Origin of the sequence: Pseudomonas sp. NPDC078700, from assembly GCF_044542375.1 — a bacterium.
GTDB lineage: Bacteria > Pseudomonadota > Gammaproteobacteria > Pseudomonadales > Pseudomonadaceae > Aquipseudomonas.
The window spans coordinates 805,973-921,315 of record NZ_JBITUI010000002.1 but is presented as its reverse complement, the minus strand read 5'-3'; the positions used below and the strand labels follow the sequence as shown (position 1 = coordinate 921,315).

The window sequence follows — 115,343 nt, the reverse complement described above, 5'->3', positions numbered from 1 at the left end:
ACACCGCCGCCCACTACGCGCACTTGTACTTCGTCGTTACCCAGGCCGCTAAGCGAACCTTGCAACGCTTCCAACGAACCACGAACGTCAGATTTGAGGACGATATTAAGCGTCTTCTTCTCTTCTTGGCCCATGTTCTCGAAGATGTTTTCCAGCTTGCCTGCGTGAGCACGCGCCAGTTTAACTTCGCGGAACTTGCCTTGACGGAACAGAGCCACTTCACGGGCTTTCTTCTCGTCAGCAACAACAGTCATGTCGTCGCCAGCTTCCGGCGTACCGTCGAGACCGAGAATTTCTACCGGAATCGATGGACCTGCTTCTTTGATGGACTTGCCGTTCTCGTCGATCATGGCGCGGATGCGGCCGTAGTTCGAACCAACCAGAACCATGTCGCCCTGACGCAAGGTACCGTCTTGTACCAGTACGGTTGCAACTGGACCGCGACCTTTATCAAGGCGCGACTCAACCACTACACCGCGACCTGGGGCCGACGGAGTTGCCTTGAGTTCCAACAGTTCAGCTTGCAGCAATACCGCTTCAAGCAGCTCATCAACACCAGTACCTTCTTTAGCCGAAACCGGTACGAACTGGGTGTTGCCACCCCACTCTTCCGGCACAACTTCACGGCCAGCCAGGTCGTTCTTGATGCGATCAAGATCAGCGCCTTGCTTGTCGATCTTGTTGACTGCAACAACCAATGGAACGCCAGCAGCTTTAGCATGCTGAACCGCTTCTTCGGTCTGCGGCATTACACCGTCGTCCGCAGCAACAACCAGAATTACGATGTCGGTTGCCTTGGCACCACGAGCACGCATTTGGGTAAACGCGGCGTGACCCGGGGTATCAAGGAAGGTCACCATGCCACGATCGGTTTCGACGTGGTAGGCACCAATGTGCTGGGTGATACCACCGGCTTCGCCAGAGGCCACTTTGGCACGACGAATATAGTCGAGCAGCGATGTCTTACCATGGTCAACATGACCCATTACGGTCACAACCGGCGCACGGGAGATCGCTTCACCGTCGAACTTCAACGATGCGGCCAATGACTCTTCAAGTGCGTTATCGCTTACCAACTTGACCTTGTGGCCCAACTCTTCGGCGATCAACTGGGCAGTTTCCTGATCCAGTACCTGGTTGATGGTCACCGGAGTGCCCATCTTGAACATGAACTTAATCACTTCAGCGGCTTTAACCGACATCTGTGCGGCGAGTTCGCCAACAGTGATGGTTTCGCCGATGGCAACATCACGTACAACCGGGCCCATTGGGCTCTGGAAGCCGTGCTGATTGCGTTTCTTCAGCTTCGACTTGCCACGACCACCACGGCGGTGGCCATCGCTCTCTTCGTCAACTGTACGAGGGGCAACGCGTGGAGCCGGTGCCTTCTCTTTGACAGCAGGACGATGGGAGCCTGATTTACGCTCAGTGCGACGATCATCGTCATTGCGCGTTTTATCAGGACGACGAGGCTCGTCTTTCTTACGTTCATCAGCAACTGGAACGTCAACAGGCATCGGCGTCGACACAGGCGCAGGCGCTTCAACAGCAGCTGGCGCAGGCGCGTCAACAGCGGCCGGAGCAGCAGCGGCTGGAGGCGCATTTTTAGCCTCTTCAGCAGCTTTACGCTTGGCTTCTTCTTCAGCTTTCAGACGTACAGCTTCAGCCGCAGCACGTTGCTCTTCGAGCTCACGCTGCTTCTCAGCTTCGATCTCTTCAGCGCTGCGCTTAACGAAGGTTTTCTTCTTACGCACTTCAACGCTGATAGTTTTGCTGCCAGCCACACGTAGTGTGCTGGTGGTTTTGCGTTGCAGAGTAATCTTGCGCGGCTCTTCAGCCTTTTTATCGCCGTGACTACTCTTGAGATGAGCAAGCAACGCTTGCTTCTCATTATCGGTGACAACTTGCTCGGCACTGCTGTGCGGCAATCCCGCCTCACGCATCTGCTGCAGCAGGCGCTCTACCGGTGTGTCGACCACTTGGGCCAGTTCTTTCACCGTGACTTGCGTCATGCACTTCTCTCCTCAGGCCGTAAAACTACTCGAACCAATGGGCTCGGGCGGCCATGATCAGCTTGCCGGCACGATCTGCGTCGATGCCGTCGATGTCGAGCAGGTCGTCAATCGACTGCTCGGCCAGGTCTTCGCGGGTAATCACACCGCGTACTGCCAGTTCTTGTGCCAGGCCTTTTTCCATACCCTCAAGCGAGAGCAGGTCTTCGGCTGGCTGGGAATCTGCCAGTTTTTCTTCAGTGGCGATGGCGCGAGTCAACAGGCGATCTTTAGCCCGCGAGCGCAGCTCATTAACGATTTCTTCATCAAAACCGTCGATGCTGAGCATCTCTTCCATCGGCACATAGGCGATTTCTTCCAGGCTGGTGAAACCTTCTTCAACCAGCACCTGCGCCAACTCTTCATCAACTTCCAACTCGTCGATAAAGCGCTGCAGGATGTCGCCAGTTTCAGCCTGTTGCTTCTCTTGAATATCCGCCTCAGTCATTACGTTAAGCGTCCAGCCAGTCAACTGACTTGCCAAACGTACGTTCTGACCGCCACGCCCAATTGCTTGAGCAAGGTTGTCTTCGCCTACGGCGATGTCCATGGCATGGGCATCTTCGTCGACAATGATTGCAGCGACTTCAGCAGGCGACATTGCGTTGATAACGAACTGCGCAGGATTGTCATCCCACAGCACGATATCGACACGCTCACCTACCAATTCACCAGACACTGCTTGGACGCGCGAACCGCGCATACCAATGCAAGCACCCTGTGGATCAATACGCTTGTCCTTCGAGCGAACTGCAATCTTGGCGCGCGAACCCGGATCACGGGATGCAGCCATGACTTCAATCAACCCTTCAGCGATTTCTGGCACTTCAATGCGGAACAACTCGATCAGCATTTCCGGAGCCGTACGCGAAAGAATCAATTGAGGACCACGGTTCTCAGTGCGAATTTCCTTGAGCAGTGCACGCAGACGCGCCCCCACACGGAAAGTCTCACGCGAGATAATATCTTCGCGGGCCAGCAACGCTTCAGCGTTGTTACCCAGATCAACAATAACGTTGTCGCGGGTAACTTTTTTGACGGTGCCCGAAACGATCTCGCCCAAACGCTCGCGATACGCTTCAACAACTTGAGCGCGCTCAGCTTCACGAACCTTTTGCACAATGACTTGTTTAGCCGTTTGTGCAGCGATACGACCGAACTCAATCGAGTCGATCTTTTCTTCAAGCACGTCACCGACTTTAGCGTCGGATTTCATTGCCTGCTCCATATCTGGAGTCAGTTGATGCGCTGGATCATCCAGCTCTGCATCTTCAACTACAGTCCAACGACGGAACGTCTCATAGTTACCGGTGTGGCGATCAATCGCTACACGCAAGTCAACTTCGTCTTCGAATCGTTTTTTAGTCGCCGTGGCCAAAGCCAACTCCAGCGCTTCAAAAATCACACTCGCCGGTACACCTTTTTCGTTGGATACCGATTCAACAACCAGCAATACTTCTTTGCTCATCGTACGCCTCGCCTTTCGCAATCCATTGGATCCGCGGGATCCGCGTCTCAATCAAACCTTGGGATAATGTTGGCCTTGTCGATCATATCGATCGGCAAAAGGAACTCATGATCATCAACCTGCACCACGACATCCTGCTCTTCAATACCACGCAGAAGGCCTTGAAAGTTACGGCGCCCTTCGAAAGGCGAACGCAGCTTGATTTTTACTTGCTCACCGGTGAACGCAGCAAACTGCTCCAGGGTGAAAAGTGGTCGATCCATACCTGGAGATGAAACTTCCAAGGTGTATTCAGCGGTAATCGGATCTTCTACATCCAATACACCACTGACCTGCCGACTTACTTTCTCGCAGTCTTCAACGAGAACACCGTCGGCATGATCAATATAAATTCTTAGCAGCGAATGCCGCCCTTGAGACAGAAACTCAATGCCCCAGCACTGATAACCGAGTTCCTCGACTATCGGGGCCAACAAGTCCTGCAACTGTTCTAGCTTGCTCGACACTCGAACCCCTCGCGCATGCTGTGCAAATAAAAAATGGGCGAAACGCCCATCCATTTAGCTTACCTTTTCGCAAGGTAAGTAAAGCTGTCTCTCAGCTAGCAAAAAGCCCCTTGGAAAGGGGCTCAGCTACTACTGGTTGCGGGAGCTGGATTTGAACCAACGACCTTCGGGTTATGAGCCCGACGAGCTACCAGACTGCTCCATCCCGCGTCAAAGCTGGGGGCCGGATTATACGGCCGAACCCTGCTACGGGTCAACCAAAGCCCCATCAACAAGAAAGCCCGCATGTAGCGGGCTTGCTTGAAAATTGGTACCGAGAAGGGGACTCGAACCCCTACACCCTATGGGCACAACCACCTCAAGGTTGCGTGTCTACCAATTCCACCACCTCGGCAAATTACGTTTTACTGCTGCTCTGGAGCTTGAGGTACATCAGCGGCTTTATTATCAGCTGCATTTTGCTCTTCGAGCACCGGCACATCTTCAACTGCCGGTTTAGTCTGAGGTGTTTCCAAGACTGCCGGATCTGGCAAACCTACTTGATTTAACACTTCAGCTTTTTCATTAGCTAAGTAGCCTAAGCCCAAGCTAGTTATGAAAAAAGCGGTGGCGAGTATAGCAGTAACTTTACTCAAAAAGGTAGCAGAACCTTGACTACCGAAAACAGTAGCCGAAGCACCTGAACCAAAAGATGCACCCGCATCAGCACCCTTGCCCTGCTGCAACAAAACCAGCACAACAACGCCAATAGCGCCCAACAGATGAAGTACTACGATGACTGTTTCCAGCATTTTCTCAGTTTCCCGCGGCGCGACAGATCGCACCGAATTCATCCGCATTCAGAGAGGCTCCACCAACAAGCCCCCCATCGATATCCGGCATACCGAATAGTTCGGCTGCATTAGCGGCCTTAACACTGCCGCCATATAAAATTCTTACGCCACGTGCCACTTCAGCATTTTCAGCTGCGAGCTGCGCGCGTATTGCCGCATGAACGCTTTGCGCTTCGTCCGGAGTAGCCGTCAAGCCGGTGCCAATCGCCCAAACAGGCTCATAAGCAATCACAGCCTGTGCAAACACTCCAACACCCAGCGACTCAAAAACGCTATCAAGCTGGCGACTTACCACTTCCAGTGTTTTGCCCGCTTCACGCTGCTCGCGGGTTTCACCCACACACAGAATCGGAATCAGACCACATGACTGAGCAGCTGCAAACTTGCGCGCTACGGCCTCATCAGACTCACCCAGCAACAACCGCCGCTCAGAGTGCCCAACCAAAACCATTTTGCAACCCGCATCATGCAACTGACTCGCAGCCACTTCACCTGTCAAGGCGCCCTGCAACGGCTCGTACGCGCAGTTCTGCGCACCTACCATTACCGACTTACCCGCCAGGCCTTCAACAACCTGACCGACATACAGACAAGGTGGAAACACTGCAACATCAACGCCAGTCGATAACGCTAACTGACGAAGACCCTTGATCAGCTCTGCGACGCTAGCGCGGGTACCGTGCATTTTCCAGTTACCAGCAACTATGGGGCGACGCATGCAATACCTCGTCGATCAAAGAGGGCGCAGATGATACCCAGCACTGTCGTGACTGGCAAGCTGTTCAACCACATACTTCTGCAACAATTTTAGCTAATTCATCGGCATAGCCGCGAACAACGGCTTCTTCCTCACCTTCAACCATGACTCGAACCAGCGGTTCCGTGCCGGATTTGCGAAGTAGCACACGCCCGCGCCCGGCCATTTTCTCTGTCACCCGAGCGCAAGCATCCTTGACCGAAGGATGCTCTAACGGATCCACACCACCTTTGAAGCGCACATTAATCAGCACTTGTGGGCACTTGCGCATACCTTGACGGGCCTGGGCCAAAGGCTGTTCACGGCGACGCACTGCCAGCAGCACTTGCAACGCCGCGATAATGGCATCTCCCGTAGAGGTATGCTGGAAGCAAACGATGTGACCTGAATTCTCACCACCCAAGACCCAGTCGTGCTCAAGCAACTCAGCAATTACGTAGCGATCACCAACATTGGCCCGTACAAAGGGAATATCCAGTTCCGCACAGGCCAACTCGAGCCCCAAGTTACTCATCAGGGTGCCAACCAAGCCGCCTTGCAGCTTGCCGCGCTCCTGTAGATCGCGAGCAATGATAAACAGCAACTCATCGCCATCAACCAACGCGCCAGTATGATCGACCATCAACACCCGGTCGGCATCGCCATCAAAGGCAATGCCCAAGTCAGCCTCTTGAGCCACGACTTCAGCCTGCAGGTTTTCGATGTGCGTCGAACCACAATTATGGTTGATATTCAGACCATTGGGCTCAGCCGAAAGCACCACCACCTCAGCACCCAACTCACGAAAGACACTCGGGGCAACCTTGTAAGCAGCGCCATGAGCACAATCGAGCACCACTTTCAGACCGGAAAAACTGGTGCTACTTGGCACACTGCTCTTACAGAACTCGATATAGCGACCCGCCGCATCATTGATACGTGAGACCTTGCCCAACTTGGCGGACTCAACCACGGTCATTGGCGTGTCGAGTAAATCTTCAATTAGTTGCTCAACCTCGTCTGGCAGCTTGGTGCCCTGCCCCGAGAAAAATTTAATGCCGTTGTCATCATGGGGATTATGCGACGCACTGATAACGATACCGGCGTCGGCGTGAAAGGTACGGGTCAGATAAGCGATTGCGGGGGTCGGCATAGGCCCTAGCAGCATCACATCAGCCCCTGCAGCAGACAAACCCGCCTCCAGTGCCGATTCGAACATATAGCCCGAGATACGCGTGTCTTTACCGATTAAAATTCGGCATATGCCCTGCTTGCGAAATGCCATACCGGCCGCCCAGCCAAGCTTAAGCATAAAGTCTGGGGTAATCGGATAATCGCCTACACGGCCACGAATACCATCAGTGCCAAAATATTTACGCGCCATATATCGTCTTCCCTAAATAGTTATTCTGCAGCTTCAACCGCAGCAAGCATCCGCACTACATCAACTGTTTCAGCCACATCGTGCACTCGCAAGATGTGCGCCCCCTTGGCAGCTGCTAACGCCGCTAGCGCCAAGCTGCCAGACAAACGTCCACTGACCTCATGCCCAAGCACTTTACCAATCATACTTTTACGCGAGACACCGACCAATAGTGGCCTCCCCAACGCATGCAGCAACTCCATGCGCCTGAACAGGCTCAGGTTGTGCTCAAGGGTTTTGGCAAAACCAAAACCGGGGTCCAACAGCAACTTATCGCTACCGATGCCCGCACCGGCACAAGCCAGCATGCGCTCGCGCAAGAAACCTTCAACCTCGGCAACCACATCAGCGTACTGCGGGTTTTGCTGCATGGTCGTTGGCTCACCACGCATGTGCATCAAGCACACAGGCAAACCTGTAGCTGCCGCCGCCTCCAAGGCCCCTTCACGCTGCAATGAGCGCACGTCGTTGATCAACCCAGCCCCAAGGCGACCTGCCTCGATCATAACCGCAGGCGTTGAGGTATCGACTGAAATAATCACATCCAGCTCGGCCGCAATAGCCTCAACCACCGGGGCTACACGCTCAAGCTCTTGTTCAGCGGACACAACTAGCGCGCCTGGGCGAGTTGATTCGCCACCGATATCTATCAGCGTAGCGCCTGCACGCCACATCGCCTCGGCATGACGCAAAGCGCTGTCACGGTGACTGAAACGTCCACCGTCTGAAAATGAATCAGGCGTGACATTGAGGATGCCCATTACCTGGGTACGGGAAAGATCAAGAAGCCGACCACCACAAGGCAGCGGACTGAAGCTGGACGTTAGCGTCATGTAGAACCTGAAAAACCTGTAAGCAACTCAAGCCATTATTTTACCCAGCCTGCAACACCGAGCAAATTTAAACGACCCGCCAAATTACCCCGACCAACAAAGCAAAACGCCGAAATACTCCTGAGAGAAGTATTCCGGCGCGTTTTTACAGTGCTTGCGAGCATCGCAACAACAGAGTTTTAGACCTCAGCTGCTGGACCGCCAATTGGCTTTTCTGGCGAGTCTGGCTTATCGAGCCCAGGCTTGTTATCCGCATCCAAGCTCGGATCGATTGGCGTACCGGCGTTACCACCACCCGTCCAATCACGCGGCTCACGCGGCGTACGACCACTCATGATGTCTTCAATCTGCTCGGCATCAATGGTTTCAAACTTCATCAAGGCTTCAGCCATCGCTTCGAGCTTGTCGCGATTTTCTTCGAGCAAGCGCTTAGCCGTGTCGTAGCAACTGTCGATGATGCTGCGAATTTCTTCGTCAATCAGCTTAGCGGTGTCACCCGAGACATTGCTGCCCTGGCTGCCCATGCTGCGACCCAAGAATACTTCGCCTTCTTCTTCGGCATACATCAGCGGGCCGAGTTTTTCCGACAAGCCCCACTTGGTCACCATGTTCCGCGCCAATTGAGTGGCACGCATGATGTCGTTGGAAGCACCCGTGGTGACACCATCGAAGCCCAAGGTCATTTCTTCCGCAATACGCCCACCGAACAACGAGCAGATCTGACTGATCAATGCGCGCTTGCTAAGGCTGTAACGATCTTCCTCAGGCAGGAACATGGTCACACCCAAGGCACGGCCACGTGGAATGATCGAAACCTTGTAGACAGGGTCATGCTCTGGCACCAAGCGACCAACAATTGCATGGCCAGCTTCGTGATAAGCGGTGTTGAGCTTTTCTTTATCCGACATCACCATGGTTTTGCGCTCAGCGCCCATCATGATTTTGTCTTTAGCCAGCTCGAACTCTTTCATTTCAACCAGACGCTTGCCAGCACGAGCCGCAAACAGCGACGCCTCGTTGACCAGGTTAGCGAGATCGGCACCGGAGAAACCCGGAGTACCACGTGCGATAACCGCCGGATTAACGTCTTCACCCATTGGCACTTTGCGCATGTGGACTTTCAGAATCTGCTCACGACCACGAATATCTGGCAGACCCACAACGACTTGGCGGTCGAAACGGCCAGGACGCAGCAAGGCTGGGTCGAGTACGTCAGGACGGTTGGTGGCGGCGATCACAATGATGCCGTCATTCATCTCAAAGCCGTCCATCTCTACCAGCAACTGGTTGAGGGTTTGCTCACGCTCATCGTGACCACCACCCATGCCAGCGCCACGATGGCGACCAACGGCGTCGATTTCGTCGATAAAGATGATGCACGGCGCGTGCTTCTTGGCCTGTTCGAACATGTCACGAACACGCGAAGCACCCACACCAACAAACATTTCAACGAAGTCAGAACCGGAAATAGTGAAGAACGGCACTTTGGCTTCACCGGCAACAGCTTTGGCCAGCAAGGTTTTACCGGTACCCGGCGAGCCGACCATCAGCACGCCGCGCGGAATACGGCCACCCAAGCGCTGAAACTTGCCCGGATCGCGCAAGAACTCAACCAGTTCACTGACTTCTTCTTTAGCCTCGTCGCAACCCGCAACGTCAGCAAAAGTAGTTTTAACCTGATCTTCAGACAGCAGACGCGCCTTGCTCTTACCAAAGCTCATCGGCCCGCCTTTACCACCGGCTCCGCCCTGCATTTGGCGCATAAAGAACATGAACACGGCGATAATCACCAGGATCGGGAAGCTGGCGACCAGCAACTGAGTCCAAATGCTCTGACGCTCTGGCTGCTTACCGACGATATCGACCTTGTTGTCGATCAAGTCTTTAATCAGGCCATTGTCCTGAATAGCCGGGCGCACGGTTTCAAAGGAGCTGCCGTCAGTGTGCACACCGCTGATGATGTAGCCATCAACCGTCACACGCTTAACTTCGCCCTCTTGAACCTGCTGGATAAACTCAGAGTAATTGAGCTTATTCGACTCGTTCGGACTGGAAAAATTATTCATCACGGTCACTAAAACCGCCGCGATGATTAGCCACAAGATCAGATTCTTTGCCATGTCGTTCAATTACCTACCCTCTGAAGCAAGCCCGTGCGCGAGCATGCCTCGCATGACGACCAGTTATGTACCGATCTAACTTACTACACAACGCCCCATTGTTGCAGGCACTGTCTGTAACCCTTTATGAGCCGCCGGTGGCGACTCGCGAAAATCTCATGCAATGTGAAGCAATGTAATACGCAGATTTAACTGTTTATATCAGACTGGCAACCCCGACCTAGGTTTCATAGAGCCAGTCTCTGAAGCCGATTAATTACCGCGATAACCGCGCCCAAGCAGATATTGCTCGCGGGAGCGGTCGCGAGAAGACAACGGCTTGCGCATTTGCACCTTCTCAAACATTTCACGCACCTGCTTGTGGTAAGCATCAAAGCCTTCGCCCTGAAAGATTTTTATCAAAAAATCACCACCAGGCTTAAGTACCCGCGCCGACAAATCCAGAGCCAGCTCGCACAAATACATCGCACGGGCCTGATCCGCAGTCCTTACTCCACTCATATTGGGGGCCATATCGGAAATCACAAGGTCTACGGGATTATTTCCGATCGCGTCAAGAATCTGTGCAAACACTTCATCCTCGGTGAAGTCCCCCTGAATGAAGGTCACATCTGGGATGCTATCCATCTCAAGGATGTCGGATGCGATCAAGGTGCCCTTGTCGCCAATCACCCGACTGGTGACCTGCGACCAGCCACCGGGCGCTGCACCCAAGTCAACCACGGTCATGCCGGGGCGCAAGATCCGATCTTTTTCCTGAATTTCCAGCAGCTTGTAGCTGGCCCGCGAACGATAGCCATCCCTTTGCGCCATTTTGACGTAGGGATCATCGAAGTGTTCTTTCAGCCAACGCTGGCTAGTTTTGGAACGCGCCACGTGGCACCTCTAATAACATTCGTGAATTTCTGGGCGAGCATTAATGCACTCGGGTAAACTGAGCGCCATATTTTCACCAGATCAGACGCAGGGTCAGATTATGCCGCTCACTCAAGAGCAGAAGAAACAGTACAAGTCTATCGGCCACCACCTGAAACCGGTAGTAATGGTCGCCGATAACGGTTTGACCGAGGGCGTTCTAGCCGAGCTGGAGCGCGCAATTAACGATCATGAACTGATCAAAGTACAGGTTCGCATCACCGAACGCGAAGACCGTATCACCGCGATCAATGAATTGTGCAAATCAGCCAATGCCGAATTAGTACAGATCATCGGCAAAATGGCGCTGATTTATCGCAAAAATCCGAAAGTAAACAAAAATCTGTCGAATATCAGCCGCTTTCAGGGTTGATGTTAGCCGCTTATCCATCCGCCACTTCAGGTAGCGGATGGACGAGCCTGGCGCATCGGTACGGGTTGCAACACCAGCAGCAAACCGCAGAATGCCAACACCATATAATTGAAAAGCTGCCAGCGTGGTGCAGGGTAACCGAGCCAATGCACGGCAAAATAGCCCACCACCATCAACAGCACCGTGAGCAGCAACTGCCCACGTATGTCACGCAACAAGCTGGGCAAGCCCTGTGCTTGAATCAGCACAAATGCCTGCAACACCGCACAGCACCCCGCCAACCCAATTAACAGGGGCTTCAACGAAGCGGCCAAGTCCTCAACCAATAGCGGTGCCAACCCCAGCTTAGCCAGCGCTGGCATCACCAAAAATTGCAGCAACCACACCCCGCCAACCCAAAAAGTCTGAGCAATCAACCAGCTGATTGCACCCGCTCCGATTCGCGAAGCAGCCACCATAGGCACTGCTCGCGCATCACCAGACTTAAATATGACGGACTTCGACAATTTCGTACTCAATCATGCCGCCAGGGGTGTTAACCACGACGACATCACCTTCTTCCTTGCCGATCAGGGCGCGGGCAATCGGCGAACTGACCGAAATTTTGCCCTGCTTGATGTTGGCCTCGTCGTCACCGACGATCTGGTAGGTGACGCTTTCATCGGTTTCGCAGTTGGCGATTTCAACTGTGGTGCCAAAGATCACCTTGCCAGTGTGGGCGATCGCCGTGACATCGATGATCTGAGCATTCTGCATGCGCCCTTCGATATCACGGATACGCGCCTCGACCATACCCTGCTGCTCGCGGGCAGCATGGTATTCAGCGTTTTCCTTGAGGTCACCCAGCTCACGTGCCGTACCGATGTCTTCGCTAAGCTTTGGACGCACGACCTTGGTCAGGTGTAAATGCTCTTCTTCCAGGGCGCGCGCGCCCTGGACAGTCATTGGGTATTTTGTCATGCCTTGATTCCTGCATGGAGATCCTGCAAGCGGCGCACGGTCTTCTCGGGACCAAACTTCAGCGCTTCACAGATTGCCGCACCCGCCGCCAGGGTGGTTGTGCAGCAAATCCGGTGTTGCAGAGCGTTACGACGGATCGAGTAGGAGTCAGCAATTGACTGACGCCCCTCAGTGGTATTGATGATCAGCGTGACTTCGTCATTCTTGATCATATCGACAACATGTGGACGACCCTCGGTCACCTTGTTGACGCGACGCACAGGCAAGCCTGCAGCCTCAATCACTTTAGCAGTACCGGCGGTCGCCACAACCTCGAAGCCCAGCGAGATCAGGTCACGTGCAACGTCAGCCGCTTGCGGCTTGTCGTCATCGCGGACACTGATAAATGCGCAGCCCGAGTTTGGCAGAATTTCGCTAGCACCCAACTGAGCCTTACCGAAGGCTTCGCCGAAGCTATCGCCAACGCCCATCACTTCACCGGTGGATTTCATTTCCGGGCCAAGGATAGGGTCAACACCTGGGAACTTGGCAAACGGGAACACCGCTTCTTTAACACTGAAGAACGGTGGAATGATTTCCTTGGTGAAGCCGATTTCAGCCAAAGTCTTGCCCGCCATAACGCGCGCAGCAACCTTGGCCAGTGACTCACCGATGCACTTGGAAACGAATGGCACGGTACGCGATGCGCGCGGGTTAACTTCGATCACGAAGATATCCTCGCCCTGCACCGCCATCTGCACGTTCATCAAACCAATGACGTTGAGTTCGAGGGCCATTTTCTTGACCTGGTCACGAATCTCGTCCTGGATGTGCGCTGGCAGCGAGTACGGCGGCAGCGAACAGGCCGAGTCACCCGAGTGAACGCCAGCTTGTTCAATGTGCTGCATGATCGCACCGATGACCACTTGCTCACCGTCACTGACCGCATCGATATCGACTTCGATTGCGCAGTTGAGGAAGTGATCAAGCAATACCGGGCTGTCATTGGAAACCTGAACCGCTTCACGCATATAGCGACGCAGCTCATCTTCCTGATAAACGATTTCCATGGCACGACCGCCCAACACATAGGACGGGCGCACCACCAGCGGATAACCGATGGTTTTCGAGGCGGCGAATGCTTCGTCTTCGCTGCGCGCAGTGGCGTTTGGCGGCTGACGCAGATTCAAGCGCTCAACCATTTGCTGGAAGCGCTCACGGTCTTCTGCACGGTCGATGGCATCTGGGCTGGTACCGATGATCGGCACGCCAGCCTCTTCAAGGGCACGACACAGTTTCAGCGGGGTTTGCCCACCGTACTGCACGATCACGCCTTTAGGCTGCTCAACACGGACGATCTCCAGCACGTCTTCCAGGGTTACTGGCTCGAAGTACAGGCGGTCAGAAGTGTCGTAGTCGGTCGATACGGTTTCCGGGTTGCAGTTGACCATGATGGTCTCGTAACCGTCTTCACGCATCGCCAGCGCCGCGTGTACGCAGCAGTAGTCAAACTCGATGCCCTGACCAATACGGTTTGGACCGCCACCGAGAATCATGATCTTGTCGCGCTGCGACGGGTTAGCTTCGCACTCTTCCTCATAGGTCGAGTACATATAAGCGGTGTCAGTGGCGAACTCGGCCGCACAGGTATCCACGCGCTTATAAACTGGCAGCACCTTGAGCTTGTGGCGATGGCTGCGCAGGTTCTTCTCGGTCACACCCAGCAACTTCGCCAGACGTGCATCAGAGAAACCTTTGCGCTTGAGCTTGAACATCACATCACGGTCAATGCTGGTCAGGCCTTGAGTTTTGATGCGCTCTTCGTCCTTGATCAGGTCTTCGATCTGAACCAGGAACCACTCATCAATATTGGTAAGGGCGAATACTTCTTCAACCGTCTTGCCTGCACGGAAGGCATCACCGATGTACCAGATACGGTCTGCGCCCGGCACGATCAGCTCACGCTTAAGCGTGCTTTCGCTTTCCGGATCTTTCAGGTCGAGCTTAGGATCAAGACCTGCCACACCCACTTCCAGACCGCGCAAGGCTTTCTGCAGGGATTCCTGGAAGGTGCGACCAATGGCCATGACTTCGCCCACAGACTTCATCTGTGTCGTCAGGCGGGCGTCTGCTTTCGGGAATTTCTCGAACGCAAAGCGTGGGATCTTGGTGACTACGTAATCGATCGCAGGCTCGAATGAAGCCGGTGTGCGACCGCCTGTGATGTCGTTCGACAGTTCATCAAGGGTGTAGCCAACCGCCAACTTGGCAGCGATTTTAGCAATCGGGAAGCCGGTAGCCTTAGACGCCAGCGCCGAGGAACGCGATACACGCGGGTTCATCTCGATCACAACCATACGGCCCGTGTTCGGGCAAATACCGAACTGGACGTTGGAACCACCGGTTTCTACGCCGATTTCACGCAGCACTGCCAAAGAGGCATTACGCAGAATCTGGAACTCTTTGTCGGTCAGGGTTTGCGCCGGGGCAACGGTGATCGAGTCACCTGTGTGCACGCCCATTGGATCAAAGTTTTCAATGGTACAGACGATGATGCAGTTGTCCTTCTTATCGCGGACAACCTCCATTTCGTACTCTTTCCAACCGATCAGGGATTCGTCGATCAACAGTTCGCGAGTCGGCGACAGGTCGAGACCGCGTGCGCAGATTTCTTCGAACTCTTCACGGTTGTAGGCGATACCGCCACCGGTGCCGCCCATGGTGAAGGACGGACGGATGATGCACGGAAAGCCGACTTTCTCGAGAACCGCGTAGGACTCTTCCATGCTGTGGGCGATACCGGAAACCGGGCACGCCAAGCCGATGTCTTTCATGGCCTTGTCAAAGCGCGAACGGTCTTCGGCTTTGTCGATGGTGTCAGCATTGGCACCGATCATCTCGACGCCGAATTTTTCCAGCACGCCGTGCTTTTCAAGATCAAGCGCGCAGTTCAGTGCAGTCTGGCCGCCCATGGTTGGCAGCAGTGCATCCGGACGCTCTTTCTCAATGATCTTGGCCACAGTCGACCACTTGATCGGCTCGATGTAGGTGGCGTCAGCCATCGACGGGTCGGTCATGATGGTGGCTGGGTTGGAGTTCACCAGAATGACCCGGAAACCCTCTTCTTTAAGCGCTTTACAGGCTTGAGCACCGGAATAATCAAACTCACAGGCCTGGCCGATAACAATCGGGCCAGCGCCGAGGATCAGGATGCTTTTTATATCATTACGTTTTGGCATTTTTACTCACTCGAATCCGTTGGTCACAGTCAGCAGGCTTAGCGGCGCTTGGCCATGGCTTCGATGAAGCGATCAAACAAAGGCGCAACGTCGTTTGGACCCGGGCTCGCTTCAGGGTGACCCTGGAAGCTGAACGCGACTTTGTCGGTACGCTCGATACCCTGCAAAGTGCCATCAAACAACGACTTGTGAATCGCCCGAACATTGCCTGGCAGTGTTGCCTCATCCACAGCAAAACCGTGGTTCTGGCTGGTGATCATCACTACACCGGTGTCGAGGTCTTGAACCGGGTGATTGGCACCGTGATGGCCATGGCCCATCTTCACGGTCTTGGCACCCGAGGCCAGCGCCAGGAGCTGGTGACCAAGGCAGATGCCGAAAACTGGAATTTCAGTTTCCAGCACCTCTTTAATAGCGGCAATGGCGTAGTCGCAAGGCTCAGGATCACCCGGGCCGTTGGACAAGAACACGCCATCAGGATTCATCGCCAAGACTTCGCTGGCCGGGGTTTGTGCCGGCACCACAGTCAGGCGGCAACCGCGAGCAACCAACATACGCAGGATGTTTAGCTTAACGCCGTAGTCAAAAGCGACCACGTGGTAAGGCAGCTCACTATCAGGCACTTCGGCGTGACTGTCGGTCTTCAGATCCCAAACCGTCGAGCGCCACTCGTACTGCTCAGTGCAGCTGACGACTTTGGCCAGGTCCATGCCTTTGAGGCCCGGGAAGCTGCGCGCCAGCTCCAACGCTTTTTCTTCGGTGGCATCATCGCCAACCAAGATGCAGCCATTTTGCGAGCCTTTCTCACGCAAAATGCGCGTCAGGCGGCGGGTATCGATATTGGCAATGGCAACAGTGCCATTTTCTTTCAGGTAATCAGGCAGCGACTGCTTGTTGCGCCAGTTACTGGCGATCAGCGGCAGATCACGAATAATCAAACCCGCAGCCCAAACACGATTCGACTCAGCATCTTCCGGCGTGGTGCCGGTGTTGCCGATATGCGGATAAGTCAGGGTAACGATTTGCTGGGCATAGGAAGGATCGGTAAGGATTTCCTGATAGCCGGTCATGGCGGTGTTAAAAACCACCTCACCGATTGTATGGCCATCGGCACCGATGGCCTCGCCACGAAAAATGCTGCCATCAGCAAGGGCTAAAATGGCAGCTTTAGGGGCTGGCTTACTCAAGAAAACCTCCGAAGATCAAAGCTTGAAGCAAACGCAGATTGTAAAAAAGCGGGATGACGTGTGAACCGTCATCCCGCTTTTTTTATGAATTCATTCTGCGTAACTTTTAGTGGGCACACTAAAGCAGAAAGCTTACAGGAAAGTGGCTTTTTGGTCCACCCAACTTACGCTAAAAATTCATCGATTACACACCGCTGATCGAGTGCCTCAATTCAGCTCCAGAACATCCTGCATATCATAGAGCTTTGCCGGCTTGTCCTTGAGCCACAAAGCCGCGCGAACGGCGCCCTTGGCAAAGGTCATGCGGCTGGACGCCTTATGAGTAATCTCAACCCGCTCGCCTTCTGCGGCGAACAGTACCGTGTGATCACCCACCACATCACCGGCGCGGACCGTGGCAAAGCCGATAGTTTCACGTTCGCGAGCACCGGTCTGACCTTCACGCCCATAGACCGCGACCTTTTCCAGATCACGCCCAAGCGCCTTGGCAACCACTTCACCCATGCGCACGGCAGTTCCAGACGGCGCGTCAACCTTGTGCCGGTGGTGCGCTTCAATGATTTCGATATCAACTTCATCACCCAACACACGTGCAGCAGTGTCGAGCAATTTCAGGCAAAGATTAACCCCGACACTGAAGTTGGCTGCAAAGACGATAGGGATTTGCTTGCCCGCCTCGTTAAGCAACTGCTTTTCTTCAACGCTAAACCCCGTAGTACCGATGATCATCGCCTTGCCAGCGCTGCGGCAGATCTCAAGGTTTTTCAGGGTGACCGTTGGATGGGTGAAATCGATCAGCACATCAAAATCATCAAGCACAGCATTCAGGTCGCCTGACAGCGCAACGCCGATCTTGCCAACGGCAATCAACTCACCAGCATCAGCACCCACTAGACTGCTATCCGGACGATCAACCGCCGCACTCAAGCTCGCGCCTTCAGCCTGCTGGACGGCCTCAATCAGGGTTTTACCCATACGCCCAGCGGCGCCCATCACGGCAATACGTTGCATATCAATCTACTCCAATCTGAAAACACAAAGGCCGGATGACCACGCCACCCGGCCTTTAGGAACCCCTGAAAAACTACTGCGCTAGGTATTGCCGTGTTGAAAAGCTGCTTAAAATGCTCATTTACTGCAGTAAACTCCGCTTTCTCGCACCTTCTCGCCTTGCACTCCCGTCGCTCGCTACATTTTTCAAAGGCTCCTTAGGAAGTTACTCAGCGTACTACTTCTGTAACCGTTACAGGTCGCCGAAAAAGCGTTTCACACCTTCAAACCAGCCACTGGCTTTCGGTGAGTGAGAACTGTCACCTTCGATCGACTTGCGAAACTCTTCAAGCAATTCACGCTGACGACGATCAAGCTTGACCGGGGTTTCGACAGCCACACGGCACATCAAATCGCCAGCACCACCGCCACGCACAGGTGCAACACCCTTGCCACGCAGACGGAACAACTTACCGGTTTGCGTGCCTTCCGGGATCTTCAGTTTGACCCGACCATCCAGGGTCGGCACTTCCAATTCACCACCCAGCGCCGCATCGGCAAAGCTGATTGGCACCTCACAGTACAGGTGCTTGCCGTCGCGCTGGAAGATTGCGTGCTCGCGGACATTCACAACCACATACAGATCGCCTGCCGGACCACCCATGGCACCGGCTTCGCCTTCACCGGAAAGACGGATACGGTCACCGGTATCAACACCCGCCGGGACTTTAACCGACAGGGTTTTGTGCTCTTCAACACGCCCCTGACCATGGCAAGAGCCACACGGATCAGTGATCATCTTGCCACTGCCATGGCAACGCGGGCAGGTCTGTTGCACCGAGAAGAAGCCCTGCTGCATACGCACCTGACCAATACCACCACAGGTCGTACAGGTCACAGGCGTAGTGCCTTTCTTGGCACCGGAACCATCGCACGTCTTGCAGTTAGCCAAGGTCGGCACGCGAATGGTCACGGTCGTGCCACGCACGGCCTCTTCCAAGTCCAGCTCAAGGGTGTAACGCAAGTCGCTGCCGCGCTGCGCACCACCACGACCACGGCCGCCAGCACCTGCAGCGCCACCGAAGAAATCACTGAACACATCACCGAAAATATCGGAGAAGTTCGCCCCACCGAAGCCCGCACCACCTGCGCCAGCGCCCCCCATTGACGGGTCAACGCCTGCATGACCGTACTGGTCATAAGCGGCACGCTTGCTCGAATCAGACAGCACTTCGTAAGCCTCGTTGGCTTCCTTGAACTTATCTTCCGAGACTTTATCGTCAGGATTACGGTCCGGGTGATGCTTCATCGCCAGGCGTCGGTAAGCTTTTTTCAGCTCAGCTTCGCTGGCGCCGCGCTCAACACCGAGCACCTCGTAATAGTCACGTTTAGACATAAATCCTCAATACCTCAAACAAATCGTTAAAAAGCTATCGCACCTGCGTCTCTGATTAACGCCTTGCAAATCATTCCCTCCAGACACGCCAACGCGGGAGCAAGCTCCCGCGCGGCGAATCATACAGGTTGTGACTCACGCCACAACCGGCTGGAGCCTTGGTGCATCAGGGATGCACCGAGCAAGCGTTCGCTTACTTGTTGTCTTTAACTTCTTCAAACTCAGCATCTACAACGTCATCAGCAGAGCCTTGATCGTTGCCTTCTGGCTGGGCTTCAGCACCCGGCTGTGGCTGCTCGGCGTACATTTTCTGCGCCAGAGGTGCAGTGGCTTCCGAGAGTGCCGCCACTTTAGCGTCGATCTCTTCTTTGCTGTCGCCTTTGACTGCAACTTCGAGGTCACCAATGGCTTTCTCGATGGCCGCTTTCTCTTCCTCAGTGGCTTTGTCGCCAGCTTCGGTGAGCATTTTGCGGCTGGCATGTACCAGTTGGTCGCCCTGGTTACGTGCAGTTGCCATCTCTTCGAACTTGCGATCTTCGTCAGCGTTAGCTTCGGCGTCACGCACCATTTGTTCGATTTCTTCCTCGGACAGACCCGAGTTAGCCTTGATCACGATCGACTGAGTTTTACCCGTCGCCTTGTCTTTAGCGCCTACGTGCAGGATACCGTTGGCATCAATGTCGAAGGTCACTTCGATCTGCGGCACGCCACGTGGAGCAGGTGGAATCTCGGCCAGATCGAACTTGCCCAGCGACTTGTTCTGCGAAGCTTGCTTACGCTCGCCCTGCAGCACGTGAATGGTCACAGCGCCCTGGTTGTCATCGGCAGTCGAGAACACTTGCGATTTCTTAGTCGGAATCGTGGTGTTTTTCTCGATCAGCGCAGTCATCACGCCGCCCATGGTTTCGATACCCAAGGTCAGAGGCGATACGTCGAGCAGCAGCACGTCTTTGACGTCGCCAGCCAGAACCGCACCCTGAATGGCCGCGCCCATGGCAACAGCTTCGTCCGGGTTAACATCTTTACGCGCTTCTTTACCGAAGAAGTCAGTGACCAACTTCTGTACCAACGGCATACGTGTCTGGCCACCGACCAGAATTACGTCGTTGATCGCGCCCACGTCTACACCGGCGTCTTTCAACGCGATGCGGCAAGGCTCGATAGTGCGCTGAACCAGATCTTCTACCAGCGACTCAAGCTTGGAGCGCGAAATTTTCACGTTCAAGTGCTTAGGACCGGACGCATCTGCAGTGATGTACGGCAGGTTAACGTCAGTCTGCTGGCTTGAAGACAGCTCGATTTTAGCTTTTTCAGCAGCTTCTTTCAGACGCTGCATGGCCAGCGGGTCACCCTTAAGGTTCATGCCGCTTTCTTTCTTGAACTCGTCGACGAGGTAGTCGATCAAGCGGATGTCAAAGTCCTCACCACCGAGGAAGGTGTCACCGTTGGTCGCCAACACTTCGAACTGGTGCTCGCCATCAACTTCGGCAATTTCAATCACCGAAACGTCGAAGGTACCGCCACCCAAGTCATAAACGATGACAGTGTGGTCGCCCTTGGCCTTGTCCATACCGTATGCCAATGCGGCTGCGGTTGGTTCGTTGATGATGCGCTTAACGTCCAGACCCGCGATGCGGCCGGCGTCTTTGGTTGCTTGACGCTGGCTGTCGTTGAAGTAAGCCGGAACGGTAATTACCGCCTCAGTCACCGCTTCGCCCAGGTAGTCTTCGGCGGTTTTCTTCATCTTTTTCAAGATTTCAGCCGAGATCTGTGGCGGAGCCATTTTCTGGTCGTTTACTTGTACCCAAGCGTCCGCATTGTCAGCTTTGACAATTTTGTACGGCACCATCTGGATGTCTTTCTGCACAACTTCTTCGTCAAAACGACGACCGATCAAACGCTTCACCGCGTACAGGGTGTTGTGCGGATTGGTCACTGCTTGACGCTTAGCCGACTGGCCCACCAGGATTTCGCCATCGTTTGCATAAGCGATGATCGACGGAGTGGTGCGCGCGCCTTCGGCGTTTTCAATAACTTTAGCTTTGCCGTTTTCAAGAACGGAGACGCAGGAGTTGGTTGTCCCCAGGTCAATACCGATAATTTTACCCATGATTACTCTCCCGAAACTTTGATAATTCCGCGCTGGCTCTGAACCCGCTGCGGTAGCACTAAATCGCTTGACTGTTTAATGGGGTCTGAAAAATTAATTTCAAGCCTTTTCATCAATTGATGGTGTCGGCGCGGCAGGTGCCTTGCTCACAACAACCATTGCCGGACGCAACAAGCGGCCGTGTAACTGGTAACCCTTCTGGAACACCTGAATCACGCTGTTTGGCTCCAGCGTTGCGCTTTCCTGCATGGCCATTGCCTGATGCAATTCAGGGTTAAAGGGTTGGCCATGTGGGTCGACCGCTTCAAGCTGGTGGCGCGCCAAGGTGTCGCGGAACAACTTCAGGGTTAGTTCCATGCCTTCACGCACTGCCTTGATCGCCTCATCATCTGGGCTCGACAGCTCAAGGCCGCGCTCCAGACTGTCGACAACCGGCAACAGGTCGTTGGCAAATTTCTCCAAGGCAAACTTGTGCGCCTTTTCTACATCTTGATCTGCGCGACGGCGAACGTTTTGCAGATCAGCAGCCATGCGCAGCGATTGATCCTGCGCAGCAGCCAACTGCTCTTCAAGCGTTTGCACGCGAGCAGCCAGTTCATCACCCGGCGTCGCTTCTACTGCTGCGTCTGCCTCGGGAATCTGCGAATCCAGGGTCTGTTCGTCAGCCATGCCTCATCTCTCCTCTAAATAACTGGCGTGAGTCTTAATCCACGCTTCTGCACAGGTATATGGGGGCGGTTTTTACTGCTTCAAGGGTAAAGCAGCGGCAAATACGCAAGATGACACACAGCCCACAGAAGGATATTGCCAGCAGCGAAAAAACTACTGTATAAATAACCATGTCGAACACTTCGGAGACCTCGCCATGCTGGTGCACCTGTCCGTACACAATTACGCAATCGTTGAGCATCTCGATCTAGAGCTGGAGCGCGGCATGAGCGTAATCAGCGGCGAGACCGGCGCAGGTAAATCGATCATGCTCGATGCCCTTGGCCTGACCCTGGGTGATCGCGCAGACAGCGGCGTGGTGCGTCGCGGTGCCGACAAAGCCGACATCCTCGCCAGCTTTGACCTTGATGACATTCCCGAGGCGCGCACCTGGCTAACGGAGCGTGATCTGGACAATGACGGCCCTTGCATTCTGCGTCGAGTGATCACCGCCGAAGGCCGCTCGCGTGGCTACATCAACGGATCACCCTGCCCGCAAGCCGACTTGAAAGCCCTGGGCGAGCTGTTGATTGATATCCATAGCCAGCACGAGCACCAGTCACTGCTCAAGGCCGAAACCCATCGGCGTCTGCTCGATGAGTTTGCCGGCAGTCAAGAGCTTGCCCGCCAGGTATCACTTGCAGCACAACGCTGGAAACAAACCAAGAACGAGCTGGAACGTGTTTCCAGCATCGGCGACGAACAACGCTCGCGCCATCAATTACTCAGCTACCAGCTTGAAGAGCTGGATAACCTGGCGTTGGTCGATAACGAACTGGAACAACTTGAGCAAGAACACAAAAACCTGACCAATGCCGAGAGCTTGCTCGGTGCGTGCCGTCAGGTATTGGAGCTGTGCAGCGAAAGCGATGCTGGTAACGTGTTGTCCGCGCTGACCGGTAGTCTCAACCGCCTGAGCAGCTTTCAAGGTCAGCCAGGGGCATTAACCGAAGCCAGTAATATGCTCGCCAACGCGCAAATTCAAGTTGAAGAAGCTGTCGGCGAACTCAATCGCTTTATCGATCACTTTGATGCTGACCCCGAGCGCCTGCAAACCCTCGAAGAACGCCTTGATGCCATCTACACCTTAGCGCGCAAGCACCGCATCCAGCCCGACCAGCTACCGCACATGCAGCAACAGTTGTTTGATGAGCTCGAAAGCCTGAACGCTGACGACCAAGCGGCTGAGCGCCTCACTGAAGAACTCAGCGCCTACGAGCGACACTATCAGGAAAAAGCTGCCGAGCTAAGCCGCCTGCGTGACAAAGCCTCGGCAAAGCTTGGCAAAGCGGTAGAGAAGGAAATGCAAACCTTAGGCATGCCGGGCGGACGCTTCAGCATCAAACTGCTGGCCAGCAGCAGTGCCGAACCCCATCCAAATGGCATGGAACAGGTCGAGTTTCTGGTCAGCGCCAACCCTGGGCAGCCGCTCAAAGCACTGGCTAAAGTTGCATCGGGCGGTGAGTTGTCGCGCATCAGCCTGGCCATTCAAGTGATTACCGCACAGACCTCTCGCGTACCAACGCTAGTGTTCGACGAAGTTGACGTAGGTATCGGCGGGCCAACAGCTGAAGTCGTAGGCCAGTTGCTTCGCCGCCTGGGTAGCCGCGGCCAAGTGTTAACAGTCACTCACCTGCCACAAGTGGCCGCGCAGGGCCATCAGCACCTGTTCGTACACAAAGCACGGGGCAGTGACGCCACACGTACGGCGGTCAGCAAACTCAGCAACGAACAACGGGTTGAGGAAATTGCACGAATGTTGGGTGGCGTTGACTTAACCGATGAGTCCATCGCCCATGCCCGACAAATGGTTAGCAGCGCCCAAGCTTGAACATTCTCAGCCAAGAGCGGGCATAAAAAAGGCGACCAATAATAGGTCGCCATTTTAATCACGAGCCCGAGCATGCCGCGCAACGTGCAGGGAAACCAAGCCCCCTTAGCGTTTTTTGCGCACGTAAAGCACCAAATTATGGTCTACGAGCTCAAAGCCATGTTCATTTACAATTTCTTTTTGACGCTTTTCGATCTCAGTATCGAAAAATTCAATCACTTCACCGGTGTCCACACAGACCATATGGTCGTGGTGGCCGCCGTCAGCCAGTTCAAACACTGCATGGCCGCCATCAAAGTTATGACGAACAACCAGGCCAGCGGCCTCAAATTGCGTCAATACCCGGTAAACAGTGGCCAAACCGACGTCTTCACCCGCCTCCATTAGAGACTTGTAAACATCTTCTGCACTCATGTGGCGTTGGCCTGCAGAGTCCAGCATTTGCAGGATTTTAACCCGTGGTAGGGTTACTTTCAGGCCAGCCTTGCGTAGTTCGTTATTTTCAACCATGGTCTGCTTTCTCGAGGAAGCGGTTTCGCAGCTTCCCTTAATACGGGTATGATCGGGGTTTACGTTGCCCAGCCAAGATAGTGGAAGTCACGCACCGATGCAAAAAACCAAGCTCCTGCTGACCAGCCTCACCTTTACGGGGCTCATCGCACTCGCCGGTTGTTCATTCCCCGGGGTTTATAAAATCGACATTCAACAGGGCAATGTCGTTACACAAGACATGATAGACCAGTTGCGCCCAGGAATGACCCGCAAACAAGTGCGGTTTATTATGGGTAACCCGCTGATCACCGATACATTCCATGCAAATCGCTGGGATTATCTGTACAGCATGCAGCCAGGTGGTCGTCAGCGCTTGCAAGAGCGCGTAAGTCTGGTGTTTAACGACAATGACCAGCTTACAGGGCTAGCCGGCGACTTTAAGCCGGGCGTTAGCCGTGACCAGGAAATCATGGGCGACGACCCAGCGACGACTGTCACGCCGACTGACGACAACCAAGAGCAGCCGAAGGTCGATACGCCGAAAGTTGATGAAGAGCCGCCAGCTCCGGGCTCACTTCTGGAGCAAATCCAGAACGACGTCGACAGCGCAGAACCTGCAGCTGTACCAACACCTGAGCCGCTGGAAACCGAATAAGGGGATCCAGCTCTCAGGCACAAAAAAACCGGTGAAAACCGGTTTTTTTGCATCCGGGTGGACGTCGCCACTTGCCGCGCAGGGTGGATGGCGCTTTTTCCATCCACCAGCAGCCCTTCGCAACACTCGACTTAAGTGCGCTGGATTGAGCATCACACAGCTTGATCAACGACGGACAAGGCTGCGCGTGCCACACCTTACGATTCTCTGGCTTTAGCCGCTTTGGCGGCGCGCTGCTTGCGCACTTCTTTAGGATCGGCGATCAGGGGGCGATAAATTTCGACTCGCTCGCCATCCTCAAGCACGCGCTCTTGCGGCTTGGCCACAGCCTTGCCAAATATGCCCAGCGGACTGTTAGCTAAATCCAGACCGGGGAAATGGGCCTGCATACCCGATTGCTCAACCGCCTGACGCATGGTCGTGCCGTACGGTAGGCTCAGACGCAGTAGCTTTTGCTTGTCAGCCAAGGCATACACCACTTCCACCACAATGGTTTTGCTATCCATATAATTGTTTAGCGCGCTGGCAGAATGCATCAACCAAGGTGTTTGCCGCCTGATTAAACAACGGCCCCAGTGTCGCCCGGACAATCGACCCCGCGTAATCAAAGGTCAGATCAAGGCTGATTTTGCAGGCCTTGTCGCCCAGTGGCTTGAATTCCCAGCGGCCGTGAAAATGGTTAAAGGGTCCATCCTCAAGATTCAGCTCAATCGACTGCCCTGCCACCAGCGTATTGCGGGTAACAAAGCGCTGACTAAAACCGGCCTTGGCCACCTCAAGGCTGGCAACCATCAGCACATCAGTGACCTCAAGCACTTCACTGGACGAGCACCACGGCAAGAACTCGGGATAGCTCGCCACGTCGTTGACCAAGTCATATAACGCCTGTGCAGGGTATGGCAGCAGCGCCGAGCGCTGAATATGCGTACTCATAAACCTACAACTTCATGCAACACGAACATAATTCTCACTTAGTCAGCTCTGCAACAAACACAATCAAAACACCAATAGGTGCCACAACGCGAATGAGCCACAGGGCGATATTGAACAACAACGGGCTTTTGATCGACAGCTCATCACGCACAGCATCCCGAGTCATGACCCAGCCCGCAAACATTGCAAAGGCCAAACCACCGATCGGCAACAATATACGACTGGTGAGGTAATCAATGCCTTCAAAGAAGTTTTTGCCACCTTCTGCGCCCCACTGAAACAGGTGAAAGCCATCTTTGGCAAATACAAAGAACTTGGCATCGGCTCCGATATTGAACGATAGCACCGTGCCCATGCCGACCAACCAACAAAAAACAGCCAACACACTGGTCACCGCAGCCCGGCTTCGCCCGGTGCGCTCAACAAAGTAAGCCACAGCCGGCTCAAGCATGGAAATAGACGAACTCCACGCCGCCAGCGCAACCAACACAAAGAACACTAACCCCATGATTTGGCCGAAAGCGACATTACCAAAGGCGATTGGCAGGGTGACAAACATCAACCCCGGCCCACCGCCTGGCTCCAGCCCAGCAGCAAACACAATCGGGAACAAAGCCAAGCCAGCCGTCAGTGCGACCAAGGTATCGAGCAGCCCCACTGCCAGCACCGTCGCACCAATCGAGGATTTTTTCGGCATGTAGGAGCCGTACACCATAATAGAGCCCACCCCGACACTCAGGGTGAAGAACGCATGCCCCATGGCTGCGAGAATTCCGCCCTGCACTTTGCTTGGATCAAAGTGGAACAGGAAGCGGAAGCCCTCCATAAAATGGCCGGTGGTGAAGCTGTAGCCGAGCAAGATCAGCAGCAACACGAACAGCATTGGCATCATGATGCGCAAACTGCGCTCAAGCCCAGCGACCACACCTTTGGCGATGACAAACCCAGTGCCGATCATAAACAACGTATGCCACAGGGTCAGCCGCCATGGGTTATCAGTCAGCCCACCAAATGCCTTGCCTGCGCCCTCGGCACTGATACCGCTGAAATCACCACGCCCCATGCCGATGATGTAGTCCAGAGACCAGCCCGCCACCACGCTGTAAAACGACAGAATCAGCAACGCTGCAACCATGCCGATCACCGCCGCAACCGACCAGTAGCGCGAGCCACCTGACTCTTTGGCCAAACTGCGCATCGAATTAACCGGGCTCTGGCGGCCACGACGACCAATCAAGGTCTCGGCCAGCATGATTGGCAAACCGACCAAAGCAATACACACCAGGTACATGGCAACAAAGGCTCCGCCCCCGTATAGCCCGGTCATGTAGGGGAATTTCCAGATATTGCCCAATCCGACGGCCGAGCCGGTGGCCGCCAAAATAAACACCCAGCGGCTGGCCCATGCGCCGTGAATCGAGACTTTTTCGTTTGCCATGTCGCGCTAGCCTGCTGTGCTTGCAAAAAAAAGATCGCGCATTGTCCGAGATAACACGGGGCGGCTCAAGCCTAGGTGCCCCGCACAATGAGTCCTGCAACAGGGAAATAATCAATTGCCGTGCATCAGCCGATAGCGCGAGCGCGTACGACTCCCTATAATGCGCGGCCTATGGCTAAACAAAAGAAACAGAACGAAAACACCATCGCGCTTAACAAGAAAGCGCTGCATGACTATTTCATCGAAACCAAGTTCGAAGCTGGGCTCGCGCTCGCCGGCTGGGAAGTGAAAAGCATGCGAGCCGGTAAAGCTCAGTTGACTGACAGCTATGTGCTGTTGAAAAACGATGAAGCCTGGCTGATGGGTTGCCACATCACCCCGCTCACCACTGCAAGCACCCACGTGATTGCAGACCCTACGCGCACCCGTAAGCTTTTGCTCAACAAGCGCGAACTGGAAAAGCTATTCGGTGCAGTGAACCAGAAAGGCTACACCTGCGTCGCGTTGTCGATTCAGTGGAAGGCCCACCTGGTCAAGTGCACCATTGCCTTGGTGAAAGGTAAGAAAGACTTCGACAAGCGCCACACCGAAAAAGAGCGTGACGCTGATCGCGAAGTTCAGCGCGCCATGCGCACCAAAGGCAAAGAATAGACCCTGCCCAGGTTAGCTGCGGCTAATCTGGTGACTCACAAGCAGGATCAATGGGTCGAGCGGCGCTGCGCCCTCGCCTCGCGCTGGACTTGTTGCTGCACCTCGGCGAGGACCTCCTGCACATAATCAATGTGCTGGTTGGACAGCGCTCGCGCTTCATCTGCACGGCCACCAATAATCGCCTCATACAGCGCCCGATGCTGGTTAATCAGCATATCGCGCGTTTCGGTACGCTGTTCATACATGCCGCCAATGTTGGTCACCACGTTGCGCTTGAGCAAATCAAACAAACCACGAATGGTGTGCAACAGCACCGCATTGTGACTGGCTTCGGCAATCGCCAAGTGGAACTGCGCATCAGCCGCACCCTCTTCTGCGCGCGTCACCTTACCGCTGCGGTTGTAGCAATCTTGCAATGCCTCGAAGGCATTTTTCAGACGCCCAAGATCCAGCTCTGTGGCACGCAGCGCCGCGTAATAAGCGCACGAACCTTCTAAGGTATGGCGAAACTCAAGCAAATCGCGCTGCGCCTCAGGATTACTCTCCATCAGCAATAACAGTGGATCGCTAAAGGTTGAACCCAGGGTTTGAGCAACATAATTCCCGCCCCCTTGACGACTGACCAGCAACCCCTTGGCCACCAGCTTCTGGATCGCCTCGCGCAGTGAAGGGCGCGAGACACCAAAACGCTCAGCCAGCACACGCTCAGCAGGCAGCCGCTCGCCGACTTTTAACGACCCCTCAAGAATCATGGTTTCCAGTTGCGCAACAATGTCATCGCTGAGACGTCGCTGACGCAGAGGTCCAACTTCCATACTTAACCCTCACTGGTTTGACCACTTAACACTAGAACTCAAGCTAGGCGTACAAGCCTATATCGTCGCCATTTACCGCACAACAACGTGCCATCCGACCAAAGTCTTAGCCATGAAGTTTGACAGTCAGGCTCTCGACTTTTAACCTGACCGCCGCACATTGTAAATTGGTATTACCAATTTACCCAACTCTTAATAACAATAACTTTGAGGTTCGTCATGATTATTGCGCTTAACACCCGCCTTCACTCGTACCTCCACGTCTCACCTACGCGCAACTGAGCGGAGATTACAGATGACTTCCGGTGTACTCGCTTTACTCGCTTTCTCGCCTATATTGCTCGCTGCCGTTTTGCTGATTGGCCTACGCTGGCCAGCCAAAACAGCTATGCCTCTGGTTTACTTGTTGACCGCTGCAGTCGGCCTGCTGGCGTGGGACATGAGTTTTACCCGCGTTCTGGCCTCGACCCTGCAAGGCCTGCTGATTACCCTCGGCCTGCTGTGGATTATCTTCGGCGCGATCTTGCTGCTCAACACACTCAAGCACTCGGGCGGCATCACCGCCATTCGCGCCGGCTTTGCCACCATCAGCCCGGACCGCCGCATTCAGGCGATCATCATTGCCTGGCTCTTTGGTTGCTTTATTGAAGGGGCTTCAGGCTTCGGCACTCCAGCCGCAATCGCCGCACCACTGCTGGTTGCGATCGGTTTCCCGGCCATGGCGGCTGTGTTGATGGGCATGTTGGTACAGAGCACACCGGTATCCTTCGGCGCCGTGGGCACCCCTATTATCGTCGGGGTAAGCACCGGGCTGGACAGCCATGCGATTGGCGCACAACTGCTTGAGCACGGTTCATCCTGGGCGCAGTTCCTGCAACTGATCACCAGCGAAGTGGTGATCATCCACGCCATTGTCGGCACCGTCATGCCGCTGTTCATGGCGATGATGCTGACGCGTTTTTTTGGTCGTGAGAAAAGCTGGAAGGCCGGCCTTGAAGTACTGCCATTTGCGATTTTTGCAGGTTTAGCCTTTACCATTCCTTATGCTTTGACCGGTGTGTTCCTTGGCCCGGAGTTCCCGTCACTGATCGGTGGCCTCACAGGCTTGGCCATCGTCACCAGCGCTGCCCGTATGGGTTTCTTGGTACCGAAAACCGCTTGGGATTTTGCTCCGGCAAAAGACTGGCCGGCAGAATGGATCGGCACCGTCGAGATGAAGCTTGAAGAGCTGGGCAGCAAACCGATGAGTGCGCTGCGTGCATGGCTGCCTTATGTCTTGGTTGGCGTGCTGCTGGTGATTAGCCGGGTGTTCCCGGATGTCGGCAACGCACTGAAAGCCGTGGTGATCAACTTCCCGGACTTGCTGGGTGAAACCGGCGTCAGCGCCAACTTCCAGCCGCTGTTCCTGCCGGGTGGTATTTTGGTAGCTGTGGTCATCGCCACCTTCTTCCTGCACGGCATGAAAGTGCGCGAACTGACGGCAGCAGTTAAAGAATCCAGCGCAGTTTTGCTCAGTGCGGGTTTCGTGTTGTTGTTCACCGTACCCATGGTCCGCATCCTGATTAACTCTGGGGTCAACGGTGCAGAGCTGGGCAGCATGCCGATCGTCATGGCGCGCTGGGTTGCAGACAGCGTCGGCGGGATTTACCCACTGTTAGCGCCGAGCATCGGTGCATTGGGGGCGTTTATTGCCGGCTCCAACACCGTCAGTAATATGATGTTCAGCCAGTTTCAGTTTGGTGTTGCCACCAGCCTTGGCATGTCCAGCGCACTGATTGTTGCGGTTCAGGCAATTGGTGCCGCAGCCGGTAACATGGTGGCCATTCACAACGTCGTGGCGGCTTCGGCCACAGTTGGGTTGCTCGGCCGTGAAGGCAATACATTGCGCAAAACCATCTGGCCTACGCTGTACTATGTATTGTTCACCGGCATCATCGCGATGATTGCAGTCTACGGCCTAGGGATTAGTGATCCCTTACTGGCCGCGCAATAACTAACTCATGCCCCTGCCCGGCGCTACCGGACAGGGGCTGCTAGAAACTTCAGATTTATAAAAGCGCGCGCCGCATCGTGCACGCAACGTTGAGGACAGCGCCCGCTTGGCAAGATCCTCATAATCAACATCACAGGGTGCTTTATTGATGATTATCTCTGCCTCTACTGACTACCGTGCCGCCGCCCAACGCAAGCTGCCTCCGTTCCTGTTTCACTATGCAGACGGCGGCGCGTACGCAGAACACACCCTGCGTCGCAATGTTGCAGACCTGGCAGACATCGCCCTGCGTCAGCGTGTGCTGCGCAACATGTCCGAACTCAGCCTGGAAACCACGCTGTTTAACGAAAACCTGTCGATGCCCGTGGCAATTGCACCCATTGGCTTGTGCGGTATGTTCGCCCGCCGCGGTGAAGTCCAAGCCGCCCGCGCCGCAGATGCAAAAGGTATCCCCTTTACCCTGTCGACCGTGTCGGTCTGTCCTATTGAAGAGGTGGCCCCGGCCATCAACCGGCCAATGTGGTTTCAGCTCTATGTGTTGAAAGACCGTGGCTTTATGAAAAATGCACTGGAGCGTGCTAAAGCGGCGGGTGTCACCACGCTGGTTTTCACCGTTGATATGCCTACCCCCGGCGCTCGCTACCGTGACGCCCACTCCGGCATGAGCGGCCCGAACGCTGCAGCACGCCGTATGTTGCAAGCGGTCACTCACCCATCTTGGGCGCTGGATGTCGGTTTGCTTGGCCGTCCGCACGACTTGGGCAATATCTCGACCTATCGCGGCAACCCAACTGGGTTGGCGGATTACATCGGCTGGCTGGCGAATAACTTCGACCCGTCCATTTCCTGGAAAGACCTGGAGTGGATTCGTGATTACTGGGACGGCCCGATGGTCATCAAAGGCATTCTCGACCCGGAAGATGCTAAGGATGCAGTCAAGTTTGGTGCCGACGGCATTGTGGTCTCCAACCACGGTGGTCGTCAGCTCGACGGCGTACTCTCGAGCGCCCGCGCCCTGCCCGCCATTGCTGATGCAGTGAAAGGCGACCTGAAAATTCTCGCTGACTCAGGCATCCGTAACGGCCTCGATGTGGTTCGTATGGTCGCACTGGGCGCTGACTGCGTCATGCTCGGCCGCGCATTCCTGTATGCACTTTCGGTCGCCGGACAAGCTGGCGTCAGCAACCTGCTCGATTTGATCGAAAAAGAAATGCGCGTAGCCATGGTGCTAACCGGTGCGAAATCCATCAGCGAGATCAGTGCTGATTCGCTGGTGCGTGAGCTTGGCCGTTAAATAGTGCCGCGCCGCATGCTGGCATCGTAATACGTGTAAAGCTGTAGCAATAAGACTGCGAAGACAGGCTCTGCGCTACAGCTGCATTAACCGTTCAATAACTGATGATCCACGGAGCTCGCATGAGCCTGCCTGCCGCATTCCTGACTGAAGTTAAGCGCCTGATTCCACGCGAGCGCCTGTTTGATGACCCGCTCTCGACGTTGGCATTTGGCACCGATGCGAGCTTCTACCGGCTGATTCCCAAGCTGGTGGTGCGGGTTGAGTCAGAGGCAGAGGTGGTCGCCTTAGTAAAACTTGCAGCCGCTGAGCACGTCGCGGTCACCTTCCGCGCAGCTGGCACCAGCCTTTCCGGGCAGGCATTAAGTGACTCCGTGTTGATTGTTTTGGGTGATAACTGGAACGCTCGCGAGGTGCGCCAGCAGGGTGCGCAGATCCGCCTGCAACCGGGTGTTATCGGCGCTCAAGCCAACGTAGTACTGGCCCCCTTCCAACGTAAAATCGGCCCCGATCCTGCTTCAATCAATGCCTGCAAAATCGGCGGAATCGTCGCCAACAATGCCAGCGGCATGTGCTGCGGCACGGCGCAAAACAGCTATCAAACCCTCGCAGGCATCCGTTTAGTCCTGGCTGACGGCAGTGTGCTCGACACTGAAGACAGCGCCAGCGTTGCACAGTTTGAACAAAGCCACGCTCAGTTACTTGATCAACTCAAAGAGCTGGGTCAACAGACGCGTGCAAACCCCGAGTTGGCAGCAAAGATTCGCCACAAATACCGGCTGAAAAACACCACGGGCCTATCACTCAACGCGCTGGTCGATTTCGATCAGCCGCTGGATATTCTCAGTCATCTGATGGTGGGCTCAGAAGGGACGCTAGGCTTTATCAGCGCCGTCACCTACAACACAGTGCCGGATCATCCGCATAAGGCCAGCGCGCTGATTGTCTTCCCTGATGTCGAGACCTGTTGCCACGCCGTGACCGTGCTGAAGAGCCAGCCGGTGTCCGCCGTTGAACTGCTTGATCGACGCAGCTTGCGCTCGGTGGAAAATCAAAAAGGCATGCCGGTGTGGGTCAAAGCACTGTCAGCCAATGCCTGTGCATTATTGATTGAAGCGCGTGCGGCCGGAGAAAGCTTGCTGACCGAGCAGCTCAGCCAGATCAGCGCATCCATCAGTCATTTCCCGGTTGAAAAACAGGTCGACTTCAGCACCGACCCACTGGTTTACAACCAACTGTGGAAAATCCGCAAAGACACCTTCCCTGCAGTAGGTGCCGTGCGTGAAACGGGCACCACAGTCATTATCGAAGATGTCACTTTTCCGGTTGAGCAACTGGCCGAAGGGGTCAACCGTCTGCTGGAACTCTTCGACAAACATGCCTACTCAGAAGCGATTATTTTTGGCCACGCCCTGGAAGGCAATCTGCACTTTGTCTTCACCCAAGGTTTCGACTTGCCCGAACAAGTCGCCCGTTACGAAGCGTTTATGCAGGATGTCGCTCAGTTAGTTGCCGTGGAATTCGGCGGCTCGCTAAAAGCCGAGCATGGCACCGGCCGCAACATGGCCCCCTTCGTTGAATTGGAATGGGGCCGCGACGCCCATCAACTGATGTGGCAGATCAAGCGCCTGCTCGACCCACAAGGCATCCTCAACCCTGATGTAGTGCTCAGTGAAGACCCGCAAATCCATTTAAAAAACCTCAAACCGCTGCCCGCTGCCGATGAAATTGTCGACAAGTGCATCGAGTGTGGTTTCTGCGAGCCGGTCTGCCCATCAAAAGGCCTGACCCTGAGCCCGCGTCAGCGCATTGTCGTATGGCGTGATATTCAAGCTAAACAACGCGCAGGCATTGATACCACTGACTTGGAGCGCGACTATCACTACCAAGGTATCGACACCTGCGCAGCAACGGGGCTGTGCGCGCAGCGCTGCCCTGTCGGCATCAATACCGGCGACTTGGTACGCAAGTTGCGCGCCCGTGAAGCGACTCACACGCGCACGGCTGACTGGCTCGCCAACAATTTCGCGACAGCCCTAAACGGCACCCGGGCAACGCTGACGCTGGCAAACGGCGTACGCAAGCTTCTCGGCGCGCCACGCCTGCAAACCCTTTCAGCCAAGTTGAGCAGTGTTTCCAAGCAACGGATTCCGCAGTGGACGCCGGCGATGCCGCAAGCGGTAAGGCCGCTACGGGTCCATGCGCCTAGCCAAGATGCCCGTCCGCGGGTGGTTTATCTGGCCGCCTGCGTGTCGCGCGCCATGGGTCCGTCATTCAGTGACAGCGAGCAAATGCCACTGATCGACAAAACCCGTGACCTGCTGGAAAAAGCCGGGTATCAGGTTGTATTTCCAGAAGATCAGGAAAACCTCTGCTGCGGCCAACCATTCGCCTCCAAAGGCTATGCAGAACAAGCCGATCGCAAGCGCGCCGAACTGGTTGATGCGTTACTAAAAGCCAGCCGCGGCGGGCTTGACCCCATTTACTGTGACACCAGCCCCTGCACCTTGCGTTTGATTCAGGACGGCCTCGACTCACGGCTCAACCTGCATGACCCGGTTAAATTTATTCGCGAACACTTACTCGATCGCCTGGAGATAAGCCCACAGGACCAGCCGATTGCCCTGCATGTCACCTGCAGTACCCAGCACTTGGGGGAAGCACAAGGATTAATCGACATCGCCAAGCGTTGCTCTAAACAGGTGGTCATTCCAGAAGGCATTCACTGCTGTGGTTTTGCTGGCGACAAGGGCTTCACCACACCGGAGCTAAACAGCCACTCATTACGCGACCTCAAAGATGCGGTACAGATCTGCCAAGAAGGTATTTCAACCAGCCGAACCTGTGAAATTGGTTTGAGTGAGCACGCCGGTATCGATTATCACAGCCTGGTTTACCTAGTTGATCGGGTTTCGCGCCCGCGCTCCATTTAAACCCCCCGACCAAACCTGCACTCGCACGGCGCTGCGCGTGCAGGGCGATCGCCTGAGTAATGCTTGGTTACAACCACCCAACTCAGCAATTCATATAATCTGAACTTTCAATCGGTGCGCCGGGTCATTTTCTATGAGCTTTGAAAGAAAATGGCTTAAGAACCCCGTCGAGACTACTCTACTTTATGAGTTAACTCGCGAGACCTACCATTGAAAAGGATGACTTCTATGAAACGTATTTCAGCTTTCGTAATCGCAGCCGCTCTGACAGCACCGGCCTTCGCTGCAACTGACCTATGTGATGTAAATCTGCAGAAGCTCGATGATAGCTCCGCCGTCATCAGTACGCTCGGCACACCGCTAAAAGAGCAGGTTGAAGAACATACAAAACTTGCCAAAGAAGCCAAAGCCGCTGGCAATGTAAAAGAATGTGGCAGCCATGCCGAACAAGCGCTGCAAATGCTTAAAGGCCCCAACGGTGACACCAACACCGACGCCGGCTAATCAAACCTGAAAGACAGCTGCTTGGTTAATCCCATCAGCTGTCTTTTTAGTTTTGAGCTTCACCGGGGGAGCCCAACCGTTGCGATCATTCGAAGCCTTGGTCGGATGCGTTACGCTTTCCCGGTATCAACTCCCCCTACCCCAAGTCAGCACTTGCATCCATCGAGTGCACGGCTTCATTAAATAACTGCAATAAGACACCACAACCCTAGCCCAATAAGGTATGTTCAAATTATGTGAGCGTGCCTAAGTAAGGGAAAACTATGAAAATCCAAGTCAATAGTGATAACCACATCGATAGCACAAGCAGACTGGAGGAGTGGGTCAGCACCACAGTAGAAAGCGCATTGGCGCATTACGACGAACACATCACTCGCGTTGAAGTACACCTCAGCGACGAGAACGGCGATAAGCCCGGCCCAGACGACATGCGCTGCCAGATGGAAGCCCGCCCTAAAGGCCATCAACCGATTTCCGTCACCCACAAAGCCAGTTCACTGGACCAAGCTGTGGAAGGCGCTGCCACCAAACTCAACCATGCCCTTGAACATATGTTCGGTAAGCTGCGCAACAAACGCGGCGGAGCGGCTGCACTGAGTGCGGATCATACGTTAAGCAACTCCGATGCTCTGCTACAGGAAGAATTCCTGGAGAACGATCAAGCATTGCATAGCTGATCAAAGCCTCGGCTCGAACACGAGCAACGAGTCATACCCCCAACGCCCGATGCACTGCATTGGGCGTTTTGCATTAATGGCGGGCCAACAACTCGAAACGCACCCACCGTGCACAGCAATCGCGAAGCGCCTATAGCCGAGCGGCTTGATTGGTAACGTGCAGCGAGGACAACAGCACGCGACGCAGCGCTTTCAGCTCTATGGGCTTGCTCAGGCAAGCACTAGCACCAAGGCTCCGGGCGCGCGCGAACAACTGTTCATCAGCTTGCCCACTCATCACTATTATCGGAAGCCCGGCAAGCATCAGATTGCCGCTGAGTGCGCGTAACACCTCAAGGCCTTCGGTAGGCGTCGGTAAATCAAGGTCCAACAGCAACAACACCGGGACTTCCTGGTCGAGCATTGCCAGCACCTGCTGAGCATTGTCGACGCCACGTACATGGGCCAAACCATGCAACACCTCGTTGGCCAGTTGCTCGGCGACAAGGCTGTTATCGATACATACCACCAACGGTGGTTTCGGTGCCAGCGATACCTCTTCGTGAGGTTCCGTCGGCTGCCCTGCACTCTGTAGATCAATCCAGAAACAACTGCCCTTGCTCTCTTCACTCTGAACCCCGATCTCGCCCCTCATCAAGTGAGCAAGTTCGCGACACAGCACTAAACCTATGCCTGTCCCCGGAATATTAGAGCTCTCACGGCCAAGGCGCTGAAAGGGTTCGAACAACTGCCTGACTTGCTCCTCACTGAGCCCATCACCCGTGTCGCAAACCCACAGCCTTACAGAGTCGGAACGCACCTCGTAACCCAGTTTGATGCCCCCTTGCGGGGAGTTGTATTTGATCGCGTTAGACAAAAAATTGAGGATCACCTGGCGGACTCTACGAGCATCCGCGTAAACAAATAGCGAGACATCCTTATCAATTTCAACATGGATATCCAACTCGCGGCGTCGAGCTTCAGGCAGCACTAACTCAGCGCAGCCATGCAACAAGCCGGCAACATCAACAGGCTCCATTTGTAATTGCTGAGTCCGACTTTCAATGCTCGACAGATCAAGAATGTCATCAACCAGCGAGGTCAGGTGACGGCTGGCGTTAACAATCTCGTGCGCATAATCTGCCTCTTGCTGGCGGCCTGGATTATCTTGGCTATCGAGCTCAATCAGTTGGGCAAACCCTTGAATCGCATTAAGCGGGGTGCGCAATTCATGGCTCATACTCGACAGGAAACGGCTCTTGGCCTGACTTGCCGATTGCGCCTCCAAAGTGGCACTGCGCAACTCCTCTTGGGCAAGTTTTAATCGCGTCACATCAACATAAGTGCCCGCAACACGAAGCGGATGCCCCTGCTCATCTCGCTCCAATACCTTGCCGCGGCTAAGTAGCCAGACATAGTTCCCTTGCGCATCTGCAAAACGGTACTCCGCCTCAAAATGCTCTTGATCACTGTGCGAAAACTGCTCACGCAAATGACGCAGGCGTTGCAAGTCATTTGGATGCAAACGCTGATTAAAATCGTTTAACGTGACCGCGCACTCAGGCAGTCCAAATCGCTCACGAAAGCGCTCGCTGATGTTAATGATGAGTAAGTCCTGATCCACTTCCCAAAAGCCCTCAGTCGTACTATCAAGCACCAACTGGAGAATTCCTTGCGCCTCGTGGCGTTCAACCTCACTCGCGTGTAACTGCTCAGCGGTCTGCAGCACCGCTGTTGAAATTGACTCCAGCTCGCTGATCTCACTGCGCACGGCTTGCAACCTGTATTGCCCGCCACCCAACTGCCGAAGCATGCCCACTATCGCGTCAATCGGATCAGACAACAAAGCACTCATCCGCTTTGAACGCAGCCACATCCAGCCGAAAAACAGCAAATAAAACAGCAACAAGCCAACAATCATCAGGTAGCCGATACTCAGGTAATGGCTGGAAATACGATTGGTCTCGCGAAAGATATTTACCTCATCAACCACCAGCAATAACTTCCAGCCCGTCTGCTCAACCTCACTCCACGCCACCAATTGTTTACGGCCGTTAAGATTGGTCTCAATTACCGCGCTATCACCTTGGGTAATGGCGTCCAGCAATGGCTGCATGTCAGTACGGCCAGCCAGGCTGAAACGTTTGGGCTTCAAGACTTCAGCCTTCACCGCGCCGTCGTACGATGCCTCGGTAAGCGCATCTAAACCAAAATCTTGCTCACCCGCCTTGGGCATCGCCATGATGGTATTTTCAGGCCCGATCAGAACTGAATAGCCATTCCAAGGCACGATCAGATTACTGACCTCTTCTATCAACTCACCGACCGTGACATCGAGCCCAACCACGCCTTCCAAAAATCCATCGCGGTACACCGGCGCAATAGCCGACATAACCCAACCCTGGCCCGCAGGATCGAGATAAATATCGGTCCAGACCGTCTTGCGCTCAGGGTTATGCGCGGCGTCAGCCTTGTAGTAGAAATTAAACTTGGTTATATCGAAATCACGCGGGTAAAGCGCAAGCGTATCGATAGCAGGGTAAATCCGGTTGTAGCTGTCCCACGTATTGAAATAGGCAGCCGCTACAGTCGAGTTCGCCGCATGGATGGAGCGCAAAAGCGGGTCAATCTGAGCCAAACGCAAGACCTTGCTGTGGTCCTGCTGCTGCAGTGGCGTCAGATTCGAATAAAAAGAAGCCGCGCGGCCCTGCCTCTCTTCAGAGTAATAAATACCTTCAGGGCTGGTTCTGTAGCGCTTGAGCTCAACCTCATCCACTTTGAAGTCATTGTCTCGCAGCGCCTCCCCCGCAGCATCACGAAGCAGCTCAACCTGAACCTGCACACCTTTCAAGCGGCTCTCGATCACTTGCCGCTCACGATCAACAGAGGTCGACAACTGACTGAGCGCACTCTCACGCAGATACCCCACCTGAGCTTCGCGTATAGCCGAGTTGCTTAGCAGATAAACAGCAATCAAGACGCACTCAACCAGCACCAGCGGGATCAACGAGCTCTGTACAAACGCCCGCCACATCCACTGGCGCAGTGGATATGACGCTATCCGTGATGACATACCCATGCTTTTTCCTGAAGACTCAATTCCAAGCAACCGCCATCATACCTTTATCTGCAGGAGTGGCTCAGCAATCGAGTATTGGCGGTCGACGCATGGTGGAGCTTTGTCGTACACTAGAGCGGTCTTAGAGACGTACCACCGTTTGGGGCCGATTAGGATTCGACGCCGGTAGCGAAACTCGAGGGGCATGCCGAGTGGGTAACAGAACTCGTAAATCCACTGTTGCAAACTTTATAATTGCCAATGATGACAATTACGGTGCTCAACTAGCTGCGTAAGCAGCCTAGTCGCACTTCTGGTAGCTTCGGCTCCAGCAATCATTAGGGGATGTCTGTAAACCCGAAATGATTGTCATATAGAACAGAATCGCCGCGTAGTACGTTGTGGACGAAGTGGCTAAAACTTACACAACTCGCCCAAAGCACCCTGCCCGTCGGGCGGCCAAGGGTTAACTTAATAGACACGGCTAAGCATGTAGAACCGACAGCGGAGAACTGGCGGACGGGGGTTCAAATCCCCCCGGCTCCACCATTTGCAACACGATAAGCCCTTGAATTTCCTAGCGATTTTCAGGGGCTTTTTGCTTTCTGGGTGTTCGGTGACGAAGAAGCGTCGAAAACTCTAGGCACGCTGCAGGCTATCGCTCTCTATATCGGAGAAGTTAGTAATCTTTACTGCCCCATCAGGGAAGCGTGCAACCACTTCTAGCTGCCCACCCATAGCCTCGATATGGCTGCGAAGCGTAGAAATGTACATATCAGTACGCTTCTCCATCTTTGCAATGGACGGTTGTTGTACGTGCATCATTTCGGCCAAGACCTTTTGGGACAAGCCTCGGGCTTGGCGAAGCTCGTTCAGCGGCATTTCAGCAAGCAAAACCTGAGCTTTAGCCTCTACTCTAGCTTGAGATTCAGGCGACATTTTTGCGCGCAAATCTGAAAATTTCTTAGCCATTAAGCAGGCCCTCCTTTTTGAGCTGTTGCAAGTGCGCATCCTATAGTCGATCAGCAACAGGAATGTTCTGGTCATGCCAGCGCTCATCGCCAGTTTGTCTCCACCGATAAGCAAGATCGCAGAACGCCTGGGATCAAAGGCATACAATGCGCGAAGTGGTCATCCATCATGCTGAGTACGAAGCGCCTTCATACGGCTATAGCGTGAACCATTAACCCCACTACTGTGAGGAAAACCCAGCGAAGGGCCACGCGCTTCCAACAACGGCACAGAAACAGCTAGAGACTCCTACTCATCCTCTGACAGATTTTCCCACCAGGCACCAAACTCATCAGTGTATTCAACATCCCAAGTCATAAATCAATATAGCCTCTGAGGAATATTCCTTCAATGGAATATTTAAATTGCTTATTGGATACAGAGCCTGCTCGACGACGAAGTTCTTCAACAGGATTTGCTACAGGCATACCGCAAGCTTTTATCCAGCCCACAGACAACCACCGATTGGCAAAATTACCTCGTTGTCCCCCACAACGAAGTGTCGATCCAGGTCTGCCAAGGTGGCTGATAGCCAGCAGTGGCAAGCCTCCGCCTATATAGAGCATGCCGCAGGGTCACCTAGGAACTTATCTCTATACGGTGCCCGGTTAAAACGAGCCCTCTGCCCAAAACAACAACCGTTGCCCAAAGTGAAGGCAGCCAGAGAACCTCTACAGCAGGCGCGCACCGGGCCACCAACACCCAATGCACGCGAATGAGGCGCTGCGCACTGGTTCAGTGCCAATCGCTAATACTTGCTCGACGGCCATTGGCCTACTTCCCATCAAAGAGCGCCAACAAACAATACGTCAACAAAATGGCGCTTTCTTATCTGATTGATTTTAAAAAATAACAAACGTCAAAAAGTCATAATTCTTTTATAGGATCGCTCCATCTCCAGATTTCTAGCACTTGCAGCTGTGTTGGTATGCTTCCTGCATTTGCCGAAATATCCCCTCCTCTGAGACAGGAGGACTGGAGCCAGGATTGGCAAGTCGCCGCCAACCCTGCCACCCATAGGTTAAGCATGGAGCAATACGCTGATGGAAAGCCTCAATACCGCACTAACATCTTGGTATTTGTTGCAATGCAAGCCCCGTCAGGACTCGCGGGCGGCGCTTAATCTCCAGCATCAGCAATACACCGTTTTTCACCCGCAAATCTCCAGGAAACCGGTACTCGGAGAAGCCCGTTCAAATGGCCTGGAAGCGCTTTTCCCTGGCTATCTGTTTATTGCTCTCTCACAAGAAGACAACTGGGGACCTCTACGGTCAACCCGGGGTGTCAGTCGTATCGTCAGCTTCAACAACACGCCACTTAAGGTGCCGGATCACGTTATCGAGCACCTCTACGAGCGATGCCGCACTTATCAGTCGGGGCCCACTCTGGCTCCCGGCGACACGGTTCAAATCGTTCAAGGCCCACTGAACACCTTGGAAGGTATCTTCCTATCAATGGACGGGCACGAACGCGTAGTCGTTTTACTGCAACTACTGAGTCGCGAACATCAGGTTCGAATACCTGTGGAATACATCAAGAGCGCTTGAATAGCTCCACCAGAGAGCAAGAGCTACAGGATGCTGGATGGCATTCCTCGAGGCTGCATTAAAGCCCCCGTTTCGTGGGGTGAAATAAACATTTAAACAGCCAGATTCGTCTCAAGGGATTAACGAAAAACCTTGGGGCGGTAGCGTGCCTGAACGCTCTGTTTGAAGACTCACGAGTGCTGGATTACTTGGTTTGGTTCGCCAGAAAAAGGACAAGACATGCGCACACTCATGACCGTACTCACCTTATTCATCCTCACCTGCGCTAGCGCACTAGCTGCCGATGCATCCGCAGAGGATGTTCCAAGCAGTAGTAATGCTGGAACTAGCAACGACAGCAGCACCGCAAGCCCGAGCTGACACAACGGTTTAACCCGAGATTTAGTGGGATGCAGAACGCAAGGATATGTGGATGAAATCAACTAGCCAGCTCGCCATCGTGCTTTTCGCGCCTACGCTACTGCCAGCGTCTGCGTGGGCTCTCGACCCGCAAAGTGTCGATGTGGCCGGATTCCAATTCACCCCGACACTGAAGGTGAGCGAAACCTACGACGATAACTTCCGTGAGCTAAACACAGATGAAGAGTCGTCTTGGATTACCACAATCGAGCCTGAGCTGGCGCTGGTTGCCGAAGATCGTAACAGTGCCTATCGCTTAACCTATAAAGGCAATACCCAGATCTACCACGATGACTCTGACGCCAGTAACACCGATCATAAAATCAAGCTTGAAAGCATCATGGAATTCACCGCCCGACAGCGCCTCAAGCTGACCGGTGAATACCGCAAAATGGAAGACACTGCCGACACGGCGGTGGCGACAGAGAACGACAAATACCACGTCAAATCGATTGGCGGTGTTTATAGCTACGGCGTTGAGAAGGCCAGTAATCGTATCGACCTGGGTGCCAGCTACGCGGAGTTACGCTACGACAATAGCGGCAACATCAATGCCGACGAAGAACGCGACACCACCGCCATAAACGCCGTGTGGTTTCATCGGCTGGGTGGTTCCACTACTGCTCTGCTTGAAGCGCGTCATACCGATTATGACTATCTCCTGACCAATAGCCCACGGAACAGCACAGAAGACGCTCTGCTGGCCGGTGTTGTCTGGGAGGCCACGGCAAAAACCACCGGAAAAATACGTGTGGGCTACGAGAAGAAAGACTTCCAGCGCAACGACGTTGATGACTTGGAAAGCCCCATGTGGGAAATCGGCATTGACTGGGAACCCCTCACCTACTCGAAATTCAGCCTGTCTACGCGGCAATCTTTCGATGAGGGTGACGACGGCTCCGATGCCATCAAGAACACCAGTTCCACCTTGGCCTGGAGCCATGGCTGGACCGAACGCATCACCTCCCGGGTATTTCTCGGCTATTCGCAACAGGATTACGAAGGCCAGGACCGCCAAGACGACATCACTAGAACAGGAGCGAACTTGACTTACAAAATGCGCAGCTGGTTAGACATCGGCGTTGGCTATACCTATATAGACAATAACTCCGATGCAGATAACGAAGGGTACAAACGCAACATCTACATGATCAGCCTAACAGGCAGCCTCTGAGCGAAAACATCTTGAGCCACGCCCTATGACTTACAGAAGTGTTTTAGCGCTTGTAGCGCTGGTGTTTTGCCAATTGGTCTTCGCGGAAGGAGATGGTCAGTACCAACTTGCCTCTGGCGACGTGGTGCGCATCACCGTATTTGGCGAAGCAGACTTAAGCTTCAATGAGATCCGCCTGAATGACGCGGGCACGTTCTCCTATCCCTTCATTGGCCAGGTGCGCGCGCGGGGTAAGACGCCCAGCCAGATCGAAGATTTAATCGCCAGCAAACTCAAAGACGGTTACCTGGTAGACCCGCGGGTAACCGTGAGTGTCATCACCTACCGCGAGTTTTATATCAGCGGCGAAGTCAAAAAACCTGGCGGTTACCCCTACCAACCAGGCCTTACTCTGGAGCGTGCGATTGCTCTGGCTGGCGGCTTGACCGAACGTGCCTCAACCAACCGAGTAACCATCATGCGTGGTAACGGAACCGCCCGCAAAGCCCAGAAAGCCGAACTGGAAACTGAAATTATCCCAGGCGACTCCATCACCATTAAGCAGGGTTTTTTCTGATGGATAACACTCCGCGCGTTACCAGTGAACGGTTCATTCCTCTTCGCCATAGCAGTGAAGACGATGAAGACATCGACCTTCTGAAACTAGGCAATGTGCTCTGGGCTGCCAAGTGGAACATCGCTGCCTTAGTGGTTGTAGTAACCATGCTGGCGATCGTTGCTGCGCTCAATTTAGTGCCGCAATATCGCTCCAGCGCCACCCTGCTGATTGAGGAAAAAAACCCTCAAGTGCTGTCGTTCCAACAAATTTATGACCCAGCCAACACCACCAGCGAATACCTGCAAACCCAACTTGGTTTGCTGCAATCGCGGGCGTTGTCTGAGCGTGTGGTTCGCTCACTGAATCTTATTGAGGACCCATTTTTCGATCCACGCCAGAACTCCAAGCCGCTGATAGACCCCAAAAACATACTGCGCAATCTAGGCATTGGCGACCTGATTCCTGGCCTGCTCCCGGAGAACGAAAACACCGGCCCGAGCGAAGAAGAGCTGACTAATTACGCTACGCAAAAGCTCATGAATTTGATCAACGTCGGATTCGTCGGCAAAAGCCAATTGATGGCCATCAGCATCGAAATGCCCAACGCCGAATTGTCAGCCAAGATTACCAATGCCCTGGCTGAAGGCTTTATCGAAAGCCAGTTGGATGCCAGCTTGAATATGTCACTCTCGACCACCAACTGGATGAACTCTCGTCTGGCTGAACTGCAAGAAAAGCTGCGCAACGCTGAGAACACCCTGCAGGGCTACCGCGAGGCCCAAGGCCTTGTTGACGTCGACGGTGTTGCCACCATCAGTGCCAATGAGCTGTCGATGACCGGCAATCGTATGATTGATGCCCGTCGCGCTCGTGCTGAAGCCGAAAGCCAATACCGCCAAGTGCAATCCTTGAGCTCTGGAGATCTCGACCGACTGGCCAGTGTGCCAGCCGTTCTGGGCCACCCGCTGATTCAACAGTTCAAAGCTGATGTCGCCAGGTCGCAAGCAAAGGTAGACGAGTTATCCAGCCGTTATGGTGATAAGCACCCAAGTATGATTGCCGCTCGCACCGAACTGGCCGCTGCAACAGCAAGCCTTCAGGCACAAGTGCAATTGGTGGTGGCCGGGCTCCAGCGCAACTATCAACTGGCGCAGGCCAACGAGAGCTCGCTGAGCAAGTCGTTCAACAATAACAAAGCGCAGATCCAAGACATTTCACGCAAGGAGTTCAAACTGCGTGAGTTGCAGCGCGAAGTGGATAGCAACCGCGTCCTTTATGAAACCTTTCTGACGCGCTTGAAGGAGACTGCAGCCACCTCCGATATCAACTCGGCTAACGCCCGCATCGTCGACTTGGCGATAACCCCAAGCGCACCGAGCAAACCGCGCAAATCGCTGATTGTCGCCATGGCTGCGGTACTGGCTGGCGTTATTGGTATCGGCCTGACGCTGCTGTTTGAGGCACTGAACAATACCTTCAAAAGCACTGACGACGTGGAAAACAAACTCAACGTACCGGTACTGGGTGTGGTGCCGATGGTGCTGAAGAAGAACCGCCATCAGGTTGCCCATCTATTCGAAGAGAACAAGGACAAGCGTTTCTGTGAGTCAATCCGCACCCTGCGCACCAGCTTGGTATTGTCTGACTTGGACTCACCACGGAAAATTGTATTGGTGACTTCATCCGTGCCAGGTGAAGGCAAAAGCTCAATTGCCAACAACCTGGCGTTCTCACTCGCACACATCGAAAAAGTACTGCTGATAGATTCCGACTTGCGCCGCCCCACCATGTCACGCAACTTTGACTTCCCGGTAGGCGCACCTGGCCTGGCCAACCTGATTGCTGGCACTGCCAAGATTGAGGAATGCATTCGCACTGTCGGCAATGTCGACATGATCCCGGCCGGGATGGTGCCACCGAACCCACAGGAATTGCTCTCGTCAGCGCGGCTGACAAAAATTCTTGAGAGTCTGAAGAGTAGATATCAACGCATCATCATCGACTCACCGCCCACCCAAGCCGTGAGCGACTCGATGTTGCTCGCGACCATTTCCGATGCACTGATCTACGTGATCCGGGCAGAAAGCACCTCGATACCCATGGTGCAAAAAGGCGTTGGCCAATTGCTGCAAAACAATGCCCCCGTGACCGGTGTAGTACTAAACCAAGTCGACTTGAGCAAAACCAAGCGCTATGGAAACAGCTACGCCAACTACTACGACAGTTACGGCAATCAGGCTCAGCCACAGAGCTAATTTCAGAACGTTTAAAGCGACCACTTAGAGGGTAGCGCCTTGAGCCTACCCAACGCATATCTACCGCCTTAAGTGGCAACGTCACGCGACTTACTCTCGATCCAGAACAAGGACTGAAACCTGGCTTTCGGTCCGCCTGCCCTATGCCAATAACTTTGCTGTATGCGGCAATGCTTTATGCATTGCTTGCTTCGGCTGCGCCTGCATCCGGAAGACCGCCCATGATCGACCTCCATTCGCACCTACTGCCGGGCATTGATGACGGCGCACAAAACATGGTCGAGGCACTAGAACTTGCGGCGCATGCGGTGGCCTGCGGCACCACACATATGGTGTGCACGCCGCACCTGCACCCTGGCCGTTATAGCAACACGGCAGCCAGTATTGCCCTAGCCGTAACCGAATTTGCCGCTGCCCTGGAGCAGGCCGCCATTCCCCTACACGTGAGTGCGGCCGCGGAAGCACGATTTGATTCAGACCTGGTGACGCTGGCGAGACGCAACGAACTGCCCTTTGTCGGCGAATGGAATGGTCGCCACGTGCTGTTGCTGGAGTTTCCTCACAGCGAAATTCCAGCGCAGGCCGACAAGCTCACTGGTTGGATGCTGAAAAACAACATCCAGCCAATGATTGCCCATCCGGAACGTAACAAGGGGGTGATGGCTAACTACAAACGCATTCAGCCATTCCTAGAACAGGGCTGCTTGCTACAAGTGACTGCTGGTTCTCTGGCCGGGCAATTTGGCCCAACCGCACAGGACTTGGCCGAATTTCTACTACTGGGCAACCACATAACCATACTTGCCAGTGATGCCCACAACATGAAAAACCGCCAACCAAATCTACTCCCTGGCCTGGAGCAGGCGACTCGTCTCATTGGTGGAACTGCAGCTCGCAAGTTAGTCGAGGATCATCCTTGGCGCATGGCCCATGGGCATTTCCCAGTAACAAGCACCACATGAATACAGTCACCGCTATTAGTCCCGTCAGTGCGGATACACCGGGGCAAACCCCGTCATATCAAGACCGACGTCGCAGCAGACAAGCACCGAAACCTGCTTCTGCGCTAAAACAAAGCCTGACTTGGCTGTGTTTGGTAGCTGCACTGGGTTTACTTCTGATAGCAGGCGAAATGCTACTCGCAGGCTTAGCCAGTTATCGTACCGGCCTGGCCCTACAACGCTGGGTCAACGTCGGGCAAGCGCCAACAGAGCAAACGTGGCAAACCACGTTGGCCGCAGCAAAAATGGCTAATCGTTTTTACCCCGTTAACAGCGGCACCTACCACGACCAGCAGGGTCAAGTTCAGGCTTGGCGCGCCTTTAGTCTCGGGCCATCTGAGCCCCAATCGGTTCAGGCGCAACACGCCGCACTCGAAGCCTATCGCCAGGCCATATTGGCCCGACCAACATGGCCGAATACTTGGGCGCGTTTAGCCCATAGCAAATATTTGCTAGGACAATTCGACAACGAGTTCGCCTACGCACTCGAGCAAGCCAACCAACTCGGGCCTTATCGCCCGCAAGTGCAGTTTGAACTGGCCAATATCGGCCTACGTGCCTGGTTAAATTTGACGTCAAAGCAACGCAGCTCGGCCCTCTCTTCAATACGTAAAACCCTAAGCAGCAGCAATGCTGACGCAACCCGCCTGTTTGCCGTGGCCCAGTCCACAGGACTGGAAAAAATGCTCTGTGACAGAGCTGCCTACGACCTCGACGGAATCCGCAAACTTTGTAAGCGTGGAGGTAACCTTTAAATGACTTCACAGCACAGCAGTATTTTGGCAAATCGCCGGGGCCTGACGTTTTGGAGCCAGTGGGTGACTGCCATGCTTCTTGTCAGCCTGACGCTGACTGTCATTGTGATCCAGCATTACGGGGTAACGCCAAGCGAATACAGGCTGCTTGGCATCCTGACGCTGCTCGGTTCGGTGCCTTGCTATGCGGCGCTTCAGGTCTATCACAAACGTCATCGTCTGCTCTCTGGGCTGGGGCGTTTGGCCGCTGGCTGGGGGCTGTTATTGGGTGCATTGCTCACCATTTCCTTCGCCACCAAAACCACGGGTATCTACTCTCGCGAAGTCGTGTTTACTTGGGCCGTTCTTGGCTTTGCTGTGCAAGTGCTGAGTTACTTACCACTGCACATGATTACACGCATGCACTCGCGCAAACTGCGTAAAGAACGACGTTCGGTGATTGTGGGTACCGGCGCTCTGGCCAAAGATTTGGCGGAGAAACTGAGCCACCCAAGCCGGGTACCACTAGCCGGCATGATCACCACAGATAAAAGCGACCCAAACGATGAGTGCGGGCTGCCGGTGCTTGGCAATCTGGAAAACCTGCGTGACATCATCCTGCGCGAACACTTACGCCGCGTATACATCGCCGTACCTTTGGATGAAGTCGCACACATCGAAGGCATCTACATTGATCTGCTGGACATGAGCGTCGACGTGGTATGGATTCCGGACTTCGGCAGTATGTTGCTGCTCAATCAGTCGATCTCCGAGATCGAGCACATGCCCGCCATCTACCTGAATGAAAGTCCAATCAGCTCTCACCCGGCGGCGCTGTTCGCAAAAGAGGCTATGGAGCGCAGCCTGGCGCTGCTGGCGATCATCATGCTCAGCCCGGTAATGGCTGGCATTGCCATTGCTGTGCGCCGCTCCTCGCCGGGGCCGATTCTGTTCAAACAGGAACGTCATGGCTGGAATGGTGAAGTCATCAAGGTGTGGAAATTCCGCTCCATGCGCCTGCATGACGACCAGGCAGTAAAACAAGCAACTCGCGGAGACGACCGTATTACGCCAGTCGGCGCGTTTATCCGACGCACCTCGCTAGATGAATTACCGCAGCTGTTCAACGTACTCTTTGGTGAGATGGCGCTGGTCGGACCACGACCCCATGCAATTACCCACAACATCTACTACACCGACAAGATCCGCGCGTACATGTCGCGGCATCGGATCAAACCGGGCATCACCGGTCTGGCGCAAATCACCGGCCACCGTGGCGAAACAGAAACAATCGACAAGATGCAGCAACGGGTCAATCAGGACCTCAACTACATCAACCAGTGGTCCTTGTGGCTGGACGTAAAAATCCTGATCAAAACACCATTCACGCTGCTGTCGAAAAACATCTACTGATTACCCCAGGCCTCATGGCCTGGGACTCAACCATTTTTCAGAGCATACCAAGCAAACTATGGATGCCATTCCTATCGTTATATTCTGGGGGCTCGCCTTGTGGGGCTTGTTCGGCAGAATTCATGTTCTGCTGTACGTGTTTTTCGCCTCGATGCCGTTCGGCGCATTTGCGGTTATTCCACCACAACTCACCGGCGGTTTGACCCTGACGCCAACACCAATGATTGTGCTACTGCTGATTTTGCGCACCATCACAGCGCCCGGCGGTGTACAGTTTTATGCCACCTTGGCGCTCTCACCGAAACGTTTGCTGTGGCTATTTATGTTTTGGTTGGTGGCGATTTTCACCACTATTTTTATGCCACGGTTTTTTGCCGGAGAGATCACCATCATCCCGGTGCACTTGCAGCTTTACACCGAAGGTGAACCGCTATGGCCGACTTCACAAAATTTTTCACAACTGGCCTACCTGAGCATTTCCGTGTTCGCCGTATTTGCCTTTACTCGCATATTGCGCGACGCGAACACTCGCCAGCACTCATTGGCCGCCATGTGCTTGGGTGGCGCAATGGCCGTGCTCACCGGTTTGCTTGATTACCTGAATCAGTACGTACCACTTAACCCGTTACTCGACCCTTTTCGTACCGCCACATACAGCCTCCTGACCGAAGTTCAAGTCACTGGGGGCAAGCGTGTGGTAGGCCTGATGCCAGAAGCCTCGGTATACGGTATCCGCTGCCTGATGTTTTTAAGCCTGCTGTACTTCTTCCGCCACGCGATGACGGATCGCTGGCTGCGAGAACGCGTGGTACCCGCGCTTACCCTTTTACTGGTGCTGTTTATCTGGCTATCGACCTCATCGGCGTCTTACGTTGGTTTGATCGTGTTTTTCCTGTTGGCGGTTATCGAATGGGCACAGCGAAAAAGTTCGCGGCGCAGCTCCAGCTTCGGTCGTAAAGGTCTTGGCGCGGAATTCTGGACTGCCTGGACGGCGTTGATCGCTTTAGGCCTGGTGATTTTGTTTGCCCCAAACCTGCTTGATCCGATCATCAACAACTTCAACGAAATGGTGGTGAACAAATCCCAGTCAAGCTCCTTTGAGGAGCGCAACATGTGGACGGCTGTAGGCTGGCAAGCGTTGATAGACACGTGGGGCCTGGGCGTGGGTCTCGGCGGCACTCGTACGTCCAACTCGTTAGCAGCTATTCTGAGCAATACCGGGCTGCTGGGCGGCTTTCTGTATTTGTCATTCGCCTTGCAAACCCTAATGCGCAAGCTGAGTACAAGAAGAAACGAAGTCAGCAATGCCATGATGAGCGGCGCACGCTACGCCTATATCCCGCCGTTCGCCGTCGGCTTGCTGATCAGTACCACACCCGATTTTGGTAGCTACAATTCATTTTTATACGGTATTGCGCTGGCAGTCATACTGACAACTAACAACAAAACCAATCAGTCTGCCCACCGATTCAATGTGGGCACTTTGCAGCCGAAGCATGCGCCGAGTGATTAACCACGATGACGAGCGCCAACAATATCCAGAACCAGTCTCGCGCTGACTTCTACTTCGTCTATATCGCGTACGCCTTTCGTTATCTCTACCTTCTACTGCTGATTCCATTCTTTGGCCGGGTGCTGGGGGTTGAAGGCTATGGGGTGGTGCTAGCCGCCATGTCGTTGATGACCATCGTCTGGCGTTTTGTCGAATGGGGGTTTGCCACCGCCGGCATGCGCGACATCGCGACTGCTGAACCGCAACACTATGTGCGCCTGTTCAGTGACCAACTAACTGCGCGCGTTGTGCTCGGGATGCTGGCCATTGTTGGTGGAGCGGTCGCTATTGCGTTATCGCCGGTGCTCTCGGCCCATCAGTTGACGGGCACCCTGGCGGTCACGCTGGGTATTGTTTCAGCATTCAATCTGGGTTGGTATTTCGTTGGCAGTGGTCGCCCACGTATTGCTGTGAAACTGGAAGTGTTGGGCTTTGCCATCAGCCTGGGTCTCATTTTTGCTTTGGTGCGCGGCCCCGAAGATGACGACTTGGTGCTGCTATCGCTGCTCTGTTCTGCAGTAATTGCCCTATGCGCTGCACATTGGACTGTACGCCGAGAAATTAGCGCCACATCCCTCGATTTCAAAGCTGGCATGGCCTTGGTACGCTCATCCAGCACAATTTTCCTGTACACCGGCAGCTCAGCACTACTGGTGGCTTCGTCCACCTACCTGCTCAGTATTTTGTCCACGTCGGCAGAGGTCGGTGCCTTTGGTGCAGCTGAACGTCTGGTGGCTGTAGGCCTAAGCGTGATGGCTCCGGCCGGGCAGATTTTTGTACCGCGCATTACCGCTTTATTTGTCCGCGACCAAGCAGCTGCATATGCCCTGATCCGCAAGGCACTCCTGCTGCTAACCGGTATCGGCGTATTTGGTTTGGCCTGCACTTTACTGCTGGGGCACTGGATTGTGCCGCTGATTTTCGGCCCAGGTTTTGAGTCGAGCGTGGCAATTCTGCAGTGCCTGGCGTTCATCTTCCCCATCAGCGCCATCACCCTGATTTTGAGCAGCTATGTACTGATCCCGCTGCATGAAGAAGGGCTGCTGGCCAAGGTCGTCTTATGCAGCGCTGCTGTCAGCCTGGTTTGCGCAGTCCCTCTAGGCATAAGTTACGGCGGTATTGGTATGGCGGTAGCCCGCCTGCTTGGGGAAGTCTTAGTGTTTATCAGCCTCAGTTACGCGTGTTGGAAAATGGGCATTGTGCGTCAGCTATTCACATTTGAATCCAAGGGACTTTCGAAATGAGGGGCTTGTAACATGAAGGCATTCGTCATTATTGCCACTAAAGGGCGCGCCAAGGAAACGTATGTCCTACTCGACTACTTGGCCAGACAAACCTTGGCCGCATCGTTCATCTATTTAGTCGGTAGCGAGCAAAAAGATGTAGCAGGGCTGGAGCGGCACCCGCTCTTCGCCGCAGGGAAAATCGCTATTCTACTCTCGACTGCAGGCCTGACGATTCAACGCAATACCGGGCTGGTAGCTTTAGCGCCTGTAGTTAGAGAACTACCGCCGCAAGACTGGTTTGTAACCTTCTTCGATGATGATTTTCGCCCAGCTCCAAATTGGCTGGAAAACGCCGCCAAGGCCCTGCAGCAAGACTCAACCGTGGTCGGCATTACCGGTAACGTACTTGCCGATGGCGTGAACACCGAATTCGGTATCGCCGAGCTTGACGCACGGCAATACATCGACGGTAAAAAACCGGCGCAAACTCATTGGTCGAGTGCCGCACAAACGAAACGCCTCGACGGCCTGTATGGCTGCAACATGTCCTATCGCGGCACCGTGGCTGGCGTTGAGCGCTTTGACGAGCATCTACCCATGTACGGCTGGCAGGAAGACTGGGACTACTCCAGTCGTGCTCGGGAGTTTGGCAGCCTGATTCTTGAACCAAGCTGCAAGGGTGTACACCTAGGCGTCAGCTCAGGTCGCACCAGCGGTGTACGCTTCGGCTACTCGCAGATTTCCAACCCGATTTTCCTATTGAAAAAGGGTTCGATGAGCTGGAGCAAGGCGTCGCTGTTGATGTCGAAAAACATCGTTTCCAATGTGGTGAAAACCCTGTTGATGGTGCGCATCAAAGATTTCCCCGGCCGCCTGCGCGGTAACTTTCTGGCCTTCTTGCACTTGTTTACCGGCAAGCTCGATCCTCTGCACGTTCTGAAAATTTAACCATTCCTTAACCCCTCTTACCCTCTCCTGCTACTGGTGTGGTGTTCACCGCACCGGCTACCTGTCTTTTATCTGCGCAAAGGGTTTTTGACTTGGTCTACATAAACGCCCGCTTTCTCACGCAAGCCATGACTGGCGTGCAGCGATACTCGCTGGAGATCAGCCTCCAACTGCGACAATTGCTGCCCTCGGTCCGGTTCGTTGCTCCGCACAACATCGTTCAGCATGAGGCAGCACAAGCACTGGGGGTGGAACTGATTGGTAGTCGCACCGGGCACGCTTGGGAGCAGATCGACCTGCCGCTTTTTTTGCGCAAAAACGGCTCACCACTACTGGTCAATCTTGCCAACACCGCACCGCTGCTTTACAGCAACAAAATTTCTACGCTGCATGACGTGGCCTTTGAGCGTTTTCCGGAAAATTTTTCCTGGAAATTCCGCTTGGCATACCAACTGGCCACCCCACGGACGATTAACAGCTCGCTGAAAATGCTCACCGTCAGTGAGTTTTCAAAAAAAGAAATTTGCGACATCTACAAAACCCCAGCAGACAAAGTTGTAGTCGTCCCCAATGCCGTTTCCAATTCGTTTCACACCCAAACAGAACCGGCTGTCGAACGCTATTTGCTGGCGGTGTCGTCACTCAACCAACAGAAAAATTTCCACGGTTTGATTGATGCTTTCACCCTGCTCCAACAGGACACACACAAGCTCTACATTGTCGGTTCACTGAACAAGAATTTTGCAGACCCCGGGCTGGTGAAAAAAATCGAAGCCGATAGCCGCATCAAGCTACTTGGCCGAGTCAGCGATGAACAACTGGTCGGTCTCTACAGCGCAGCTGATGCTTTTATCTTCCCTTCCTTTTACGAAGGATTTGGCATCCCACCGCTAGAAGCCCAGGCATGCGGCTGCCCGGTGATTGTTTCCAACACCGCGAGCTTGCCTGAGGTCTGTGGTGACTCCGCACTGTACTGCTCGCCGCATAGTGCACAGGACATCGCCGAGAAGATTCAACAGTTAATCACCAACCCGGAATTAGCCGAGAGTTTGAAACAAAAGGGCTATGCCAACATCACCCGCTACAGCTGGGAAACCTCTGCCAAACGTCTTGCTCAAGTCATACGGGAGCTTCAATGAAAGTTGCAATCATCCATTATTGGTGGCTCAGCAATCGTGGCGGTGAAGCCGTCTGTACAGCGCTGGTCGAGCTGTTCCCGCATGCAGATATCTTCATTCATGTGTGCGATGAAGAGCTGGTGCGCCAAGCCTTGCCAGAAACCTTCACAGGGCAAATCAACAACACCTTCATCTCGCGTTTGCCAGGTGCCAAGAAGCATTACCAAAAATACCTGCCGTTTATGCCCCTGGCCCTGGAGCAGCTAGACCTCAGCGCTTATGACCTCATCCTTAGCAGCGAATCAGGCCCGGCCAAAGGCGTGGTCACACGCCCAGACGCCGTGCATATATGCTACTGCCACTCACCCATGCGGTATGTCTGGGACATGTACCATGAGTACATGGCGGGCAGCGGGCGGCTGATTCGCACACTATTCCCATTAGTCGCGCATTGGTTGCGCGTATGGGATCGCTTATCGGCGGACCGTGTTGATCATTTCATTGCAAACTCGGGCTTTGTTGCTGCGCGCATCCGCAAGTTTTATCGGCGCAAGGCCGAGGTGATTTTCCCGCCGGTGAACACCAATGAGTTCAACCATGAACAAGCGCGCGGTGACTTCTACCTGTGCCTTGGACAACTGGTCGCGTACAAGCGCGCGGATCTAGCCGTAGAAGCGTTTAATAAACTTGGTCTACCGCTGGTTGTTGTTGGTGAAGGCGAGCTATTTGAGCGTTTGAAATCCATCGCCTCGCCGAATATTGAACTGATGGGGCGTCAGCCCTTTCCGGTCATCAAAGACCTCCTGCAACGCTGCCGCGGCCTGATATTCCCGGGCATGGAAGACTTCGGCATTGTCCCGGTAGAAGCCATGGCGGCCGGCGCGCCGGTAATCGCTTACGGTAAAGGCGGCGCCCTGGAAACAGTGATTCACGGCAAAACCGGTATTCACTTTCACGAGCAGACTGTCGATTCACTGATCCAAGCGGTGGAGCAAATGGAAAAGGGCGCGTTCGACTTCAACCCCGAGCTCATGCATGAGCACGCGGCCACCTTCGATAAGAGTGTGTTTAAGCAACAGATCAAGACCTTTGTTGATCAGGTCTTAGCCGATTTGCCATCAACCACGCACCGACAACATGTCGCGGCGGCCCAACCTACTTTCCCTTAAGAAGGTCACTCCCATGCTCATTCCAATCATCATGGCGGGCGGTAACGGTTCTCGCCTCTGGCCGCTGTCGCGCCAACTCAATCCAAAACAATTTCTACCTCTGGGTGACGCCAACGTTTCGATGCTGCAGGCCACTATCCAGCGTTTACAGGGGTTGGACATTGCTACGCCACTCTTGATCTGCAATGAGCAGCACCGCTTTCTCGCCGCCGAGCAATTGCGCCAGTTGGACATGGAAAAGTCCAACATCCTCCTCGAGCCTATTGGTCGCAACACCGCGCCAGCTATTGCTTTGGCCGCACTGCAGGCCACCAATGACGGCCAAGACCCTATTCTGCTAATACTTGCCGCCGACCATTTGATCGAGGACGTGCCTGCCTTCCACGCCGCCATTCAAACCGCCCTGCCGCTGGCCAGCAGCGGCAAGCTGGTGACTTTCGGCATTGTGCCAACCCACCCGGAAACCGGGTATGGCTATATCGAAAAAGGTAAAGCCGACGGTACGGGTGGTTATGCTGTCAGCCAGTTTGTGGAAAAGCCTGACCTGCCAACTGCCACCGACTACTTAGCCAGCGGTGCCTTCCTGTGGAACAGCGGCATGTTCATGTTCCATGCCAGCCGTTACCTGCAAGAACTTGAGCGCTTCCGGCCGGAGATCGTTGCCGCCTGCCGCTCAGCCCTTGCGGGCTGCCAACAGGACATGCACTTCACTCGCGTGGACAAAGCCGCTTTCGAGTTATGCCCGGATGACTCCATTGACTACGCCGTGATGGAAAAAGCCGAAGACGCCGTGGTAGTGCCACTGGATGCCGGCTGGAGCGATATTGGCTCTTGGTCAGCACTATGGGATGTCAGCGAGAAGGACGAAAACGGCAACGTCGTCAAAGGCGACGTGCTCCAGCACGGCAGCAGCAGCAACTACATTCATGCCGCCAGCCGCCTGGTAACACTCGTGGGCGTCAAAGACTTGGTCGTGGTGGAAACCAAAGACGCAGTAATGGTTGCGCACAAGGACCAGGTGCAGGATGTGAAGAAAATCGTCGAGCAACTCAAACTTCAAGGCCGTGACGAACATATCAATCACCGCGAGGTGTATCGCCCATGGGGCGTGTATGACTCCATTGATGAAGGGCACCGTTATCAGGTTAAACACATCACCGTAAAACCTGGTGCCAAGCTCTCCGTGCAGATGCACCACCACCGCGCCGAACACTGGGTAGTAGTCAGCGGTACCGCCAAGGTCACCAATGGCGACGACACGTTTCTGGTCACGGAAAACCAATCCACATACATCCCAATCGGTCAGGTCCATGCCTTGGAAAATCCAGGCGTGATTCCGCTCAATCTGATTGAAGTACAGTCCGGCCCGTACTTGGGCGAAGACGACATTGTACGGTTCGAAGACAAATACGGCCGAGCCTGATTCGCCGTATAGCTGCCTTTCATGAGAGGGAATTACCGATGAACTGCGCCGTTATTTTTGGAGGTTCGGGTTTTATTGGCGTGTTCTTCGCCAAGCAAATCCTCGCCCAAGGTGGTTACGACAAGGTCTACTTGTTTGATAAGGAGCAGGTAGCCAACAAGCCCTTTCCTTACCGTGCCAAGCTGGTGCGCGAAGCCAGTGGGGTGATTGAAGTAAATGGCGATGTGCGCAAAGTTATCGACTGGATACCCGATGAAAAAGTCGAACTGATCGCCAACTTCGCCGCCGTGCACCGTGAACCGGGGCATGAGGATTTCGAGTACTACGAAACCAACCTGCTGGGCGCGGAAAATGTCTGCGCCTGGGCCGAGCGAGTGGCGTGTACTGATCTGATTTTCACCAGTTCGATTTCACCCTACGGCCCCAGCGAGCAGCAAAAAGACGAGCGCACCCTCCCCGTACCTGCAACGGCGTATGGCGGCTCGAAATTAGCAGCTGAGAAGATCCACCAAGCCTGGCTCGCCGCCGACAAAGAGCAGCGTCACCTAGTTATCGTTCGCCCTGGCGTAGTGTTTGGTGCCGGCGAAGGCGGTAACGTATCGCGGCTGATTAAAGCGGTGATCAAGCGCTACTTCTTCTATATGGGGAACCGCGATACACGCAAAGCTGGCACCTATGTGAAAGAGCTCTGCGCGGCCATGCTCTGGGTGCTGCAACGGCAGAAAGAGCAAGCGCTGCACTTCTCCCTGTTCAACATGACAATGAACCCCGGCCCGTCGATTCAGGAATATGTCGAGGCGGTGTGCAACGTGGCTGTCATCGAGCGCAAAGTGCCGGCAGTGCCTTACCCCTTACTGCTGTCGGTAGCCTATAGCATCGACTTGATAGCTCGCCCTCTGGGCATCAAGCATCCCTTCAGCCCAGTGCGTATTCGCAAGCTGGTGCGCTCCAACAACATCCTGCCGAACTTCCTTGTGGAAAACGGCTACGCGTATCAGTACAGCCTGGCGTCGGCGTTTGCAGACTGGAAAACCAGTTGCCCAGAGGAGTGGCGATAAAGCCCGCGTGTCTTTACAAACGCCCTGCCAGTTTCCCCCGCAAACGCACAACCATCTGCACACCTCAACACCTGACCGATATCCCTGATTACCTTTCCCTTGGTTGGCCTTCCTATGAGAGAACAAATTCTGGTAACCGGTGGTGCCGGCTACATCGGCTCGCATACAACACTTGCCTTGCTGGAGGCAGGTTATGACGTGCTGGTGTTGGATAACCTCTGCAACAGCTCAGCACAATCGCTGGACCGTGTGCACCGCATCTGCGGTAGATCACCGATTTTTATCGAAGCGGATATTCGCGATCCGTTACTGCTGGATAACCTCTTCAGCTCACAGAAAATATCTGCCGTGCTGCACTTTGCCGGGCTTAAGGCCGTAGGTGAAAGCGTGCGTTTCCCCATGGACTATTACGAAAACAACGTCGCTGGCAGTGTCATCCTGTGTCAGGCAATGGCTCGCGCTGGCATCTTCCGCTTGGTGTTCAGCTCGTCAGCCACGGTGTATGGCGAGCCAACGCAAATGCCCATCAGCGAAGACTTCCCGACCGGGGTGCCGACGAACCCATATGGTCGCTCGAAATTGATGATCGAAGAGATGCTCAAAGATCTAGCTAGATCCGACCCTCGCTGGAGCATTGCCTTGCTGCGCTATTTCAACCCGGTTGGCGCGCACAACAGTGGCTTGATCGGCGAAGACCCAAATGGCATCCCAAACAATTTATTGCCGTATGTCAGTCAGGTCGCTATCGGCAAACTCGAACAACTGTCGGTGTTTGGTGCCGATTACCCGACCCCTGACGGAACGGGTGTGCGCGATTACATCCACGTGGTTGATCTCGCTGCGGGTCATTTGAAGGCCTTACAAGCAATGGGCAAAAACGCCGGAATTAATGCCTGGAATCTAGGCACTGGCGCGGGCTACAGCGTGCTGGAAATGATCCGTGCCTTCGAGCAAGCCAGCGGCCAAGCAGTGCCGTACAAGCTGGTTGATCGCCGCCCGGGGGACATTGCCGAGTGCTGGGCAGACCCCAGCAAGGCAGCACGTGAATTAGGCTGGAGGGCCGAGCGTGGGTTGTCTGAAATGATGAGCGACACCTGGCGCTGGCAGTCAGGTAATCCGCAAGGGTACGCCAACTAAAGGCTTTTTATCGTGATGTTCAAGGAGGTTACATGATCCGCAAATGCCTATTCCCTGCCGCCGGTTACGGCACACGCTTTCTGCCAGCAACCAAGGCCATGCCTAAGGAAATGCTGCCCATTGTCAACAAGCCGCTGATTCAATATGGCGTTGAAGAGGCACGAGACGCAGGCCTGAATCAAATCTCAATTGTCACGGGCCGAGGTAAACGAGCACTGGAAGACCACTTCGATGTCAGCTACGAGCTAGAACACCAAATACGGGGTACTGACAAAGAACATTACCTGACTGCCACCCGTGAGCTAATTGAAGGCTGCACGTTCTCCTACACCCGCCAGGTGGCCATGAACGGCCTCGGCCACGCGATTCTCTGCGGTGCGCCACTAATCGGTGATGAAGCGTTCGCTGTGGTACTGGCGGATGACTTGTGCCTGAACATTGGCGGCGACGGCGTGCTGACGCAGATGATCAAGCTGTACAACCAGTTCCGCTGTTCAATTGTGGCGATTCAGGAAGTCCCTGCGGATCAGACCCATAAGTATGGCGTGATTGACGGTGAGCTGATCCGCGATGACCTTTACCGTGTACACAGCATGGTGGAAAAACCAAAGCCCGAAGACGCCCCGTCAAATATGGCAATCATTGGCCGCTACATTCTCACACCGGATATTTTCGACCTGATTGCCGATACCGAGCCGGGTAAGAATGGTGAAATTCAAATCACCGATGCGCTGCTTAAGCAAGCCAAGAGCGGCTGCGTGCTGGCCTACAAATTCAAAGGTAGGCGCTTCGATTGCGGCAGTGCAGAAGGTTATGTAGAGGCGACAAATTTCTGTTTCCAAGAGCTGTACCTGAACGGCCAGTAAGCGCCCAGCGCATCACAGCTGCCCGCCACTCTGGTGGGCATACCCCTTCTGCAGTTTTGTACATAGAAAATAAGAACGGCATCCCTTACGCCGTCAGTGGGATCAAGACGCGCCATTATCTTAAGACACGCAGTATCCCTACAGGCTAGAAAATGAGCACAGCAACTAAAACGTTCAGATCCGACATCAACGGCTTGCGAGCCTGGGCTGTGGTCTCGGTGATTCTGTACCATTTCGGCATTACAACGTTTTCCGGTGGCTTCGTCGGCGTTGACGTATTTTTCGTTATCTCCGGTTTTCTAATGACCAAAATAATCGTCAACGGCCTGGAAAAAAGCGCACTTGCCGGTACTCCTTCCCCGTTTTCGATAATCAGCTTTTACTTATCACGGGCGAGACGAATCATTCCTGCACTGCTGGTTTTGTGCGCGATGTTGTTACTCGCAGGTTGGTTATATTTACCGGCAGTGGAATACAAAAGACTGGGCATGCATGTCGCCAGTGCGTTGGTGTTTGTTTCCAACATCATCTTCTGGCAAGAAGCCGGTTATTTTGATATCGACTCCCATGACAAGCTGCTTCTGCATACCTGGTCGTTGTCGGTGGAGTGGCAGTTTTATCTGATACTGCCATTGGCATTACTGGCCGTGTGGAAGATTCGCCCGGGACGTGGTGCGCAAACTGTTGCCATTGCGGCCGGCTTGGTCCTGTCGCTGTTGCTGTGCATCCTAGCAACACCGATCCGTCCCTCGGCCGCGTTTTATCTGTTGCCGACCCGCGCATGGGAAATGCTCGCCGGTGGGCTGGTATTTCTGCTGGGTAACTCACTGGTGCTGAATGGGCCGGTACGGCGTCTGCTAGAGGCCGGTGGCTTCGTCCTATTGATCGGCACCATTACGCTTTTTGATACCAATAGCGAGTGGCCAGGCTGGCGAGCCGCTGTGCCGGTCTTCGCAACGGTGATGATACTGCTCGCCGCTCGCCAGGGTTCACTCTGGAGTGGTAGCCGTATAGCCCAATGGCTAGGCGATTGCTCGTATTCGCTGTACCTGTGGCACTGGCCGGTTGTGGTAGTGCTGGTGTATTTACAGCTACTGGACCAACTCGACGCAGTGTTGATTGGTTTGCTAATCACTCTGTTAATGGGTTGGCTGTCGTACCAGTGGGTAGAGAAAACAGCTCGCTCCACACTTACCCATCTACCGCAGTGGTCGGGAACGCTGGCGCTACTCGGCGTGATTGCGCTGGTCAGCGTTCCGGCGCTGATTATCCACCAGCAGCAAGGCGTACCTGGGCGTTTGCCTGCACAGATTGATGCGATTTTTGCTGAAGCCGATAACACCAATCCCCGTAAATCCGAATGCCTGAACAATGAATTTTCAGTCACGGTGCCCGAGTGCACCTACGGCGGCAAAAAGCTCGGTGTCATCGTCATCGGGGACAGCCATGCGGCAGCTCTGGTACGGGCCGTAGAGCGCGCCCTGCCAGACCCGCGACTGCATGTTCTGGACTGGACCAAAAGCAACTGTCCAACCATTGCCAACGTTAAGGCAGTGGACAAGCTGGACTTCGGCTGTGGCCAGTTTGTCAGTGATAAAGCCAAACTCTCGGACCCGGCACTGGACAATGCGCCCCTGATCATCATCAACCGCACCTCATACTATGCGCTGGGGCCTAATGAGCCTGACCGCAGTCGTGAAGTACCAGTGCCTTATCTGTATTTCGATACGCCCTACCCAGCCCGAAACGACGCCTTTTTGCAGGCTACACGCAAGGGCATCATCGATACGGCCTGCGAGTTTGCCCAGCACCACCCGGTGTATATGTTGCGGCCGGTTCCAGAGCTGAAATTCAACGTACCGAAAACCATGGGCAGAGCGCTCATGCAGGGCAAGCTGGTACGCGTATCGATCAGCCTGGAGGAATACCAGGCACGCAATAAATTTATATGGGAAACCCAAGACCTGGCAGCGCAACGCTGCGGGGTCACAATTCTCGATCCATTGCCTTACCTGTGCCAGGACGGCCGCTGCAACGGTGACACAAATGGCCATCCGATTTACTTCGATGACGACCACCTCAGTGAGCGCGGCGGTAGTTTGCTGGTCCCCCTGTTTCGCCAAATGTTTAAGGGGACTGCTTCAGCGCTAACCATTACACCGAGCCGGTCACCAACAGCCATTAGGTTCTGACTACCCCTGGCGCGCCCTCTTCACCACTGACCACCTACCTCCGAGCATGAGCATGAGCATGCAGATACCACAACGGTTCTACTCCCTTGACCTGGTTCGCGGGCTTGCCTCCTTAGCGGTAGTGTTTTGGCATTGGCAGCACTTTTTCTATGACGGCAGCACGTTTTCTCGCTACGTGATGGAAGCGCAGCCCTTCTACTCGGTGTTTTTCGTGCTGTACAAGACCGGCTGGCTGGCTGTGGATTTTTTCTTCTCGCTGTCAGGCTTTATCTTCTTCTGGTTATACGCACAGAAGATCGCAGAGCGTCGAGTGGGTGGCTGGGAATTTTTTGTTCTGCGGTTTTCGCGCTTGTATCCGCTGCACATCGCGACCTTCATTTTTGTGCTGCTGTTGCAACATTGGATATTCACCCATACCGGCGACTACTTCGTAACGCCCTTCAACGACGCATACCACGGCTTTTTACAGCTGTTCATGGCCTCCAACTGGGGGTTTCAGAAAGGCGCATCGTTTAACGGCCCAGTGTGGTCGGTGTCCATTGAAGTGTTGATGTACATGCTGTTCTTCCTGCTGTGCCTGACCTTTCGCATGCGCATATGGGCAATGGTAGCGATGGTGGTCCTCGGCGCGTTGATGAGCGCTTGGCAACAGGAAATAGCAAGAGGGCTGTTCTCATTTTTCATCGGTGGGTTGTTGTTCAGGTTCTACCGTCTTCTATGCGAAAAAGACCTGGTTCAGCGTGCCAGCGTCATCGTGGTCAGCAGCGCACTTCTCTTGTGGCTAGCGACGCTGCTTGAGGTCCGCTACAGCTGGTTTTGGCCGCAAGTAGAAATAATGCTGCAGTCCTTATTACCCGCACCGCTGGACGGCTTGGTACCGCAACTGTGCCACATGGCCATGCGCTTTATGCCCGTAGGAATATTATTTCCACTGACCATCCTGGCCTTGGCATTGGTGGAAACATGGCGTGGTCATTTGGGTCGACGCTTAGCTGCAATCAGTAACCTCACCTACGCCTCCTACCTTCTGCATTTTCCGTTACAGATGGTGTTGTGGACAGTGGTGATGCAGGCTGGCGGGGATAAATCATTTTTCTACAAAGACAGCACCATGCTGCTGTTTTTTGCCGTGCTAATCCCCCTTTGCCTGGCCAGCTATTACTACTTCGAGGCACCCGCGCAAACCCGCCTGCGCACAATGATGCTCAGCGTTGGACGCAAAGTCCCACTGCTACCGCCCAAGCAGCCACAACAATAAAAAAATACACATAACCCTTATATAAATAGCCCTGTCACCTGGACTACCTATGAGCACTGTACCTGCCTCATTCCCTACGAGAGCGCTGCACCCTACAGAGTAAGGACCTATATGATTCCTAAAGCCATGCCCTCGCGAAATGAGTGTTTAGACGCCGCCAAGGGTATCTGCATCATATTGGTGGTGATGTACCACACCTTTATGTACTTCATTTCCAAGAACCCCCAATTCCTTGAAGCCGAAAGTTTCAGGGGTGTGCAAATTGTAGTCGCGGGTCTGGGAACAATGCGCATGCCGTTGTTCTTTTTGATTTCTGGCTACTTAGCCCACAAGGCGATATTCAACCGCAGTTGGCGGGAAGTATTTGAACCGCGTATCGCCATGCTTCTGTGGCTTTACCTATTGTGGGCGTGCTTTGATTGGTTCTTCCGGGGCATGCTGATTACACACTTCAACCCCGTCTTTGTGCATGACGGCGATAACTTTCCAACTACCCTTGATGCGTTCTTGCATGACGTCATTATGGGCAAGACGGCGATATGGTACTTGTATGCACTGGTTCTATTCTTCAGTGTGTGCAAAATCGGTAGCCACCATAAATGGCTGACCTTTTCCATATTCCTGCTGATTTCCGTGGTGTGCCGACAACTCTTTTCAATGGATGAGTGGAGCATGCGCAGTATCTGCGGTAACGCGGTGTTCTTCTGTGCAGGCTGTTTCGGCAAGCACTATGTCGAACAAATAACTACGCACTTTTCAGTACGCAACTTTATCCTGGCCTTGGTCGCCTTTCTGCTCTTGGGGAAACTTTCACTACGTTACGACGCTATTGATTTACCTGGCGTCAGGGTATTGATTTGTACGTGCCTCGTCATCGCTTCACTGTATGCGATTTCCTTGGCAACCCGACACTTCAAGTTGAAATTACTGCAAAAACTTGGACGCTACACATTGCCAATTTATGTCATGCATCAATTTATAATTGATATCGCAGCGCAGCTGATTCTTCCCATCGAAGTGCCGAGCGCGCACTTGGACCTCAGCTTCTTCTTTGCACTTATTGGCATGATTGTGGTGAACATTTCTGTCTGCGTATTCTTGTATTGGGTACTTAACAGGCAGCATGGCCGCATGTTGTTCGCCCTGCCCAAACGTGACTTATTTAAAATTAAAAGACCGATTGCTGTTAAGTAAGACGCGCCTTTATTACCTGCCTTACACCACTGTCGATCAGCTCATATAAATTGGGGATTTTACATGGACTCAAAACCCGTCGCCTTCGTATTGCTAGCCCATGGATTTGGTGCTGCAACGTGGAACACGCGTTTTAAACAGGGGAAAATAATTGGCCTGAATGAGGCGTATGCCTATGGCTATCACCATGCGGAAAATATGGGCGTTCACGTACGCTATTCCGAAGATGCTCAAGAAGGCCTTCTTAGTAAAACGCTGCGTATTAGTTTGCGTGGCTTGCTAGGTTTTGACTTGGTACATGCTTGGCGTAATCGGAAGGCGTTTTTTGCCGCCGATGTCGTATGGACTCATACCGAAAGCCTGAGCCTGGCGGCCGGTATGCTTTGCCGTTTTTACTCACGATTACCCGCCCCGAAGTTAATTCTGCAATCAGTGTGGTTATGTGACCGCTGGGACTCTTTCAGTCACATCAAACGTAGCCTCTACCGTGCTCTGCTTTCCCGCGCTGATGTATTGACCTTCCACTCACCACTGAACGCGGGCAAAGCACGGCAAATTTTCCCCACCCAGCGCTGCGAACTTGTGCGCTTTGGCATCACTACTGAACAAAAAAAGCCGCCACGGCCCCCTAGGCGAAAACGGCCTTTGCAGTTGTTATCGCTGGGCAACGATCGGCACCGGGATTGGGGAACATTGGTCGAAGCCGTACGTGGTCAGAACGAACTGCAACTGACCATCGTTTCTGGCACCGTGCCGAAACGGCTGGTGAATAGCCTAGACAATTGCAAAGTGGCACGACCGCGTCAAAATGATGAACTGTATGCACTATATGAGGCTGCCGACATCGTTATCGTACCGCTAAGCGCCAACCTCCACGTGTCAGGCATAACCGTACTCGAAGAGGCTGTAATCAAAGGCAAGTCCGTGATTGTCACGGACACCGGCGGACTACGCGCCTACTTCACCGATGACGATGTATGGTATGTACCACTCAATGACCCGCAAGCTTTGCGTGACACCATCAAGCAAGTCGCTAACAATCCCGATCAAGCGCTGGCCAAGGCCATTTCTGCCCAGGAAAAAACCGGACCGGATGGCCTCAGCTCCATCGCTTTTGCCCGTGAACACGCGCGCTTGAGCCTGGAGATTCTCGACGAAGAGAAAAGCCGGCAACTGGAAAAAATTGGCTACGTCTGCAAATGAGCCGCGAACACGATACTTCCACCACTGCACGAGGCCTAGATGATTCGTACCCTTTCCATACTGTGTTTCCTGACCATCCTCGCAATCACCGTTTTCGCCGGTATGCGCAGTGAAGCGATACCGGAGGTATTTGAGCATCAGGACTGGCTGCACCATGCCGTCGCATTTATAGCACTGGTATGCAGCGCGCGCTGGGCATTCCCAAACACCCATGCATTCTGGACCCTGCTGTATTGCTTGCTGCTGGGCCTATTGATCGAGTTGTTTCAGGGCTTGCTGCCACACCGCACTTCGTCGGTAGCAGACATGATTGCCAATACCACAGGTGTCATCATCGGTATCGCTATCGCGACCTTGGTCAAGCACAAACTGGCGCTGCGCCATGCTGCCAAGGGCTGGTAAAGATTAACTGCGTGCGCGAGCACGACGCTCTCGGAAATGGTTGTTGGCCAAAACGCCAACTGCACAGATCACTACATAGGTAGCGGCGTTTGCCGGGATCTGTAGATTGAAGTCAGCGAGTGAGTGAATTAGCAGCGTCAAAATCCCCAAACTTGCACCAAACCCCACCCCACTGCGGTACACCGATTCGTGCTGCCACATAGCACGTTGCGCGTGGTACAGCCCATAAATCACAAACGCAAGCAGCGGCAAGCTGCCTAGCAGACCGTACTCGATGATGAACTGCAGGTAATCATTGTGAGCATGGTCGAAGTGTTGTGTGATATCCGCACCTGCAGCCTTCGGAAACACCACCTCAAAACTCCCGGCACCATGTCCTGTAAATAAGCATTCCCTGGCCAAGGGCAGTGCTGCAGCAAATACGTTGTCGCGCATTTCGTTGGCGCGAGCAGCGGTTTGCCCATCCACCAGCACATTTTCAAACTGCGTACTGGCCATGCGATCGACCAATTTATCCAAACCGAAATACTGACTGACCACCAACATATCAATCAGCAACAAACTGCCGAGAATCACGCTGTTTCGCAGGCGGTGCTCCTTGGTGACCAACACAAATAAGCCACCGACCAACAGCAGGCTGACAAAGAATGCTGCGTTGCCCATTCGTGAATGGCTCATCACCAAGGCAATCGTCATCATGACCAACGCCAAGCGCAGCCGCGCTTTGGGGCCTAGCAGCGTTTCCAATAGATTAACCCAACGGAACTGACGCTCATCGCGCAACGCCAGCAACAAGCCAATCCCGCAAGCCAAGGTCATTTCCAGATAACCCGCGAGGTGGTTGCGGTTGACGAAGGTGCCCGTAGCATCGCCAACGTAAACCGTCTTACTGCCAATAAGTAAGTGCTCGACGCCGGACAGCGTCATCACCACGCCAAAGAAAGCCTGAAAGGTGCCGCTAACCACCAGCGTTCCCAGCAGCAAACTCAACCGTTTACGCGTACGAAACAGGTCCGTCACCAGCAAAAATAACAAGCTGTAAGCACAGCCCAACATCAGGTATTGAAAGGTTGCGCCGGTATCAACGCTAACGCCGCCTAACCACTGCAACAAAACCCAGAACTGGCAAAGCACAAGCAAGCCAAACATGGGTAAACCAGCCTTTAATGTCGGCCCCACATCTCGATTACGGCGCAGCGCGTTGATCGCCCAACCGATAGCCAACAAGGCGCAAAGAAAAATCAGCAACGCCGCCGACCAATCTCGGTTACTGCCAATAGGCAATGGCAGCCAAAGAAGAAACAGCAGCACTGAACCAATCAGCATGCGCTCCAGGGTTATCGACGAACACCTCATATGCACTCCTTGCAGACAACCAACATGCCGACGTATTAACAATGACCTTGCGCTGGTCAGGCTTGCATAACTTTTAGTCCCGCCCATAAGCGCGAAGCCTGCAATTAATGCACGCCAATCTTGCGAACATGTTGCAGCAGAAACCTAGGGTTCGCCGTACTAGCAATAAGCCTGCAATGATCAGACCGAAAAGCCAATTGAGTTCTTGCCAGCCTTCAGCGAAAGGACGGGATTTTTAAAGGGGCGCGCAGGCACTGCGCAAAGAACACCCTCTCTGCCCATTACTGGGGCGAAGGCCATAAAAAGCACCAAGAACACGCCGCGCGTTGACAGTATGTGGGGCCGGATACACGGCAGTGTTGGTTTATTTAAAGCGTTGAAGTGTGGGGCTTAGCCAGTGATAAATCTCAGGCTCTATTAAAACCTGGTTTGTCGCCAATGGCCTCCCTGTTGTAGAAGGCAATGAAACCGCCTGATGGTTTCAACTCCGGCAAGCTTGGGAGGCCGGTGCCCATGCTGTGCACAGGAAGGCCGGAATATACCGATGGTATCTGATGCATTGATTAGCGTACCGCCAGCCAATCTGAGCGGTACGCACAGTGAGGTTGTATTAGAACCCGACCTTGTCTGCACCTTTAAGCGCCAGCATTTCGCGCGCCTCATCAGGGGATGCAACTTCCAGCCCCAGGCCTTCAATAATCTGTCGTGCAGCCAGCACCTGCTCAGCACTGCTGGTTGCCAGGCGGCCCGGGCCTGCCCAGAGAGAATCCTCGAGCCCCACCCGCACGTGCCCACCCATGGCTGCAGACATTGCAGCAATCGGCAGTTGGTTACGGCCTGCGCCCAAAACAGACCACCGATAGTTGTCACCAAATAGTCGGTCTGCGGTGCGCTTCATGTGCATCACGTCGTCGGGGTGCGCGCCAATCCCGCCCATCAGCCCGAAAGCAGTTTGGATGAATAGCGGTCCAGTGACCAAACCCGCATCTACGAAGTGCTTGAGGTTGTACAAATGGGCCGTGTCATAGCATTCAAATTCGAATTTTGTGCCATTGGCGCCCAGCGTGGTGATGAGGTGCTCGATATCCTCGAAGGTATTGTGGAACAGGATGCCTTTGTCGCCGATATAGGTGCGTTCCCATTCATGCTTGAGTTGCCCTTCAAAGCGTTTGAGCATCGGAAACAAACCAAAATTCATTGAGCCCATATTCAAGGATGCGAGTTCAGGCATCCACTTGGCAGCAGGACGAACCCGGTCTTGAATGCTCATGGTCGGTGCACCACCGGTGGTGATATTAACGACGCAATTGGAGCGTTGCTTGATAACTTCCAGGAAAGGTAAAAAGGCTTCAGCCGTTTGGTCAGGGCGACCATCTTCAGGGTTGCGGGCGTGCAAGTGGACAATCGCTGCACCCGCCTCAGCCGAGCCGATCGCTGCTTCGGCGATCTCATTGGCGGTGACCGGTAAATATTCCGACATGGAGGGTGTATGGATCGCTCCGGTTACGGCGCAGGTGATAATGACTTTTTGTTTAGTGGCCATGTTTACAGTTCTCCTGATTTATTTGTTGTTGTGAAGAAAGCGGCTTAACTCACCCAGCCGCGCGTCCCGCTGAAGGCTAAGTTCTTGTACCAACTCAGGCACAGGCAGGTTCGCCGCAAGTATTTCAGCAGCAGCTTCGGTGAATGCTTCTCCGCGTGCTGCGCTGTCGCTCAGTCGTGCCATGGTTGGGCCATAGCGGTGCAGGTAATCCTTCACGCCTCCTGGCGCATTCAGGTTTATCGTCGCCATGGGGCCGAGCAGAACCCAGCGCCGGCCCAAGCCATGGCGGATGGTGTCGTCCAGCCCCTGCGGAGTTACGATGCCTTGCTCAATCAGACGCATCGCTTCTGCTAGTACCACCGCTTGTAGCCGGTTAAGCACGAAACCGTCGATCTCACGGCTAAGGCGGACCGGCACTTGCGCAACGGCGTGCATCAATTCTTCCGCGCGATCCATAACGTCTGGCGCGGTATCAGGACCGGGACAGAGTTCGACTACCGGAATGACATGAGGCGGGTTCACCGGGTGCGCGACAAGAATGCGTGCACGCCCAGCGAGGCCAGCAGCAAAACTCGAGGCGACTAACGCAGAACTGGAGGATGCGAGGATTGTTTCCAGTGCAGCGGTACGGTCCAGCTCGGCATATATTTCGCGCTTGATGCCGAGGTTTTCAGGGCCGTTTTCCTGAACCCATTCCACCTGATCAACGGTCGTGGCCATATCGGCGCAAACTGTCACCCGCGCAACGGCAGATGGGTCGTCACCACTGCGCTGGCAGGTTTCCAGGAGCTGGTCGATTACCCGAGCACGCACAGTGGGATCGGGATCCCACAGTTTTACCTCGCAGCCGGCGCGTGCAAATACCAGCGCCCAAGCTCGGCCGATAAGGCCGCCGCCGATAATGGCAATACGTCGCGCTGTTGAGTTTCCCTGTGCTTGGCTCATCGCCGCACCACCACGACGGCATGCGTATAAAGTTGGCTGGTGCTGATCGGCAGAGGGTTCAAAATGGCAAGTCTTTGGGCCGCTCTGGTCTCGGCACAGGTGAAAATTGCTTCGCCTCTAATCGTCATGACTACAGCTCTCCTTATTTCATTTTTTGTTATGAAGAAGTCGTGGCGCATCACACCGGAGGCTGAACGCCTGTGTCTGGTTAAATCGCAGAGAGGCTCAACTCGCTGCCAGTAAAGGCTTCGCTAAGCGCACCTCCGTCTTTAGATCAATCCATCTGCGCACGCTAAAAATCCCTCTCGCTTTAACTATTCATGACTTGCGCCGCGCAGCCGCTGCCACGAATCAGCGCGACGAGTCATTACCCATGGGCCTAGGGTTTACTCAGGGCTTGGCACAGATCGTCGGCGGCCTCTGAAATGTCACTGGCAATCGCCTGCTGCAGGGCATCGGGATCGCTATCGTGCAACGCTTGCAGAGCGGCGCTGTGACTGGCCATGGAGTGATCCAAGTGTTTTGGCTGAGTGAGCGCCATTCGAATAAGCGGCCCTACCCGCATCCACAAACTCTCAATCTGGTCCATCAATACCGGCCGATCAGCCGCGCGATAAATGAGCGAGTGAAATCGCCAGTTGTTTTCGAGATACATATCGACATCTCGGATTTCGGTGGCGCGCTGCATGAGGTTGAAGGCGTTTTTGATAACACGCATCTGAGGCGGTCCGATTCGATTGATCGCTTGCGTTGCGGCGAAACCTTCAAGAATGACGCGGATATCGCGGATCTCAACTAACTCAGCATCCGTAAGAATAGGAATCCGCAGTACCCGGTTGCCGCCGAAGGTTTCCAGAGCGCCATCCCCTTCAAGTCGACGCAGGGCTTCGCGCACAGGGGTGACGCTGGTTTCCAGCACCGACGCGGCCTTGCGCAAGCTGATTTCTTCGCCCGGATGAAAATAACCGCTGATCAACGCGTGGCGAAGCGTTGCATAAACCAGCGATTGCGCTGTGGCACCTTCCTGAAGTGCCAACGGGCCTAACCGGGCCCAGCTATCGCGAGGCGTTTCTTTCGCTGGAGGCAGATTTGACTCAACCAAAGTGTGATCTCACTTATTTATAATTAACCCAATAATGAATCACAGATTAACGGATAGTCAACAAAAATGGACTACAGGTAAACGGGTTGACGCATATAGGGAGCAGCCATATAGTAACTGTGATCACGGATGTGATGCTTGACAGCGATTGCTAACGAGCAGTCGAGAAATGAGTTTTCAGAGGAATAATAAGAAAATGAAAAACTTTATTTTTGCCATTGCGGCCACGGCTGCAACCTTCTTCATGGCCGGTACCGCCACAGCAGAAGAAACCCGGGTGTTTGATGTGAGCCTGCCTCTTGGCAAAGAATCACACCATGCAGTCGGTGTACTCAAATTCGGTGAAGAGCTTAAAAGACTGTCTAACGGACGCCTTACCATCCGTCCTCACTATGACAATGCCTTAGGTGGCGAACGTGAAGTAGTGGAAGGTATTGGCTTCGGCTTAATCGATATGGGCATCAGTTCGACCGGACCGATGGGCGGCTTTGTCGATGAGTTCATGCTGTTCGATCTGCCCTATATCTTCAGCACCCCTGAGCAGGCCTACGGATTTCTGGACAGCAAGTACGGTGACCAACTGGCTCAGAAGCTGGAAGATCAAGTGGGGGTCAAAATTCTCTGCTGGATGGAGAACGGCTACCGTCATAACACCAACAACATACGCCCGCTACACACCCCTGATGATTTGAAAGGCATTCGCCACCGCACTCAGGAAAGCCGTGTGCAGGTCGACACCTGGACAGCGCTTGGCGCGGACGCCTCGCCAATGGCCTGGACCGAAGTCTTCACCGCGCTTCAACAGGGCGTGATCGACAGTCAGGAAAACCCAATCGCGACCATCTATGACGTCAAGTTCTATGAAGTGCAGAAGTACCTCAACCTGACGCAGCATGTGTATTCACCGGCACCCTTCATGATGGGGGCGAAACTGTTCAACTCCCTGTCGGAATCTGATCAAGCCATCGTACTTGAAGCAGCCAAGACTGCTTTGACCGTTCAGCGCGAAGCGTCCCAGCGCATGGAGAAGGAACTTATCGTCAAGCTGGAAGAGTTGGGAATGGTCGTCACACGCCCAGATCTCGCAGCTTTCCGCGAACGCGTACAGCCTGTTATCCAAAAGTGGAAAGAGAAAGTCGGCCCCGACTTAGTGGATGCAGCAATCAACTTCAAGCCTTGATTGCACTCTCTTTTGAGCGGGTCTGCGTGACCCGCCACTTCAAACAAATCAGGAGATTCTCATGCAAGTCGTTATGCGCAAGCTGATACGAGGAGTGGATCACATCAACTGGTTATGCGGCTGGTTTTTGGCAGCTCTGCTACTGGTGATGACGGTACTGATTAGCTGGCAGGTTTTCGCGCGCTACGTGATGGGACACTCACTCACATTTTCTGAAGAGGTTGCACGTTTCTCGATGGTTTGGATGACCATGCTGGGAGCGGCATACGCCTATCGCTATGGTTCGCTGATTGCGGTCGAATTGCTCTCTGGGGTCGCAGGTGGGCGGTTTGCGCGTGAACTGCGACTGATCGTTGCGGTGGTGTCCTGCGTCTTCGCATGGGTATTGCTGACGGAGGGGTTACATATCGCCGAGCGCGTAGCAGGACAGACCTCGCCAAGTATCAGGGTGTCCATGGCCTGGCTCTATGCAGCAGTGCCAGCAGGGGCGGCGATGATATTCATCAATGCTTTCGCGATCATTGCTGAAACCTTTACTGCGAAAAAGGACTAGGTCATGGCCGTGCTTCTTTTTGGATCTCTTCTATTACTCTTGGCAATCGGCGTCCCGGTGACCTTCGCTCTCGGGCTGGCAGCAATTATCGCAATTTGGATGGGCGATATCATGCCCTTGCTGATCGTCCCGCAAGAGATGATCCGCTCAGTCAATTCGTTCCCTCTACTCGCCATTCCATTTTTTATCCTCGCAGGCGACTTGATGCAGCGTGGCGGCATCTCGCACAGGCTGGTTGAGTTCTCGCGCACACTTGTTGGCAGCATGAATGGCGGTTTAGCCATGGTGGCAATTGTCACATCGGCTTTTTTCGCAGCGATCTCGGGTTCGGGTGCAGCAACCACTGCGGCGGTCGGTGCCATCTTGATACCAGCGATGATCAGTCAGGGTTACAGCGCCTCTTACGCAGCCGCCAATCAGGCAGCTTCCGGTGCCTTGGGCGTCATTATCCCTCCAAGTATTCCGCTGATTCTTTATGCCATTGCCGCCAATCAATCCGTTGGCGCTATGTTCACCGCGGGCTTCTTGCCGGGGTTTGTCGTTGTCGCATCACTGATGATTTACGCCTATTTACGCGCACTAAAACACCCAGCAACTCGTGGTGAGTCAGCAAGTATCGTCGAAATATTTAGAGCTGGACGCAAGGCAATTCTGGCCTTGCTGATGCCCGCGCTGATTCTCGGCGGGATCTACGGTGGCATTGTCACGCCAACTGAGGCGGCAGTCATCGCGGTGGTCTATTCATTCATCGTCGGGGCCGTTATCTATCGTGAGCTACCGCTGCGAGATATTCCGAATATCCTGAGACGATCCGCGATTACTTCGGCGGTGGTACTCAGCATCATTGCTACAGCTGGTCTGTACGGTCGCATCATCCTCTCGTTGCAGATTCCGGTGCTGATATCCGACTTGGTCGTCGGCTTCATTGACAGTCCATGGCAGTTTGTAATCTTGGTCAACGTGCTGCTGTTGTTTGTTGGCATGTTCCTCGAGGCAGCCGCTGCAATCTTGATCTTTACCCCTATTCTTCTGCCAATCGCGCTGAACTTTGGAATCAACCCGATCCATTTCGGCATCATTATGGTGGTGAATTTGGCGATGGGAATGTTCACTCCGCCGGTCGGGCTGAACCTGTTTATTGCCTCACAGATATCACGCACCTCAATCGCGAACCTGACGCGGGCAGTCATGCCTTTTGTCGTGCTTATGCTCGCAGTGCTGATGATCATCAGCTTCATCCCCTGGCTTTCGCTGTCGCTGGTTGGCCTGTAATGCGGTCGGAAACTCTGACCCAATCTAATAATAAAGGAGTGCCTCAAATGGAGCTTTCTCTTGCAGATGCCCGCGTTATTGTCACCGCTGGAGCGGGTGGTATCGGCCGCGCGATTGTCGATGCTTTCCGCGAGGCAGGCGCACAAGTTGCTACCTGCGACATTGACGAAACCGCTTTGGCCACCCTGCCCCAAGATGTCTTTCGACAGAAGGTCGACGTAAGCGACAGTGCTGCCCTGACGCAATTTATGGATGCGGCTGTTAACCAGCTTGGCGGACTTGATTGCTTAATCAATAACGCTGGCATTGCAGGGCCTACAGGGCGAATCGAAGACCTAGATATAGAGGTGATCGAGCAATGCCTGTCGATCTGCCTGACCAGCCAATTTGTGACGATCGGCCGTGCTGTACCGCATCTGCGGCAGAGCCAAAATCCGTCGATCGTTAATATTTCCTCGTTGGCTGGCCGGCTGGGTTTCAAGCTGCGCAGCCCTTATGCAGCCGCAAAATGGGGTGTGATCGGACTGACTAAATCCATGTCGATTGAGCTGGGCCCGGACAGAATCCGCGTCAATGCGGTTTTGCCTGGCATCGTGTCCGGTGATCGTCAGCGCAGGGTATTAGAGGCTCGGGCCGAAGCCAGAGGTGCCAGCTTCGAAGAGACTGAGCAGGAGGCGTTTTCGTTCACCTCAATCAAAGACTATGTCACGCCACAGCAGATCGCGGATCAGGTTGTTTTCTTGGCCAGTCCACGCAGCAAAACTGTGTCAGGACAAGCAATTTCTGTGTGCGGAGACACCGGAATGCTTGGCTAGTGGATGGACAACAACTGATTATGACAGTAGCTCGGTTTCCGTTTGAGACCGCGCTACTGAGTTGATCACACAGGCACCTCGCACCTCAGAATTAATGCACGGTCGGACAAGACACCCACCTGAGTCTGTTTGATCCAGACATTGAGCGATCGCTCCATAATTAACCCTGCCCATGGATACAGCCTTCGTGGGGGGTGACCACCTTGTTTTGTGTAGCCAGCTTCTAATTCACACCTGTAAAACTTGGCTGGAAAGCCTGTAGCGGTAAGCTCCCAATACGCCTGCAATCACTGCGTCATATCCCCGCAGTCCGGGCCCTACCTATACAAAACCTTATAATCTATACGGCTATAGCGTTGTGAGGCTGACGTCAAAGCTGCTGCCGGGCCTTGGTATACAACCTATGAACGGGCTCACGCGCACTAATCAAAAGTACGTTTGGCCAAAGCACCTTTGTTTTTGTTAAATCCCGGTTTCAACAGCGCCTGTTTATTGGCCGCAAGCCACTGCAACCGATGCTCCAACCGCTTGATGCTCAACCGACTAACGCCTCTATAACGGGCCATTCATGACTCTACGCGAACTACGCTACCTCGTCGCACTGGCGGATCATCGTCACTTCGGACGTGCTGCTGAAGCCTGCCACGTCACTCAATCTACAATGTCGACTCAACTGCGCAAGCTGGAAGACTACCTAGGGCAAGTGCTGGTAGACCGTCACAGCAAACAATTCACATTGACGCCCACCGGCGAAAAAATCGTCGAGCGCGCACGACACATAGTGGCAGAGGCCGACACCATAGTTGGCCTAACACGGGCGCACCGTAATCCATTAGAAGGCATGCTCACGCTGGGTGTGATCCCGACGCTGGCACCTTATTACCTGCCACATTTATTGCGCTCAGTAGAGATGGCTCACCCCAAATTGCGCCTGGTTATACAGGAAGGGTTAACTGCCGATTTATGCGAGCGTCTGAACGACCAGTCCATTGACACCGTTCTGTTGGCATTACCACGCCCTCTTCAACAAACAATGTCAGGGTCTAAAGACTGCATGCGTTGTGAAGCCGTCGTCCAAGGCTTACCGCATTTACTTGACCCGCACGCCTACGATCAACGCGTGTTATTTGATGAGCCTTTTTGGGTTGCGCTGCCTAAAGAGCATGCCTTGGCCAGTCATGCGGATATAGCAGTTGAAGCATTAAGTGAACTTGAATTGCTGTTGCTTACGGATGGCCATTGCCTGCGCGGTCAGGCATTAGCTGCCTGTGGCCAAAGCGAGGTTCAAGGTGACAACACAGCAGACTGCCGCGCCACTAGCCTCGAAACGCTGCAACATTTAGTCGCTGCCGGGCGCGGTTGTACCCTGCTGCCAGCATTGGCGGCCAATATCGCTGACACCACTCGCTTGAGCATTAAGCCCCTTCGCGGCAATGAGCAGCGCCGCATAGGGCTGGTCTGGCGCAGCTCACATCCGCGTGCACAAGAGTTTGAACTGTTAGCCGCCACACTAAAGCGCACAGCACCTGCCGGCACCAAGCCTGGGCAAGTTTGAGGACCTTAGGTCACGCCATAAGGCGTGACCGGCCAGCCTAAGAAGCGCGGAGTTGCCTAACCATCAGAACGAAGGCCGAGTCAGGTTTTCAATCGTGCCCATTGGCAACCTGAATTGTCTGGATAGTGGTGCGCACTTAGAGTTCTAGACAGATTAGGGCTTGGATATCGCCCAACTCGTCCACCTCACACACAAGGAAGTGCCCTATGCGCATAAAAAAACTGCCCTTGGCGATCGCCCTGATTGTTAGTTTTTCTCCAATCGCACACGCTGATAACACCGGTGCCGCCTCTCTGGCGAGCAGGCACGAGCAACAGTCCAACACAGACTGGTGGCCCAACCGTCTTGATCTGTCTTTATTGCGGGCCCACAACCCCTCTTCCAATCCAGCAGGTGCGAACTTCAACTACGCCAAGGCGTTCAACAGCCTTGATCTGCAAGCAGTGAAAAAAGATATCGCAGCAACACTGACCCAATCACAAGATTGGTGGCCAGCCGACTATGGCAACTACGGTCCATTTTTTATCCGCATGGCCTGGCATAACGCAGGGACCTATCGCGCGCTAGACGGACGCGGCGGGGCTGACGGCGCGCAACAGCGCTTTGACCCGTTAAACAACTGGCCGGACAACGTGAGTCTCGACAAAGCGCGCCGCCTGTTGTGGCCGATCAAAGAGAAATACGGTGCCAAGATTTCCTGGGGCGACCTGATCGTACTGACAGGCACAGTGGCCATGGAGTCAATGGGCATGAAGACCTACGGTTTTGGCGGCGGCCGAGCAGATGACTGGGAGCCCGACTTGGTTTACTGGGGCCCCGAAAGCACCTGGCTCGGTGATAAGCGCTACCACGGCGACCGCAAGTTGGAAAAACCACTCGCAGCCGTACAAATGGGGCTGATCTACGTAAACCCGGAAGGCCCAAACGGCAAACCTGATCCACTCGCCGCCGCCCGTGACATTCGCGATACCTTTGGCCGCATGGGCATGAATGATGAAGAAACCGTTGCGCTGATTGCAGGTGGCCACACCTTCGGTAAAGCGCACGGAGCACACAAGCCCGAAGGCTGTTTAGGTGCCGACCCGACCAGCGCGCCAACCGAGCAACAAGGCTTGGGCTGGAAAAATAACTGTGGCAAAGGCAACGCCGAAGACACCATAACCAGCGGCTTAGAAGGTGCATGGACGTCAAGCCCGACAACATTCACCAGCCAATATCTAGTCAATCTATTCGGCTGGACTTGGGTTCAGACCAAGAGCCCCGCAGGTGCAATCCAGTGGGTTCCATCCGACCCATCCGCTGCTGGACTGGTGCCCGACGCCCATATCAAAGATAAGCGCCATGCGCCCATTATGTTCACCACTGACCTTGCTTTACGCTTCGACCCCGCTTACGAAAAGATCGCTCGCAGATTCTTAGACAAACCGAAAGAATTTGAACTGGCCTTTGCCAAAGCCTGGTTCAAACTGACCCACCGCGACCTCGGCCCGCGCACCCGTTACTTGGGCGCCGATGTTCCGAAGGAAGACCTGATCTGGCAAGACCCGATTCCTAAACTCGACCATAAACTGATCAACACCCAAGAACTAAACAGTCTTAAAGCTAAGTTACTCGACTCAGGTCTCAGTACCGGCGAACTGGTGCGCACAGCCTGGGCTTCAGCCTCTTCATTTCGAGGTTCAGACATGCGTGGCGGTGCGAACGGTGCACGTATACGCCTTGCACCAGAGAAGGACTGGAGTGCTAACAACCCGGTTGAGCTCGCAAAAGTCCTCACTAAGCTGGAAGCCATCCAAAAAGACTTCAACACTGGCCTGAAAGATGGCGAGCAGGTTTCACTCGCTGACATTATTGTGATTGCAGGCTCTGCGGCCATTGAGTCTGCGGCAAAAAAAGGCGGATACAGCATCGAGGTGCCTGTAACGCTCGGCCGCATGGACACCACACAAGCTAAAACTGACGTAAATTCATTTGCAGCACTTGAGCCCAAAGCTGACGGCTTCCGTAACTACTACCGTAAAGATGCCCGCCTATCGCCAACAGAAATGCTTGTCGACAAAGCCAACCTGCTAACCCTGACAGTACCGGAGATGACAGTACTGGTTGGAGGCATGCGCGTACTGGGAACGAATACGGACGGCAGTAAAAATGGTGTGCTCACAACACATCCTGGGGCATTGTCTAACGACTTCTTCGTTAACCTGATGGACATGTCGACAGTCTGGTCGAAGACATCAAAAGACGGCATTTACCAAGGCGCAAACCGTAAGACTGGCAAGGTCGAATGGACAGCGACTCCAGTTGACCTGGTATTCGGCTCCAACTCCGAACTGCGCGCTGTATCAGAGTTCTACGCAGCAAACGATGCCAAGGAAAAGTTCGTCAAAGACTTCGCCAAAGTCTGGACCAAAGTCATGAATCTTGACCGTTTCGATATCAAATCAAACTGACCCTAGCCCCTAAACATCAAACGCCCCAGTTTAAGTGTCACTGGGGCTTTTTTGCGGCTGAGGAAATAGACGACAGAGCCCAAGCCACCTCAAGTTTTATCTCGTAAACTCAACTGACTAGATCTGCATTGTCGAGCACCTTGGTTGCCGCTAAACAAATCCCACCACCTTGACCATATGAGTCTTACACATTGAGTACGCACAAGCCGCCCCTAGGCAGTTAACTCCGTTACTGTGAGCAACGCCTGCCCTTCCCTGCCTTATGCCATCGAGTATCAGTCACCAGGCGAGCGCTTTAGTAGGCGCAGCAAATATCCCAATAAAACTCCATCAACGAACCTACCCTTTCGGGGAATGGGCAAGTACTCCACTCAGCGTCAAAATGTTCGCCACCAACCAATTCGAAAAAAGAAAAAGGTGGGATCTAGTTTGAATAAAACCTTCGTTGCACTATTGAGTATGGGGCTGGCATTTACACCCTTGATAAGCACCGCAAATGACGCTAAGCAAGAAACACTGCACCTGTATAACTGGTCAGATTACATCGGTGAAAACACCATTAGCGAGTTTGAAAAGGAAACCGGGATCAAGGTTATTTATGACACCTTCGATTCGTACGAGTCGGTTCAGGGCAAACTGCTGACCGGGCACTCCGGTTACGACCTGGTGCTGCTAAACGCGGCCCTGACGCCACCTTTGATTGAAGCCGGAGCCTTCCAGAAGCTCGACAAGAGCAAGCTCAAGAGCTGGAAAAATCTTGATCCATTAGTTTTAAAGAATCTCGAAAGCTATGACCCCGGTGTGGCCTACTCAGCACCTTATACCTGGGGCAGCAACGGCGTTACCTACAACGTCGAGAAGATCAAGGAACGCATGCCAGATGCACCCATTGGCTCATTGGCAATGGTCTTCGACCCCAAAATAGTTTCACGCTTTGCCGACTGCGGCGTAACCATCGCTGACTCTCCCACCGACGTGCTGCCACTGGCGTTAAAGTACCTGAACCTCGACCCAAACAGCGCCAAGAAAGAAGACTTGAAGGCAGCCGAAGATTTGCTGGTAGCGGTTCGCCCATACATCCGTAAGTTTGACTCTGTCAGCTACCTCACTGGCTTGGCCAATGGCAATCAGTGTTTAGCGATGACATGGTCCGGCGATTACGCCACCGCCCAAGCCCGTGCCGATGAAGCCGGCGCAGATGTGAAACTGGATTACTTCATTCCTCAAGAAGGTTCGCTGATCTGGTTTGACGATTTCTACATTCCCAAAGACGCTCCCAATGTAGAGAACGCCCATAAATTCCTCGAATTCTTGTTGCAGCCAAAAGTCATCGCACAGGTCACCGACTATATCCGCTATGCCAATAGCAACAAGGCTGCGACACCGCTGGTAAGTGCGGACATTCGGAACAATCAGGCGATTTACCCGGATAGCAAAACTCGCTCAAGACTCTTCACCCAGCGCCCTAAGTCTCCTAAAGAGATACGCAGAATATCTCGCACCTGGAACACCATTAAAACCGGCCTGTAATGGCTGCGCGACTTATCAGTGGCTCTCGGGCCTGAACACGCTGACCTGAGGTATAGACATGACAACTCCAACGACTGCCTTCTTTGAGCAATTTGACGATAAATCCCTGGTCGCCGCTGACAAAGCGCACTACATGCACGGCTATCACGTGTTTGACGACCATCGTGAAAACGGCGCGCTGAACATTGCCGCCGGTGATGGCGCCTATATCTATGACACGGCGGGCAACCACTACCTCGATGCAGTGGGTGGGATGTGGTGCACCAATATTGGTTTGGGTCGTGAGGAAATGGCCGACGCCATCGCTGACCAAGTGCGCAAGCTGGCTTATGCCAACCCGTTCTGCGACATGGCCAACGTCAGCGCCATTGAGTTGAGCAAAAAGCTTGCTGAACTGGCTCCTGGCGACCTCAACCATGTATTCCTGACAACTGGTGGCTCCACGGCGGTCGACACTGCTTACCGGCTCATCCAGTACTACCAAAACTGCCGTGGCAAGCATCAGAAGAAGCACATCATCAGCCGCGTCAACGCGTATCACGGCTCAACCTTTCTAACCATGTCGCTGGGCGGAAAGGTGGCTGATCATCCTGCCGAGTTCGATTTCCTGCAGGACAAGATTCACCACATCTCCTGCCCTAATCCATATCGCGCGCCCGAGGGCATGACTGAAGCGGATTTCCTCGAGTTTCTGGTCAATGAATTCGAGGATAAAATCCTCACCATCGGTGCCGATAAGGTGGCTGCATTCTTCGCTGAACCCATCATGGGCTCCGGCGGTGTGATTATCCCGCCAGCTGGCTATCATCAGCGCATGTGGCAAGTCTGCAAACGCCACGATGTACTTTATGTGGCTGACGAAGTGGTGACGTCCTTTGGCCGTCTGGGTGCATTCTTCGCCTCGGATGAAGTATTTGCCATGCAACCCGACATCATCACCACCGCCAAAGGCTTAACCAGCGGCTACCTGCCACTGGGCGCATTGATTTTTTCCGATGAGATCTGGAACGAAATTGCCGAAGCCGGAAAAGAGCGCTGCTTCAGCCACGGTTTTACCTACAGTGGCCACCCTGTCAGTTGCGTCAGTGCGCTGAAGAACATCGAGATTATCGAGCGGGAAAACTTGCTGGAGCATGTCAAAGATGTTGGTAGCTACCTTGAGAAGCGCCTGCAAACCCTTGCTGACCTGCCGCTAGTCGGTGACGTTCGTTGCCAGAAGCTGATGGCGTGCGTCGAATTCGTCGCGGATAAACGCACCAAAGCACTGTTCCCCGAAGCGCTTAACATTGGTGAAAAAATCCATTTGAAGTGCCAGAAGCGCGGGCTCTTGGTGCGGCCAATTGTTCACCTAAATGTTATGTCGCCGCCGCTGACGATCACTCACGCTCAGGTTGACGAGATTGTCGAAGTCCTACGTGAAGCCATCGTGCAAACTGCTGACGAGCTTCTCAAGGAAGGTAGTTACGCTGGCAATTAAGCTGCCGTACTGTAGAGGGCCGGCCAGCAAGACGCTGACTAGCCCTAAACCAGTCTTATGGCTGGTTGCCTTCTTGCAGTTTTTTGCAGCAAATCAGGCGAGTCATTAGACTACCGCCCATGAACACTAAAGCACTGCGTCATCCGCCCCTCACGCCCGGCCCCAGCCTGGAGGCTTGGCATGTGAGTCTGGCCAAGGCCGTTGCCAGTGTTTCGCAGGCCAGCTTTCCTGCCTGCCTGGCCGATGCACTGATGAGCCTACTGCCCATCGAATGCGTGCTTCTGGGTCTTGAGTGCAAAGGCCAGCCCCCGCAACCGATCTACCAACGTGGCATTCCAGAGATTTACCGTGAAGCACTGACCAGCCGTTACTATGCGCGCGGCTATTTGCTCGACCCTTTTTGCCTGGCGATTGAGGCGGGTTTAACCCAAGGTTTTTATCCCCTGGCGGAAATCGCCCCGGATAACTTCTTTAGCAGTGAGTACTACAAAAACTACTACCTAAAATGCGGGGCGGTAGAAGACAGCCATTACATCATTGACCTGGATGAGGGACGCAAACTGTCTTTGTGTGTCTATCAAGGCTGCAGTGGTTCGCGCTTCAGCAAAATCCAGCTCAATTTACTCAGGGCCGCGGAACCCCTGGTGCGTGAGCTGTGCCTGCAGTTCGACCGCACGGGCGGCCTCGCCCAATGCCTGCCTGACGAGCAAGGCCCAAGCGACTTGAGCCGACATATTCGCGCAGCCTTTATGAGTTTTGGCGATGATGTGCTCACGGATCGCGAGCGTGAAATCGCCCACATACTCCTACGCGGGCACTCGGTGAAGTCCAGCGCCAAGCTGCTGGAAATCTCCCCACAAACCGTGCGCATGCACCGCAAGAATCTTTACACCAAGCTTGGCGTAAACTCGCAGGCAGAGCTGTTCGCATTATTTATTGATTGGCTGACTCACTACTGACCACACACCTTCACAGGGTGTAGCTCACCTCTTCACCAATCACTTGCGGGTCGAACGGGGTTCTGGCGAAAACCCGGCGCAACATGGGTTCAAAGTGACTCAGCAGTGGTGTTGGGTAGTCAGGATCGAACGACTTCTGATCCCATTTCTCGCAAAAATCCACGCAGCTTTGATAAAACGGGTGCGCCTTGTAACGCTCGCGCTCATGACGATCACCGCCGTAGTGATGGGCATAGTAGAAGTTCTGGAACAGGCCGTGGTGGTGAACAATCCACGTAACCTCACTGCGCACGTAAGGGCGGATAATCGACGCGGCATACTGCGAGTGGTTGTACGGTGCCAGGCTGTCACCCAGATCGTGAAGCAAAGCGCCAACGATCATGTCCTCATCGGCACCATCTGCTTCGGCTCGCGCAGCGCTTTGCAATGAATGTTGCAATCGATTGACCCGGTAGCCGCTCAGCGTATGGGCTGTCTCTTCCAAGGCATTGAGAATGCGTTCAACAAGGCCTTGGTTATAAGACGTTTCTAGTCGCTCAAGAAAGTGATATTCCTCGGCAGTACCCGCTTTCATTTCAATGAAGTCGACGTGTTCCATAGTCTGTGGCCTTATGTGCGAGAGAGTTGCTTGAGGGTGCTGGCAAAGCGTTCTTCGGGGCCATCCAGATCGATGTAACACCCTTGAAGATGGCGATGGCCTTCACTGGAGTCATATCTGGTGCGGCCATGCAAGATACGGCTGTTGTCGAAGAGTATTAGCTCGCCCGGTTCGAGTCGGAACTGGATCTCGTTGCTGGCCTGAACAAACAGTTCACCAAGCCGTTGTCGAGCCCGATGGAATGCGCGCAATTGCTCGACTGGCAGCAGCGGCAAGCCATCCAGCCGGGGGCTGTAATGCACGCCAAGGGTATGTCCCTGAGCATCGCGATTGATAATCGAGCGCTTGGTAATCAGCTCTGTGCCTTGGTCGACAAAGCGAAAGGACACCGGTGTATTGCACAGCAACTCATAACCCTGCGGGTCCTCGGCGGCAAGGATGCTCACCACATTGACGCTGTCCACCAGTGTCGATAAACCACCTGTGGTCTCGTTAACCAGGCAATGCAGAAGCTGAATGCCGGGCACCGGGTCGCGATAAGGGTTGTCGGTATGCGGGCCAAGATGCACAGAGCGATAGGCCAAGTCGTTACCGTCCGGGCGCGAATACACTTCGAAGTAGCGACCGAAGTTGGTCTCTTTGACGTAACCAAACTTACGCCCGACCTCAAGAATGCTTTCCGGCTCGGTGGGCACATGGTGCAGGACCACGAAGCCATAAGTCAGATAGATCGTCAGTGCATCCAGAAATGCTTGCGGATCATTCATTGCCCGCCAGTCTGCACGCACCCTTGAGCGCTGCAAAGTGCTGTTCCACGCCTGCGGCTGCGGAAAAATCGAGTGGCCAACAATCTCGCCAACCAGCCCGGTAAAGTCATAGAGCGCACGGTGGCCGTCAGTAAATTCAAGCCAGGCCTTTTCATTGTCGACAGCTTCTAAGTGCGCCAGATTGATATGCGGATCAATCCCGTGGGAGTTAAACAGTCGTTGCTGCGTCAATGCATCCAACTGCTGAGGGTCCTGGCTGCGTTCACGTAACCACAGCACCGGGATAGCAAAGTTGCCTTGCCGCGAATTGAAGGTAAGGGTTGCAGCAGCTTCATCGAAGCTGAACGAAATAGTGCTCATGATGATGGCCTGTCAAAATGGACTGGAGGCAAGGTTCAGGTTTTTCAGCGGCTGCGTTGCAGCACGAGGATGCGCGACAACAACTCATCGCGGTCCATGTAACAGCCGCGCAGGTGGCGCATTCCGCTGGCCTGATCAAACGCATTGCGGGCGTGCATCGTCCGGCGGTTGTCAAAGCACCACATCTCACCGGCTGCCAGACGATGGCTGACGATAAATGCCGGGTCACGAGTGAGGGCAAAGAAGCGCCGATAGGCGCGGTAGAACGCCGTCATGTCTCCACTCGATAAATCAAAAGGTGCTCTGAGCCAGTTAGCCAAACGGATCTCACTGATCTCACCACGCGCATCCAGACCAATAATCGGCCCCAGACTTCGGTAGTCACTTTGCGGCGCTTTGTTGCGGAACGACACAGGCACTTGGGTCAGCAGAGTGAAGTCCTCAGGAAACTGCTCACGAATGGTCTGAGCAATGGCAAAACCATCAACAAAGGTGCTCTCACCGCCGGTGGCGTCATTGACCAAACAATGCAAAAACTGCAGGCCAGGCTGCAACTCGCGGGTGGGTAGATCGGTATGCGGCGGCAGTTGCAGTGAGGTGTAGGCGTTGCTGTTCACAGCCTCGACCTTGGTGCGCACCTCAAACAAACTACCGAAATTGCTTTCCCGGATGAAAGAGATTCTGTGCGCCACCTGCTCCAGGATGTCTTCAGAGGTGGGCATACCCGTCATCAGCGCCAAGCCGGTGTCACGAACTGCCAGCAACCATTGCAACAGGCTCTGCTCATTGCTCATTACCGCCTGATAATCGAAGCGTGGAATCGCCAGATCAGTCTTCCACACACGCACCGTGCGCTGCTCATGCAAACGCTCATCACGGCTTGCCTCGTCATAGCTATGGGCGCGCAACCAACCTGCGCCATAGACACTTTCATGGCCATCTTGCCAACGGATGTGCAGATCATCGCCACTGAGTTCTACCGCTTCTGCTTGCAGGTCCTCCGGCACATCGATGATTTCAAACACTTGCTCGCGGGTGCCAGGATGAACGCACAACGGACACGGGCAGTTATCGCGTAGCCACAAGAAGTGATATTCACTGACGCGGTCATCGTCCCACTCGACTTCCACGCTATCGCTGTGCACGCGGGACTTCACCGGGCGATTAAGCACCGGGAAATCGCGCCAGTCGGCAGAGAAGGATTCCAGTACGGCTTGCTGAGTTGCGCTCATAGTGACTCCGTAGTATCGATTTGCGGTTGCAATAGCTGCGGCTGGTGGCCTCAGGCGGACGGCTTCGGTGCAGGCAGGCCAATGCGTCGGCCAATGCTGCCTTGGGTTTCAAGGGATTGATGCGACGCGGCCATAAGTTTCACTGCCGTCGCGACCTCTGGCGCAAAGGGCGTTGCCTTTGGGCCACTCATATCGACGTTGAGCCAGAGTTGCTCGGCGGTTGCCAGGGGTGATTCTTCACCCGGCAAGTGCAGCGAAAAATTCAGGTGCAAGCGCTTGGCGTCATGCGCGATGATCTGCCCGCGCACCTCAACAAGCTGTTCAACCTTGACCTCACGCAGGTAAATAACATGGCTTTCGAGGGTGAACATCGAATGCCCCAACTGCTCACGTCCTGCAGCGCCCAAGCCGACTTGCTCCATCAGTTCATCACCGGCGAAGCTAAATAGCAGCAGGTAAAAGGCGTCGCGCAGATGGCCGTTGTAGTCGGTCCATTGGCTCTCGATCGTGCCGGTCCAGAAAACCGGAGGTAACCTGTTCATCGCGCAGCCCTCAGTCTTGGATGCCATGACGTGCCTTGACCTCGGTGATGGTGTCCTGAATAGACTGCAGGCAATCATCGCGATAACGCTCAAGCGCTGCGATATCACGGCCTGCCAGTTGCTCTTCAGAACCTGTCACCACGCGATCAAGCAGTGTTTCGCTTAGCTCCGGTGCTTGCAGGTAGGTCCAGGGGAGCTTTAACGCTGGGCCGAACTGCTGCATAAAGTGGCGCATACCGGCTTTGCCGCCGGCCAGCGTGAAGGTCATAAACGAGCCCATAAACGCCCAGCGCAAACCACAGCCATAACGCACCGCATCATCTATCTCTGCTGGCGTGGCGACGCCGTCGTTGACCATGTGCAGCGCTTCGCGCCACATCGATTCCATGAGTCGGTCGGCAATAAAGCCCGGTACTTCCTGACGAACATGCAGCGGCCGCATGCCCAGATTGCTGTAAATAATCTGCGCGGTTTGCAACGCCTCGCTGGAGGTGCGCTCGCCCCCCACCAGTTCCACCAGCGGCAGCAGGTAAACCGGATTAAACGGGTGGGCCACCAAGCAGCGCTCAGGGTTAACGGCGTCGCGGTAGAAATCAGTTGGCAGCAGACCTGAGGTTGACGAAGCGATGAGCACATCAGGTCGCGCGGCAGCACTGATTCGCGCATGCAGCTCAATTTTCAGCTCAAGGTTTTCCGGTGCGCTCTCTTGAATCAGGTCGGCTTGGGCGACACACTCTTCAACCGTTGCAACCATGCGAAAACGCTCGACTGATGCGCCCTCCGCCAACCCGGAGCGCTCAAGTGCCGGCCATGCGCTGGCGATTCGTTCGCGCATGATTTGTTCGGCACCGGGGCCGGGGTCCCAGGCAATCACATCCAGCCCGAAGGCCAATGCCCGCGCCGCCCAACCGCTGCCAATAACGCCTCCGCCTACCAGTGCTACTGTGTTGATTTCGCTGTGCATCTCAATCTCCACGAACAGTCAGGCGCTTCCCGGAAACCGGGAAGTCCTAAAACATCAGGTTTTGTAGCGCCTCAGAAACGTCTAACGCAGTCGTTTCCGAGGGCCCCTAATTCAGGCGGTCAGATCAGACCATGTTCAAGGTTTTGCGCGCTTGAGCCGGCGTCTGCGGCGATGCGCCCATACGGGCCATCAGTTCAATAACGCGCTCAACCAGTTGGCCGTTACTGGCGTAGACGCCCTTGTCCAACCAGATATTGTCCTCCAGGCCGACCCGCACGTGACCGCCCAGCAACATGGCTTGCGCAGCCATTGGCATCTGCATGCGGCCGATGCCAAATGCTGACCATTGATGACCGCTCGGTAAGTTGTCGACCATGGCTTTCATCGTTGCGGTATCGGCAGGTGCGCCCCACGGAATGCCAAGGCAAAGCTGATACATCGGGTCTTTGATCAGGCCTTCTTTGAGCATCTGGTTAGCAAACTGCAGATTGCCGGTGTCGAAAATTTCCAGCTCAACCTTAACCCCAAGCTCGGTGATGCGCTTTGCACCAGCACGTAGCTGTGGAGGGGTGGCCACGTAAATGGTGTCGCCATCACCAAAGTTCAGCGTGCCGCAGTCCAGCGTACAAATATCAGGACGCAACTCCTCGACGTGTACCAAACGCTCCAACGGGCCGACCAGGTCAGTGCTTGGGCCGAATGTCATAGGCTGCTCGCCTGGGCCGATCTGCAAATCACCGCCCATGCCAGCGGTGAGATTGACGATCACATCGACATTGCTGCTGCGGATGTGCTCCATCAGCTCGCGATACAAGGCGGGATCACGGCTTGGGTTGCCGGTCTCAGGATCACGCACATGGCAATGCACGATAGTCGCACCAGCATTCGCCGCTTCAATTGCAGCATCGGCGATCTGTCTTGGCGTTACGGGGATTGCCGGGTGTTTGCCCACGGTGTCGCCAGCGCCGGTTACTGCACAGGTTACGATTACATCACGATTCATATCTGGTCTCCCAAGGTTGCTATTGGCGCGTGGTTCATGGAGCAGGGTTCTCACCGCTAAAGGAATGAGTACCGGCCAACCAGCTTTTAATGAGTTCAGGGTTTTCATCAATGAAGTCTTGGGCAACGTCCATTGGCTTGGCGTGACCAAGTAGCTTGACCATCATTTTGGCTTCCTGCTCGGCCGTGAAGTGGATATTGCCTAGCAAGCGGTAAGCGTTCGGGCACTCCTCGGCATAGCCCGCACGGGCAACGTTCCACACCGTTGCCTTACCTTCTTCCGGCCCCATCAGACCATCGCTGCCGGTGAGGTAAGTGAGGTCCATGCTGATGTTCATCGGATGGGGCTTCCAGCCAATAAATACGATGCCATCCTTGCGTTGATTGGCCCGCTTAACCGCAGCCAACATACCGGCTTCGCTGGACTCAATAAGCTTGAAATCCTTCAGCCCGAAACGGTCATCCTTAATAGCCTGTTGCAGCCGTTTATTGATGTTGGTGCCCGGATCGATTCCGTAGATACGACCGTCCAACTCTTCTTCAAAACGCGAAATATCAGCAAAGGTCTTCAAACCTTTTTCTGCCAGCCACGTTGGGACAACAAGGGTCATTTGCCCATCAGCCATGTTCGGCTCGGGCAATATCTCAACAGCACCTTCATCTACGAACGGGCCAATAATGGCGTTTGAAGATGGGCTCCAGTGGCCCAAAAACACATCGACCTGCTTGTTACGCATGCCGGAATAGATCATTTGCTGCGCGGCGATGGTCTCTTTGGTGCTGTAACCTAATCGTTCGAACAGGGTCCGAGCCACTGCCGTTGTGGCAATAACATCAGTCCAACTCATCAAACCAAAACGCACGTTTTTACACTGAGCTGGCTCTGCGGCTTGAACACTGGTGCTTGCCAGTTGCAACACGAGGCAACCGACCAAGCATTTAAAGGGTGTGGTTTTAATCAAGCGAATACTCCAGCAAGGCATGTCGGGACAGGCGATTCGCAATCAGTCTGCCGATGCGATCCAGCCCTTCCCGCACTTGGTATCAGGCCCGCTCCAGATTGAGCGAAAGCCAGGCCACTCTGCAGGTGACGGCGCTAGAGTACGGAGGCTGGTGAGTTATAAACCGTAAATTTGCGACAACAATTCCGACAAATACGACATCGCTTCTGTAACAATGCCCAACAGGCAGCCTTCGGAGTGTGTGCATGAGCCAACTGTTCAACTTTCTGCTGATCCCCGGTTTTTCCATGATGGATTTCTCCGCGGCAGCGGAGCCATTGCGCTCGGCCAACAGAATGGGCGGCGACTTGTACCGCTGGCGCACACTTAGCCAAGACGGCCAGCCCGTGCCCGCCAGCAACGGGATGTCGATTGCGGTTGATGCTTCACTGGTAGACCTGCACAAGGATGAGATGCTGTTTGTGGTCGCCGCGTACGAACCACTCGCGAGCATCAAACCCGAACTTGCTCCCTGGCTAAAACGTCAGGACAGGGCTGGCGTTACCTTGGGCGGTATCGACACCGGCACCTTCGTTCTTGCTCAAGCTGGATTGATGCGTGGCTATCGCATGACCGTGCATTGGGAAGCCATCGACTCACTGATCGAGAGCTACCCAGACCTTGATGTACGCCACGAACTGTTCGAAATCGACAGACGCCGCATCACCTCCGCGGGGGGTACATCATCCATGGATTTGATGCTTGAGTTAATCGCCCAGGGTCACGGCAGGGCACTTGCCCAGCGGGTTTCCGAGCAATTCATTCATGCCAGAATCCGCCCACGCAGCGACTCACAGCGCGATGCAGTCATGCAGCGCTACACCGTCGAAAATCCAAAACTTCAGGCGGTGATAGAACGCATCGAGCTGAGTATCGACAAGGCTATTGATGTGCAAGAACTGGCTCACGGCGTTGGCATTACGCGCCGCCAGCTTGAACGTTTATTCCGCACCTACCTCGATCAGTCCCCCGGCGCTTTTCGCCAGCGCTTACGCCTCGATAAGGCCCGGCATCTCCTGCAGCAAAGTGAATTAAGCATCCTGCAAATCAGCATCGCTTGCGGCTTCGAGTCGCCCTCGTATTTTGGCCGCTGCTACCGTGAACACTTCAAGCGCACGCCCCGGCAAGACCGCGCCGTGCTCACGGGGCACGTCGATCCGAATTGACAAACTTCGTCCTCGTCGGCAAGGTTTTGCGCAAAGAGCCCCAATCACGCTGGCTTTAATCCGTCAGATAAAGGCCATTTACCAGCGACTTCTGCCCTCCTTGGCCAATCGCTTTTATTAGCGCTCAGGCCTTAGGAATAGGCGTAACTGCCCCTCTCAATCTCAGGAGTCCAAGATGAATATCCCTGCAAATATCCCTGCAAATATCCCCGATCAAGAGTGGCACGTTCGCTGTGAACTGGCGGCGTTGTACCGGATGATTGCGCACTTTCGCATGACGGACTTGATCGACACGCACATCAGCTTGCGGGTGCCCGGCCCTGAGCATCATTTCCTGATTAACCGCTATGGCGTACTCTTCCAGCACATGCGCGCCAGCGACCTCGTAAAGATCGATCATGAAGGCAAAGTCGTCGATAGTGCTTACAAAAACCATGAAGTGAACGAAGCGGGCTTTGTCATTCATTCGGCGATCCACATGGCCCGAGAAGACATGAACTGCGTGATCCATACCCATACCGCAGCAGGTATCGCAGTTTCCGCGCAAGACCATGGCCTACTGCCGATCTCGCAACACGCCCTGAAGTTTTACGGGAAACTGGCGTACCACGACTATGAAGGTGTTGCGCTCTGCCTGGATGAACGTCAACGCCTGATTAATGACCTCGGCACCCACCGCGCCATGATTCTGCGTAACCACGGCCTGCTGGCCGGTGGACGTAACGTCGCCGAAGCCTTTCACGAAATCCACTTTCTGGAGCGCGCTTGCCAAGCACAGACGCAAGCATTGGCGGGAGGCAGCAAACTTCGCTATCCGTCAGCAGAGGTGTGCAAATTGACCGCTAGCCAATTCACCGACGATGACGAAGGCATGCGCATCATTCAAATGGCATGGACAGCCGCCCTGCGCCTGATCGAAGACCAGCGCGAAGATTACTGCTCATAATTTAATTTACTGGCGCTCGCCCTTGGGGACAGCCTTAACGGCTCCCCCCCCTTGGTCATGTTGTTTTGTACGTCCGGCACGTTACAAGTGTGTAAAAACACAGGCACTCATATATTAACCGCGCCAGGGATAATCAACGTATTAACACGCAACCGAAAAAGTCCTGACAAAACTTCAAACTGGAACAAAGTTAATTATTCAATAACAGGTGAGGCACTATTGTAACAAGCGTTTTAAGGGGGCTGAAGCAACAGGACAGGTGATCTTTTGGAGCGGACATTAAAACCGGTCATCCTTACCGGCCTGCAATCTAAAGTATGATTAAAAACACACAACCTAGCCGAAGGTTAGCGCGGCTACCTTCCTTTAACTAAAAAGCCCATGTTAATATTAAAGGGCGATCCGTTTGGACTCCAAAGCCTAGGGTGTGAGACAGCTGAACTCTATGAAACACAAATCAATTTTTACCAATACTGATAATGAAACGACTGGCGAACTAGCATTTAGAAGTGTTCGCTCAGATATTATCCGCGGCCACCTTAGCCCAGGGCAAAAATTGCGTCTCGACCAGCTAAAATCTCAATACGGCGTGGCAATTTCCACATTACGCGAGATTTTGAGTCGACTGACTGCCGAGGGATTTGTTGTTGCAGAAGGTCAACGGGGCTTTGAAGTTGCCAAGGTTTCTATATCCGGATTGCAAGACATCGCCGCGTTAAGGCTGCTACTAGAAATCCAAGCGCTTCGACAATCCATCGCGACCGGCGATCTTCACTGGGAAGCCCGCGTGGTCTCCTCTCACTACATGCTTCAATCCATCGAGTCCAGACTCGTGGAAGGCGACCTTAGCCATGTCGAACAGTGGGTTCAACATGACTGGGAATTTCACCATGCAACTATCTCTGCCTGTAACTCTCCGGCCATGATGGCAGCGCACTCGAACGCATTCGATCACTATATCCGCTACCACATGCTAGCCCTGTCGTTTCGCGGTGAAGCTGCCGCCAAAGAACATGCTCAGTTGAAAGAGTTGGTGCTTTCCCGTCAAACGGAAGAAGCCATCACCCTCCTCACCAGCCATGTACAAAGCGGCTTGGATCACGTGCTTTCCACCGGCAAGATCCCCGACTGAGACTATTTGCGCTCTTGTTCAATCAAGCTGCGCAATGCCTGCACCGCCACGGGATAGCCCAGCGCACCCAACCCGGCGATAACCGATGTAACGACGCCCGACATGAACGACTTGTGGTACATCGGTTCGCGTTTGTGGATATTGGAAATATGCAGTTCAATACTGGGCCGCGGGAACATTTTGAGTGAATCCATAACAGCCATTGATGTAAAGGTGTAAGCCGCCGGATTAATAATCAGGCCAGCAGCACAATCAGTGGCTTCATGCACCCAGTCAATAAGTTGAGTTTCAGAGTTGGTTTGACGAAACTCAATAGTGTAATCACCGGCCACTTCATTACACATCTTTTCGATATCCGCCAGCGTTGTATAGCCGTAAATCTCCGGCTCTCGTTTGCCTAGGCGATTAAGATTTGGCCCATTAAGAACATAAATAACGTTTGACATAATTTAACCTTTATATCCGAATTTTTCAGGCAGCCAAAGCACAGTCTCAGGCACCAGGATAAACAGCAACAGTGCCATGAGCAGCGCGACCAAGAAGGGAAAAACTTCAATCACGATTTCTTTTAACGGGCGCTTTGCAATAGTGGTCATTACAAACAGTAATAATCCATACGGCGGGGTGATCAAGCCGATCATAATGTTAATGACGCACACCACCCCAAAGTGCACCAAGTCAACACCCAAACTTTGCGCCGCTGGGATAAACACCGGGATAATAACCAGCAGAATCGTAGTGCCTTCGAGCAAACAGCCCACCACTAACAGCACAGCTGAAACCATCAGCAAAAAGCCCAGCGGTGGCAGATCAAACCCGGCCAGCCACAAGCTAAGTGCCGAAGGCAAATCTTCAATGGTCACCACATAGTTGAAGACCAGCGCCCCAGCAATGAGCATTCCTATAGAAGCTGTGGTTCGTGCACTGGACAGCACCGAATCATAGAAAGCGCGAAAGCTCACACTGCGATATAGCAGCACCGAAATCACTAGGGCATAAAGCGCAGCGACTGCAGCAGCTTCCGTGGGTGTAGTGGCGCCGCCATAAATCCCACCGAGCAGCACAACGGGCATTAGCAGGGCCGGTAATGCCTGCCAAGTAACTCTCGGAAGCTCCTTAAGCGGTACCGGATCCTCTAAGGGAAAATTACGCCGCCGAGCAGAGAGCACAATGTAGATCGCCAGAAACAGGCCCATTACTAAGCCCGGAATAACCCCACCTAAAAACAGATAGCCAATCGACGTATCCGAGACCAATGAGTAGACAACCATGGGAATCGAAGGCGGAATGATGGGACCAATCACCGCCGATGCGGCACTTAATGCGGCTGCGAAGGAGGCCGGGTATTTATTATTCTCGGTCATCATCCGCTGCATCATCTTGCCGGTGCCCGCGGCATCAGCGAGGGCTGAACCGGACATGCCTGCAAACACGATACTTTGTACGACGTTCACCAAGGCCAGACCACCTGGAAAGCGGCCAACAATAGCGTTGCAAAAGCTCAGCAACCGAAGGGTCATGTTCCCCGAGTTCATCAGCTCAGCAGCCAAGATAAACAACGGAACGGCAAGCAAGATGTAACTTGAAAACATGCCGTTGAGTAACTGTTCTGCGGCGGTCCCCATGTCCAGCCCGGAAACCATTAGATACAGGATCGACGAGGCAATCATGGCATGCCCGATCGGCAGCCCAAGCAAGCTCAGAAATACAATGGATAATATACACAGCGTGAAAGGCTCAACGCCCATTACGACACTCCTACTTATTATTATTCAATTTCGTTTGGCGCACTGAGTCCGCGTACGCTGCGCCCACGAATCGCCGCATAGAAAATCCAAACGTAACGCGCGATAACGGCAACCGAAAAGATGATGTAGATGAAATAGAGGCCGTCGTAGCGAATGCCCAAGTAAGAGCTTTTTTGGACTTTCATGAACATGACGTAGTCCCACGCCGCCGGCAGCGACATGCCATATATCACGATCAAGGCCAGTGCGGAGATAGCCGTCATTACAAGACGGGTACGCTTACCGGCCATGCCATAGACAATGTCAAACCGGATCTCTTCTTCTTCACGCAGGACAAAGGCGGCACCCCAGAGCACAACCCATAACCACATGATGATGGTTATTTCTGAAGCGCTTCCGATCGGGAAGTTGAACACGTAGCGAAATACCACCTGAACAATAAAGGCGAAGAACATGATAGCCAGCATTAACGCGGCAATATTTTCCGCACGCCGATGCAACCAACCGCCGGCTTTTTTTATGTTAATCATGCAAACTCCTGTTAAGGCGCAGCCAATTGCAGGCTGCGTCTTAAACGCACAAATCAGACTGTTAGAAGCAGTTACATTGCTCCTATTTTCTCAACCATGCCTTTAGGCCAGTCTTTAGAGAAGTCTGAGTCTTGATACAGCTTTTGTGCATAGGCGCGGAATGCATCGACATCAGGTTTGTAGACCTTAATGCCTTGCTCTTTGAAGAACGCCACTAACTTATCTTCCTCGGCCAAGTGCTGCGCTTGACTCCAATCGATCGCGTCAGTGGCGGCCTGCTGGAACTTCTCCTGCTGCTCAGGCGACATGTCGTCCCACACGCGCTTGCTGACGACCAGCAAATCGTAGCCGACCAGGTGCGATGTCAGAACGATCTGATCCATCACCTCATAGAACTTCATGTTCTTCACATTGGGCAGCGGATTATCTTGGCCATCAATCGCACCGGTTTGCAGACCGGTATACACCTCGGCATAAGCCATTGGCGTCGGGTTCGCGCCCAATGATTTACCCAAGAACTGCCAGGCGTCGCCACCCGCCATCCGCAGCTTGATATTCTTCATGTCTGCTGGCGTTTCGATCTTGTCTTTAGTTCGCAGCCCCACTTGGCGCGTGCCGAAGTAGGTAGGCCCAAGAATATGAATGCCTAATTTATCCTCAGCTAACTTCTTCATTTGCTTGCCGTCTTCGCTGTCGAAGAAGGTGCGCATGTGGGCAGCGTCGCGGAATAAATAAGCCGAGCTCAGGATGGAAAACTCAGGGATTTGGGTGGCGATATCTTGAGGCGCGACATTGCCCATCTCAAGATTGCCACGCTGGATAGCCATGATCTCTGTGGTTTGCTTAAAGAGATTGCCGCCGTAGTACAGCTTAAGCGTGAAGTCATCCTCCACGGACTTAGCGAATTTGCGCATCATGTCAGCGCGGATATCTTGTTCCGAGAAAACAGCAGAAAACTTTAAGACTTTCTTGGCTTCTTGAGCATGAGCCGTGCCCCAGGTAATCAAGGCGATGCTCGCGGTGACCAAGGCTAGTGTTTTGCTTTTGGAGAGGCATTTCCTCTGGAAGGAAAAGAATTCAGACATGGTATGGCTCCTATTATTTTTATATCGGATGAAGCAATTAATACCCTACGATTTCGAGAATATACGGTTTTAACTGGGTGCGCAAATGCCCCCATTTAAGCGAGCAGCCCCCTCATAGACGCAAAAGCTCGAGCAGGCACGCTTAGCAACGAGATGATGCTGTTGTGGGTTGATTGGCTTACGCAAAGCGTCTAAATCCAAAAATTATCTGGCTTCTTTGCATTGTCCAAACGCAGTTGCTGGGCTCCTTTAGCCAAGCGCTGTGATCTGACCTGCGTCAAACCCTGCTTGCATAACGGTCCGAGGTGGCCAATCCATCAGCGCGCAGGATGCGGGCGAAAGACAGTTGAGGAGCGTCCATGCAACGAGTGAGGCTAGATATTCACGCTCCCCTTGGATTACCTGTATGAGCTGACAAGCCCACACCATCAGGCAGTTATTTTTGCTTGGCATCTGTGCACGTCAGATTCTCCCCGAAGGGACTGCTCGTTGGCCGTGCCAACAACCGACGCCGAATAGACGTCGGTCATGTGTAAGGGCAAAAAGTGCTCCGTCAGGCGATGCGGAATTTCCCGGTACGTTCGCTGAGCGCTTCAACTTGGGCTTGAAGCCCTTGAGTATGGGTATCCAATGTTTGGCGCAAGGTCCGGGTCTCGCCGGTATGTGTATTGATGTCTTCCATCTTCAAAGCGATGTCGCCGGTGGTAGCTGAAATCTGTTCCACAGCCACCACAACTTGGCTCATCTCTGCGGTCAGGGTTTCAACCGAATGGGTAATCTGGTTAATCGCAGTAGCGACTTCGCCTGCATCGTTTTCGCTCTGCTTGGCAAGTGACAAACCACTGCCGATCAGCTCGTCCATTTTTTGCGTCTGCCGTTGTAGCTCGCCGACGATCGCGCCGATGTCAGTTGTGGCGGCGACCGTGCGCTGCGCAAGTGAGCGTACCTCATCGGCAACCACTGAGAAGCCTCGCCCCGCCTCGCCTGCCCGGGCGGCTTCAATCGCAGCGTTTAGGGCAAGCAGATTGGTTTGATCCGCCAGACCGTTGATCACACCGATGATGCTATTGACCTGCTGGCCGCTATGGGTCAGGGAGGCAACCTGCTCATGGGTGGATCGGATCAGGCCCGATAAGCAGCGTATGTTGTCGACGCTATTGCTTATGATCTGGCTACCGACTTGGGCGGAGTTACAGGCCGCCTGTGATGCACTGCCGACATCATTGGTTCGCCGTGCGATCTCGTTGACTGTGGCGGAAATTTGCTGTGAAGCCGAGGCGGCTTGCTCAGTCTGCTGCTCAACCTGCTCACTGTTAACCTCTAGACGGTTCATGGAGTCCTTGAGGTAGGCGTATAAACGCTCCAGCTCACGGTTGCCATCGGCCACCTGTCGAATCAGACCTCCGACACGCTGGATCATGTGGTTAGTCGCAATACCCAGCTGGTTGAACTCATCTTTGCGGTTATCACCAATAACCAGTTGGCCAGTCAAGTCGCCAGCAGCCACACGAGCGAGCAACTCGGTGACGCGGTTCAATTGGCCGAACAAAGCGCGAGAAGCACGTCCAAGACTAATTAACAGAAAGATCGAACCACCAACGAACGTCAACCCCAAGATGACCACCGCTGATTGGCGAGCCTGTTCCACCTCCCGGCCAGTGCTCGCGACAATGCCATCAGTGAGCGCAGAATCGAGCTCATCCACAGTCGTTTCAATGCTCAGGGCCTGGGCCTTCATCTGCTCCTGCACTTCACGGATCTGACCGATCAAGGCATCCGCCTGGCCAAAGGCTTGCTCATATTCACCCGCGCTCTGGCCAATCTTGCTGTCTTGCCAGTCGAGTTCTGTGATTTGTTTTTGCATGGCGGCAATTGCTTCACGCGCCTTTATGGCGTAGGCGGGATCAAATGACGATAAGTAATCGCGCTGCTGAGCAAGAGCAGTCGCTATGAATGTTTTGATCAGGCCGATGTTAATTTGCTCCAATTCGGCAGCAGCGCTGGCCAGTACTTGACGCACATTTTCCGTGGCGCGCAGACCAAGACTTTGATTGAGTTGCAGCCACTGGCGCTGCATAGCCAAGTCACTGTCGAGCAGTGCAGCTATCTGTTCCGCTTGCTTGACGGTGGCTTCGTCATCTAACTGGTGAGAGGCTGTAACAAACGCCTCAGCACTGACCTCCAGACCGTTCAGCTGCTCTCCAAAGCGCTCGACGGAATCCGGGGCAAGCTGACTACGTAAGTTGCGCATGCGCAGCCAGTCATTGAGCAGCTGCGTCGATTTTGCCTGAAAATCAGTAGCCATTTGCTGAGCATGGAATGCCCCAGAAAGGCGCTCGTTGACCCACAGCGCAGAAGCCGCCATCACGGCCAGGCCGAACAAACAGATGGCGATCAGGCAACGAAATTTCTGCCTCCATGAAAGTTGAAGGGGCATAAAAGTCTCCGCTTTATTGTAATTAGTATGACAACGTACAACTACATCGGCCGTGCGACGTCATTCTTAAGCGCCCCAAATAACAATAAATTCTCGACAGCGACTTACCAGGCCAGCTGCGACTGCAACTCGGTCAGAATCCGGAATTGTCAGCCGTTTGCGCCTTAAGGTCGTCCGCGCAGGGTGATTGGAGCGTGCAGATGGAGGAAAACTTCGGTTATCCGCGATCTCGATAAAAAACACGAATAACTTAAACGTTCGCGGTCTCCTACAAGCCCCATGGCCGGGAATCCAGCCACTGCATCGAACTTGCTGATCGACAATATTGAAAGTTTTACCAAAGCAACGGTGATGCTCGATCAGATTTGATATTACTTACCGTCGCTACCCCTCCAGGAACGTTTAGGCAATTCGCACCACTAAAGTATAGTTGGCGGTTATATCCGCCGATATGGAGCGAAAGGAGCGTGCAAATGGAGTGGTTGTCGTTGGTATTGTCGTTAAGTGCGCTGATAGTCGTGCTGCTGTATATCGGTGTTGCAAGCCCTGCTGCAAAGAAGAAGCGGGTTAAACGGCTTCTCGAACGTCTGCCCGAACATGAGCGGGGTAAAGCGCATTTCAAGCGTCGTTATCCGCGCTATGAATACGGCACTGGCAGTTATGGTATGCCTGATGTTAAGGATTTCCACGAAGGCACGACCCTTAAAATCGGCGCCTACTGCTCTATCGCTAATGGGGTTCGGATCATTCTTGGTGGGCTGCACCGTACTGACTGGGTCACCACTTACCCCTTCCCAGCAAAGTTTGAGCAAGCGAGTCACATCAAAGGCTATGGCGGATCGCGGGGTGATGTGATTATTGGCAGCGATGTTTGGCTTTGTACCAACAGCGTAATTTTATCAGGCGTTACCATTGGCCATGGCGCTGTGGTGGCTGCCGGGTCAATGGTTAACCGGGATGTGGCGCCGTACTCGGTTGTCGCGGGAAACCCGGCCCGAGTCATAAGCTGGCGTTTTGATGAGCCAACCCGCGAGGCCCTGCTGGCGACCCAATGGTGGACCTGGTCCCATGAAGAAATAGCCAGCGCGGTCGAGCGCCTGTGCTCCGAAGATATCGCGGCTTTCCTTGAATACGCTCAAAATCGTCAGCAAAAGACGTAGAGAAAATAAGGGTGCAGTGAGTGCTAGCCCTTACACCTGTAGTTCCACACATAACAGTTGCCTTGCGTAAATCCACTTCAGTGAAATGTTGTCTTTCGCGGCCTGATCGAAGACCAGCTCGAAGATTAGTACTCATAACGCAGCTAGAGATGGGCCTGAGTGGGTTGGCCGCGAAGTAAACCACTCAGGGTCCAGAGCTGGGTCTTGCGCCGTTTAGGGTAAAACTTGGTCTGGCTTATTTTTCATCGGACTCTATAAATACACGCCACCTGAGTGGCGGTGATTTATATCGCGAGTTTGAGGCGACTCAAAAGTGCGCTCTGACCATCAACATCGCGACACTTTGGTCGGTCCCGCCAAGGACTTCTGAGCCCACATAGCCGTCATTGTCGATCGCGTATTTGTTTTTCCAATAGTCGTATTCGATGCCCACATAGACTTTCTTGCCGAAACCAAAGGCTTTGGCCACGTCATATTTGATTTGTGGGTTGAAGTGGAAATTGGCGTGGTAGCTTTTATCGTTGTCTGGCACCCAGTCGATGTAGCCATCAATCACCAAGTCAGAGTTGCCAACGGGGATGGTGTAACTCCACGCCGGGGTGATCTGCCATACACCGCTTCCGTCGCGCTTGCCATCTGACTCACGGTAGTAAGTATTGAGTTGAAAATAATTAAAACCGGGAATGTTCAGGTCAAACCCAGGGCCGATCAGGTACGATTCCTTGTCGCCTTCACCGAATTCATAAGTAGTCGCTATGAGTACATCTTTAATTGGGCCAAAAGACAGATCCGTTCCGCTGATCTTGCCCAGCGATAAGCGGGGCGATAACTCGCCGTAGAAACTGTGGCCGTCATCATTACCATTGGTGGCATTTGTGTTGTATTTGATGCCGTCGACAAATAGGTACAGGTCACCAAAACTCCAGCCGCTGGCGTGGGAAAACGTGATGATCTGCTGGTTCTCTGGATCGACCTTGAAGTTATTGCCGTACTCGTAGGTCAGGCTGTTGTCTTGCCACTGCAACAGATCGCCAGCAAGTGACTGGCCAGCAGCCAAAAGGCCGTTTGCCAGTAATAACGAGGTCATGGTGCGTTTCATATCAGTGCTCCCAAATGGTCAGTTTTTAGTTATTAAGTTTTCGTGTTGCGCCGTTTTTTCTTGTGCCTGTCTTAAATGACGCGCACGAAATGACCGTTGCGCTGGAACTTGGTCAGATCCAGCACTGTGCAAATGTCCTTATGTGAGGCTTCTTGCCGGTTTCGGCGTGGTCAGCTAAATGGGCTCTACTGTCAGCTTGGGGTCAGCGATTGACAGTGAGCTCTGCGTGATTAGCTGATACTCCAAGGGAAGAGGCGTTTATGTAGCCAAACCACGATCCCATACAGACAGAGGCTGCTGCAGACCAGAATGATCAACGAAGCAAAAGCCATCGGCACTTTGAATGATGAGGTGCTGAACAGAATCAGGTAGCCAAGCCCTTTTTCCGCCGCGACAAACTCTGCAACCACCGCACCAATAATCGACAAGGTGATAGCCACTTTCAGGGCGCTAAAAATGTAAGGAATCGCATAGGGCATTCGGATCTGCCAAAACTCACGTGCACGGCTGGCGCGGAGTGAGCGTGAAAGTTCGATCATTTCCTGCGGCACCGAATTGAGGCCAGCGGCGGTGGAAATCACGATGGGGAAGAAGGCAATCAGCATGGTGATGACCACACGTGGAACCATGCCTGCACCAAGCGAAACAACGATAATCGGCGCAATGGCAACAATGGGCGTTGACTGAATTACGACCAACCAAGGCATTAGCAAGCGCGACAATAATCGCGAGCTGACAATGGCTGTGGCCAGAGGTAAGGCGATTGCGATTGCCACTGCAAAACCGGTCAGGGCGACGCCCAGTGTTGCCACAATATGCTCTAACCAGCGCCCCGCTGGCAGGCTGCCTAGAGAACCAACAATGGCTGAAGGCGAAGGCAGGATGAATTCCGGCACTTTAAACAAGCGGCAAGCCCCTTCCCAGATCAGTACAACAATGAAGAAGGCGAACACGGATATGTATCGTTCCAGTAAGTTTCTCATTGGTTACTCCGGACGACGGGTGAATACTTTCACCCGGATCTCATTGGCCAACTGGGTGAAAACCGGGTCGGACAGGGTTTCTAGTGTGCGTGGCCGAGCCAGTGGCACATCGATTACTTCACTAACACGGCCTGGCCGGGCGCTCATCACTACGATCCGGTCAGAAAGCAGCAGAGCCTCTTGAATCGAGTGGGTCACAAACAGCACGGTTTTAGGCTTCTCATTCCAGATACGCAGCAATTCAAAGCTCATCTCATCACGGGTCAAGGCATCGAGCGCGGAAAAAGGCTCGTCCATCAACAAGATATCTGGATCGTGCAGCAGAGAGCGGGCGATGGACACTCGCTGTTGCATGCCGCCAGACAGCTCATTGGGTCGTTTGTCGGCGAACTCGGTGAGGCCAATCATGTCGAGCAAAACCTCTGCTCGGGCGCGATCGCCAGCATCTACTCGACCGTATTTGTGTTTCATGGGAAAGCAGATGTTTTCGCGAACAGAAAGCCAGGGCAGCAGCGTTGGCCGTTGGAACACGATACCCAATTCATCTCGCGGCTCGTTGACTTCCAGATCATAGATCGAGACCTTCCCAGCGGTAGGCCGGAGCAGGCCAGCGATTAGCCTCAGGATGGTCGATTTGCCGCAGCCCGACGGCCCGATGAAGGAGACGAACTCGTTCTTGCGCAGATCCAGGTTGACGTTATCCAAGGCGGTGACCAAAGCACCATCGCTGGAGGTGAACGTCTGTCCGACGCCCTTGAGCTCGATTACAGGCTGCATGCTCGACTCCTTATTGTTTGATGAAACGACGGTCGACCAATGCTTCTGGGTCAACTTTGTTCATCGGGTAATTCATCGACTTGGCCACCCATTCCCAAGTCTTTTGCAGCAAGGCTGGTTCAAACTGACCGAGACCATCTTTCTGGCTGATTGAGTTGTCGATCAGGTTTTCAGTTGCACGCCAATCGGCTTCAAGCATGTCGCCATCGGCTTCCGGCACTAAAGCTTTCTGGTCAGCTGCAGCTTTGCCTGGATGCTGCAAGGAAAACTCAAGTGCTTTTTTTGAAGCGCGAACAAAGCGTGCGACTACGTCTGGCTTTTCGTCGATCAGCTTTTGCGAGGCAAACAGACTCCAGCCGTAACCATCCAAACCAAACTCAGCCCAAGGCAAAACCACAGTTTGCTTGCCAGCTTTTTTGAGTAACGCCTTCACGTGAGGCGTATTGGTAGTCCAGATGACCACGCCATCAACGCGACCTTGCGCCATCATCGGGACCAAGGCTGTGGGATCAGCCTTGATCTGCTTGACTGACGCCGGATCAACGCCGTTGGTTTCAAGCATCAAGGGCAACAGAGTGGTAGAGGTCGAGAACGTGGGTACACCAAGCGTTTTGCCTTGCAGGCTTTTAAAGTCGCTTACGCCGCTGCCTTCGTAAGTAAAAATCGCATCTGGCTGCTTGGTGTAGATACTCATTACAGCTTTAACTGGGATGCCACCTTCGGCTTGCGCCATCATCAAAGAGCCAATACCGCCTGAGCCTACATCGGCCGCGCCAGAGCCAATTTTGGTTAAGGCGTCAGTGGTGCCCCGTCCACCGAGAACTTTGACCTCAAGATTTTCTTCGGCATAGAAGCCTTGGTTAATACCTGCAAAGATAAATGCTTTATCGCCGCCAGTAGGCAACCAGCCGAGCTGAAAGGTAAGTTGATCCATCGCATGTGCGCTGATGCTGGCACAGCCCAAGGCAACGCAAACGGCAAGGTCGCGAACTTTCATAATTAAGCTCCGGTAATTCTCAGATTTATAGGTTCAGTAAGCGTTGCAGTTTGCTATTAAGGGCATCGGTTAAGGCTTGAGGTTGGGCCAGTTGCGGCACGTGGCCGCAATCAAGGCTGATGACATGCGCTCCAGGACTAAGCTGCTGCATCCGGCGTTGTACATAGATATCGATAGAGCGGTCTGCTGTTGCTTCGATGTAGATGCGTGGCACCCGGCCGTAGCGTTCATCACTTAGCTGGGGCGGCATATTGCGCCCGCTTGCAGGTTGTGGACGCAACAAGCTGGCAGCTGTTGCTGCAGCATCCGTTGAGCAGTCATGGAGAAAGATGTGCAAAGCGGCACTGACCGGAACGCTGCTAGATTGATCAAGGTCACTGGATTCGAGGTAACGGTTGATACCAGCGAAGTCGAGATCGGGCCGTTCTTCACTGCATAGTTTCACTACATCGACGAAGCTCATTCCATTCGGCAGCATCATGCCTGCGAGATAAACCAGTGCCCTGATGCGCTCGGGAATCAATTCGGCGACTTGTGACGCAATCACACCACCGCCGCTATGCCCCAGAAGCACCACCGACTCGCCAATGTTTTCGATCACAGTAACGAGGTGTTCACAGTAGCTTTCGGGGCTGGCAACAGCTTGGGCGTTTTCACCCCAGCCATTGCCAGGTAACTCGACGCTGTGTACGGTCCAGCCGCTATCTTGCAGAAAAGGGCGCCAGGCAGAGAACGCCCAACTGCCCTGCCAAGCACCATGAATCAGCACGATATGCTTGCTCATGCACGGTCTCCATAGGTGCTCAGATAGCGCTCCATAAAATGTTTTTCGATGGTGATTGGTGGATACTTCGCTGTCCCGTCGGCGCTCAGACAAGTTGCTAGGCACTCGACCACGGTGTCCATATTGCCGGTGAAGAAAAACGGCACCGAATAACGTTCGCGCCCGGACCGATTGATCACACGGTGTACGTTCGAGTGATAGCGCTCGTTAGTCCAACGGCTGATCATGTCCCCCAGATTGACGACATAACTGCCTTCAACGGGTGGTGCGTCAATCCACTCGTCACTGTCGATAGCTTTAACTTGCAGACCGCCAGTGGTGTCCTGCAGCAAAAGAGTCAGGGCACCAAAATCGGTATGCGCGCCGCAGCCTTTTTCACCGGGCAGCGGATGAGGTGGTTGTGGAGGATAATGAAGCATGCGCAGGGTTGCACTGGCATCCATCATCAGCGGATCGAAGTGGTCTTCGGCCAAGTCCAGCGACAATGCTAGCCCTCTCATCAGCAAGGCACTGACTTCAAATGCCGCCGCGAAATAGGCCTCCATCACCGCTTTAAACTCCGGTACACCTTGAGGCCACTGATTGGGGCCTTGATTAAATCGGCCCGCGAGTACTCGCGGATTGTCTTCATCCAGATGCACGCCGATGTAAAAACCTTCTTTTAGGTCTGGCGGGCTGTCTGCTTCCAGGGTTTGTGCGCGCAGCGGTTCATAACCACGGTTACAGGGAGACAGCGTCTTACTCACGGCCAGTTTGTTGCTGCTGGGCAGAGCGAAAAACTGCTCAGACTGTTCCTGTACGGCACGGATCAACTGCGGATCGATTCCGTGGTTGGTGATGTAGAAAAATCCGCAGCGCTGACACGCTTCACGCAACTCATCAGCGACCTTCATTCGGTCGCTGAGCAGGTTCGAACGTAAGCCGCTGATATCGATCAGGGGCAGGTTGAAGGACGCAGAAGTGGCAGACATGAGCATCTCGTTCTGGATGGGTGTGTCTGCATCTTAGGAGTGTGTTTCTGCTTCAGATAGCTCTGTTTTTTGTCAGGGGTGATGCCGAAACGGCAGCACCCAAAATGAGGCGGTCTATGCGCTATTTTGGCTCATTTCTACGGCCGCACGTTGGCTGATTTCTTCGTCTACCGAACGGATAAATGCATCCAGCGCAGCGGGAAGCGAGCGGCCGCTGCGCACATACACGCCAAGCTCGGATATCAGTGGTTCCGGGGCTTTGAGCGGTATGTTTACTAATTTTCCGCTGGCCAGTTCATCTTCCATGCCTATGCGCGTTTGAAAAGCGACGCCCATGCCGAGCAAGGCAAAGCGTTTGGCCAACTCCACTGACGCACTCTCGAGGAGCACAGTCAGCGGCTTTTTATAATTGAGAATAAGGGGTTGCAACTGTCCTCTAATGGACAACTCTGGGCCGGGGAGTATCAGTGGATAGGCTGCACACTCGTTAAAGCTAACCGAAGCTAACCTCGCCAAAGCATGATCAGGGGCAACTACAATACCGAGGGCAAAGCGGCCAACGGCGTATTGCTGCAAATGCTCGTTGCGCGAAATGTTGTAACCGAGCGCCACGTCAGCATCGCCATCTGCAACGGCTTGGGCGGCTTCGTTTGAGCCGGTGGAGCGCACGGTAATGCGTAGCATGGGGTAGCGCGTCAGCATGTGCTCCAACACCGTCGGCAGCAAGGCAACGTTCAAGCCTTCGACCGATGCAATCGATAATTCCCCACGGCGCAGCCCCTTGAGTGCATCAAGCTCGCTGGCCATACGGTGCTCGTCTTGAAGCACGGTGATTACATGACGCGAAAATATCTCACCCGTGGGTGTTAGTCGCATGCCACTGGATAGGCGCTCAAACAATGGGCTGCCGAGTTCCTCTTCCAGTTGCAATAACTGACGGTTCACTGCGGAGGAGGCGAGATGTAAACGTCGCGCCGCTTCGCGGATCGAGCCACAACGGCGGATCATGTCGAAGTACTTCAAAGAGCGAGCATGGATATGCACGAGGGATCACCTGTAGCAGCTAAGAAATGATGGTGAGTTACTGCACATCAGAGTCAGGCAATCGCCTGATCTAATCAACACCCTGCAAGCCCAGTTTGTAAATATTCACCAATGCTGAAGGTCCCGTTAAGTAGTTGGAAAGTTGACTGAACTCTATCATCGGCACGTAGTGCTGTTCTGGGCCTATTACCACCTGCTGCTTGCGGCCAAAGCGACTTGTGGTTCAGGCCGAGAATAGCCAAAACGATGTGTATACGAAAACCAGATGACTCACATAGTGGGCTGCTCATGCGCGTCCACCAGCTCAGATAACGTGACTGTTCGTACCGTTCGCAAAGCGCTACTTGGCAGAAAACAAATATCATCCCCGGCGTTCAACATAGAAACACTAGGCCATAGGAGGAAGGCTGGGGTTTGCTTAATTAAGATTTAAACTTAGCCTGCCCCTTGTTAACCGAACGCACGGGCACCTGTTTGCGCACGGCATTGGACAGAACCAACGAGGTGCTAACTGAACCATGAACAGCCAGCGCATCGACGATAGTTTCTAAATCGGCAGGCTGAGAAAACGCACAACGAACGATGAAGCAGTCCTCTCCTGTAACCCTGTCAGCCTCAAGTACTTGCGGTATGTCGTTGAACAACGCCAGATAATGCTTGATGTACTGGTGAGTTGTGCGAATCCGGAGAATCGCCTGCAACCCCAGCCCTACCGCACCAAAACTCACCTGCGCTGCATACCCGGTTATGACACCTGCGGTTTCGAGTTTCTTGACCCGCTCACTCATAGCCGGTTGCGAAAGCCCGATGCGCTTGCCTAGGGATGCCAAGCTTTGCCGGGCGTCAATTTGCAGCGCCTCAAGAATTTGCCAATCTTTGCTGTCGAGCTCCATGCTTTTCCTATGAAGTTAATCCGATGAATCATCGGTTAATGCTGGCTCTTTCGGATGATTAGCCATCCAAGGTCGAAGTGTAACTCGCTACATTTTGCGGACACCTCTTGCGAGAAACAATAAATGACATCTTCGATATTGCTCCTCCCGGGCATTGGCAATTCTGGCCCAGACCACTGGCAAACCATTTGGGCACAGCACAACGCCTCCATAGCGAGCATAGAGGGGCAAGACTGGAATAATCCGGTTTGCGCAAAATGGGTCGAGAATTTAGACGCCGTTATCCGCCGAAGCGGGCCCGACACAGTGCTGGTAGCTCATAGCCTTGGCTGCTTGCAGGTTGCCCACTGGGCGCAATATAGCGATACAAGGGTGAGGGCCGCTTTGCTGGTGGCTGTACCAGACCCGGGACGCGCCAGCTTTCCGGACCAAGCACTCGGTTTTAGCCCGCTTGGGCGCAAGCGCTTCGCGTTCCCAAGCATGATTGTCGCGAGTTCCAACGACCCCTACTCAGACTTGGAATTTAGCCAGCAATGTGCAGATGCGTGGGGGAGTCGTTTGGTCAATATAGGCGCTCTGGGTCACATCAACTCGACCAGTGGGCTCGGTGACTGGCCTCAGGGCAAAGCGTTGCTCAAAGCGCTTATGGATGAATAGGGGCAAACCCGGGTTTGTGCAACTCGGGTTAACCCAGCCTGCCCCGTTTAATCCAACACTTTGCGCTGCATCCATTCGCTCGGGCTTAAGCCCACTTTGCGGCGAAACGTACGTGCCAGCGCAGATGGGCTTTCATAGCCAACTTCATCAGCGATGAGTGCAATCGGACGGCCCTCGCGTAAGCGTTTTTGCGCCAGGCTGACTCGCCAATTGGTCAGGTAATCCGCAGGTGTATTGCCGACCACTTGACGAAAGTGAGCGGCAAAACTTGCCCGTGACATACTCGCAAGACCTGCCAGGTCAGCCACCGACCAATTGCGCTGCGGCTCATCGTGGATGCAGGTGATCGCACGCGACAACCTTGGGTTGGCCAGCCCTGCCATCATGCCCGAGGCAATGCTGCGGTTCGCCATCAGGTGGCGCAGCAGCTGAATCACCATCAGTTCGAACAAGCGATTCAACACCACATCGCGACCACATTCATTGCCGAATGCTTCTTCAAACAACCATTCAAGACTGCCCGTCAAACCCGGCAATTCGCTAATCGGCTGAATGATGTAAGGCGGCAAGGCCAGGGTCAGCGGATTATTGGCCCCACCATCAAACTGCAAGGTGGCGCAGACCAGCTCCGCTTCATCCGCCTCTGTCGCCTGCAGCCGATGCTCAAGCGGGCGAATCACCAGAATCAGACTCGGCTCTGTCAGCTCGATGTACTGATTGTGCTCATCCTTGAAGGTCAGGCGACCAGAACGCAGTAAGTGCACGTGGCCGTAACTGCCTTTGGAGATGTTCTCTACCCCGCAAAAACCGCCCTGATGATAGGTGGCTGCATGAAGGTTGAAGTGTTTTAGCAGGGTTGATAGACGGTTCATGGCAGGCTCCGATTTAGACGATCTGTTGCATACAATCGACGATCTGACGCCGAAAGGAAATACCTTACGCCTAATATTCACTCCAAGCTTGATCGGCAAGCTCGCCACTCAACCTACTGGAGAACGACCATGACTCGCATTACCGCTCTGACAATCGACCAAGCCCCAACTGGCTCACGTGCCGCGCTTGAAGGCGTGCAGAAAGGCTACGGCTTTATTCCCAATGCCATTAGGACATTGGCCCATGCCCCTGCAGCGTTGAATGGTTATCTGGCGCTGACCCAAGCACTGGGTAAAAGCTCATTGAGTGCTGCCGAGCGCGAAGTCGCCGCCCTTGCAACATCAGAAGTTAACGGTTGTGACTATTGCATCGCGGCACATTCGTTCCTCGGTGAAAAAGCTGGCTTAAGTGCAAACGATATTCGGGATGCCCGGTCAGGCGAATTAAGTGCGCTAGCCGTTCTGACGCGGCAGATCACTGAAAGCCGTGGTCATCTGACCGACGCCCAGATAGCGGCAGCCCATGACGCCGGCCTGACTAACAGCAAAATCGTTGAGCTGGTTGCCCAAGTCACGCTGTTAACCCTGACCAACTACCTGAACAACCTTGCCGCTACCGAAGTGGACTTCCCACCCACGGCCCAATAAGGAAGCCAGCACATGAGCCATGTAACCATCTACACAACTCAGCATTGCCCCTACTGCATCAGCGCCAAAAACTTGTTGGCACGCAAGGGGGCCAACCCTACGGAAATAGACGTTGAGGCATCGCCTCAACACTTCGCGCAAATGCTGCACAAATCCAAGCGCAGAAGCGTGCCGCAGATTTTTATAGGCGACCGGCATGTCGGCGGCTTTGATGATTTGGCAATCCTTGAACGCAAGGGCGAACTGGATGCATTGCTCCAAGCGTGAATTGCATTGTGATGGTCTGCAGTAACGGGATGCTCTGGTTGGCAGCAACCAATGCCACTGTTTGAAAGTGGCAGATCGAACCCAGCACTTCAGGCCATTCACTTTTTTACTTTCTACGACTGCACCTCAAGTGCGGACGTTTTCAATATTCTTCCCACCCCCAAACGCTATGCTGTTAACGATTTAGTTAGCCCACTCTGCAAGCAGGCGGTGACTGTGGACAGGTTTCAGGAGATGAAAGTATTGCTCGCCGTTGCTGAGGCGGAAAGCTTTGCCGGTGGAGCGAAGTTGGTGGGCATGTCGCCGCCCAGCGTCACCCGCGTGATTGCGGGTCTGGAGCATCGGCTCGGCACGCTATTGCTGGCGCGAAGCACACGAAGCCTACGCCTGACCGAAGCAGGTCGGCGCTATGTCGATGATTGCAAGCGCATCCTGCAGGACCTGGAGGAAGCGGAAGAGCTGGCGGCAGGAAGTAGTATTCGCGCACGGGGCAATTTAGCCGTGACCGCATCAGTGATGTTCGGTGAGCTATTTTTAATTCCGCTGATTACCGAGTATCTGGCGCAACACCCGCAGGTGACTATAAATGCGCTACTGGTTGACCGGCTGGTGAGCATGGTTGACGAGGGCTTGGATGTCGCAATACGCATCGGCCAGCTGCCAGACACCAGCCTTGAGGCTGTGAAGGTTGGGCAAATCCGTCCAGTCGTGTGCGCGGCACCGGCATTTCTCGATCGCGTCGGTCGCCCACAGAATCCGAAGGCTGTAATGACGCTCCCCGTGGTGATGTCGTCTGCTAGCAGCCTGCTCACCGACTGGCAGTTCAATGCCGCTGGCGGGCAGATGACCCTGCACCCCAAACCACGACTGGTGGTGAGTTCCAATCAAGCGGCGATCAATGCAGCACGCCAAGGCTGGGGGCTTACCCGTGTGCTCTCCTACCAAGTTGCTGAACTCGTTGCCAAAGGCGAGTTGGAGATTGTCCTCGATGCGTTCGAAACAAGCTCATTGCCGATACACATCGTTTATCAAGGTGGCGGAAGAGTACCCGCCAAAGTGCGCACATTCGTCGACTATTGCACACGCCAGTTCCTGACTAATCCGGCGCTGCAAACGGTCGCGGTACCTTAGTCTATGAGCCGCTACCGTGAGATGCAGGCATTCGCGGCTGTCGCGCAAACAGGTAGTCTTGCTGGCGCAGCGCGGCGGCTGGAAATATCACCCGCAACGATGATGCGCACTATTGCAGCACTGGAAAAACGCCTGAGCAATACGCTGTTGACCCGAGGCCCGCGCGGCGTAACCCTGAGCCCTGCTGGCGAACAGTTTGCGCTTAATTGTCGGGATATCTTGCAGCAAACCGACGCAGCCGAGCGTTCAGCCGCAGGCCTGCATGCCTGCCCAGCCGGGCAGCTCACAGTGTCTCTACCGATCCTGATGGACCACGCCATATTCACCCCGGTAATGCTTGCCTACCTGGACGCGTTTCCCGATGTTCAGCTTGTCATCCTGTCCCGTGAGGGGCTGCCAAAACTCTTGGAGGAAGGCATAGACATCGCCCTTGTCGTCAGCCACCTGCCCAACTCATCTGACTTCGCCATGCCATTGGGCTGGGTCAGGCCTGTAGTCTGCGGTGCCCCAGACTATCTGGCCAAATGGGGCTTCCCCGCGACACCCGACGAGCTTATCGCTCACCGCACGGTCGTGACCACCGCTCTAGGTTATGAGGCCGGATGGCGCTTTCGCCACGAGCGCTCTACGCACTTGGTCAAACTTGCGCCCGTACTCAGGTGTAGCACTACGCGCGCAGCCATCCAAGCGGCTGCGCAAGGGCTCGGGTTGACTCGCTGCATGAGCTACGAAGCTCATGCAGAACTGCAAGACGGGTCGCTTATTCCTGTACTCAACGACTTCATCAGTGAAGACCTGCCGGTACATATGATTTACCGCAATGGCCGACGAGCCGAAGCGCGCGTGCGCAGCTTCATCGATTTCGCCACCCCCCTGCTGCGCGTCCATCCTGCTTTTACTCGCTAAGGCCTTCTCTTGAACCTGCCGACTCTTTTAGAAAATGAAATTATGGATTGCTTGGGGTGGCGGTTCTGCTTCGCCTTGCATAGGCGCAGTATCGATCCAACAGCGCATTAACTGTCGTCTTGGTTTGACTCTGCGCTGATTTCCTAAATCAAATGCGGAGCCAACTTCATGACCACACAACCCATCAAACTGTATCGCCATCCTTTGTCCGGCCATGCTCACCGTGTCGAGTTGCTGCTTTCGTTGCTCAACGTGCCGACCGAACTGGTGTTTATCGATCTGGCCAATGGCGAGCATAAAAAGCCTGAGTTTCTGGCAATCAACCCCTTTGGCCAAGTTCCGGTGATAGATGACAACGGCACCTTGATCAGTGATTCCAACTCAATTCTGGTTTACCTGGCACAAAAATATGGCTCAGGTAGCTGGCAGTTTGAAGACCCGCTCAGCGCCGCACGCACTCAACGCTGGCTGTCAGTGGCAGCGGGTCAAGTTGCCTATGGCCCAGCAGCCGCGCGTCTGATCACCGTATTTGGCGCAGCATTCAATGCCGAAGAAGTCATCAACCGCTCCCATGTTTTACTCAAGCTAATGGAGACCGAACTGGACGACAGCCCATTCCTGCTTGGCACCGAGCCGAGCATTGCTGATGTCGCCAACTACAGTTATATCGCTCACGCACCTGAGGGCAATGTGTCGCTGCAGGATTACCCGAATGTGCGCGCTTGGCTGGAGCGAATCGAAGCGCTGCCCGGTTTCGTACCCATGCAGCCTACCGCTGTCGGTTTAAAAGCAAGCTGAGCGGACTTCACTGCGGTTCTATCAAGGAGCACTCGGCATGGATCATCTACCCAAGCACCGTCATTCCCCTTGGCATGCCGGTGAAAAAATGCTCCAGCAAATTTTCAATGCATCTGACCGCATGGAAGCAGTGGGCCAGAAGGTTATTCGTCCCTACATGCCTGACCAGCACCGGGAGTTTTATAACCAACTGCCCTTTATGGTGGTCGGTACGGTGGATTCGCAGATGCGCCCTTGGGCGACGCTGCTCGAAGGCCCTGAAGGCTTCGTCAGCTCGCCGGACCCAGAGCATTTACGCCTTGATATACAACCCGACACTCAGGACCCGGCGGTGCCCGGCCTGAAAGCTGGCCACGCTATTGGCATGCTCGGTATCGAGTTGCACACCCGCAGACGTAATCGCATCAATGGTGTTATCCAGCACGCGTCGGCAGGTCAGCTTGACGTCAGCGTCGAACACGCCTTCGGCAACTGCCCCAAATACATTCAGGAGAGGTCTTACACACGCTCGCCTGAGCGACTAGCCAACAAGGGCAAACGTCAGGATTTCACCGCCCTGAATACGCACACCAGCAGGATGATCACCGATGCCGACACCTTCTTCATTGCCAGCTACTTCAATCATGATGAACAGTGTCGTTCAGTGGACGTGTCACATCGCGGAGGCCGCGCAGGTTTCGTCAAGGTCGAAGGTAATCGGCTGACCATTCCTGATTATGCCGGTAATTTGCACTTCAACACCTTGGGCAACCTCAAGGCCAACCCACTGGCCGGGCTGCTTTTTGTCGACTTCACCAGCGGGGACATGTTGCAGCTTAGTGGCCGCACGGAACTGATCCTCGACAGCCCATTGATCAAGGCATTTGAGGGTGCCGAGCGGCTTTGGACTTTCGATATCGAGCAGGTGGTGCTGCGGTCATCTGCTCTGTCGATCCACTGGGCATTTCATGACTATGCCCCCACCAGTTTAATGACCGGTTCCTGGGCTGAAGCGGATGAGCGCGTACGCCAGAACGAGCAACGCCGACAATGGCACCCGTGGCGTGTGGCGCAGGTGCAGCAAGAGAGCAAAGACATCCGCTCGTTCTTGCTTGAGCCGCTGGACAAGGGTGCATTCGTTTTCACCCCTGGCCAACATCTGCCCATGCGTATTCTGGCAGCAGGCGAGGAGGCGCTGATCAGAACGTACAGCGTATCCAGTGCCCCCTCCGATGGGCACATCCGTATCAGCGTCAAGCTGCAGGGCAAGGCTTCACGTTACCTGCATGAAAAGATTCAAGTGGGCGACCTGCTGGAGGCGCGCCCACCGCTGGGCGGTTTCACCCTGATAGAAGAAACCACCAGACCCGTGGTGTTGATTGGCGCTGGCGTTGGCATCACGCCACTGATTTCCATGGCCAGGGAGCTGGTCGCACAAAACCAACAACATCAGCGCACACGCCCTATCCATTTGTTCCAGAGCGCCAGAAGCTTGCAGGAACTGCCATTTCAGGAAGAGCTTAATCAACTACAGCAACGCTCCGCTGGATTGCTACACATCCACCGCACCCTGAGCGACCCTGATGCAGATGCGGTGCTTGAGCGTCACTATCAAGTGGCTGGACGACTCAGCTTTGCTCAGGTCAAGGCGCGGCTGCCGCTGGATGACTACGACTTCTATCTCTGTGGTCCCGCAGGTTTTCTTCAGGACATGTACGACGGCCTGCTCAGCGTAAATATCCCTGACAGTCGCATTCACGCCGAAGCATTTGGCCCCTCGGCGCTGCGACGTTTTGCGAGCGAGCAATCACAGCCGCCCGCTGCCAGCGTTCCGGTGCCGGTCTACTTTTCTGCCTCAGCCACCGAAGCACGCTGGAAACCCGACGGCAGCACGCTGCTTGATTTGGCAGAAAGCAGTGGGCTAACCCCTGAGTTCAGTTGCCGTGGCGGCTCCTGTGGAACCTGCAGCACGCGCCTGATCAGCGGTAAAGTCCATTACCCCAATCCGCCAGCAGAAATGCCGGAAAGCGATAGGGTGCTGATCTGCTGCTCCATACCTGCGTTGGATGAAAGCGGTATCCAACCTTTGGTGCTTGATCTCTGACTGGAGCCCACAATATGAGCAGAGAAGCGTTTATTACCGCGAAAAATCCCGAGGTTTTGTTGTGGCGCGATGACAAGGACGTCTCATACCAACATCCATATTTAAGCGATGAAACCACGCCATTGGAGGCGAACTATTTGCTCCCGCACATGGTTACAGGGCCAGAAAACCTGGCGAACGCTACGCAGCCGCCATTGTTTTCATGGATGTTCACAAGTCGTTAATGGTTTATTTCAGCAGATCAATGCAGCCCTGTGCTATTTAACAGCCAAGGCCGTTATTACTCACAACGTTCATTCTTACAGACAGGAGCAACCGCTATGTCCACCTCTGAAGTTCGTCAACCTGTGCCGCCTTTCACTCGGGAGACGGCCACCTTGAAAGTTCGGCTTGCCGAAGACGGTTGGAATAGTCGCGATGCAGCCAAAGTCGCCCTCGCCTACACCCCGGATACAAAATGGCGCAACCGAGCAGAGTTCGCGACCAGCCGCGCAGAGGCTGAAGCGTTTCTGACGCGCAAATGGAATAAGGAGCTTGAGTACCGTCTGATCAAAGAGCTGTGGGCGTTTACCGACAACCGAATCGCCGTGCGTTATGCCTACGAATGGCACGACGACTCCGGTAACTGGTTCCGTTCCTACGGTAACGAAAACTGGGAGTTTGCCGAGAATGGCCTGATGGCGCATCGGTTTGCCTGCATCAATGACATGCCCATTACTGAGTCTGAGCGCAAGTTCCGCTGGCCATTGGGCCGTCGCCCTGATGACCACCCCGGCCTTTCGGATTTAGGCCTGTAAATAAACCTGACGAAATTTAATGCTGAGCAAGCGTCTCGGCGCGGACATAGTCTGCGCCCCAGGACGTGGCGATCAATTGTGCACGGCCTAAGCGCAAGGCATCGTGCTCAAAGTCGACAACCACACAATGATCCGCCAGCCGGGGGCGCGTTGGTAGCTGCTTGTAGCGCCCGTCACTAAACAACCAAACATGTAGCTGCTTATTCTGAGTACGGCGGCGGGCCTGACTCAGTACTTGTTCGACCAACTGCACAGCCGATTCCACTGGCGAGCCACCGCCTCCGGTGATGGGCTCTATCCAGCGCTCATTGAATGCAGCAACTCGCTGTGG

General features: G+C 54.0%; 102 protein-coding genes, 2 tRNA genes, 1 other RNA gene and 1 pseudogene (2 of these 106 running past the window's edge). 53 read left to right on the top strand and 53 right to left on the bottom strand.

Going from position 1 to position 115,343, the window contains the following annotated elements; genetic code table 11:
- The 11 genes from infB to rlmE form a co-directional block, all read right to left on the bottom strand.
- Positions 1-2,012, bottom strand: the 5' portion of a protein-coding gene (gene infB / locus ACIGCM_RS10025) for a translation initiation factor IF-2 (RefSeq protein WP_397501890.1). 496 nt of this gene lie to the left of the window's left edge; only the first 2,012 of its 2,508 coding nucleotides appear in the window; its start codon is at positions 2,010-2,012; the stop codon falls past the left edge of the window.
- Between the two features lie 25 nt (positions 2,013-2,037).
- Positions 2,038-3,519 carry a transcription termination factor NusA gene (nusA, locus tag ACIGCM_RS10020; RefSeq protein ID WP_397501889.1) on the bottom strand — a complete coding sequence of 494 codons (1,482 nt, stop codon included), beginning with the start codon at positions 3,517-3,519 and terminating at the stop codon, positions 2,038-2,040.
- Between the two features lie 47 nt (positions 3,520-3,566).
- The gene (gene rimP, locus ACIGCM_RS10015; protein WP_010487552.1) at positions 3,567-4,025 is read right to left on the bottom strand and encodes a ribosome maturation factor RimP; all 459 of its coding nucleotides are present in this window, start codon (positions 4,023-4,025) and stop codon (positions 3,567-3,569) included.
- 133 nt (positions 4,026-4,158) lie between these two features.
- A tRNA-Met gene (locus tag ACIGCM_RS10010) sits at positions 4,159-4,235 on the bottom strand.
- A gap of 98 nt (positions 4,236-4,333) precedes the next feature.
- A tRNA-Leu gene (locus ACIGCM_RS10005) sits at positions 4,334-4,419 on the bottom strand.
- Between the two features lie 10 nt (positions 4,420-4,429).
- A complete protein-coding gene (gene secG, locus ACIGCM_RS10000) occupies positions 4,430-4,816 on the bottom strand; it encodes a preprotein translocase subunit SecG (protein ID WP_397501888.1) in 387 nt (128 codons plus the stop codon).
- 4 nt (positions 4,817-4,820) lie between these two features.
- Positions 4,821-5,576, bottom strand: coding sequence for a triose-phosphate isomerase (gene tpiA / locus ACIGCM_RS09995; protein ID WP_397501887.1), 756 nt, complete (start codon positions 5,574-5,576; stop codon positions 4,821-4,823).
- Positions 5,577-5,640: 64 nt separating this feature from the next.
- Complete coding sequence (gene glmM, locus ACIGCM_RS09990; protein WP_397501886.1) at positions 5,641-6,978, bottom strand: phosphoglucosamine mutase; 1,338 nt, start codon at positions 6,976-6,978, stop codon at positions 5,641-5,643.
- A gap of 20 nt (positions 6,979-6,998) precedes the next feature.
- Entirely contained in the window at positions 6,999-7,850 is an 852-nt protein-coding gene (gene folP / locus ACIGCM_RS09985) for a dihydropteroate synthase (protein WP_397501885.1), read from the bottom strand.
- Between the two features lie 179 nt (positions 7,851-8,029).
- Complete coding sequence (ftsH, locus tag ACIGCM_RS09980) at positions 8,030-9,970, bottom strand: ATP-dependent zinc metalloprotease FtsH (protein WP_397501884.1); 1,941 nt, start codon at positions 9,968-9,970, stop codon at positions 8,030-8,032.
- 252 nt (positions 9,971-10,222) lie between these two features.
- Positions 10,223-10,846, bottom strand: a complete 624-nt coding sequence (rlmE, locus tag ACIGCM_RS09975; protein ID WP_397501883.1) for a 23S rRNA (uridine(2552)-2'-O)-methyltransferase RlmE — start codon at positions 10,844-10,846, stop codon at positions 10,223-10,225.
- Between the two features lie 100 nt (positions 10,847-10,946).
- On the opposite strand from rlmE, the gene yhbY reads away from it, so the two are divergent.
- Positions 10,947-11,258, top strand: coding sequence for a ribosome assembly RNA-binding protein YhbY (gene yhbY / locus ACIGCM_RS09970; protein ID WP_087515777.1), 312 nt, complete (start codon positions 10,947-10,949; stop codon positions 11,256-11,258).
- Between the two features lie 26 nt (positions 11,259-11,284).
- On the opposite strand, the gene ACIGCM_RS09965 is transcribed toward yhbY, so the two are convergent.
- The 8 genes from ACIGCM_RS09965 to grpE form a co-directional block, all read right to left on the bottom strand.
- Complete coding sequence (locus ACIGCM_RS09965; protein ID WP_397501988.1) at positions 11,285-11,698, bottom strand: DUF4149 domain-containing protein; 414 nt, start codon at positions 11,696-11,698, stop codon at positions 11,285-11,287.
- 43 nt (positions 11,699-11,741) lie between these two features.
- On the bottom strand, positions 11,742-12,218 hold the full coding sequence (greA, locus tag ACIGCM_RS09960; RefSeq protein WP_397501882.1) for a transcription elongation factor GreA: 477 nt from the start codon (positions 12,216-12,218) through the stop codon (positions 11,742-11,744).
- Positions 12,215-15,436, bottom strand: coding sequence for a carbamoyl-phosphate synthase large subunit (gene carB / locus ACIGCM_RS09955; RefSeq protein ID WP_397501881.1), 3,222 nt, complete (start codon positions 15,434-15,436; stop codon positions 12,215-12,217). Before carB ends, greA begins: the two co-directional genes overlap by 4 nt.
- Before the next feature lie 38 nt (positions 15,437-15,474).
- On the bottom strand, positions 15,475-16,623 hold the full coding sequence (gene carA / locus ACIGCM_RS09950) for a glutamine-hydrolyzing carbamoyl-phosphate synthase small subunit (RefSeq protein ID WP_397501880.1): 1,149 nt from the start codon (positions 16,621-16,623) through the stop codon (positions 15,475-15,477).
- Positions 16,624-16,830: 207 nt separating this feature from the next.
- Positions 16,831-17,634, bottom strand: coding sequence for a 4-hydroxy-tetrahydrodipicolinate reductase (dapB, locus tag ACIGCM_RS09945; protein WP_397501879.1), 804 nt, complete (start codon positions 17,632-17,634; stop codon positions 16,831-16,833).
- Positions 17,635-17,866: 232 nt separating this feature from the next.
- Positions 17,867-19,009 (bottom strand): molecular chaperone DnaJ, encoded by a 1,143-nt coding sequence (gene dnaJ, locus ACIGCM_RS09940; RefSeq protein WP_397501878.1) that lies wholly within the window; start codon positions 19,007-19,009, stop codon positions 17,867-17,869.
- A 193-nt stretch (positions 19,010-19,202) separates the two neighbouring features.
- Positions 19,203-21,119, bottom strand: coding sequence for a molecular chaperone DnaK (gene dnaK / locus ACIGCM_RS09935; RefSeq protein WP_397501877.1), 1,917 nt, complete (start codon positions 21,117-21,119; stop codon positions 19,203-19,205).
- 99 nt (positions 21,120-21,218) lie between these two features.
- Positions 21,219-21,788, bottom strand: coding sequence for a nucleotide exchange factor GrpE (gene grpE, locus ACIGCM_RS09930; RefSeq protein WP_397501876.1), 570 nt, complete (start codon positions 21,786-21,788; stop codon positions 21,219-21,221).
- 196 nt (positions 21,789-21,984) lie between these two features.
- Between grpE and recN the strand changes: the two genes are divergently transcribed.
- A complete protein-coding gene (recN, locus tag ACIGCM_RS09925) occupies positions 21,985-23,658 on the top strand; it encodes a DNA repair protein RecN (RefSeq protein WP_397501875.1) in 1,674 nt (557 codons plus the stop codon).
- A 105-nt stretch (positions 23,659-23,763) separates the two neighbouring features.
- Here recN and fur read toward each other — a convergent pair whose 3' ends face one another.
- Positions 23,764-24,168: a ferric iron uptake transcriptional regulator gene (fur, locus tag ACIGCM_RS09920; RefSeq protein WP_397501874.1), complete on the bottom strand. Its 405-nt coding sequence runs from the start codon at positions 24,166-24,168 to the stop codon at positions 23,764-23,766.
- A 97-nt stretch (positions 24,169-24,265) separates the two neighbouring features.
- Here fur and ACIGCM_RS09915 point away from each other — a divergent pair, with 97 nt between their 5' ends.
- On the top strand, positions 24,266-24,805 hold the full coding sequence (locus ACIGCM_RS09915; RefSeq protein ID WP_397501873.1) for an outer membrane protein assembly factor BamE: 540 nt from the start codon (positions 24,266-24,268) through the stop codon (positions 24,803-24,805).
- A 197-nt stretch (positions 24,806-25,002) separates the two neighbouring features.
- Here the strand turns inward: ACIGCM_RS09915 and ACIGCM_RS09910 are convergent, their stop codons facing one another.
- Genes ACIGCM_RS09910 through ACIGCM_RS09900 form a run of 3 tightly spaced genes read right to left on the bottom strand, consistent with a single transcriptional unit; the run spans position 25,003 to position 27,176 of the window.
- On the bottom strand, positions 25,003-25,311 hold the full coding sequence (locus ACIGCM_RS09910; protein ID WP_397501872.1) for an RnfH family protein: 309 nt from the start codon (positions 25,309-25,311) through the stop codon (positions 25,003-25,005).
- Entirely contained in the window at positions 25,304-25,738 is a 435-nt protein-coding gene (locus ACIGCM_RS09905) for a type II toxin-antitoxin system RatA family toxin (protein ID WP_397501871.1), read from the bottom strand. Before ACIGCM_RS09905 ends, ACIGCM_RS09910 begins: the two co-directional genes overlap by 8 nt.
- A gap of 34 nt (positions 25,739-25,772) precedes the next feature.
- Complete coding sequence (locus ACIGCM_RS09900; RefSeq protein WP_397501870.1) at positions 25,773-27,176, bottom strand: sodium-dependent transporter; 1,404 nt, start codon at positions 27,174-27,176, stop codon at positions 25,773-25,775.
- Positions 27,177-27,347: 171 nt separating this feature from the next.
- Here ACIGCM_RS09900 and smpB point away from each other — a divergent pair, with 171 nt between their 5' ends.
- On the top strand, positions 27,348-27,827 hold the full coding sequence (gene smpB, locus ACIGCM_RS09895) for an SsrA-binding protein SmpB (RefSeq protein WP_339516273.1): 480 nt from the start codon (positions 27,348-27,350) through the stop codon (positions 27,825-27,827).
- Between the two features lie 47 nt (positions 27,828-27,874).
- Here smpB and ACIGCM_RS09890 read toward each other — a convergent pair whose 3' ends face one another.
- On the bottom strand, positions 27,875-28,642 hold the full coding sequence (locus ACIGCM_RS09890; protein ID WP_397501869.1) for an FCD domain-containing protein: 768 nt from the start codon (positions 28,640-28,642) through the stop codon (positions 27,875-27,877).
- A gap of 295 nt (positions 28,643-28,937) precedes the next feature.
- On the opposite strand from ACIGCM_RS09890, the gene ACIGCM_RS09885 reads away from it, so the two are divergent.
- The 5 genes from ACIGCM_RS09885 (at position 28,938) to ACIGCM_RS09865 (ending at position 36,043) form a co-directional block, all read left to right on the top strand.
- A complete protein-coding gene (locus ACIGCM_RS09885; protein ID WP_397501868.1) occupies positions 28,938-30,635 on the top strand; it encodes an L-lactate permease in 1,698 nt (565 codons plus the stop codon).
- 148 nt (positions 30,636-30,783) lie between these two features.
- Positions 30,784-31,929 carry an FMN-dependent L-lactate dehydrogenase LldD gene (gene lldD, locus ACIGCM_RS09880; protein WP_397501867.1) on the top strand — a complete coding sequence of 382 codons (1,146 nt, stop codon included), beginning with the start codon at positions 30,784-30,786 and terminating at the stop codon, positions 31,927-31,929.
- Between the two features lie 122 nt (positions 31,930-32,051).
- The gene (locus ACIGCM_RS09875; RefSeq protein WP_397501866.1) at positions 32,052-34,862 is read left to right on the top strand and encodes an FAD-binding and (Fe-S)-binding domain-containing protein; all 2,811 of its coding nucleotides are present in this window, start codon (positions 32,052-32,054) and stop codon (positions 34,860-34,862) included.
- 228 nt (positions 34,863-35,090) lie between these two features.
- The gene (locus tag ACIGCM_RS09870; protein WP_397501865.1) at positions 35,091-35,366 is read left to right on the top strand and encodes a hypothetical protein; all 276 of its coding nucleotides are present in this window, start codon (positions 35,091-35,093) and stop codon (positions 35,364-35,366) included.
- A 263-nt stretch (positions 35,367-35,629) separates the two neighbouring features.
- Positions 35,630-36,043, top strand: a complete 414-nt coding sequence (locus ACIGCM_RS09865; RefSeq protein ID WP_397501864.1) for an HPF/RaiA family ribosome-associated protein — start codon at positions 35,630-35,632, stop codon at positions 36,041-36,043.
- A 130-nt stretch (positions 36,044-36,173) separates the two neighbouring features.
- Here ACIGCM_RS09865 and ACIGCM_RS09860 read toward each other — a convergent pair whose 3' ends face one another.
- The gene (locus ACIGCM_RS09860; RefSeq protein ID WP_397501863.1) at positions 36,174-39,101 is read right to left on the bottom strand and encodes an ATP-binding protein; all 2,928 of its coding nucleotides are present in this window, start codon (positions 39,099-39,101) and stop codon (positions 36,174-36,176) included.
- Between the two features lie 141 nt (positions 39,102-39,242).
- Between ACIGCM_RS09860 and ssrA the strand changes: the two genes are divergently transcribed.
- Positions 39,243-39,629: a transfer-messenger RNA gene (ssrA, locus tag ACIGCM_RS09855) on the top strand.
- Between the two features lie 90 nt (positions 39,630-39,719).
- Here the strand turns inward: ssrA and ACIGCM_RS09850 are convergent.
- Entirely contained in the window at positions 39,720-40,052 is a 333-nt protein-coding gene (locus ACIGCM_RS09850) for an XRE family transcriptional regulator (protein WP_397501862.1), read from the bottom strand.
- Positions 40,053-40,092: 40 nt separating this feature from the next.
- Positions 40,093-40,409 (bottom strand): annotated as a pseudogene (locus ACIGCM_RS09845) (type II toxin-antitoxin system RelE/ParE family toxin).
- Positions 40,410-41,134: 725 nt separating this feature from the next.
- On the opposite strand from ACIGCM_RS09845, the gene rfaH reads away from it, so the two are divergent.
- The 21 genes from rfaH to ACIGCM_RS09740 all read left to right on the top strand — a co-directional run bounded on the left by rfaH (position 41,135) and on the right by ACIGCM_RS09740 (position 65,898).
- Entirely contained in the window at positions 41,135-41,638 is a 504-nt protein-coding gene (rfaH, locus tag ACIGCM_RS09840; protein ID WP_397501861.1) for a transcription/translation regulatory transformer protein RfaH, read from the top strand.
- A gap of 412 nt (positions 41,639-42,050) precedes the next feature.
- On the top strand, positions 42,051-43,211 hold the full coding sequence (locus tag ACIGCM_RS09835) for an outer membrane beta-barrel protein (protein WP_397501860.1): 1,161 nt from the start codon (positions 42,051-42,053) through the stop codon (positions 43,209-43,211).
- Positions 43,212-43,236: 25 nt separating this feature from the next.
- Entirely contained in the window at positions 43,237-43,767 is a 531-nt protein-coding gene (locus tag ACIGCM_RS09830; protein WP_397501859.1) for a polysaccharide biosynthesis/export family protein, read from the top strand.
- Entirely contained in the window at positions 43,767-46,004 is a 2,238-nt protein-coding gene (locus ACIGCM_RS09825; RefSeq protein WP_397501858.1) for a GumC family protein, read from the top strand. Before ACIGCM_RS09830 ends, ACIGCM_RS09825 begins: the two co-directional genes overlap by 1 nt.
- A gap of 221 nt (positions 46,005-46,225) precedes the next feature.
- On the top strand, positions 46,226-46,966 hold the full coding sequence (locus ACIGCM_RS09820) for a tyrosine-protein phosphatase (protein ID WP_397501857.1): 741 nt from the start codon (positions 46,226-46,228) through the stop codon (positions 46,964-46,966).
- Positions 46,963-47,760 (top strand): hypothetical protein, encoded by a 798-nt coding sequence (locus tag ACIGCM_RS09815; RefSeq protein WP_397501856.1) that lies wholly within the window; start codon positions 46,963-46,965, stop codon positions 47,758-47,760. Before ACIGCM_RS09820 ends, ACIGCM_RS09815 begins: the two co-directional genes overlap by 4 nt.
- Positions 47,761-49,152 (top strand): undecaprenyl-phosphate glucose phosphotransferase, encoded by a 1,392-nt coding sequence (locus ACIGCM_RS09810; RefSeq protein WP_397501855.1) that lies wholly within the window; start codon positions 47,761-47,763, stop codon positions 49,150-49,152.
- Positions 49,153-49,210: 58 nt separating this feature from the next.
- Positions 49,211-50,665 carry a hypothetical protein gene (locus ACIGCM_RS09805; protein WP_397501854.1) on the top strand — a complete coding sequence of 485 codons (1,455 nt, stop codon included), beginning with the start codon at positions 49,211-49,213 and terminating at the stop codon, positions 50,663-50,665.
- A 5-nt stretch (positions 50,666-50,670) separates the two neighbouring features.
- The gene (locus ACIGCM_RS09800; protein ID WP_397501853.1) at positions 50,671-51,948 is read left to right on the top strand and encodes an oligosaccharide flippase family protein; all 1,278 of its coding nucleotides are present in this window, start codon (positions 50,671-50,673) and stop codon (positions 51,946-51,948) included.
- Positions 51,949-51,960: 12 nt separating this feature from the next.
- Positions 51,961-52,878: a glycosyltransferase family 2 protein gene (locus ACIGCM_RS09795; RefSeq protein WP_397501852.1), complete on the top strand. Its 918-nt coding sequence runs from the start codon at positions 51,961-51,963 to the stop codon at positions 52,876-52,878.
- 92 nt (positions 52,879-52,970) lie between these two features.
- A complete protein-coding gene (locus tag ACIGCM_RS09790; RefSeq protein WP_397501851.1) occupies positions 52,971-54,017 on the top strand; it encodes a glycosyltransferase family 4 protein in 1,047 nt (348 codons plus the stop codon).
- Complete coding sequence (locus ACIGCM_RS09785; protein ID WP_397501850.1) at positions 54,014-55,165, top strand: glycosyltransferase; 1,152 nt, start codon at positions 54,014-54,016, stop codon at positions 55,163-55,165. The genes ACIGCM_RS09790 and ACIGCM_RS09785 overlap by 4 nt, the downstream gene beginning before the upstream one ends.
- A 13-nt stretch (positions 55,166-55,178) precedes the next feature.
- Complete coding sequence (locus ACIGCM_RS09780) at positions 55,179-56,588, top strand: mannose-1-phosphate guanylyltransferase/mannose-6-phosphate isomerase (RefSeq protein ID WP_397501849.1); 1,410 nt, start codon at positions 55,179-55,181, stop codon at positions 56,586-56,588.
- 38 nt (positions 56,589-56,626) lie between these two features.
- On the top strand, positions 56,627-57,646 hold the full coding sequence (locus ACIGCM_RS09775) for an NAD-dependent epimerase/dehydratase family protein (RefSeq protein ID WP_397501848.1): 1,020 nt from the start codon (positions 56,627-56,629) through the stop codon (positions 57,644-57,646).
- A gap of 114 nt (positions 57,647-57,760) precedes the next feature.
- Positions 57,761-58,783, top strand: a complete 1,023-nt coding sequence (gene galE / locus ACIGCM_RS09770) for a UDP-glucose 4-epimerase GalE (RefSeq protein ID WP_397501847.1) — start codon at positions 57,761-57,763, stop codon at positions 58,781-58,783.
- 32 nt (positions 58,784-58,815) lie between these two features.
- Positions 58,816-59,649 carry a UTP--glucose-1-phosphate uridylyltransferase GalU gene (galU, locus tag ACIGCM_RS09765; protein ID WP_397501846.1) on the top strand — a complete coding sequence of 278 codons (834 nt, stop codon included), beginning with the start codon at positions 58,816-58,818 and terminating at the stop codon, positions 59,647-59,649.
- 152 nt (positions 59,650-59,801) lie between these two features.
- Positions 59,802-61,841, top strand: coding sequence for an acyltransferase family protein (locus ACIGCM_RS09760; RefSeq protein WP_397501845.1), 2,040 nt, complete (start codon positions 59,802-59,804; stop codon positions 61,839-61,841).
- Between the two features lie 58 nt (positions 61,842-61,899).
- Positions 61,900-63,099, top strand: coding sequence for an acyltransferase family protein (locus ACIGCM_RS09755; protein ID WP_397501844.1), 1,200 nt, complete (start codon positions 61,900-61,902; stop codon positions 63,097-63,099).
- A gap of 111 nt (positions 63,100-63,210) precedes the next feature.
- Entirely contained in the window at positions 63,211-64,293 is a 1,083-nt protein-coding gene (locus tag ACIGCM_RS09750) for an acyltransferase family protein (RefSeq protein ID WP_397501843.1), read from the top strand.
- Positions 64,294-64,356: 63 nt separating this feature from the next.
- Positions 64,357-65,496: a glycosyltransferase gene (locus tag ACIGCM_RS09745; protein WP_397501842.1), complete on the top strand. Its 1,140-nt coding sequence runs from the start codon at positions 64,357-64,359 to the stop codon at positions 65,494-65,496.
- Between the two features lie 39 nt (positions 65,497-65,535).
- The gene (locus ACIGCM_RS09740) at positions 65,536-65,898 is read left to right on the top strand and encodes a VanZ family protein (RefSeq protein ID WP_397501841.1); all 363 of its coding nucleotides are present in this window, start codon (positions 65,536-65,538) and stop codon (positions 65,896-65,898) included.
- Positions 65,899-65,901: 3 nt separating this feature from the next.
- Here the strand turns inward: ACIGCM_RS09740 and ACIGCM_RS09735 are convergent, their stop codons facing one another.
- The 4 genes from ACIGCM_RS09735 to ACIGCM_RS09720 all read right to left on the bottom strand — a co-directional run bounded on the left by ACIGCM_RS09735 (position 65,902) and on the right by ACIGCM_RS09720 (position 70,844).
- Positions 65,902-67,254, bottom strand: a complete 1,353-nt coding sequence (locus ACIGCM_RS09735; protein WP_397501840.1) for an O-antigen ligase family protein — start codon at positions 67,252-67,254, stop codon at positions 65,902-65,904.
- Between the two features lie 610 nt (positions 67,255-67,864).
- Entirely contained in the window at positions 67,865-68,797 is a 933-nt protein-coding gene (locus ACIGCM_RS09730) for a 3-keto-5-aminohexanoate cleavage protein (protein WP_397501839.1), read from the bottom strand.
- Positions 68,798-68,815: 18 nt separating this feature from the next.
- Positions 68,816-69,742, bottom strand: coding sequence for a 3-hydroxyacyl-CoA dehydrogenase NAD-binding domain-containing protein (locus ACIGCM_RS09725; RefSeq protein ID WP_397501838.1), 927 nt, complete (start codon positions 69,740-69,742; stop codon positions 68,816-68,818).
- 379 nt (positions 69,743-70,121) lie between these two features.
- Positions 70,122-70,844: a GntR family transcriptional regulator gene (locus ACIGCM_RS09720; protein ID WP_397501837.1), complete on the bottom strand. Its 723-nt coding sequence runs from the start codon at positions 70,842-70,844 to the stop codon at positions 70,122-70,124.
- 196 nt (positions 70,845-71,040) lie between these two features.
- Between ACIGCM_RS09720 and ACIGCM_RS09715 the strand changes: the two genes are divergently transcribed.
- The 9 genes from ACIGCM_RS09715 (at position 71,041) to ACIGCM_RS09675 (ending at position 82,635) form a co-directional block, all read left to right on the top strand.
- On the top strand, positions 71,041-72,024 hold the full coding sequence (locus ACIGCM_RS09715) for a TRAP transporter substrate-binding protein (RefSeq protein ID WP_397501836.1): 984 nt from the start codon (positions 71,041-71,043) through the stop codon (positions 72,022-72,024).
- 61 nt (positions 72,025-72,085) lie between these two features.
- Positions 72,086-72,577 carry a TRAP transporter small permease gene (locus ACIGCM_RS09710; RefSeq protein WP_397501835.1) on the top strand — a complete coding sequence of 164 codons (492 nt, stop codon included), beginning with the start codon at positions 72,086-72,088 and terminating at the stop codon, positions 72,575-72,577.
- Positions 72,578-72,580: 3 nt separating this feature from the next.
- Entirely contained in the window at positions 72,581-73,849 is a 1,269-nt protein-coding gene (locus ACIGCM_RS09705) for a TRAP transporter large permease (protein ID WP_397501834.1), read from the top strand.
- A gap of 47 nt (positions 73,850-73,896) precedes the next feature.
- Entirely contained in the window at positions 73,897-74,664 is a 768-nt protein-coding gene (locus tag ACIGCM_RS09700) for an SDR family oxidoreductase (protein WP_397501833.1), read from the top strand.
- A 568-nt stretch (positions 74,665-75,232) separates the two neighbouring features.
- Entirely contained in the window at positions 75,233-76,219 is a 987-nt protein-coding gene (locus ACIGCM_RS09695) for a LysR substrate-binding domain-containing protein (protein WP_397501832.1), read from the top strand.
- Between the two features lie 206 nt (positions 76,220-76,425).
- Positions 76,426-78,669, top strand: coding sequence for a catalase/peroxidase HPI (gene katG / locus ACIGCM_RS09690; RefSeq protein WP_397501831.1), 2,244 nt, complete (start codon positions 76,426-76,428; stop codon positions 78,667-78,669).
- A 429-nt stretch (positions 78,670-79,098) separates the two neighbouring features.
- On the top strand, positions 79,099-80,199 hold the full coding sequence (locus ACIGCM_RS09685; protein WP_397501830.1) for a polyamine ABC transporter substrate-binding protein: 1,101 nt from the start codon (positions 79,099-79,101) through the stop codon (positions 80,197-80,199).
- Between the two features lie 58 nt (positions 80,200-80,257).
- Positions 80,258-81,676, top strand: coding sequence for an aminotransferase (locus ACIGCM_RS09680; protein WP_397501829.1), 1,419 nt, complete (start codon positions 80,258-80,260; stop codon positions 81,674-81,676).
- 119 nt (positions 81,677-81,795) lie between these two features.
- Positions 81,796-82,635, top strand: coding sequence for a helix-turn-helix transcriptional regulator (locus ACIGCM_RS09675; protein WP_397501828.1), 840 nt, complete (start codon positions 81,796-81,798; stop codon positions 82,633-82,635).
- Positions 82,636-82,645: 10 nt separating this feature from the next.
- On the opposite strand, the gene ACIGCM_RS09670 is transcribed toward ACIGCM_RS09675, so the two are convergent.
- From ACIGCM_RS09670 to ACIGCM_RS09640, 7 genes are all read right to left on the bottom strand, one after another.
- Entirely contained in the window at positions 82,646-83,233 is a 588-nt protein-coding gene (locus ACIGCM_RS09670; RefSeq protein ID WP_397501827.1) for an HD domain-containing protein, read from the bottom strand.
- An 11-nt stretch (positions 83,234-83,244) separates the two neighbouring features.
- Positions 83,245-84,360 (bottom strand): TauD/TfdA family dioxygenase, encoded by a 1,116-nt coding sequence (locus ACIGCM_RS09665; RefSeq protein ID WP_397501826.1) that lies wholly within the window; start codon positions 84,358-84,360, stop codon positions 83,245-83,247.
- A gap of 44 nt (positions 84,361-84,404) precedes the next feature.
- On the bottom strand, positions 84,405-85,592 hold the full coding sequence (locus ACIGCM_RS09660; RefSeq protein WP_397501825.1) for a gamma-butyrobetaine dioxygenase: 1,188 nt from the start codon (positions 85,590-85,592) through the stop codon (positions 84,405-84,407).
- A gap of 50 nt (positions 85,593-85,642) precedes the next feature.
- Positions 85,643-86,134, bottom strand: coding sequence for a thioesterase family protein (locus tag ACIGCM_RS09655; RefSeq protein WP_397501824.1), 492 nt, complete (start codon positions 86,132-86,134; stop codon positions 85,643-85,645).
- Positions 86,135-86,144: 10 nt separating this feature from the next.
- Positions 86,145-87,104 (bottom strand): L-carnitine dehydrogenase, encoded by a 960-nt coding sequence (locus ACIGCM_RS09650; RefSeq protein WP_397501987.1) that lies wholly within the window; start codon positions 87,102-87,104, stop codon positions 86,145-86,147.
- Between the two features lie 118 nt (positions 87,105-87,222).
- Complete coding sequence (locus tag ACIGCM_RS09645; protein ID WP_397501823.1) at positions 87,223-88,101, bottom strand: 3-keto-5-aminohexanoate cleavage protein; 879 nt, start codon at positions 88,099-88,101, stop codon at positions 87,223-87,225.
- A gap of 34 nt (positions 88,102-88,135) precedes the next feature.
- A complete protein-coding gene (locus tag ACIGCM_RS09640; protein WP_397501986.1) occupies positions 88,136-89,059 on the bottom strand; it encodes a glycine betaine ABC transporter substrate-binding protein in 924 nt (307 codons plus the stop codon).
- A gap of 248 nt (positions 89,060-89,307) precedes the next feature.
- Between ACIGCM_RS09640 and ACIGCM_RS09635 the strand changes: the two genes are divergently transcribed.
- The 3 genes from ACIGCM_RS09635 to ACIGCM_RS09625 all read left to right on the top strand — a co-directional run bounded on the left by ACIGCM_RS09635 (position 89,308) and on the right by ACIGCM_RS09625 (position 92,345).
- On the top strand, positions 89,308-90,267 hold the full coding sequence (locus ACIGCM_RS09635) for a GlxA family transcriptional regulator (RefSeq protein WP_397501822.1): 960 nt from the start codon (positions 89,308-89,310) through the stop codon (positions 90,265-90,267).
- Between the two features lie 175 nt (positions 90,268-90,442).
- Positions 90,443-91,213 carry a class II aldolase/adducin family protein gene (locus ACIGCM_RS09630; protein WP_397501821.1) on the top strand — a complete coding sequence of 257 codons (771 nt, stop codon included), beginning with the start codon at positions 90,443-90,445 and terminating at the stop codon, positions 91,211-91,213.
- 445 nt (positions 91,214-91,658) lie between these two features.
- Positions 91,659-92,345 carry a GntR family transcriptional regulator gene (locus tag ACIGCM_RS09625; protein WP_397501820.1) on the top strand — a complete coding sequence of 229 codons (687 nt, stop codon included), beginning with the start codon at positions 91,659-91,661 and terminating at the stop codon, positions 92,343-92,345.
- A gap of 2 nt (positions 92,346-92,347) precedes the next feature.
- Here ACIGCM_RS09625 and ACIGCM_RS09620 read toward each other — a convergent pair whose 3' ends face one another.
- From ACIGCM_RS09620 to ACIGCM_RS09600, 5 genes are all read right to left on the bottom strand, one after another.
- On the bottom strand, positions 92,348-92,791 hold the full coding sequence (locus ACIGCM_RS09620; RefSeq protein ID WP_397501819.1) for a type II 3-dehydroquinate dehydratase: 444 nt from the start codon (positions 92,789-92,791) through the stop codon (positions 92,348-92,350).
- A gap of 3 nt (positions 92,792-92,794) precedes the next feature.
- Positions 92,795-94,093 (bottom strand): TRAP transporter large permease, encoded by a 1,299-nt coding sequence (locus tag ACIGCM_RS09615; protein ID WP_397501818.1) that lies wholly within the window; start codon positions 94,091-94,093, stop codon positions 92,795-92,797.
- A 20-nt stretch (positions 94,094-94,113) separates the two neighbouring features.
- Positions 94,114-94,623, bottom strand: coding sequence for a TRAP transporter small permease (locus ACIGCM_RS09610; RefSeq protein ID WP_397501817.1), 510 nt, complete (start codon positions 94,621-94,623; stop codon positions 94,114-94,116).
- A gap of 71 nt (positions 94,624-94,694) precedes the next feature.
- Positions 94,695-95,708 (bottom strand): sialic acid TRAP transporter substrate-binding protein SiaP, encoded by a 1,014-nt coding sequence (locus tag ACIGCM_RS09605; RefSeq protein ID WP_397501816.1) that lies wholly within the window; start codon positions 95,706-95,708, stop codon positions 94,695-94,697.
- Positions 95,709-96,261: 553 nt separating this feature from the next.
- On the bottom strand, positions 96,262-98,145 hold the full coding sequence (locus ACIGCM_RS09600) for a methyl-accepting chemotaxis protein (protein WP_397501815.1): 1,884 nt from the start codon (positions 98,143-98,145) through the stop codon (positions 96,262-96,264).
- A 473-nt stretch (positions 98,146-98,618) separates the two neighbouring features.
- Here ACIGCM_RS09600 and ACIGCM_RS09595 point away from each other — a divergent pair, with 473 nt between their 5' ends.
- Positions 98,619-99,305 (top strand): CatB-related O-acetyltransferase, encoded by a 687-nt coding sequence (locus ACIGCM_RS09595; RefSeq protein WP_397501814.1) that lies wholly within the window; start codon positions 98,619-98,621, stop codon positions 99,303-99,305.
- A gap of 307 nt (positions 99,306-99,612) precedes the next feature.
- Here the strand turns inward: ACIGCM_RS09595 and ACIGCM_RS09590 are convergent, their stop codons facing one another.
- The 8 genes from ACIGCM_RS09590 to ACIGCM_RS09555 all read right to left on the bottom strand — a co-directional run bounded on the left by ACIGCM_RS09590 (position 99,613) and on the right by ACIGCM_RS09555 (position 106,853).
- Positions 99,613-100,404 (bottom strand): outer membrane protein OmpK, encoded by a 792-nt coding sequence (locus tag ACIGCM_RS09590; protein WP_397501813.1) that lies wholly within the window; start codon positions 100,402-100,404, stop codon positions 99,613-99,615.
- Positions 100,405-100,634: 230 nt separating this feature from the next.
- Positions 100,635-101,387, bottom strand: coding sequence for an ABC transporter permease (locus ACIGCM_RS09585; protein ID WP_397501812.1), 753 nt, complete (start codon positions 101,385-101,387; stop codon positions 100,635-100,637).
- A gap of 3 nt (positions 101,388-101,390) precedes the next feature.
- Positions 101,391-102,164: an ABC transporter ATP-binding protein gene (locus ACIGCM_RS09580; protein WP_397501811.1), complete on the bottom strand. Its 774-nt coding sequence runs from the start codon at positions 102,162-102,164 to the stop codon at positions 101,391-101,393.
- Between the two features lie 10 nt (positions 102,165-102,174).
- Positions 102,175-103,161 (bottom strand): ABC transporter substrate-binding protein, encoded by a 987-nt coding sequence (locus ACIGCM_RS09575; protein WP_397501810.1) that lies wholly within the window; start codon positions 103,159-103,161, stop codon positions 102,175-102,177.
- 25 nt (positions 103,162-103,186) lie between these two features.
- Positions 103,187-103,945, bottom strand: coding sequence for an alpha/beta fold hydrolase (locus ACIGCM_RS09570; protein ID WP_397501809.1), 759 nt, complete (start codon positions 103,943-103,945; stop codon positions 103,187-103,189).
- The gene (locus tag ACIGCM_RS09565) at positions 103,942-104,916 is read right to left on the bottom strand and encodes an isopenicillin N synthase family dioxygenase (RefSeq protein WP_397501808.1); all 975 of its coding nucleotides are present in this window, start codon (positions 104,914-104,916) and stop codon (positions 103,942-103,944) included. Before ACIGCM_RS09565 ends, ACIGCM_RS09570 begins: the two co-directional genes overlap by 4 nt.
- A 114-nt stretch (positions 104,917-105,030) precedes the next feature.
- Positions 105,031-105,960: a LysR family transcriptional regulator gene (locus ACIGCM_RS09560; RefSeq protein ID WP_397501807.1), complete on the bottom strand. Its 930-nt coding sequence runs from the start codon at positions 105,958-105,960 to the stop codon at positions 105,031-105,033.
- A gap of 422 nt (positions 105,961-106,382) precedes the next feature.
- Positions 106,383-106,853 carry an Lrp/AsnC family transcriptional regulator gene (locus ACIGCM_RS09555; protein WP_397501806.1) on the bottom strand — a complete coding sequence of 157 codons (471 nt, stop codon included), beginning with the start codon at positions 106,851-106,853 and terminating at the stop codon, positions 106,383-106,385.
- Positions 106,854-106,976: 123 nt separating this feature from the next.
- Here ACIGCM_RS09555 and ACIGCM_RS09550 point away from each other — a divergent pair, with 123 nt between their 5' ends.
- A complete protein-coding gene (locus ACIGCM_RS09550; protein WP_397501805.1) occupies positions 106,977-107,510 on the top strand; it encodes an RBBP9/YdeN family alpha/beta hydrolase in 534 nt (177 codons plus the stop codon).
- A gap of 47 nt (positions 107,511-107,557) precedes the next feature.
- On the opposite strand, the gene ACIGCM_RS09545 is transcribed toward ACIGCM_RS09550, so the two are convergent.
- A complete protein-coding gene (locus tag ACIGCM_RS09545) occupies positions 107,558-108,382 on the bottom strand; it encodes a cupin domain-containing protein (RefSeq protein WP_397501804.1) in 825 nt (274 codons plus the stop codon).
- A gap of 129 nt (positions 108,383-108,511) precedes the next feature.
- Here ACIGCM_RS09545 and ACIGCM_RS09540 point away from each other — a divergent pair, with 129 nt between their 5' ends.
- From ACIGCM_RS09540 to ACIGCM_RS09505, 8 genes are all read left to right on the top strand, one after another.
- Complete coding sequence (locus ACIGCM_RS09540) at positions 108,512-109,030, top strand: carboxymuconolactone decarboxylase family protein (RefSeq protein WP_397501803.1); 519 nt, start codon at positions 108,512-108,514, stop codon at positions 109,028-109,030.
- 12 nt (positions 109,031-109,042) lie between these two features.
- Positions 109,043-109,297: a glutaredoxin 3 gene (grxC, locus tag ACIGCM_RS09535; protein WP_397501802.1), complete on the top strand. Its 255-nt coding sequence runs from the start codon at positions 109,043-109,045 to the stop codon at positions 109,295-109,297.
- 234 nt (positions 109,298-109,531) lie between these two features.
- Positions 109,532-110,428 (top strand): LysR family transcriptional regulator, encoded by an 897-nt coding sequence (locus tag ACIGCM_RS09530; protein ID WP_397501801.1) that lies wholly within the window; start codon positions 109,532-109,534, stop codon positions 110,426-110,428.
- Between the two features lie 3 nt (positions 110,429-110,431).
- Positions 110,432-111,334, top strand: coding sequence for a LysR family transcriptional regulator (locus tag ACIGCM_RS09525; protein WP_397501800.1), 903 nt, complete (start codon positions 110,432-110,434; stop codon positions 111,332-111,334).
- A gap of 168 nt (positions 111,335-111,502) precedes the next feature.
- A complete protein-coding gene (locus ACIGCM_RS09520) occupies positions 111,503-112,132 on the top strand; it encodes a glutathione S-transferase family protein (RefSeq protein ID WP_397501799.1) in 630 nt (209 codons plus the stop codon).
- Positions 112,133-112,169: 37 nt separating this feature from the next.
- On the top strand, positions 112,170-114,215 hold the full coding sequence (locus tag ACIGCM_RS09515) for a pyridoxamine 5'-phosphate oxidase family protein (RefSeq protein ID WP_397501798.1): 2,046 nt from the start codon (positions 112,170-112,172) through the stop codon (positions 114,213-114,215).
- 14 nt (positions 114,216-114,229) lie between these two features.
- On the top strand, positions 114,230-114,439 hold the full coding sequence (locus ACIGCM_RS09510) for a hypothetical protein (RefSeq protein WP_397501797.1): 210 nt from the start codon (positions 114,230-114,232) through the stop codon (positions 114,437-114,439).
- Between the two features lie 96 nt (positions 114,440-114,535).
- Positions 114,536-115,012 (top strand): DUF1348 family protein, encoded by a 477-nt coding sequence (locus ACIGCM_RS09505; protein WP_397501796.1) that lies wholly within the window; start codon positions 114,536-114,538, stop codon positions 115,010-115,012.
- A 16-nt stretch (positions 115,013-115,028) separates the two neighbouring features.
- Here ACIGCM_RS09505 and ACIGCM_RS09500 read toward each other — a convergent pair whose 3' ends face one another.
- Positions 115,029-115,343, bottom strand: the 3' portion of a protein-coding gene (locus ACIGCM_RS09500; protein ID WP_397501795.1) for a VWA domain-containing protein. 207 nt of this gene lie beyond the right edge of the window; only the last 315 of its 522 coding nucleotides appear in the window; the start codon falls outside the window, past its right edge; its stop codon occupies positions 115,029-115,031.

Coding starts and splice junctions, on each gene's coding strand:
- fur (WP_397501874.1), bottom strand. CDS start 24,168: ATGGTTGAAAATAACGAACTACGCAAGGCTGGCCTGAAAGTAACCCTA.
- ACIGCM_RS09550 (WP_397501805.1), top strand. CDS start 106,977: ATGACATCTTCGATATTGCTCCTCCCGGGCATTGGCAATTCTGGCCCA.
- ACIGCM_RS09700 (WP_397501833.1), top strand. CDS start 73,897: ATGGAGCTTTCTCTTGCAGATGCCCGCGTTATTGTCACCGCTGGAGCG.
- galU (WP_397501846.1), top strand. CDS start 58,816: ATGATCCGCAAATGCCTATTCCCTGCCGCCGGTTACGGCACACGCTTT.
- ACIGCM_RS09520 (WP_397501799.1), top strand. CDS start 111,503: ATGACCACACAACCCATCAAACTGTATCGCCATCCTTTGTCCGGCCAT.
- recN (WP_397501875.1), top strand. CDS start 21,985: ATGCTGGTGCACCTGTCCGTACACAATTACGCAATCGTTGAGCATCTC.
- ACIGCM_RS09740 (WP_397501841.1), top strand. CDS start 65,536: ATGATTCGTACCCTTTCCATACTGTGTTTCCTGACCATCCTCGCAATC.
- ACIGCM_RS09505 (WP_397501796.1), top strand. CDS start 114,536: ATGTCCACCTCTGAAGTTCGTCAACCTGTGCCGCCTTTCACTCGGGAG.
- ACIGCM_RS09780 (WP_397501849.1), top strand. CDS start 55,179: ATGCTCATTCCAATCATCATGGCGGGCGGTAACGGTTCTCGCCTCTGG.
- ACIGCM_RS09715 (WP_397501836.1), top strand. CDS start 71,041: ATGAAAAACTTTATTTTTGCCATTGCGGCCACGGCTGCAACCTTCTTC.
- ACIGCM_RS09815 (WP_397501856.1), top strand. CDS start 46,963: ATGAATACAGTCACCGCTATTAGTCCCGTCAGTGCGGATACACCGGGG.
- ACIGCM_RS09540 (WP_397501803.1), top strand. CDS start 108,512: ATGACTCGCATTACCGCTCTGACAATCGACCAAGCCCCAACTGGCTCA.
- ACIGCM_RS09905 (WP_397501871.1), bottom strand. CDS start 25,738: ATGAGTACGCATATTCAGCGCTCGGCGCTGCTGCCATACCCTGCACAG.
- ACIGCM_RS09635 (WP_397501822.1), top strand. CDS start 89,308: ATGAGCCAACTGTTCAACTTTCTGCTGATCCCCGGTTTTTCCATGATG.
- yhbY (WP_087515777.1), top strand. CDS start 10,947: ATGCCGCTCACTCAAGAGCAGAAGAAACAGTACAAGTCTATCGGCCAC.
- folP (WP_397501885.1), bottom strand. CDS start 7,850: ATGACGCTAACGTCCAGCTTCAGTCCGCTGCCTTGTGGTGGTCGGCTT.
- ACIGCM_RS09785 (WP_397501850.1), top strand. CDS start 54,014: ATGAAAGTTGCAATCATCCATTATTGGTGGCTCAGCAATCGTGGCGGT.
- ACIGCM_RS09730 (WP_397501839.1), bottom strand. CDS start 68,797: ATGGCCACTAAACAAAAAGTCATTATCACCTGCGCCGTAACCGGAGCG.
- ACIGCM_RS09605 (WP_397501816.1), bottom strand. CDS start 95,708: ATGTCTGAATTCTTTTCCTTCCAGAGGAAATGCCTCTCCAAAAGCAAA.
- ACIGCM_RS09900 (WP_397501870.1), bottom strand. CDS start 27,176: ATGGCAAACGAAAAAGTCTCGATTCACGGCGCATGGGCCAGCCGCTGG.
- carB (WP_397501881.1), bottom strand. CDS start 15,436: ATGCCAAAACGTAATGATATAAAAAGCATCCTGATCCTCGGCGCTGGC.
- ACIGCM_RS09625 (WP_397501820.1), top strand. CDS start 91,659: ATGAAACACAAATCAATTTTTACCAATACTGATAATGAAACGACTGGC.
- ACIGCM_RS09865 (WP_397501864.1), top strand. CDS start 35,630: ATGAAAATCCAAGTCAATAGTGATAACCACATCGATAGCACAAGCAGA.
- ACIGCM_RS09755 (WP_397501844.1), top strand. CDS start 61,900: ATGCAGATACCACAACGGTTCTACTCCCTTGACCTGGTTCGCGGGCTT.
- ACIGCM_RS09670 (WP_397501827.1), bottom strand. CDS start 83,233: ATGGAACACGTCGACTTCATTGAAATGAAAGCGGGTACTGCCGAGGAA.
- ACIGCM_RS09665 (WP_397501826.1), bottom strand. CDS start 84,360: ATGAGCACTATTTCGTTCAGCTTCGATGAAGCTGCTGCAACCCTTACC.
- ACIGCM_RS09565 (WP_397501808.1), bottom strand. CDS start 104,916: ATGTCTGCCACTTCTGCGTCCTTCAACCTGCCCCTGATCGATATCAGC.
- ACIGCM_RS09830 (WP_397501859.1), top strand. CDS start 43,237: ATGACTTACAGAAGTGTTTTAGCGCTTGTAGCGCTGGTGTTTTGCCAA.
- ACIGCM_RS09515 (WP_397501798.1), top strand. CDS start 112,170: ATGGATCATCTACCCAAGCACCGTCATTCCCCTTGGCATGCCGGTGAA.
- ACIGCM_RS09570 (WP_397501809.1), bottom strand. CDS start 103,945: ATGAGCAAGCATATCGTGCTGATTCATGGTGCTTGGCAGGGCAGTTGG.
- ACIGCM_RS09860 (WP_397501863.1), bottom strand. CDS start 39,101: ATGGGTATGTCATCACGGATAGCGTCATATCCACTGCGCCAGTGGATG.
- lldD (WP_397501867.1), top strand. CDS start 30,784: ATGATTATCTCTGCCTCTACTGACTACCGTGCCGCCGCCCAACGCAAG.
- ACIGCM_RS09600 (WP_397501815.1), bottom strand. CDS start 98,145: ATGCCCCTTCAACTTTCATGGAGGCAGAAATTTCGTTGCCTGATCGCC.
- ACIGCM_RS09875 (WP_397501866.1), top strand. CDS start 32,052: ATGAGCCTGCCTGCCGCATTCCTGACTGAAGTTAAGCGCCTGATTCCA.
- ACIGCM_RS09890 (WP_397501869.1), bottom strand. CDS start 28,642: ATGGAAGTTGGACCTCTGCGTCAGCGACGTCTCAGCGATGACATTGTT.
- ACIGCM_RS09675 (WP_397501828.1), top strand. CDS start 81,796: ATGAACACTAAAGCACTGCGTCATCCGCCCCTCACGCCCGGCCCCAGC.
- dnaK (WP_397501877.1), bottom strand. CDS start 21,119: ATGGGTAAAATTATCGGTATTGACCTGGGGACAACCAACTCCTGCGTC.
- ACIGCM_RS09820 (WP_397501857.1), top strand. CDS start 46,226: ATGATCGACCTCCATTCGCACCTACTGCCGGGCATTGATGACGGCGCA.
- galE (WP_397501847.1), top strand. CDS start 57,761: ATGAGAGAACAAATTCTGGTAACCGGTGGTGCCGGCTACATCGGCTCG.
- ACIGCM_RS09525 (WP_397501800.1), top strand. CDS start 110,432: ATGAGCCGCTACCGTGAGATGCAGGCATTCGCGGCTGTCGCGCAAACA.
- ACIGCM_RS09645 (WP_397501823.1), bottom strand. CDS start 88,101: ATGAATCGTGATGTAATCGTAACCTGTGCAGTAACCGGCGCTGGCGAC.
- ACIGCM_RS09590 (WP_397501813.1), bottom strand. CDS start 100,404: ATGAAACGCACCATGACCTCGTTATTACTGGCAAACGGCCTTTTGGCT.
- dnaJ (WP_397501878.1), bottom strand. CDS start 19,009: ATGTCTAAACGTGACTATTACGAGGTGCTCGGTGTTGAGCGCGGCGCC.
- greA (WP_397501882.1), bottom strand. CDS start 12,218: ATGACAAAATACCCAATGACTGTCCAGGGCGCGCGCGCCCTGGAAGAA.
- ACIGCM_RS09760 (WP_397501845.1), top strand. CDS start 59,802: ATGAGCACAGCAACTAAAACGTTCAGATCCGACATCAACGGCTTGCGA.
- ACIGCM_RS09545 (WP_397501804.1), bottom strand. CDS start 108,382: ATGAACCGTCTATCAACCCTGCTAAAACACTTCAACCTTCATGCAGCC.
- grxC (WP_397501802.1), top strand. CDS start 109,043: ATGAGCCATGTAACCATCTACACAACTCAGCATTGCCCCTACTGCATC.
- ACIGCM_RS09850 (WP_397501862.1), bottom strand. CDS start 40,052: ATGGCTAAGAAATTTTCAGATTTGCGCGCAAAAATGTCGCCTGAATCT.
- ACIGCM_RS09910 (WP_397501872.1), bottom strand. CDS start 25,311: ATGGATAGCAAAACCATTGTGGTGGAAGTGGTGTATGCCTTGGCTGAC.
- secG (WP_397501888.1), bottom strand. CDS start 4,816: ATGCTGGAAACAGTCATCGTAGTACTTCATCTGTTGGGCGCTATTGGC.
- ACIGCM_RS09725 (WP_397501838.1), bottom strand. CDS start 69,742: ATGAGCCAAGCACAGGGAAACTCAACAGCGCGACGTATTGCCATTATC.
- ACIGCM_RS09680 (WP_397501829.1), top strand. CDS start 80,258: ATGACAACTCCAACGACTGCCTTCTTTGAGCAATTTGACGATAAATCC.
- ACIGCM_RS09580 (WP_397501811.1), bottom strand. CDS start 102,164: ATGCAGCCTGTAATCGAGCTCAAGGGCGTCGGACAGACGTTCACCTCC.
- ACIGCM_RS09705 (WP_397501834.1), top strand. CDS start 72,581: ATGGCCGTGCTTCTTTTTGGATCTCTTCTATTACTCTTGGCAATCGGC.
- ACIGCM_RS09585 (WP_397501812.1), bottom strand. CDS start 101,387: ATGAGAAACTTACTGGAACGATACATATCCGTGTTCGCCTTCTTCATT.
- ACIGCM_RS09575 (WP_397501810.1), bottom strand. CDS start 103,161: ATGAAAGTTCGCGACCTTGCCGTTTGCGTTGCCTTGGGCTGTGCCAGC.
- katG (WP_397501831.1), top strand. CDS start 76,426: ATGCGCATAAAAAAACTGCCCTTGGCGATCGCCCTGATTGTTAGTTTT.
- ACIGCM_RS09655 (WP_397501824.1), bottom strand. CDS start 86,134: ATGAACAGGTTACCTCCGGTTTTCTGGACCGGCACGATCGAGAGCCAA.
- ACIGCM_RS09620 (WP_397501819.1), bottom strand. CDS start 92,791: ATGTCAAACGTTATTTATGTTCTTAATGGGCCAAATCTTAATCGCCTA.
- ACIGCM_RS09660 (WP_397501825.1), bottom strand. CDS start 85,592: ATGAGCGCAACTCAGCAAGCCGTACTGGAATCCTTCTCTGCCGACTGG.
- ACIGCM_RS09885 (WP_397501868.1), top strand. CDS start 28,938: ATGACTTCCGGTGTACTCGCTTTACTCGCTTTCTCGCCTATATTGCTC.
- ACIGCM_RS09530 (WP_397501801.1), top strand. CDS start 109,532: ATGAAAGTATTGCTCGCCGTTGCTGAGGCGGAAAGCTTTGCCGGTGGA.
- ACIGCM_RS09750 (WP_397501843.1), top strand. CDS start 63,211: ATGATTCCTAAAGCCATGCCCTCGCGAAATGAGTGTTTAGACGCCGCC.
- ACIGCM_RS09835 (WP_397501860.1), top strand. CDS start 42,051: ATGAAATCAACTAGCCAGCTCGCCATCGTGCTTTTCGCGCCTACGCTA.
- ACIGCM_RS09800 (WP_397501853.1), top strand. CDS start 50,671: ATGACGAGCGCCAACAATATCCAGAACCAGTCTCGCGCTGACTTCTAC.
- tpiA (WP_397501887.1), bottom strand. CDS start 5,576: ATGCGTCGCCCCATAGTTGCTGGTAACTGGAAAATGCACGGTACCCGC.
- ACIGCM_RS09805 (WP_397501854.1), top strand. CDS start 49,211: ATGGATGCCATTCCTATCGTTATATTCTGGGGGCTCGCCTTGTGGGGC.
- nusA (WP_397501889.1), bottom strand. CDS start 3,519: ATGAGCAAAGAAGTATTGCTGGTTGTTGAATCGGTATCCAACGAAAAA.
- rfaH (WP_397501861.1), top strand. CDS start 41,135: ATGGAAAGCCTCAATACCGCACTAACATCTTGGTATTTGTTGCAATGC.
- ftsH (WP_397501884.1), bottom strand. CDS start 9,970: ATGGCAAAGAATCTGATCTTGTGGCTAATCATCGCGGCGGTTTTAGTG.
- ACIGCM_RS09810 (WP_397501855.1), top strand. CDS start 47,761: ATGACTTCACAGCACAGCAGTATTTTGGCAAATCGCCGGGGCCTGACG.
- glmM (WP_397501886.1), bottom strand. CDS start 6,978: ATGGCGCGTAAATATTTTGGCACTGATGGTATTCGTGGCCGTGTAGGC.
- grpE (WP_397501876.1), bottom strand. CDS start 21,788: ATGGCTGACGAACAGACCCTGGATTCGCAGATTCCCGAGGCAGACGCA.
- ACIGCM_RS09610 (WP_397501817.1), bottom strand. CDS start 94,623: ATGATTAACATAAAAAAAGCCGGCGGTTGGTTGCATCGGCGTGCGGAA.
- ACIGCM_RS09615 (WP_397501818.1), bottom strand. CDS start 94,093: ATGGGCGTTGAGCCTTTCACGCTGTGTATATTATCCATTGTATTTCTG.
- ACIGCM_RS09915 (WP_397501873.1), top strand. CDS start 24,266: ATGCAAAAAACCAAGCTCCTGCTGACCAGCCTCACCTTTACGGGGCTC.
- ACIGCM_RS09735 (WP_397501840.1), bottom strand. CDS start 67,254: ATGAGGTGTTCGTCGATAACCCTGGAGCGCATGCTGATTGGTTCAGTG.
- ACIGCM_RS09775 (WP_397501848.1), top strand. CDS start 56,627: ATGAACTGCGCCGTTATTTTTGGAGGTTCGGGTTTTATTGGCGTGTTC.
- smpB (WP_339516273.1), top strand. CDS start 27,348: ATGGCTAAACAAAAGAAACAGAACGAAAACACCATCGCGCTTAACAAG.
- ACIGCM_RS09870 (WP_397501865.1), top strand. CDS start 35,091: ATGAAACGTATTTCAGCTTTCGTAATCGCAGCCGCTCTGACAGCACCG.
- ACIGCM_RS09795 (WP_397501852.1), top strand. CDS start 51,961: ATGAAGGCATTCGTCATTATTGCCACTAAAGGGCGCGCCAAGGAAACG.
- ACIGCM_RS09510 (WP_397501797.1), top strand. CDS start 114,230: ATGAGCAGAGAAGCGTTTATTACCGCGAAAAATCCCGAGGTTTTGTTG.
- ACIGCM_RS09825 (WP_397501858.1), top strand. CDS start 43,767: ATGGATAACACTCCGCGCGTTACCAGTGAACGGTTCATTCCTCTTCGC.
- dapB (WP_397501879.1), bottom strand. CDS start 17,634: ATGCAACGTATTGCCGTGATGGGCGCCGCTGGGCGTATGGGTAAAACC.
- ACIGCM_RS09745 (WP_397501842.1), top strand. CDS start 64,357: ATGGACTCAAAACCCGTCGCCTTCGTATTGCTAGCCCATGGATTTGGT.
- ACIGCM_RS09710 (WP_397501835.1), top strand. CDS start 72,086: ATGCAAGTCGTTATGCGCAAGCTGATACGAGGAGTGGATCACATCAAC.
- ACIGCM_RS09695 (WP_397501832.1), top strand. CDS start 75,233: ATGACTCTACGCGAACTACGCTACCTCGTCGCACTGGCGGATCATCGT.
- ACIGCM_RS09555 (WP_397501806.1), bottom strand. CDS start 106,853: ATGGAGCTCGACAGCAAAGATTGGCAAATTCTTGAGGCGCTGCAAATT.
- ACIGCM_RS09630 (WP_397501821.1), top strand. CDS start 90,443: ATGAATATCCCTGCAAATATCCCTGCAAATATCCCCGATCAAGAGTGG.
- ACIGCM_RS09595 (WP_397501814.1), top strand. CDS start 98,619: ATGGAGTGGTTGTCGTTGGTATTGTCGTTAAGTGCGCTGATAGTCGTG.